This is a genomic window from uncultured Tenacibaculum sp., from assembly GCF_947504135.1.
In the GTDB taxonomy this organism is placed as follows: Bacteria; Bacteroidota; Bacteroidia; order Flavobacteriales; family Flavobacteriaceae; genus Polaribacter.
Window position 1 is genome coordinate 1 of record NZ_CANNGG010000004.1, and the last position, 115,343, is coordinate 115,343.

106 protein-coding genes, 1 pseudogene and 3 riboswitches (1 of these 110 running past the window's edge) are annotated in these 115,343 nt (G+C 32.7%); of the genes and pseudogenes, 58 read left to right on the top strand and 49 right to left on the bottom strand.

Translation table 11 applies throughout. The features are described 5' to 3' along the window. Positions 1 to 260: 260 nt before the first annotated feature. On the top strand, positions 261 to 1,544 hold the full coding sequence (locus Q0663_RS08935; protein ID WP_299009682.1) for an acetyl-CoA hydrolase/transferase C-terminal domain-containing protein: 1,284 nt from the start codon (positions 261 to 263) through the stop codon (positions 1,542 to 1,544). Positions 1,545 to 1,574: 30 nt separating this feature from the next. On the opposite strand, the gene Q0663_RS08940 is transcribed toward Q0663_RS08935, so the two are convergent. Next, positions 1,575 to 2,300, bottom strand: a complete 726-nt coding sequence (locus tag Q0663_RS08940; RefSeq protein WP_299009685.1) for a DUF542 domain-containing protein — start codon at positions 2,298 to 2,300, stop codon at positions 1,575 to 1,577. Positions 2,301 to 2,572: 272 nt separating this feature from the next. On the opposite strand from Q0663_RS08940, the gene msrB reads away from it, so the two are divergent. The 19 genes and pseudogenes from msrB to cysM all read left to right on the top strand — a co-directional run bounded on the left by msrB (position 2,573) and on the right by cysM (position 21,742). Continuing rightward, positions 2,573 to 3,019, top strand: coding sequence for a peptide-methionine (R)-S-oxide reductase MsrB (gene msrB, locus Q0663_RS08945; RefSeq protein WP_299010722.1), 447 nt, complete (start codon positions 2,573 to 2,575; stop codon positions 3,017 to 3,019). A gap of 14 nt (positions 3,020 to 3,033) precedes the next feature. Then, positions 3,034 to 3,576: a peptide-methionine (S)-S-oxide reductase MsrA gene (gene msrA / locus Q0663_RS08950; protein WP_299009688.1), complete on the top strand. Its 543-nt coding sequence runs from the start codon at positions 3,034 to 3,036 to the stop codon at positions 3,574 to 3,576. A gap of 9 nt (positions 3,577 to 3,585) precedes the next feature. After that, positions 3,586 to 5,151 carry a YdiU family protein gene (locus tag Q0663_RS08955; protein ID WP_299009692.1) on the top strand — a complete coding sequence of 522 codons (1,566 nt, stop codon included), beginning with the start codon at positions 3,586 to 3,588 and terminating at the stop codon, positions 5,149 to 5,151. Positions 5,152 to 5,335: 184 nt separating this feature from the next. Then, a riboswitch (SAM riboswitch) is annotated at positions 5,336 to 5,449 on the top strand. Positions 5,450 to 5,580: 131 nt separating this feature from the next. Continuing rightward, complete coding sequence (locus Q0663_RS08960) at positions 5,581 to 6,873, top strand: O-acetylhomoserine aminocarboxypropyltransferase/cysteine synthase family protein (RefSeq protein WP_299009695.1); 1,293 nt, start codon at positions 5,581 to 5,583, stop codon at positions 6,871 to 6,873. Positions 6,874 to 7,055: 182 nt separating this feature from the next. Further along, positions 7,056 to 10,454 (top strand): bifunctional aspartate kinase/homoserine dehydrogenase I, encoded by a 3,399-nt coding sequence (gene thrA, locus Q0663_RS08965; protein WP_299009698.1) that lies wholly within the window; start codon positions 7,056 to 7,058, stop codon positions 10,452 to 10,454. Between the two features lie 101 nt (positions 10,455 to 10,555). Beyond that, the gene (locus Q0663_RS08970) at positions 10,556 to 11,722 is read left to right on the top strand and encodes an O-succinylhomoserine sulfhydrylase (RefSeq protein WP_299009701.1); all 1,167 of its coding nucleotides are present in this window, start codon (positions 10,556 to 10,558) and stop codon (positions 11,720 to 11,722) included. 23 nt (positions 11,723 to 11,745) lie between these two features. After that, a complete protein-coding gene (locus Q0663_RS08975) occupies positions 11,746 to 12,153 on the top strand; it encodes an Rrf2 family transcriptional regulator (RefSeq protein ID WP_299009704.1) in 408 nt (135 codons plus the stop codon). A 117-nt stretch (positions 12,154 to 12,270) separates the two neighbouring features. Continuing rightward, positions 12,271 to 12,525 carry a DUF2061 domain-containing protein gene (locus tag Q0663_RS08980; protein WP_274633758.1) on the top strand — a complete coding sequence of 85 codons (255 nt, stop codon included), beginning with the start codon at positions 12,271 to 12,273 and terminating at the stop codon, positions 12,523 to 12,525. An 11-nt stretch (positions 12,526 to 12,536) separates the two neighbouring features. Next, positions 12,537 to 13,145, top strand: coding sequence for a phosphoadenosine phosphosulfate reductase family protein (locus tag Q0663_RS08985; protein ID WP_299010725.1), 609 nt, complete (start codon positions 12,537 to 12,539; stop codon positions 13,143 to 13,145). Between the two features lie 10 nt (positions 13,146 to 13,155). Continuing rightward, a complete protein-coding gene (gene cysD / locus Q0663_RS08990) occupies positions 13,156 to 14,061 on the top strand; it encodes a sulfate adenylyltransferase subunit CysD (protein ID WP_299009707.1) in 906 nt (301 codons plus the stop codon). Between the two features lie 81 nt (positions 14,062 to 14,142). Continuing rightward, positions 14,143 to 15,390, top strand: a complete 1,248-nt coding sequence (locus Q0663_RS08995) for a GTP-binding protein (RefSeq protein ID WP_299009710.1) — start codon at positions 14,143 to 14,145, stop codon at positions 15,388 to 15,390. Positions 15,391 to 15,402: 12 nt separating this feature from the next. Continuing rightward, on the top strand, positions 15,403 to 15,753 hold the full coding sequence (locus tag Q0663_RS09000) for a 4Fe-4S dicluster domain-containing protein (protein ID WP_299009712.1): 351 nt from the start codon (positions 15,403 to 15,405) through the stop codon (positions 15,751 to 15,753). Positions 15,754 to 15,790: 37 nt separating this feature from the next. Further along, positions 15,791 to 17,893 (top strand): HEPN domain-containing protein, encoded by a 2,103-nt coding sequence (locus tag Q0663_RS09005; protein ID WP_299009715.1) that lies wholly within the window; start codon positions 15,791 to 15,793, stop codon positions 17,891 to 17,893. Positions 17,894 to 17,908: 15 nt separating this feature from the next. Then, positions 17,909 to 18,676 carry a uroporphyrinogen-III C-methyltransferase gene (gene cobA / locus Q0663_RS09010; protein WP_299009720.1) on the top strand — a complete coding sequence of 256 codons (768 nt, stop codon included), beginning with the start codon at positions 17,909 to 17,911 and terminating at the stop codon, positions 18,674 to 18,676. Beyond that, a complete protein-coding gene (locus Q0663_RS09015) occupies positions 18,676 to 19,251 on the top strand; it encodes a bifunctional precorrin-2 dehydrogenase/sirohydrochlorin ferrochelatase (protein ID WP_299009722.1) in 576 nt (191 codons plus the stop codon). Before cobA ends, Q0663_RS09015 begins: the two co-directional genes overlap by 1 nt. Positions 19,252 to 19,421: 170 nt before the next feature. Next, a pseudogene (locus Q0663_RS09020) lies at positions 19,422 to 19,595 on the top strand (ferredoxin--NADP(+) reductase); the annotation flags it as partial. Positions 19,596 to 19,731: 136 nt separating this feature from the next. Continuing rightward, a complete protein-coding gene (locus tag Q0663_RS09025; protein WP_299009724.1) occupies positions 19,732 to 20,067 on the top strand; it encodes a 2Fe-2S iron-sulfur cluster-binding protein in 336 nt (111 codons plus the stop codon). A gap of 24 nt (positions 20,068 to 20,091) precedes the next feature. Next, on the top strand, positions 20,092 to 20,835 hold the full coding sequence (gene epsC / locus Q0663_RS09030; protein WP_299009726.1) for a serine O-acetyltransferase EpsC: 744 nt from the start codon (positions 20,092 to 20,094) through the stop codon (positions 20,833 to 20,835). Between the two features lie 19 nt (positions 20,836 to 20,854). After that, the gene (gene cysM / locus Q0663_RS09035; protein ID WP_299010727.1) at positions 20,855 to 21,742 is read left to right on the top strand and encodes a cysteine synthase CysM; all 888 of its coding nucleotides are present in this window, start codon (positions 20,855 to 20,857) and stop codon (positions 21,740 to 21,742) included. A gap of 111 nt (positions 21,743 to 21,853) precedes the next feature. Here the strand turns inward: cysM and Q0663_RS09040 are convergent, their stop codons facing one another. The 6 genes from Q0663_RS09040 to Q0663_RS09055 all read right to left on the bottom strand — a co-directional run bounded on the left by Q0663_RS09040 (position 21,854) and on the right by Q0663_RS09055 (position 24,761). Next, entirely contained in the window at positions 21,854 to 22,072 is a 219-nt protein-coding gene (locus Q0663_RS09040; protein ID WP_299009728.1) for a hypothetical protein, read from the bottom strand. Between the two features lie 147 nt (positions 22,073 to 22,219). Then, a complete protein-coding gene (locus Q0663_RS12690) occupies positions 22,220 to 22,468 on the bottom strand; it encodes an integrase core domain-containing protein (protein ID WP_367171450.1) in 249 nt (82 codons plus the stop codon). Beyond that, the gene (locus tag Q0663_RS12695) at positions 22,426 to 23,112 is read right to left on the bottom strand and encodes an IS3 family transposase (protein WP_367171451.1); all 687 of its coding nucleotides are present in this window, start codon (positions 23,110 to 23,112) and stop codon (positions 22,426 to 22,428) included. The genes Q0663_RS12690 and Q0663_RS12695 overlap by 43 nt, the downstream gene beginning before the upstream one ends. Before the next feature lie 98 nt (positions 23,113 to 23,210). Further along, positions 23,211 to 23,441 (bottom strand): transposase, encoded by a 231-nt coding sequence (locus Q0663_RS09045; protein ID WP_299009731.1) that lies wholly within the window; start codon positions 23,439 to 23,441, stop codon positions 23,211 to 23,213. Positions 23,442 to 23,637: 196 nt separating this feature from the next. Next, positions 23,638 to 24,291, bottom strand: a complete 654-nt coding sequence (gene nth / locus Q0663_RS09050; protein ID WP_299009734.1) for an endonuclease III — start codon at positions 24,289 to 24,291, stop codon at positions 23,638 to 23,640. Positions 24,292 to 24,302: 11 nt separating this feature from the next. Then, entirely contained in the window at positions 24,303 to 24,761 is a 459-nt protein-coding gene (locus tag Q0663_RS09055) for a DUF1905 domain-containing protein (RefSeq protein ID WP_299009736.1), read from the bottom strand. A 254-nt stretch (positions 24,762 to 25,015) separates the two neighbouring features. Next, positions 25,016 to 25,120: riboswitch (SAM riboswitch) on the top strand. A 50-nt stretch (positions 25,121 to 25,170) separates the two neighbouring features. On the opposite strand from Q0663_RS09055, the gene Q0663_RS09060 reads away from it, so the two are divergent. The 3 genes from Q0663_RS09060 (at position 25,171) to metF (ending at position 30,063) form a co-directional block, all read left to right on the top strand. Next, a complete protein-coding gene (locus Q0663_RS09060; RefSeq protein WP_299009738.1) occupies positions 25,171 to 26,187 on the top strand; it encodes a homocysteine S-methyltransferase family protein in 1,017 nt (338 codons plus the stop codon). Positions 26,188 to 26,190: 3 nt separating this feature from the next. After that, the gene (gene metH, locus Q0663_RS09065; protein ID WP_299009740.1) at positions 26,191 to 28,866 is read left to right on the top strand and encodes a methionine synthase; all 2,676 of its coding nucleotides are present in this window, start codon (positions 26,191 to 26,193) and stop codon (positions 28,864 to 28,866) included. 240 nt (positions 28,867 to 29,106) lie between these two features. After that, positions 29,107 to 30,063 (top strand): methylenetetrahydrofolate reductase [NAD(P)H], encoded by a 957-nt coding sequence (metF, locus tag Q0663_RS09070; protein WP_299009745.1) that lies wholly within the window; start codon positions 29,107 to 29,109, stop codon positions 30,061 to 30,063. Positions 30,064 to 30,279: 216 nt separating this feature from the next. Here metF and Q0663_RS09075 read toward each other — a convergent pair whose 3' ends face one another. Beyond that, positions 30,280 to 31,842, bottom strand: a complete 1,563-nt coding sequence (locus Q0663_RS09075; protein WP_299009748.1) for a hypothetical protein — start codon at positions 31,840 to 31,842, stop codon at positions 30,280 to 30,282. A 132-nt stretch (positions 31,843 to 31,974) separates the two neighbouring features. On the opposite strand from Q0663_RS09075, the gene Q0663_RS09080 reads away from it, so the two are divergent. The 10 genes from Q0663_RS09080 (at position 31,975) to ilvA (ending at position 45,107) form a co-directional block, all read left to right on the top strand. Continuing rightward, on the top strand, positions 31,975 to 33,150 hold the full coding sequence (locus Q0663_RS09080) for a 2-isopropylmalate synthase (protein ID WP_299009751.1): 1,176 nt from the start codon (positions 31,975 to 31,977) through the stop codon (positions 33,148 to 33,150). Next, entirely contained in the window at positions 33,150 to 34,532 is a 1,383-nt protein-coding gene (gene leuC, locus Q0663_RS09085; protein ID WP_299009753.1) for a 3-isopropylmalate dehydratase large subunit, read from the top strand. Before Q0663_RS09080 ends, leuC begins: the two co-directional genes overlap by 1 nt. Further along, the gene (gene leuD, locus Q0663_RS09090) at positions 34,532 to 35,113 is read left to right on the top strand and encodes a 3-isopropylmalate dehydratase small subunit (protein WP_299009756.1); all 582 of its coding nucleotides are present in this window, start codon (positions 34,532 to 34,534) and stop codon (positions 35,111 to 35,113) included. The genes leuC and leuD overlap by 1 nt, the downstream gene beginning before the upstream one ends. An 11-nt stretch (positions 35,114 to 35,124) precedes the next feature. Beyond that, the gene (leuB, locus tag Q0663_RS09095; protein ID WP_299009759.1) at positions 35,125 to 36,240 is read left to right on the top strand and encodes a 3-isopropylmalate dehydrogenase; all 1,116 of its coding nucleotides are present in this window, start codon (positions 35,125 to 35,127) and stop codon (positions 36,238 to 36,240) included. A gap of 1,076 nt (positions 36,241 to 37,316) precedes the next feature. After that, complete coding sequence (locus Q0663_RS09100) at positions 37,317 to 38,204, top strand: branched-chain amino acid transaminase (protein ID WP_299009761.1); 888 nt, start codon at positions 37,317 to 37,319, stop codon at positions 38,202 to 38,204. Position 38,205: 1 nt separating this feature from the next. Next, positions 38,206 to 39,882, top strand: a complete 1,677-nt coding sequence (gene ilvD, locus Q0663_RS09105) for a dihydroxy-acid dehydratase (RefSeq protein WP_299009764.1) — start codon at positions 38,206 to 38,208, stop codon at positions 39,880 to 39,882. 160 nt (positions 39,883 to 40,042) lie between these two features. After that, positions 40,043 to 41,776, top strand: coding sequence for a biosynthetic-type acetolactate synthase large subunit (gene ilvB / locus Q0663_RS09110; RefSeq protein WP_299009766.1), 1,734 nt, complete (start codon positions 40,043 to 40,045; stop codon positions 41,774 to 41,776). 6 nt (positions 41,777 to 41,782) lie between these two features. Beyond that, entirely contained in the window at positions 41,783 to 42,310 is a 528-nt protein-coding gene (gene ilvN / locus Q0663_RS09115) for an acetolactate synthase small subunit (RefSeq protein WP_299009769.1), read from the top strand. Positions 42,311 to 42,334: 24 nt separating this feature from the next. Then, the gene (ilvC, locus tag Q0663_RS09120; RefSeq protein ID WP_299009772.1) at positions 42,335 to 43,837 is read left to right on the top strand and encodes a ketol-acid reductoisomerase; all 1,503 of its coding nucleotides are present in this window, start codon (positions 42,335 to 42,337) and stop codon (positions 43,835 to 43,837) included. A gap of 4 nt (positions 43,838 to 43,841) precedes the next feature. Continuing rightward, positions 43,842 to 45,107, top strand: a complete 1,266-nt coding sequence (gene ilvA, locus Q0663_RS09125) for a threonine ammonia-lyase IlvA (protein ID WP_299009775.1) — start codon at positions 43,842 to 43,844, stop codon at positions 45,105 to 45,107. A gap of 115 nt (positions 45,108 to 45,222) precedes the next feature. On the opposite strand, the gene Q0663_RS09130 is transcribed toward ilvA, so the two are convergent. Further along, complete coding sequence (locus Q0663_RS09130) at positions 45,223 to 45,588, bottom strand: YchJ family metal-binding protein (protein ID WP_299009777.1); 366 nt, start codon at positions 45,586 to 45,588, stop codon at positions 45,223 to 45,225. 6 nt (positions 45,589 to 45,594) lie between these two features. Further along, positions 45,595 to 45,954: a hypothetical protein gene (locus Q0663_RS09135; protein WP_299009780.1), complete on the bottom strand. Its 360-nt coding sequence runs from the start codon at positions 45,952 to 45,954 to the stop codon at positions 45,595 to 45,597. Between the two features lie 110 nt (positions 45,955 to 46,064). On the opposite strand from Q0663_RS09135, the gene Q0663_RS09140 reads away from it, so the two are divergent. Together Q0663_RS09140 and Q0663_RS09145 are read left to right on the top strand one after the other, a co-directional pair. Then, positions 46,065 to 46,967 (top strand): J domain-containing protein, encoded by a 903-nt coding sequence (locus Q0663_RS09140; protein WP_299009782.1) that lies wholly within the window; start codon positions 46,065 to 46,067, stop codon positions 46,965 to 46,967. A gap of 1 nt (position 46,968) precedes the next feature. Next, on the top strand, positions 46,969 to 47,259 hold the full coding sequence (locus Q0663_RS09145; RefSeq protein WP_299002328.1) for a chaperone modulator CbpM: 291 nt from the start codon (positions 46,969 to 46,971) through the stop codon (positions 47,257 to 47,259). An 89-nt stretch (positions 47,260 to 47,348) separates the two neighbouring features. Here the strand turns inward: Q0663_RS09145 and Q0663_RS09150 are convergent, their stop codons facing one another. The 3 genes from Q0663_RS09150 to Q0663_RS09160 form a co-directional block, all read right to left on the bottom strand. Beyond that, a complete protein-coding gene (locus tag Q0663_RS09150) occupies positions 47,349 to 48,395 on the bottom strand; it encodes a DKNYY domain-containing protein (protein ID WP_299009784.1) in 1,047 nt (348 codons plus the stop codon). 380 nt (positions 48,396 to 48,775) lie between these two features. Next, positions 48,776 to 49,903: an SMI1/KNR4 family protein gene (locus tag Q0663_RS09155; RefSeq protein WP_299009786.1), complete on the bottom strand. Its 1,128-nt coding sequence runs from the start codon at positions 49,901 to 49,903 to the stop codon at positions 48,776 to 48,778. 54 nt (positions 49,904 to 49,957) lie between these two features. Further along, on the bottom strand, positions 49,958 to 50,446 hold the full coding sequence (locus Q0663_RS09160; protein WP_299009788.1) for a hypothetical protein: 489 nt from the start codon (positions 50,444 to 50,446) through the stop codon (positions 49,958 to 49,960). A 496-nt stretch (positions 50,447 to 50,942) separates the two neighbouring features. Here Q0663_RS09160 and Q0663_RS09165 point away from each other — a divergent pair, with 496 nt between their 5' ends. Then, positions 50,943 to 51,854 carry an IS110 family transposase gene (locus Q0663_RS09165; protein ID WP_299009791.1) on the top strand — a complete coding sequence of 304 codons (912 nt, stop codon included), beginning with the start codon at positions 50,943 to 50,945 and terminating at the stop codon, positions 51,852 to 51,854. Positions 51,855 to 51,908: 54 nt separating this feature from the next. On the opposite strand, the gene Q0663_RS09170 is transcribed toward Q0663_RS09165, so the two are convergent. From Q0663_RS09170 to Q0663_RS09190, 5 genes are all read right to left on the bottom strand, one after another. After that, on the bottom strand, positions 51,909 to 52,310 hold the full coding sequence (locus Q0663_RS09170; RefSeq protein WP_299009794.1) for a hypothetical protein: 402 nt from the start codon (positions 52,308 to 52,310) through the stop codon (positions 51,909 to 51,911). A 258-nt stretch (positions 52,311 to 52,568) separates the two neighbouring features. Continuing rightward, positions 52,569 to 53,132, bottom strand: a complete 564-nt coding sequence (locus Q0663_RS09175; protein WP_299009797.1) for a helix-turn-helix domain-containing protein — start codon at positions 53,130 to 53,132, stop codon at positions 52,569 to 52,571. Positions 53,133 to 54,210: 1,078 nt separating this feature from the next. Then, the gene (locus Q0663_RS09180) at positions 54,211 to 54,459 is read right to left on the bottom strand and encodes a hypothetical protein (protein ID WP_299009800.1); all 249 of its coding nucleotides are present in this window, start codon (positions 54,457 to 54,459) and stop codon (positions 54,211 to 54,213) included. A 24-nt stretch (positions 54,460 to 54,483) separates the two neighbouring features. After that, positions 54,484 to 54,819 carry a hypothetical protein gene (locus Q0663_RS09185; protein ID WP_299009803.1) on the bottom strand — a complete coding sequence of 112 codons (336 nt, stop codon included), beginning with the start codon at positions 54,817 to 54,819 and terminating at the stop codon, positions 54,484 to 54,486. Positions 54,820 to 55,483: 664 nt separating this feature from the next. Beyond that, positions 55,484 to 56,656, bottom strand: coding sequence for a metallophosphoesterase (locus tag Q0663_RS09190; protein WP_299009806.1), 1,173 nt, complete (start codon positions 56,654 to 56,656; stop codon positions 55,484 to 55,486). 203 nt (positions 56,657 to 56,859) lie between these two features. Here Q0663_RS09190 and Q0663_RS09195 point away from each other — a divergent pair, with 203 nt between their 5' ends. Both Q0663_RS09195 and Q0663_RS09200 read left to right on the top strand, forming a co-directional pair. Continuing rightward, positions 56,860 to 57,669 carry a sensor histidine kinase gene (locus Q0663_RS09195; RefSeq protein ID WP_299009809.1) on the top strand — a complete coding sequence of 270 codons (810 nt, stop codon included), beginning with the start codon at positions 56,860 to 56,862 and terminating at the stop codon, positions 57,667 to 57,669. A gap of 1 nt (position 57,670) precedes the next feature. Beyond that, on the top strand, positions 57,671 to 58,366 hold the full coding sequence (locus Q0663_RS09200) for a LytTR family DNA-binding domain-containing protein (RefSeq protein WP_299009812.1): 696 nt from the start codon (positions 57,671 to 57,673) through the stop codon (positions 58,364 to 58,366). A 152-nt stretch (positions 58,367 to 58,518) separates the two neighbouring features. Here the strand turns inward: Q0663_RS09200 and Q0663_RS09205 are convergent, their stop codons facing one another. From Q0663_RS09205 to Q0663_RS09290, 18 genes are all read right to left on the bottom strand, one after another. Continuing rightward, the gene (locus tag Q0663_RS09205; RefSeq protein ID WP_299009815.1) at positions 58,519 to 59,376 is read right to left on the bottom strand and encodes a tetratricopeptide repeat protein; all 858 of its coding nucleotides are present in this window, start codon (positions 59,374 to 59,376) and stop codon (positions 58,519 to 58,521) included. Positions 59,377 to 59,736: 360 nt separating this feature from the next. Next, entirely contained in the window at positions 59,737 to 60,531 is a 795-nt protein-coding gene (locus Q0663_RS09210) for a cation diffusion facilitator family transporter (RefSeq protein ID WP_299009818.1), read from the bottom strand. Position 60,532: 1 nt separating this feature from the next. Further along, positions 60,533 to 62,716: a TonB-dependent receptor gene (locus tag Q0663_RS09215; protein ID WP_299009821.1), complete on the bottom strand. Its 2,184-nt coding sequence runs from the start codon at positions 62,714 to 62,716 to the stop codon at positions 60,533 to 60,535. A 67-nt stretch (positions 62,717 to 62,783) separates the two neighbouring features. Continuing rightward, complete coding sequence (locus tag Q0663_RS09220) at positions 62,784 to 63,194, bottom strand: Fur family transcriptional regulator (RefSeq protein WP_034257669.1); 411 nt, start codon at positions 63,192 to 63,194, stop codon at positions 62,784 to 62,786. A 247-nt stretch (positions 63,195 to 63,441) separates the two neighbouring features. Continuing rightward, the gene (locus Q0663_RS09225; RefSeq protein WP_299009831.1) at positions 63,442 to 64,338 is read right to left on the bottom strand and encodes a hypothetical protein; all 897 of its coding nucleotides are present in this window, start codon (positions 64,336 to 64,338) and stop codon (positions 63,442 to 63,444) included. Between the two features lie 2 nt (positions 64,339 to 64,340). Next, positions 64,341 to 65,045 carry a hypothetical protein gene (locus Q0663_RS09230; RefSeq protein ID WP_299009837.1) on the bottom strand — a complete coding sequence of 235 codons (705 nt, stop codon included), beginning with the start codon at positions 65,043 to 65,045 and terminating at the stop codon, positions 64,341 to 64,343. Between the two features lie 187 nt (positions 65,046 to 65,232). Next, entirely contained in the window at positions 65,233 to 65,799 is a 567-nt protein-coding gene (locus tag Q0663_RS09235; RefSeq protein ID WP_121667396.1) for a DUF305 domain-containing protein, read from the bottom strand. Between the two features lie 266 nt (positions 65,800 to 66,065). Continuing rightward, positions 66,066 to 67,244 carry an MvaI/BcnI restriction endonuclease family protein gene (locus Q0663_RS09240; protein WP_299009839.1) on the bottom strand — a complete coding sequence of 393 codons (1,179 nt, stop codon included), beginning with the start codon at positions 67,242 to 67,244 and terminating at the stop codon, positions 66,066 to 66,068. Beyond that, entirely contained in the window at positions 67,241 to 69,448 is a 2,208-nt protein-coding gene (locus tag Q0663_RS09245; protein ID WP_299009841.1) for a DNA cytosine methyltransferase, read from the bottom strand. Before Q0663_RS09245 ends, Q0663_RS09240 begins: the two co-directional genes overlap by 4 nt. A 365-nt stretch (positions 69,449 to 69,813) precedes the next feature. Continuing rightward, positions 69,814 to 70,584 (bottom strand): hypothetical protein, encoded by a 771-nt coding sequence (locus Q0663_RS09250; protein ID WP_299009844.1) that lies wholly within the window; start codon positions 70,582 to 70,584, stop codon positions 69,814 to 69,816. A 131-nt stretch (positions 70,585 to 70,715) separates the two neighbouring features. Further along, entirely contained in the window at positions 70,716 to 72,470 is a 1,755-nt protein-coding gene (locus tag Q0663_RS09255) for a phospholipase D-like domain-containing protein (RefSeq protein WP_299009847.1), read from the bottom strand. 167 nt (positions 72,471 to 72,637) lie between these two features. Next, positions 72,638 to 73,405 carry a hypothetical protein gene (locus tag Q0663_RS09260; RefSeq protein WP_299009849.1) on the bottom strand — a complete coding sequence of 256 codons (768 nt, stop codon included), beginning with the start codon at positions 73,403 to 73,405 and terminating at the stop codon, positions 72,638 to 72,640. A gap of 152 nt (positions 73,406 to 73,557) precedes the next feature. Further along, entirely contained in the window at positions 73,558 to 74,700 is a 1,143-nt protein-coding gene (locus tag Q0663_RS09265; protein ID WP_299009852.1) for a hypothetical protein, read from the bottom strand. 251 nt (positions 74,701 to 74,951) lie between these two features. Then, positions 74,952 to 76,052 (bottom strand): tyrosine-type recombinase/integrase, encoded by a 1,101-nt coding sequence (locus Q0663_RS09270; protein WP_299009855.1) that lies wholly within the window; start codon positions 76,050 to 76,052, stop codon positions 74,952 to 74,954. A gap of 74 nt (positions 76,053 to 76,126) precedes the next feature. Next, a complete protein-coding gene (locus Q0663_RS09275; protein WP_299009891.1) occupies positions 76,127 to 76,918 on the bottom strand; it encodes an RNA methyltransferase in 792 nt (263 codons plus the stop codon). A 299-nt stretch (positions 76,919 to 77,217) separates the two neighbouring features. Beyond that, entirely contained in the window at positions 77,218 to 78,516 is a 1,299-nt protein-coding gene (locus Q0663_RS09280; RefSeq protein ID WP_299009895.1) for an amidohydrolase family protein, read from the bottom strand. A 19-nt stretch (positions 78,517 to 78,535) separates the two neighbouring features. Then, complete coding sequence (locus tag Q0663_RS09285) at positions 78,536 to 81,478, bottom strand: amidohydrolase family protein (protein ID WP_299009898.1); 2,943 nt, start codon at positions 81,476 to 81,478, stop codon at positions 78,536 to 78,538. A gap of 178 nt (positions 81,479 to 81,656) precedes the next feature. Beyond that, a complete protein-coding gene (locus Q0663_RS09290; RefSeq protein ID WP_299009901.1) occupies positions 81,657 to 82,703 on the bottom strand; it encodes an oxidoreductase in 1,047 nt (348 codons plus the stop codon). Between the two features lie 150 nt (positions 82,704 to 82,853). On the opposite strand from Q0663_RS09290, the gene Q0663_RS09295 reads away from it, so the two are divergent. Together Q0663_RS09295 and Q0663_RS09300 are read left to right on the top strand one after the other, a co-directional pair. After that, the gene (locus Q0663_RS09295; RefSeq protein ID WP_299009904.1) at positions 82,854 to 83,813 is read left to right on the top strand and encodes a patatin-like phospholipase family protein; all 960 of its coding nucleotides are present in this window, start codon (positions 82,854 to 82,856) and stop codon (positions 83,811 to 83,813) included. Beyond that, positions 83,810 to 84,703: a DUF72 domain-containing protein gene (locus tag Q0663_RS09300; RefSeq protein WP_299009906.1), complete on the top strand. Its 894-nt coding sequence runs from the start codon at positions 83,810 to 83,812 to the stop codon at positions 84,701 to 84,703. Before Q0663_RS09295 ends, Q0663_RS09300 begins: the two co-directional genes overlap by 4 nt. A gap of 162 nt (positions 84,704 to 84,865) precedes the next feature. Here Q0663_RS09300 and Q0663_RS09305 read toward each other — a convergent pair whose 3' ends face one another. Next, positions 84,866 to 86,314 (bottom strand): S41 family peptidase, encoded by a 1,449-nt coding sequence (locus Q0663_RS09305; RefSeq protein ID WP_299009909.1) that lies wholly within the window; start codon positions 86,312 to 86,314, stop codon positions 84,866 to 84,868. A 157-nt stretch (positions 86,315 to 86,471) separates the two neighbouring features. Between Q0663_RS09305 and Q0663_RS09310 the strand changes: the two genes are divergently transcribed. The 7 genes from Q0663_RS09310 to Q0663_RS09340 all read left to right on the top strand — a co-directional run bounded on the left by Q0663_RS09310 (position 86,472) and on the right by Q0663_RS09340 (position 93,142). Then, entirely contained in the window at positions 86,472 to 86,981 is a 510-nt protein-coding gene (locus Q0663_RS09310) for a sigma-70 family RNA polymerase sigma factor (protein WP_159490986.1), read from the top strand. After that, complete coding sequence (locus tag Q0663_RS09315) at positions 86,968 to 87,438, top strand: hypothetical protein (protein WP_047788703.1); 471 nt, start codon at positions 86,968 to 86,970, stop codon at positions 87,436 to 87,438. The genes Q0663_RS09310 and Q0663_RS09315 overlap by 14 nt, the downstream gene beginning before the upstream one ends. A 40-nt stretch (positions 87,439 to 87,478) precedes the next feature. Next, on the top strand, positions 87,479 to 87,994 hold the full coding sequence (locus tag Q0663_RS09320) for a DUF4252 domain-containing protein (RefSeq protein WP_299009936.1): 516 nt from the start codon (positions 87,479 to 87,481) through the stop codon (positions 87,992 to 87,994). Between the two features lie 57 nt (positions 87,995 to 88,051). Beyond that, a complete protein-coding gene (locus tag Q0663_RS09325) occupies positions 88,052 to 88,612 on the top strand; it encodes a DUF4252 domain-containing protein (RefSeq protein WP_299009939.1) in 561 nt (186 codons plus the stop codon). 122 nt (positions 88,613 to 88,734) lie between these two features. Beyond that, positions 88,735 to 91,182 (top strand): M1 family metallopeptidase, encoded by a 2,448-nt coding sequence (locus tag Q0663_RS09330; RefSeq protein WP_299009943.1) that lies wholly within the window; start codon positions 88,735 to 88,737, stop codon positions 91,180 to 91,182. A gap of 107 nt (positions 91,183 to 91,289) precedes the next feature. Beyond that, positions 91,290 to 92,489 (top strand): hypothetical protein, encoded by a 1,200-nt coding sequence (locus Q0663_RS09335; protein WP_367171447.1) that lies wholly within the window; start codon positions 91,290 to 91,292, stop codon positions 92,487 to 92,489. A gap of 44 nt (positions 92,490 to 92,533) precedes the next feature. Further along, complete coding sequence (locus tag Q0663_RS09340) at positions 92,534 to 93,142, top strand: alpha-ketoglutarate-dependent dioxygenase AlkB (RefSeq protein WP_299009946.1); 609 nt, start codon at positions 92,534 to 92,536, stop codon at positions 93,140 to 93,142. Positions 93,143 to 93,257: 115 nt separating this feature from the next. Here the strand turns inward: Q0663_RS09340 and Q0663_RS09345 are convergent, their stop codons facing one another. From Q0663_RS09345 to Q0663_RS09370, 6 genes are all read right to left on the bottom strand, one after another. After that, a complete protein-coding gene (locus Q0663_RS09345; RefSeq protein WP_299009949.1) occupies positions 93,258 to 94,094 on the bottom strand; it encodes a uracil-DNA glycosylase family protein in 837 nt (278 codons plus the stop codon). 104 nt (positions 94,095 to 94,198) lie between these two features. After that, positions 94,199 to 95,311, bottom strand: a complete 1,113-nt coding sequence (locus tag Q0663_RS09350) for an ABC transporter substrate-binding protein (protein WP_299009955.1) — start codon at positions 95,309 to 95,311, stop codon at positions 94,199 to 94,201. A 12-nt stretch (positions 95,312 to 95,323) separates the two neighbouring features. After that, the gene (gene cobC / locus Q0663_RS09355) at positions 95,324 to 95,851 is read right to left on the bottom strand and encodes an alpha-ribazole phosphatase (RefSeq protein ID WP_299009957.1); all 528 of its coding nucleotides are present in this window, start codon (positions 95,849 to 95,851) and stop codon (positions 95,324 to 95,326) included. Beyond that, positions 95,836 to 96,606 (bottom strand): adenosylcobinamide-GDP ribazoletransferase, encoded by a 771-nt coding sequence (locus Q0663_RS09360; protein ID WP_299009960.1) that lies wholly within the window; start codon positions 96,604 to 96,606, stop codon positions 95,836 to 95,838. The genes cobC and Q0663_RS09360 overlap by 16 nt, the downstream gene beginning before the upstream one ends. A gap of 2 nt (positions 96,607 to 96,608) precedes the next feature. Continuing rightward, positions 96,609 to 97,646 carry a nicotinate-nucleotide--dimethylbenzimidazole phosphoribosyltransferase gene (gene cobT, locus Q0663_RS09365; protein ID WP_299009963.1) on the bottom strand — a complete coding sequence of 346 codons (1,038 nt, stop codon included), beginning with the start codon at positions 97,644 to 97,646 and terminating at the stop codon, positions 96,609 to 96,611. Positions 97,647 to 97,649: 3 nt separating this feature from the next. Continuing rightward, positions 97,650 to 98,153, bottom strand: coding sequence for a bifunctional adenosylcobinamide kinase/adenosylcobinamide-phosphate guanylyltransferase (locus tag Q0663_RS09370; protein ID WP_299009966.1), 504 nt, complete (start codon positions 98,151 to 98,153; stop codon positions 97,650 to 97,652). 101 nt (positions 98,154 to 98,254) lie between these two features. Between Q0663_RS09370 and Q0663_RS09375 the strand changes: the two genes are divergently transcribed. The 3 genes from Q0663_RS09375 to Q0663_RS09385 all read left to right on the top strand — a co-directional run bounded on the left by Q0663_RS09375 (position 98,255) and on the right by Q0663_RS09385 (position 102,359). Continuing rightward, positions 98,255 to 99,193, top strand: coding sequence for an ABC transporter substrate-binding protein (locus Q0663_RS09375; protein ID WP_299009969.1), 939 nt, complete (start codon positions 98,255 to 98,257; stop codon positions 99,191 to 99,193). Positions 99,194 to 99,202: 9 nt separating this feature from the next. Next, a riboswitch (cobalamin riboswitch) is annotated at positions 99,203 to 99,398 on the top strand. 30 nt (positions 99,399 to 99,428) lie between these two features. Then, the gene (locus Q0663_RS09380; protein WP_299009972.1) at positions 99,429 to 101,300 is read left to right on the top strand and encodes a TonB-dependent receptor; all 1,872 of its coding nucleotides are present in this window, start codon (positions 99,429 to 99,431) and stop codon (positions 101,298 to 101,300) included. 3 nt (positions 101,301 to 101,303) lie between these two features. Further along, the gene (locus Q0663_RS09385; RefSeq protein ID WP_299009975.1) at positions 101,304 to 102,359 is read left to right on the top strand and encodes a YncE family protein; all 1,056 of its coding nucleotides are present in this window, start codon (positions 101,304 to 101,306) and stop codon (positions 102,357 to 102,359) included. A 63-nt stretch (positions 102,360 to 102,422) separates the two neighbouring features. On the opposite strand, the gene Q0663_RS09390 is transcribed toward Q0663_RS09385, so the two are convergent. Beyond that, on the bottom strand, positions 102,423 to 102,836 hold the full coding sequence (locus Q0663_RS09390) for a thiol-disulfide oxidoreductase DCC family protein (RefSeq protein WP_299009978.1): 414 nt from the start codon (positions 102,834 to 102,836) through the stop codon (positions 102,423 to 102,425). A 149-nt stretch (positions 102,837 to 102,985) separates the two neighbouring features. On the opposite strand from Q0663_RS09390, the gene Q0663_RS09395 reads away from it, so the two are divergent. The 4 genes from Q0663_RS09395 to Q0663_RS09410 are packed head-to-tail and all read left to right on the top strand — an operon-like array spanning position 102,986 to position 107,276. Continuing rightward, positions 102,986 to 103,690 carry an ABC transporter ATP-binding protein gene (locus tag Q0663_RS09395; protein WP_299009981.1) on the top strand — a complete coding sequence of 235 codons (705 nt, stop codon included), beginning with the start codon at positions 102,986 to 102,988 and terminating at the stop codon, positions 103,688 to 103,690. A gap of 2 nt (positions 103,691 to 103,692) precedes the next feature. Then, the gene (locus tag Q0663_RS09400) at positions 103,693 to 104,922 is read left to right on the top strand and encodes an ABC transporter permease (protein WP_299009984.1); all 1,230 of its coding nucleotides are present in this window, start codon (positions 103,693 to 103,695) and stop codon (positions 104,920 to 104,922) included. A gap of 2 nt (positions 104,923 to 104,924) precedes the next feature. Then, positions 104,925 to 106,142, top strand: coding sequence for an ABC transporter permease (locus tag Q0663_RS09405; protein ID WP_299009988.1), 1,218 nt, complete (start codon positions 104,925 to 104,927; stop codon positions 106,140 to 106,142). 33 nt (positions 106,143 to 106,175) lie between these two features. Further along, on the top strand, positions 106,176 to 107,276 hold the full coding sequence (locus Q0663_RS09410) for an efflux RND transporter periplasmic adaptor subunit (RefSeq protein ID WP_299009990.1): 1,101 nt from the start codon (positions 106,176 to 106,178) through the stop codon (positions 107,274 to 107,276). 260 nt (positions 107,277 to 107,536) lie between these two features. Here Q0663_RS09410 and gcvT read toward each other — a convergent pair whose 3' ends face one another. Next, on the bottom strand, positions 107,537 to 108,619 hold the full coding sequence (gcvT, locus tag Q0663_RS09415; RefSeq protein ID WP_299009993.1) for a glycine cleavage system aminomethyltransferase GcvT: 1,083 nt from the start codon (positions 108,617 to 108,619) through the stop codon (positions 107,537 to 107,539). Between the two features lie 221 nt (positions 108,620 to 108,840). On the opposite strand from gcvT, the gene Q0663_RS09420 reads away from it, so the two are divergent. The 4 genes from Q0663_RS09420 (at position 108,841) to priA (ending at position 112,888) form a co-directional block, all read left to right on the top strand. Continuing rightward, entirely contained in the window at positions 108,841 to 109,386 is a 546-nt protein-coding gene (locus tag Q0663_RS09420) for a TlpA disulfide reductase family protein (RefSeq protein ID WP_299009996.1), read from the top strand. Positions 109,387 to 109,404: 18 nt separating this feature from the next. Further along, positions 109,405 to 109,626 (top strand): VF530 family DNA-binding protein, encoded by a 222-nt coding sequence (locus tag Q0663_RS09425; RefSeq protein ID WP_173360259.1) that lies wholly within the window; start codon positions 109,405 to 109,407, stop codon positions 109,624 to 109,626. A 107-nt stretch (positions 109,627 to 109,733) separates the two neighbouring features. After that, the gene (locus Q0663_RS09430) at positions 109,734 to 110,444 is read left to right on the top strand and encodes a hypothetical protein (RefSeq protein ID WP_299010005.1); all 711 of its coding nucleotides are present in this window, start codon (positions 109,734 to 109,736) and stop codon (positions 110,442 to 110,444) included. Further along, complete coding sequence (priA, locus tag Q0663_RS09435) at positions 110,444 to 112,888, top strand: primosomal protein N' (RefSeq protein WP_299010008.1); 2,445 nt, start codon at positions 110,444 to 110,446, stop codon at positions 112,886 to 112,888. The genes Q0663_RS09430 and priA overlap by 1 nt, the downstream gene beginning before the upstream one ends. A 146-nt stretch (positions 112,889 to 113,034) precedes the next feature. Here the strand turns inward: priA and Q0663_RS09440 are convergent, their stop codons facing one another. The 4 genes from Q0663_RS09440 to mazG all read right to left on the bottom strand — a co-directional run. Further along, on the bottom strand, positions 113,035 to 113,808 hold the full coding sequence (locus Q0663_RS09440) for an HNH endonuclease (protein ID WP_299010011.1): 774 nt from the start codon (positions 113,806 to 113,808) through the stop codon (positions 113,035 to 113,037). Beyond that, entirely contained in the window at positions 113,808 to 114,140 is a 333-nt protein-coding gene (locus tag Q0663_RS09445; RefSeq protein WP_299010014.1) for an HNH endonuclease, read from the bottom strand. The genes Q0663_RS09440 and Q0663_RS09445 overlap by 1 nt, the downstream gene beginning before the upstream one ends. A gap of 116 nt (positions 114,141 to 114,256) precedes the next feature. Beyond that, positions 114,257 to 114,982: a (S)-benzoin forming benzil reductase gene (locus Q0663_RS09450; protein WP_299010016.1), complete on the bottom strand. Its 726-nt coding sequence runs from the start codon at positions 114,980 to 114,982 to the stop codon at positions 114,257 to 114,259. A 184-nt stretch (positions 114,983 to 115,166) separates the two neighbouring features. Next, on the bottom strand, positions 115,167 to 115,343 hold the 3' portion of the coding sequence (mazG, locus tag Q0663_RS09455; RefSeq protein WP_073183936.1) for a nucleoside triphosphate pyrophosphohydrolase. The gene runs 603 nt beyond the window's last position; the window shows 177 of its 780 coding nt (coding positions 604-780); its start codon lies off the right edge, out of view; its stop codon occupies positions 115,167 to 115,169.

The window sequence follows — 115,343 nt, forward strand, 5'->3', positions numbered from 1 at the left end:
GGTCGTTGCCTTTCTTTTAAACCTCAATCTTTTAGTAGATTGAGGTTTTTTTTTGCTCTTTACTTTAGGAACTATTAAGTATATCACGAGGCATCACTAAAAAAAAGACTAGTTTACTTCAAGAAATAAGAATAGCTATGAAAGCAAGCCCTAGGATATCTATAAAATAAACTTTTGTCTAAAAATAAGTCTATGTATGATTTTTATCATTTATTTAAATAAGGTTTATGGGGAAATTTGCAGAGTAAAACTTTAGAATAATGAGAAAAGATATTCGTATTGTTACGGCTGCAGAAGCTGTAAGTATTGTAAAATCAAATGATAAAATTTTCTTCCAAGGAGCAGCAATGACTCCTAATTTATTAATTGATAGCTTGTGTAATAGATATCATGAGTTAGATGATATAGAAATTATTCAAATCCACACACATGGTAAAGCAAAGTATTTAGAAGAACCATATTGTAAATCCTTTAAACTAGTTAGCTGTTTTGTAGGTGATAATGTAAGAAAAGGAGTAAATACTAATAATGGTGATTATATTCCTATTTTTTTAAGCGAAATCCACTGGTTATTCCGCCGAAATATTTACTCATTGGATGTAGCTTTTATTCAAGTTTCTCCGCCAGATAAACACGGCTATTGTTCGTTGGGGACATCAGTTGATATTACATTACCAGCTATTCAAACAGCAAAAACAGTTATAGCTCAAATTAACCCTAATGTACCTAGAACTCATGGGGATGGAATTATTCATATGAGTAATATAGATTATGCTGTAGAGGTTGATGTTCCAATACACACTTCCGAAATAGGAATACCTTCAGAAATAGAAAAAAAAATTGGACAAAATATAGCAGAACTAATAGAGGATGGTGCAACATTACAAATGGGAATAGGTAATATACCAAATGCTGTATTACATAACTTAACAAATCATCAACGATTAGGAATTCACACCGAAATGTTTTCTGATGGAGTACTACCATTGATAGAAAGAGGTGTAATTACTGGTGAAGAAAAAGAGATTAAAACAGGAAAGATAGTTACTTGTTTTGCTGTAGGTTCACAAAAGTTATACGATTTTATAGATGATAACCCTCTAGTACATTTTAAAGAGGCCGGTTATACAAATGATACTTCTATAATTAAGAAAAACCCTAAAGTAACAGCTATAAACAGTGCTATTGAAATAGATTTAACAGGACAAGTTTGCGCTGATACTATTGGGCAATACCAATATTCTGGAGTTGGTGGTCAAATGGATTTTATTAGAGGAGCTTCATTATCAAAAGGAGGAAAAGCTATTATAGCAATGCCTTCTGTTACCACAAAAGGAATTTCAAAAATTACTCCATTTTTAAAAGAAGGAGCAAGTGTAACTACGACCAGAGCTCATGTACATTATGTTGCTACAGAATATGGAGTAGTTAATTTGTTTGGAAAAAGTTTAAAAGAAAGAGCAAAAGCACTAATTTCTATAGCGCATCCTAATTTTAGAGAAGAGCTAGAAAAAGAAGCTTTTAATCGATTTAAAAAGCTATAAAAAAAAGGGAGTGTTTAAACACTCCCTTTTTTATAATAATTTGGTTCTTTTTTCTAATTCTAGTGCTTTTCTATGTAGTATATTGTGTTCTAAATGTATATGATGATATAAATCTTGTTCAAACTCTTCAAGTTTAATGTAAAGATCTTTATACGTATTAGAGACACTTTTTGGAATAGAGTAATTATCTGTTAGTTTCTCTATTTCTCTGAAAAGATTATTAATTTCTTCATGTTCATGTTCTAACATTTTTATAGGAGTATGTATCGTGATGAATGAAGGAATACTTATTTTTTTGTGTCCTTTGTTAGCTGCTATTAGCTGTTTTATATAAGGGAAAAGTATTTGTTCTTCTTTTTGAAGGTGAGATACAATTTCAGAAGAAGCTTTTCTAAATAGTTTATTAATTTTTAATAGTTCAGGATGTGTATTACCATAGGTTTTTATAACTTCATTTATATATTGAGAAATTATAGGTAAACTTTCTTTTACATAAGAATGATGTACATTTTCAATATAAAGGATTAAAAAGTTTAAACTCCAAGTGTTATAATCTTGAAGCACATCACTAATACTTTCAACATTTTCCAATTCGCTTTTTAATGCACTTAAGTTTATTTTATTCTTTTGGCAGACTTTGTTTATTGTTATATTTCCTTTGCAGCAAAAATCAATTCCATATTTCTTAAAAATAGGAGCTGTTTTTATATTCTCTATTACATAATCAGCGACTGTTCTATTTTCTAAGACATTCATTGTTTTTTTATTTTAATAAATACTGATATAAGTTTGTAATTTGTGATTATTTTAACTAAAATTATGTTATAATCACGGGGAATAATGGCTTTTATTACAAATTAATAGGTAAAAGATGATTTAAAACATGATATAAATCATCCTTGAAAAAATTATTTAATTATCTTTTAAATTATGATTAAAGGTTTAGAGAGAATCATAGCTTTGTAAGTAACAAAGAAAAGAAACTACTAATAAGTTAAATAAAACGGAAGAGCAGGATGAGCGACAAAATTTTAACTTGGAAAGACGTAATTAATTTTGCAGTTAATGGTAATCCAACACCCGATAAAAGAGTAGAAAAAACAGCAGCAGAATGGAAAAAGCTTTTAACTCCAGAACAGTTTAGAGTTACAAGACAAAAAGGAACAGAAAGACCAAATTCAGGAGCACTGTGTAGTGTGTATGATGCTGGTAAGTATAAATGTGTATGTTGTGACACACCTTTGTTTGATTCAACGATTAAATTTAGTTCAGGTACTGGTTGGCCTAGTTTTACACAACCTATAAAAGAGAATGCTATTCAATATGAAAAGGACACTACTTTTGGTATGGTACGCGTAGAAGTGATGTGTAATACTTGTGATGCGCATTTGGGGCATGTATTCCCTGACGGACCAGAACCTAGCGGATTACGTTATTGCATTAACTCAGCATCAATGATTTTAGATACTGAATAAAAGAAAGTATATAAATGACAAATAATAATTTAGAAGTAATAACCGTTGGAGGCGGTTGCTTTTGGTGTGTAGAAGCCATTTTTAACCAAATAAAAGGTGTAGAGAAAGTAGTTTCTGGTTATATGGGAGGAACCGTTCCAGGAACTCCAACCTATAGAGAAGTATGTTCTGGATTAACAGGACATGCAGAAGTAATTCAAGTAACGTATAATCCTGATATTATAAGTTTTGAAGAGTTATTGGTGATTTTTATGACGAGTCACGATCCTACAACTTTAAATAGACAAGGAGCCGATGTAGGAACTCAATATCGTTCGGTTATTTTTTATCATTCTGATGAACAACGAGCAAGAGCAGAACAAGTAATTGAGGAGTTAAAACCTTATTTTGAAAGTCCTATTGTTACAGAAGTTAGTCCAGCTAATACATTTCATGCTGCGGAAGAGTATCATCAAAACTACTATGAAAATAATAAGGAACAAATGTACTGTGCAGCAGTGATTTCTCCTAAGTTGGCTAAACTGAGAAAACTGCATGCAGGCAAATTAAAAGAATAATAAAACGTGTTGAAATTCAATATACAAAATACCTTTATAAAAGAATTACCTGCGGATCCAATTCAAGAAAATACAAGAAGACAGGTAATAGGAGCTTGTTTTTCGTATGTAACACCTAAAAAAACTTCCAACCCTAAAGTTTTACATGTTTCTGATGAAATGGCAAAAGAATTAGGGCTTTCAGCAGAAGAAATAACTTCCGAAGAGTTTAAAAGTGTTTTTACAGGAAATGAAGTGTATCCGAATACAGAACCATATGCAATGTGTTATGGCGGGCATCAGTTTGGGCATTGGGCAGGTCAGTTAGGAGACGGTAGAGCTATTAATTTGTTTGAAACAGTTCATAATAATAAAAACTGGGCATTACAATTAAAAGGAGCTGGAGAAACACCGTATTCACGTACTGCAGATGGATTGGCAGTATTGCGTTCTTCTATTCGTGAGTATTTGTGTAGTGAAGCCATGCATCATTTAGGTGTACCTACAACAAGAGCTCTGTCTTTAGCTTTGTCGGGAGATGAAGTATTAAGAGATGTACTATACGACGGAAATGCTGCCTATGAAAAAGGAGCAATTGTATGTAGAACTGCCGAATCTTTTTTACGCTTTGGAAATTATCAGATTTTAGCAGCCAGAGGAGATGTAAAAACCTTGAAAACACTGGTAGATTATACAATTACCCATCATTTTCCTCATTTAGGAAAACCTTCAAAAGAAACGTATGTTTCCTTTTTTAAAGAGGTAGCAGAGCTTAGTTTGGAAATGGTAATTCATTGGCAACGTGTTGGTTTTGTACATGGAGTAATGAATACCGATAATATGTCTATTCTTGGTTTAACCATTGATTATGGTCCTTACGGATGGTTAGAAGGTTATGACCACGGATGGACGCCAAATACAACGGATAATACCCATAAGCGTTATCGATATGGCTCGCAACCAGAGGTGGTTTTATGGAATTTATACCAGCTAGCAAATGCTCTATATCCTTTAATTGAAGAAGCAGAACCTTTAGAGGCTGTTTTGGAATATTATCAAGAGAAATTTCCTGAAAAGTATATGCAAATGATGCGAGATAAATTAGGACTTTTTTCTTCAAATGAATCAGATGGAAAATTAGTTTCAGATCTTGAAGAAGTACTTCAAAAAACAGAAACGGATATGACTATTTTTTTCCGATTATTGGCAGAAATTTCAAAAGAAGATACAGTTGAAAATGCTATCAAAAAAATAGAAAAAACATTTTATACACCATCAGAAATTGTTGATGAAGTTAAATTATTTTGGGAAACTTGGTTTCAAAATTATTTGGATAGATTGCAAGATGAAACTGTTTCAAATGAAGAGAGAAAAGCAAAAATGAATACTGTAAATCCGAAATATGTACTCAGAAATTATATGGCACAATTAGCCATTGATGATGCAAATAAAAATGACTTTGTATTGTTAAATGAGTTATATTTACTGCTCAAAAATCCTTACAATGAGCAACCAAAATATGAAAAATGGTTCGCAAAACGACCAGAATGGGCTCGAAATAAAGTAGGGTGCTCTATGTTATCTTGTAGTTCTTAAGATAAAATATATGTTAAATTTATTATTTAAGTAATTTAGCTTAAATATATGATTTACAGATTTTTTGTTTTTTGTTTTAGAAATAATTCAAAAAGATTTTTTCAATAAAATTCAAAATAAATTTGGAAAATCAATTTTTATAATTGAATATTTGTGCTCGTAAAAGTTCAAACACTTATTGACGATGTTATCAAGAAAGGTGGAGGGATTAGACCCTATGAAACCTTAGCAACCCTTTGTGCAAACAAAGAAGGTGCTAAATTCTACCAGAGCGTAAAAACTCGTGGATAGATAACCCAAAGAAGTTTCTTTAATATCTACAAGAATCTTCTTATAATTTCTTAATAACATTTTTCTAGTAAGCAACATCTAAAAGTAGATGTGTTTTGGCTTTTGGTTTAATTTTTATTAACTCAAAAAACAAGAAAAATGAGTACACAAAAATTCGCAACAAACGCGTTGCACGCAGGTCACGATGTAACACAAACAAGTGGAACCAGAGCAGTTCCAATTTATCAAACTACATCGTATGTTTTTAACGATGCAGAGCATGCAGCAAATTTATTTTCGTTAAAAGAATTAGGGTTTATTTACACCCGATTAAACAACCCAACCAATCAAATTTTACAAGATCGTTTAGCTGCTTTAGAAGGTGGTATTGGGGCTGTAGTTTTTGCTTCGGGTACCGCAGCAATTTCAACAGGATTATTAACCTTGTTAAAAGCAGGAGATCATATCGTAGCTTCGAGCAGTTTGTATGGTGGAACCTACAATTTATTAAATGTTACTCTCCCAAGATTAGGAATTACCACAACCTTTGTAGATGCTTCAAACCCTGATAATTTTGAAGCAGCAGTGCAAGAAAACACCAGAGCCTTTTTTGTTGAATCTCTAGGGAATCCGAAGTTAGATGTATTGGATTTAAAAGCTATATCTACTCACGCTAAAAAAGCAGAAGTTCCTTTTATTGTAGATAATACCGTAGCAACTCCAGCTTTGTTAAACCCGATTGAGCATGGGGCAAACATTGTAATTCACTCGTTAACAAAATACATTGGCGGACAAGGAAATTCGTTAGGAGGAGCTATTATTGATGCAGGAACTTTTAACTGGGCAAATGGGAAGTTCCCTGAGTTTACAGAGCCTTCAACAGGTTATCACGCATTGGTATATCACGAAGCTTTAGGAGCAGCATCGTACACGTTTAAATTAATTTTAGAAGGTTTACGTGATTTTGGAGGAGCGTTAAGTCCTACAAATGCTTTTAATATTATCCAAGGATTGGAAACCTTAGACGTGAGAATTAAAAAGCATAGTGAAAGTGCTTTGGAATTAGCGAAATGGTTACTAGAGCAAGAAGAAGTTGCTTGGGTAAACTATCCAGGACTGGAAGGAAACCAATACAAAGCTTTAGCAGATGAATACTTACCAAAAGGTCAAAGTGGATTGGTAACTTTTGGTGTAAAAGGAGGTTACGAAGCTGCTAAAACCATTGCTGACAATACCAGACTCTTTTCATTACTAGCCAATATTGGAGATACCAAATCTTTAATTATTCATCCAGCAAGTACCACACACCAACAATTGAGTGATGAAGCTCAAGAAAGCACAGGAGTTACTAAAGACTTAATCCGTTTATCAGTTGGTTTGGAAAATATTGAAGATTTAAAAACCGATTTACAAGAAGCATTTGCTAAAATTTCTAAAGAAGTATTGGCTTAAAACACCCCGCGTTAGGGATTAACTCATAATAGGTTATTTACTTATTGGTTTCGTTGAATGCTTCGCATTTGCGGTGGCATCCTTTTGTTGTCAGTTCAAGTTTGCGAAGCAAGTATCGAGAACCAACAAAAGATATTACGGAAAGCCCGACCCTTAGAGGAACGCCCATAAAAATATAGGTAATGAAAAATGATTTGCAGCATATTAATATTCTTAGTTATACCACATTAAGCGGTACACAATTCGATACAATTCCGTTAAGCTATCAAGTTTTTGGAAAAGCATTAGGTACCGCTCCTGTGGTACTTATTAACCACGCACTCACAGGAAATAGCAATGTTGCAGGAAGCCAAGGTTGGTGGCAAGATTTAATAGGAAAAGCCAAGGTCATAGATACTAATGAATATACCATTTTGTGCTTTAATATTCCAGGAAATGGTTATGATAATTTCATGATAGATGATTACAAAAGTTTCGTAGCACGTGATATTGCAAACATTTTTCTACAAGGGCTAGAACAACTCAACATAAAACAATTATTTGCGTTGATAGGAGGATCTTTAGGAGGAGGAATTGCATGGGAAATGGCTGTGTTGAATCCAAAAATTACCGAGTATTTAATTCCTGTAGCTACCGATTGGAAATCGACCGATTGGTTGATAGCGAATTGTCAAATACAAGAGCAACTTTTAATCAATTCTAGTAATCCTGTGCATGATGCACGTATGCATGCAATGTTGTGTTATAGAACACCAGAATCGTTTAAAAAACGTTTTCAGCGTTCAAAAAATGAAGAATCAGCGCTTTTTAATGTAGAAAGTTGGTTGTTACACCACGGAAAAAAATTACAAGAACGCTATCAGTTAGCATCCTATAAATTGATGAATCAGTTATTAAAAACCATTGATGTAACAAAAGGAAGAGAAGAGCTAGATGTATTAGTGAGAATCGAGGCAGACATCCATATTGTAGGCGTAGATTCCGATTTGTTTTTTACTGCGGAAGAAAACAGAGAAACACACAAACAACTGGCATCGGCTCATGCAAATGTAACCTATAATGAAATTAATTCAGATCATGGGCACGATGCTTTCTTAATAGAGTACAAACAATTAGAAAAAATTATTGAACCAATATTCAATAAAAAATCAACAAATAAAAGAATGAAAATTTTAAAGTTTGGCGGAAAATCTTTGTCGAATAGAGGGATACAAAACGTAGTATCTATCATAGAACAGAAAATTAATGACGGAGAAAAGATAGCAGTGGTGGTATCAGCAAGAGGAAATGCTACAGATGAACTGGAAGAACTCTTAGAAAGAGCTGCTAAAAATGAAACTTTTAAAGAACAATTAGAAGCGTTTCGATTTGAGCAAACCAAATTAACTCCGTTGGTAGATTTTTCTACGGAATTTAATCGCTTAGAAAAGTTGTTTGAAGGAGTGAGTTTGTTAGGAGATTATAGCCAAAAAATAAAAGATGAAGTACTAGCACAAGGTGAGTTGTTATCAATAAAAACGGTAACCGACTTGTTGCAACAAAAAGGAATCAATGCACTAGCTACAGATTCAAGGGCGTTGTTAAAAACGGATGAAATAGTTGGCAAAGGGCAATCGATTGTTGAAATTTCTAAAGAAAATGTATTAAATCATTTTAAGCAGTACAACGGAACAACTGTGAATGTGGTAGCAGGGTTTATAGCTTCAAACCTAAAAAACGAAACTACTACGTTGGGTAGAAACGGAAGTAATTACACAGCCTCGTTGTTAGCGAACTATCTAGATGCTGAAGAGTTGCAAAACTACACACATGTAGATGGAATTTTTACTGCCAATCCTGATTTGGTGGCAGATGCTAAGAAGATTGAAATATTATCATTTTCTGAAGCAAATGAACTGGCAAACTTCGGAGCGAACATTTTACATGCTAAAACCATTATTCCGTTGTTAGAGAAGAATATCAATCTACGAATTTTAAATACCTTCAATCCTAACGATAATGGAACGCTTATTACAGCAAAGTCAACCTTAAAAGGAATCAAATCCTTATCGGTTTTAGACAAGGTTGCTTTAATCAATTTTGAAGGAAGAGGTTTGTTAGGTAAAGTAGGAGTAGATGCACGTATTTTTAAAGCATTGAGCAATCACGGAATTAGCGTGAGTATCATTTCACAAGGTTCATCAGAAAGAGGTATTGGTTTGGTGGTAGATAAATCGAATGCAACTGCTGCTGTAAAAGCTTTAGAGCAAGAGTTTGAAAACGATATACAAACAAAAGATGTAAACCAGATTTCGATTCAAGATGAAGTATCGGTAATTTCAATAATTGGTCAAGATTTAAGTGAGTTTCATCAGCCATACAATGCGTTGATTAAGAATCAAATAGTTCCGTTATTGTTTAACAATACCATTACAGGTAAAAATGTAAGCTTGGTGGTAAAAAAAGAACAGTTACACAAGGCGTTAAATGTGATTCACGGTCAAGTATTTGGAGTTGCTAAAAAGATAAACATAGCTGTTTTTGGTAAAGGATTAGTAGGAGGAACTTTGATAGAACAAATTCTAGAGAACTCAAAATCGATTTTAGAAAGACGTAAAATCCACTTGAACATTTTTGCCATTGCCAACTCTAAAAAAGTGTTGTTAGCAAAAAATGGAGTTGAAACTAATTGGTTTAATGAGCTTGATAAAGCAGTAGAAGATAAGCATACAGTTGATAGTGTAATTGACTATGCGAAAGAGCATCATTTAGAAAATTTAATCGCAGTAGACAACACAGCTAGTTTAAATTTTATTGAGAATTACATTCCGTTAGTCAATGCTGGATTTGACTTAGTTTCTTCTAACAAAATAGCTAATACTGTTTCGTACGATTTTTATAAGGAGTTGCGTAAAACCTTAGATGAAAACAAGAAGAGTTACCTATATGAAACCAATGTAGGCGCAGGTTTACCATTGATTGATACAATTAAATTATTACACGATTCAGGAGATAACATTACAAGAATTCTAGGGGTTTTCTCAGGGTCTTTAAGTTATTTATTCAATAAGTTTTCTGCGGAAGATGTAGCGTTTTCAACGGTGTTACAAGAAGCGATTGATAAAGGATTTACAGAACCAGATCCTCGTGAGGATTTATGTGGAAATGATGTTGCCAGAAAACTATTGATTTTAGCTCGAGAATTGGATTTAGAAAATGAATTTGAAGATATTCAGATAGAAAACTTGATTCCAGAGGAGTATAGAGAAATATCTTCTGATGAGTTTTTAGGAAACTTAGAAAAACTAGACACTACGTTTCAACAACAAAAAGAAACACAAGAAGAGAAGCACGTACTGAGATACATTGGTGATTTACACGGAGATCTACAACAATCGAAAGGAGAATTGGATGTAAAATTAGTATCGGTGCCCGAAAGTTCGCCTTTAGGAAGTTTAAAAGGGTCTGATGCAATTTTTGAAATTTATACAGAATCATACGGAGAACAACCTATTGTCATTCAAGGAGCAGGAGCAGGATCTAAAGTTACTGCAAGAGGCGTATTTGGAGATATTTTACGATTAGCAAAGAATAATAACTAGATAGACTAGAGAATAAAGAAGTGAGAATAGAGAGAGAAAAAATAAGAGAGTCTCACTTCTTTGTTCTAACAGCGAAGCGGTCTAACATCTAAAAAAACAACATGAGCAAAAATTTTGAAACACAAGCTATACGAACGCAAATAGAGCGTTCTCAATTTTCAGAACATTCAACACCCTTATACCTAACCTCAAGTTTTGTGTTTGATGATGCTGAAGATATGCGAGCATCTTTTTCAGAAGAAAAGGAGAAGAATTTATACAGTAGATTCTCAAATCCGAATACCACAGAATTTGTCGATAAAATAGTGACTATGGAAGGTGCCGAAGCAGGCTATGCATTCGCAACAGGTATGGCAGCCGTGTTTTCAACCTTTGGAGCCCTGTTAAATGCAGGAGACCATATCGTATCATGTCGTTCAGTATTTGGTTCAACACACAGTTTGTTTACAAAGTATTTACCAAAGTGGAATATAGAAACAAGCTACTTTAAAATAACAGAAGCAGAAAAAATAGAAAGTCTAATACAACCAAATACCAAAATATTATATGCAGAAACACCAACAAACCCAGCAGTAGATATTTTAGATTTAGAACTATTAGGAAGCATTGCAAAAAAACACAACATATTATTAGTAATAGATAACTGCTTCGCAACCCCATACCTACAAAACCCAATAAAATTTGGAGCAGACTTAGTAATTCACTCAGCAACAAAGTTAATAGATGGTCAAGGACGTGTTTTAGGAGGTGTTGTGGTAGGAAAAGAGGAATTGATTAGAGAGATTTATTTATTTTCAAGAAATACAGGTCCTGCAATGTCACCATTCAATGCTTGGGTATTATCTAAGAGCTTAGAGACTTTATCGATACGAGTGGAAAAACATTGCGAGAATGCGTTGAAGGTGGCGCAGTTTTTAGAAGAGCATCCGAAGGTGAACTTGGTAAAGTATCCATTTCTAAAATCACATCCACAGCATGAAATTGCAAAAAAGCAAATGCGATTGGGAGGAAACGTTGTAGCATTTGAAGTCAAAGGAGGTATTGATGCTGGACGTAATTTTTTGAATAGCATAAAACTATGCTCATTATCAGCAAATTTAGGAGATACACGAACGATTGTAACACATCCAGCATCAACAACACATAGTAAGTTAAGTGAAGCAGATCGATTAGAAGTAGGAATAACAGACGGATTGGTACGATGTTCGGTAGGTTTAGAAAATGTAGAAGACGTTATTAACGATTTAAATCAAGCATTAAATAATTAGGAAGTAAAGTATATATTTGTATTATGCTTTCTAAGAAAACAAAATACGGAATTAAGGCGCTTACTTTTATTGCTAGGCAAGAAAAGGGCACTATGGTACAAATTGCGACCATTTCAGAAAATGAAAATATTTCGCATAAGTTTTTAGAAAGCATATTACTTACCTTACGAAAATCAGGAATTTTAGGAGCAAAAAAAGGAAAGGGTGGAGGCTATTATTTGCTTAAGCCATCCAACGAAATTAAAATGACTGAGGTTATTAGAACACTTGAAGGACCTATTGCTATGGTACCCTGTGTTAGTTTGAATTATTATGAAAAATGTGATGACTGTCCAAATGAAGAAGCATGCTCAGTACACAAATTAATGATTCAAGTAAGAGATAATACGCTACAAGTACTTCGTAATAATACACTTGCAGATTTAGTGTAGTATTAACAAATTGTAAAATTCAAATATTTTTATGATTTCTCCTTGGAGAATTAATAAGCATCTGTATATTTGTCGACTTAAAACCTAGTATCCCGATAGGGTAATAGTATTTTAAAAATGATTGTAGAACAAGTAGTAGAAAATAAAGCTAATTATAAAGAAGATAAGCTTTCTGAAAAACCACTAAGAAGCATTATAAAGTCAATAAGTTGGAGAGTTGTTGGTACCATAGATACCATATTAATCTCATGGATAATTACCGGACAAGTAAAAACAGCCTTTTCAATTGGAGCGATAGAATTAGTAACAAAAATGCTATTGTATTTTTTTCACGAAAGAGTTTGGAACAGTATTAAATGGGGTAAAAAATGAGCATAGAAACAATGAATTTAGAAGCAGTAAACGAAGCGTTAAAAAACAAATCTCCAAAAGAGATTATTGTTTGGGCATTACTACAAGCAAATAAAGCCGTAGTAACCACAAACTTTCGCCCATATGAAGGAGCCATTTTACATGCAGTAGCATCAGTAAAAAACAGTATAGATGTTATTTGGTGTGATACAGGATATAATACTCCAGAAACCTATAAACATGCTGAAGAGTTAATTGAAAAATTACAATTAAACATTCAGTTGTATGTACCTAAACAAACGGTAGCACACAGAAATATCACTTTAGGGTTACCAACAGTTGATGATCCAAAACATACGGTATTTACTGAGCAAGTGAAGTTAGAGCCTTTTAAAAGAGCGATGGAAGAGCATAAGCCAGATGTTTGGTTTACGAACTTAAGAAAAGGACAAACAGCTTTTAGAGATAGTATTGATATTGTTTCAAGAAGTAAAGATGGAATATTAAAAGTGAGTCCGTTTTACCATTGGTCAGATGAGGAATTAGATGCTTATTTAGAAGAGCATCAATTACCTAACGAGTTTAAGTACTTCGATCCCACAAAAGTAGAAAGTAATAGAGAATGTGGTTTACATATTTAAAAATAGGATTATGAATACAGAAACGATACAAGTAGGAGCTTTAGAAAGTGAAGCCATATATATATTAAGAGAAGTAGTCGCGCAATTTGAAAAACCGGTGTTATTGTTTTCGGGGGGCAAAGATAGTATAACACTGGTGCGACTTGCTCAAAAAGCATTTTATCCAGCGAAAATTCCATTTCCTTTATTACATATCGATACAGGACATAATTTTCCTGAAACGATTGAATTTAGAGACCGTTTGGTAGAACAATTAGGTGTTGAGTTAATTGTTCGTCAAGTACAAGATAATATTGATGCTGGTAAAGTAAGAGAAGAAACAGGAAAGTACGCGAGCCGAAACATGCTACAAACCGAAACGTTATTAGATGCCATTGAAGAGTTTGGTTTTGATGCGTGTATCGGTGGAGCGCGTAGAGATGAAGAAAAGGCGAGAGCTAAAGAACGTATTTTTTCAGTACGAGATGATTTTGGACAATGGGATGAAAAGAATCAACGTCCAGAGTTGTTCGATATGTTGAATGGAAGAATCGATTTAGGTCAGAACGTACGTGTTTTTCCAATATCTAACTGGACAGAATTAGATGTTTGGTCGTATATACAACAAGAACAAATTGAAATTCCATCCATCTATTTCGCTCATAAAAGAGCCACATTTATTAGAGACGGGTTAATCTGGTCTGCAAATGATGAAGTTGTGTATAGAGAAGAGGAAGAAGAAGTACAAGAGCGTATGGTTCGTTTTAGAACAGTAGGAGATATGAGTTGTACGGCAGCAGTTTTATCAGATGCAATAGATATTGATACAGTAGTAGACGAAATTAGAGAATCAACTATATCAGAAAGAGGAGCAAGGATTGATGATAAACGATCTGAAGCAGCAATGGAAAAACGCAAACAACAAGGATATTTTTAAAAAGAAAACCTAGTATTTAGTATAGAGTAAAGAGAGAAAAATACTCAAAGCTCAATACTAATCACTCAATACTAAAAGAACATGAACGTAGTAAAAATAGCAACAGCAGGAAGTGTAGATGACGGAAAGAGCACACTAATAGGGCGAATTTTATACGATACAAAATCATTAACCCAAGATAAATTAGAAGCGATAGAAGAAAAAAGTAAACAACGTGGGTTTGATTACTTAGACTTTTCTTTAGCCACTGACGGATTAGTAGCAGAACGTGAACAAGGAATTACTATTGATGTAGCTCACATATATTTCTCAACACCAAAAACAAGCTTTATTATAGCCGACACTCCAGGTCATATTGAGTATACCAGAAACATGGTTACTGGAGCTTCAAATTCTCAAGCTTCTATCATTTTGGTAGATGCCAGAAATGGAGTGGTAGAACAAACTTATCGTCATTTCTTTATCAATAATTTACTAAGAGTAAAAGATGTAATAGTCGCTGTAAACAAAATGGATTTGGTAGATTTTTCACAAGAAAAGTTCAATGAGATAAAAGACGAAATAGAGTATTTATCAAAAAAGAGTGCCTATAAAAATCAAAATATCACATTTATACCTCTTTCAGCTTTAAAAGGAGACAATGTTGTGAAGTCTTCAGAAAACACCCCTTGGTATAAAGGAGAAACTTTACTGAGTCACTTTGAAAACTTGGGGTCTGAACATACGCAAGAAGTATCAAAAGCACGCTTCCCTGTGCAAACAGTTATACGCCCTAAAACAGACGAATATCACGATTTCAGAGGATATGCAGGGAAATTGTATGGAGGTGATTTAGTAGTAGGAGATAGTGTAACGGTATTACCATCAGCAACAAAATCTATCATAAAAAGTATTCAGTTTTTTGATAAAGAATATGCAAGAGCAAAAAGAGGAAGCTCTGTGAACATCACCTTAGAAGACGATGTAAATGTTAGCAGAGGAGATATGTTGGTGAAAACAGGAGAAGAACCTTCTGTGGTAAAACAATTAGAAGCTACTGTTTGTTGGATGGATAAAGCACCATTACAAGCTTCTCAAAAATATTACATCAAGCATGGTGTAAATGATGCGCAAGCAAAAATAACAGAACTAACATCTTTAATTCGTACCGATTTTTCTGGAAAAGAAGAAACTCCAACTCAATTATCACTAAACGAAATTGGAGAAGTTAGTTTAAAAGTAAGTAAACCTTTGTTTGTTGACTCATATGAGGAAAACAAAGCTAACGGAGCCTTTATAATCATCAATCCAAAAACCAATACCACATCAGGAGTTGGTTTTATCAAGTAAATAATAAAAGTTATGGCAATAATCATTACAGATGAGTGCATTAACTGTGGAGCTTGCGAACCAGAATGCCCAAATACAGCCATTTATGAAGGAGCGAGTGACTGGAAATATAGCGAAGGAACGTCATTACAAGGAAATGTAACCTTATTAGGTGGAGCTTCTGTAAATGCAGACGAGGAGAATGAACCAGTATCAGACGAGTACTATTTTATAGTACCCGATAAATGTACTGAGTGTAAAGGATTTCATGAAGAACCACAATGTGCGGCAGTATGTCCATTAGATTGTTGCGTGCCAGATGATGCACATGTAGAAACAGAAGAACAATTGTTAGCAAAGCAAGAGTTCTTACATAACGAATAACAACGCTTTTATAAGCAAACAACTATTAAAAAACCACATGCAAAGTTTTAGATCAGAAATAGAAAACCCTTTAGTAGAAAAGGATATCCTAGAGTTAGAACGTAAAATACGTTTGTTTAACGAAGGAAAAATAGATGAAGAACGTTTTAGAAGCTTACGTTTAGCCAGAGGAATTTACGGTCAACGCCAATTTGGGGTACAAATGATTCGTATCAAATTACCGTATGGTAAAGTTACAAGCGAACAATTACACAGAATTGCAGATGTTTCTGATGAATATTCAAGAGGGCGTTTACATATTACCACACGTCAAGATATTCAAATTCACCACGTAAGTTTAGACAGAACCCCCGAGTTATGGGCACAGTTAGAAAAAGACGATATTACGTTGCGTGAAGCATGTGGTAATGCAGTACGTAATGTAACGGCCTCAGAAACTGCTGGAATCGATCCGAAAGAACCATTTGATGTAACACCATACGCACACGCGACTTTCCAGTTTTTCTTACGCAACCCAATCTGTCAAGAAATGGGAAGGAAGTTCAAAATGTCTTTTTCTTCTTCGGAAGAAGATACTGCATTGAGTTTTATTCACGATTTAGGATTCATTGCTAAAACGAAAACAATAGAGGGTAAAGAAGTAAAAGGTTTTAAAGTGTTGTTAGCTGGTGGATTGGGTTCACAACCACGTCATGCAGATGTAATTTATGAGTTTTTAGAAGCAGAGTTGTTAATTCCTACTATTGAAGGCGTATTACGTGTATTTGATCGTTACGGAGAGCGTGTAAAAAGAGCCAAAGCTCGCTTAAAATTCTTGGTAAAAGATTTAGGTGTTGATACTTTCTTAGAATTAGTAGCAGCTGAAAGAAATGCATTAGCGTATAAAACTTATCCAATTGACACAGCTGATTTTGAACAAGACATTGTTTTTGAAACGAACAAAGTTCCATCTGTAGTAATAGAAGATAAAGAAGCGTATCAAAACTGGAAAACAACGAATGTTTTCAAGCAAAAGCAAGAGGGGTTATACGCGATAGGCATTAAAGTACATTTAGGAGATTTTTATACCGATAAAGCACGTTTGTTAGCTGATTTAATCAAGAAATATGGTGCAAATGAGTTACGCTTTACGCTACGTCAAAATATTTTGATTCGTCACGTAAGAGAGGAGTTTTTACCATTTTTCTATACAGAATTAAAAAAGTTAGGTTTTGCAGACGCAGGATATAATAGTTTGAATGATATCACTGCATGTCCGGGAACCGACACATGTAATTTAGGTATTGCAAGTAGTACAGGAATTGCAGCAGAGTTAGAACGTGTGTTAAAAGCTGAATATCCACAGTATGTAAATAACAAAGATATTACCATTAAAATTAGTGGGTGTATGAATGCTTGTGGACAACACAACATGGCGCACATTGGTTTTCAAGGAATGTCTATAAAAGTAGGAAAGTTATTAGCACCAGCTTTACAAGTATTAGTTGGAGGAGGAGTTTTAGGAGAAGGAAATGGTCGTTTTGCTGATAAGTTGATAAAAATACCAAGTAAAAGAGGACCAGAATCTTTACGAATCTTATTAAACAACTTTGAAAGCCATAAACAACCCAATGAAGACTTCTTAAGCTATTACGATAGACAAGGAAAAACATATTTCTATGAGCTTTTAAAAGAGTTATCAGACACCACCAATTTAACGGAAGATGATTTTATTGATTGGGGTCACGATAAAAATTATGTAAAAGCCATAGGGGTAGGGGAATGTGCAGGAGTGGTGATAGACTTAGTAGCAACCTTACTGTTTGAAAGTGAAGAAAAGCTAGAAAATGCTTCACAAGCCTTGAATAATCAGCAATGGTCAGATAGTATTTATCACGCTTATGCAGCTATGGTAAACACTGCTAAAGCCTTGTTAACTGCAGAAGGAGCAAAAACCAATACACAGGCAGGAATCATTACCAATTTTGATGAACTGTTTGTAGCAACAAATAAAATAGAATTATCAAGTTCATTTGCAGAATTGATTTATCAAATTAATAAGAATGAACCTACGGAAGCTTTAGCAAAAGCATATTTAGAAAGTGCAACAGCATTTTATAAAACAGTAGATGTTTATAGAAAGGCAGCCGTAGAAAGTTAAAAAAAGGAGAGTCCAATGAAAAATCAACCGAAATTAACCGTAGTAGGTGCAGGACCAGGAGATGCTGATTTAATCACCTTAAAAGCCATCAAAGCATTAGAACAAGCTGATGTGGTATTGTACGATGCATTGGTGAATAATGAACTGTTAGGATATGTGAATCCGAATGCAGAATTAATTTTTGTGGGAAAACGCAGAGGATGCTATCGATATCAACAAGAACAAATCAATGAGTTGATTGTTGCTAGAGGATTTTCTCACGGACATGTAGTACGTTTAAAAGGAGGTGACCCTTTTATTTTTGGTAGAGGGGCAGAAGAAATGGAGTATGCCGCAAAACATGGATTAGAGGCTGCTGTTGTACCAGGGATTTCTTCTTCGTTAGAAGTACCAGCGTATCAGAATATCCCGTTGACAAAAAGAGGAAGTTCAGAAAGTTTTTGGGTAATTACAGGAACTACAAAACAGCATCAATTATCAAATGATGTTGCTTTGGCAGCAAAATCCAATGCAACGGTTGTTATTTTAATGGGAATGGGCAAACTCTCTGAAATCATTCAGCTTTTTAAGCAAGAAGGAAAGAACGAATTACCAGTAGCCATTATTCAAAACGGAACAACTCCCGAAGAAAAAATAGGAATCGGTACTGTAGATACGATAGAAGAAGTCGTAGCTAAAAATAACTTGAGTAATCCTGCTATTATTCTGTTAGGAGATGTGGTAAATCACAGACAGCAATTACTACAAGTGCAACAAGAAGTAGCTTTAAAAGAAGTGGTATAATGGAAGAAAGAAATAATTTATATCCAATCTTTTTAAAGACTAAAGAACTGGAAGTGCTAATTGTTGGAGGAGGATTTGTAGCAGAAGAAAAACTACGATTTTTATTAAAATCGAGTCCAGATGCTAAGGTAACTATGGTAGCTTCTTTTTTTAGAGAAGAAACTGTTGAAGTAGCTCAAAAAGGTGAGGTGAATATGATAATAGATAGCTATAACGACACGTATTTACAAGGAAAACATTTGGTGATTGCGACAACCGATGTTCCTGAGGTAAATATACAAGTGTATAAAGATTGTAGGAGCCAAAATAAATTGGTGAATGTAGCAGACAATCCACCGTATTGTGATTTTTATATGGGCGGAATTGTAACCAAAAGAAATGTAAAAGTAGCTATTTCAACCAATGGAAAATCGCCAACAACTGCTAAAAGATTGCGTCAGTTTTTTGAAGAAGTAATTCCAGAAGACATCAATCAATTAGTACAAAACTTAAATAGTTATAGAAAAACCATCAAAGGAAACTTTGAACATAAAGTAGAAACATTAAATAAACTGACAGAGAGTTTAGTAAAGTAACGTCATTGCGAACAAAGTGAAGCAATCTGTTAGTCGATAAGTAGATTACTTCGTATTCCAATTCATTGGAATTCTCGTAATGACAAAATAAAGAGAACATGATACAAACAGATATGTTAATTATTGGAGCGGGTCCAACAGGACTATTCACTGTTTTTGAAGCAGGATTGTTAAAATTGATTTTGTGTGGATTCCACGAAGCAACACTAATGTGTCAAAGTGCTTATAAACGTATTCATCCAGATAAAAAATATGTGATGAAATATACTACTGTTGGGGGTGTAGACGGTTTCGACGGAACAAGAAAAGAAGCACCAAAAGCGGTAGTAAAAGCAATTGAATAATTGAGGATTAGGATGAAAGTAGTTAGGAGTTGAGCGGATAAGTTTGTTGTAATTACAAGTTTTAAATAAAAACTCCTTCACCAACAAAACTAAAATAGCCTACCTAACTACTGATTCCTTTAAGAAATTGTTACAAATGGATAATCAAGACATCAATATAAAAATAACTGACCGTGATGGTGTAATGCATGGGGTAGTTGCTCCGACAGATATGGCAATGAACTTAATGGAAGTAGTTCGATCATACGAATTAGCTCCTGAAGGAACTATTGGAATCTGTGGAGGAATGGCGATATGTGCCTCGTGTCAATGTTATGTAAAGTCGAATCATGAATTGCCAGAAATGAATGATGATGAGGATGCAATGTTAGCAGAAGCATTTCATGTAGAAGAAAATAGCCGATTAGGATGCCAGATTCAAATGACGTCTGAATTAGAAGGACTTGAAGTTGAGCTAGCTCCAGAAAGTTAGTTATTTTTTGTAAAAAATTAGTAAATGCAATTCAAACAATACGATTTATCATTAAAAGATGATGTAGAAAACTTTACAAAACAATTATTTTACGCATTCTTTAATGATGCGTGCCAAGAAAAAGCAAACCGTTTAAAAGAGAAGTTTATAAAAATTTTAAACGGGTTAGCTATTGAAAATGCTTCGGAAGCATGGGCAGCATACCAACAAACGTTTTGTGAAATACGAAAAAAGTTAGATTTAGATGCTAAGGCATTTGAAAAGACTGATCCAGCCTGTAAAAGCTTAGGTGAAGTCTATTTAGCCTATCCGGGTTTTCATGCGATTGCTGTGTATCGATTGAGTCATGAATTGTATAAAATGGAAATTCCGATTTTACCAAGAATGATGAGCGAATATTCACACGGATTAACAGGAACGGATATTCACCCAGGAGCAACCATTGGCGATTCGTTTTTTATAGATCATGCAACAGGAATTGTGATTGGAGAGACCACGATTATTAAAGAAAACGTAAAAATATATCAAGGAGTTACCTTAGGAGGAATTCAAGTAAAAAAAGAATTAGCATCCACAAAAAGGCATCCAACGATTGAAAATAATGTAACCATTTACGCCAATGCAACTATCTTAGGAGGCGATGTAGTGATAGGAAGAGATAGCATTATAGGTGCAAATGTTTGCGTAACCACCTCTTTTTCAGAAGGATCTATTGTGACCTATGAGTCAGAGAATAAAATAACCACTAGAAAATCCTATGTTAAATAATGTAGGTAGAAAAGTAACCATGAAAACTAAAACGATAATAGATAGCATAGGAAATACACCTCTAATAGAAGTTTCTAACATCCTTCAAAAAGAAGGAGTGAAGTTATTGCTAAAATTAGAAGGAAACAATCCTGGTGGAAGTGTAAAAGACCGAGCAGCCTTTAATATGATTGCTGAAGCTATTAAAAGGAAAAATATCCGTCATGGAGACTATTTAGTAGAAGCAACTAGTGGAAACACAGGAATTGCGTTAGCGCTCATGGCAAAAATATTAGGAGTAAATATGGTTTTGGTTATGCCAGAAAACTCTACGGAAGAACGTGTAAAAACGATGCGTGCTTACGGAGCTGAGGTTATTTTAACTGATGCAGAAAAAGGTATTGAAGGTTCTAGAGATGTCGCCTTAGAACTACGCTATAAAAAAGGGTATTTTATGCTAAACCAGTTTGAAAATACTGATAATTGGAAAGCACACTATAAAACTACAGGTCCGGAAATTTGGAACGATACAGAGGGAGAAATAACTCATTTTGTATCGGCGATGGGAACTACAGGAACCATCATGGGAGTTTCTACTTATTTAAAAGAACAAAATCCAGAAGTACAAATTATAGGAGCACAGCCTAAAGATGGAGCTAGAATACCAGGAATTCGTAAGTGGTCGCCAGAATACCAACCAAAATTCTTTAATAAAAGCAAGGTAGACCAAATCGTAGAGTTAGATGAAAATGACGCTAAAAATATGACTAGAAAGTTAGCGCAAGAAGAAGGTGTTTTTGCAGGTATGAGTAGTGGAGGAGCGGTACATGCAGCTTTGGAAATAGCTCAAACCATTGAAAAAGGTGTAATTGTAGCGGTTATTTGCGACAGAGGAGATCGCTATTTATCTTCGGATTTGTTCCAGTAAAAGACTAGTATTCCTTAGAAGGAAAGCTTAACAAGTGATTTAATTTAAAAAAAGCTTATATTCCTGCATAATAGGGAATATAAGCTAAATTCTATTTATATAAAGTAGAGATTAAGTAATTAAAATCATGATCGTTGTTAAGTGGTTGTTTAACAATTGGTTAGGATTAAAATTTCTATTTTCACCTATAAGTTGTCCATTAATATCATATGCTGTATATTTTTTCTCTCCATTTACTAACTCATAAAAATAAATGAAGTCTCCCTTGGCTTTTAATCCATGTAGATTTAAATCATCTACTATTATATTCCATTTATTATCATAAACCATATATGATTTAGGGGTTAAATTGTACCTTAGAAAAATAACTTCGTTTTTTGAATTATCTTCTAAATATAAAAGGATTGGTTTGTATCCTTTTTTGATGTCTTTAAACTCTGTCTAGTCCTGAAATATGGCTACAGGTTAAAAATTGATTTAGGCTGTTTTTAAATATACCATATTGGGTGTTTTATAATCTAAAGATACATGTAATCTAATTTGGTTGTATAGATTAATAGCACTTTTTGTTGCTCTTTTTGCGTGTTGTACGCTATCAAAGGTCTGGTCGAGATAGAATTCGTCTTTTAGGATGCCGTTTACACGTTCCGCAATAGCGTTTTCGTAGCAATGATTTTCTTCTGTTATACTAATTTTGATGTTTTTCTCTTTAAAATTTGTTTGTATACATTACTACAATACTGTATTCCTCTGTCCGAGTGGTGTATAAGGTTCTGAGTGTTTTTAGCTTGATATAAAGCCTTTTTAAGCGCTCTGACACAACCGCTAAGTTCAAGGCTATCACTAAGGTCATAGCCAATGATTTTCCTTGAATACATGTCGGTTATGAGCGCCAAGTAACAAAATCCTTTTACAGTTCTGATATAGGTAATATCAGATACCCAGACTTGATTAGGTCTATTAACAAGTAAATCTTTGATGATGTTTTTATGTTTATAGAACCTATGGAAAGAGTTGGTAGTTCTATAGCTAGGTTTCTTTCTGGTTATAAGCATATTGTGTTTTCTAAGGATGTTGAAAAGCGTGTCTCTGCCTACTTTGAGGTTAGTTTTATCAAAATCGTTTTTCAAAGATATTTTGAGTTTACGTACACCTTCTCTAGGCAAGGATCTACGTTTTTGGTTTACAATTTGAATGACCTGTTGTTCAAGTTTTAAACGTTTATCAGCTCTGTATTTATACTTGTAATAAGCATCACGTTTAATCCCGAAAGGCTTACAAATAGTGGTTAAAGACGCAAATCCTTTAGCTTTGTCTTTAGTTTTACTTACCGCTCTATATTTAACTTTTTTTTTAGTTCGGCAACCGATTTATAACCAAGGTCTTCTGCAGCCACTTCCAGGTATGAATCTTGAATCATCGCATCCAAGTCTTTCTTTAACAACAATTTTTTAAGTTGTTCAATCTCTTATTGAAGTTCTTTTATACGTGTTATTTCGTCTTTAGTTTTCACTGTTATTCTAGTGTTCATAAGGTCTTCATAGTTGTACTTCTTAATCCATTCATTAATGGTAGTTGGTGCAATACCATACGCCTTACCTAATTGATACTTGTTTAGTTTTCCGGTTGTAAGTTCGTCTAAAATTTTCAGTTTAAAAGGTTCTGAATACCGTCTGATGACTTTGTCGTTTTTATACATAATGTTTAAAATTACGTAGCCTTTATTCAGGACGGGTCAAGCTTGTGTACAACGGTTTCGGCTATGAGTAGTTGCGTGGTTTAGCACTTAACTTTGCAAGTACGCACCAAACTGAAAATCCGCGAGGATTTTCAGAAGTAGGCTAGAACAAGCAATTACTTATAGCCATTGTTACCTGCAGTATTTTTTGTTGCTTTTAACTTGCCTTTTCGTAGTAGCCACTTAAATCGGAAACGATACATTCTTCGCAATTTGGCTTTCTCGATTTGCAGATGTTCATACCGTGCTGTATCAGCCATTCGTGAGCGTGTTTTTTGTATTTTTTCGGTGTCAGTTCGTTGATTTCGTCAGCGGTCTGTTCATTAGTTTTGGTGTCCACAATTCCAAGTCGGTTCAAAACTCTGTGAACGTGTGTGTCAACTGCGATGGTGTCGCCACCAAAGTTAAAGTTCATTAAGATGTCCGCACATTTTCGTCCAACGCCTTGTAATTCCAAAAGTTCTTTTTCAGTACGTGGGACTTTCCCATTGTGCTTGTCAATCAGTTGTTGGCACATTTCTTTTAGATGTTTTGTCTTTCTGTTGTAGTGTGCAACCGGCTTAATCAACTCGGTCAGTTCATCATCGCTTAAGTCCAATATTTCTTTTGGCGTTGTGGCTTTTTCGTAAAGAGCATTGCAAGCTCTGATTACCCTTTTTGTGTGGGTCATTGTCGAGAGCATTACTGACACCAAACTTTTAAAATCGGTACTGTTCAGTCCGTTTTTTTTCCACTCGTTGTCGTTTTCAGCGAAGATTTCGTATTCGTCGCTTAATTTCTCGTAAATTTTTGCAATTTTCTTTTTTGCCACTTTTCAAATGTTTAGTTAAGTAATTGATTAATAATTGTGTTTATTTTATCTATCTGTTGTTCCTCTGTATTTTGCTCGTATATGCTATCAATAATCTCTTTTTTTTTCTTATCGTTTAGAGCTTGAAATTTGTCAAGTACGCCTGCATCTTTAAAACATTGAAAAATTTCTAAATCTTCGTTTATTCTATTTTTTGTGTGTAAAAATAATGTTACCATAACTTTGTCTCCACCACCTTTGCCAATCTTATCTCTGATTTCCTTGTTTATGGAAATCATTTTATCCTTTTCCTTGCGAGGAGCCAAATTCATTGATTTTAACTGGTAATTGTCTATTCTTCCTGAAACTTTTAGTGAGCCCCATTTGCCCTCAATTTCGGCAGTATTTGGAATAACAATATGATAGGTCCAAGCACCTTTGCCTCGTTCATATATTAGTTCGAGTTGTTTATTGTCAATCAGTTTTTTCAATGTCCATCGGTTTTTTCATATTGTAGGTAACTCGTTATAAAAGAACAAAAACTACTTTTATCCGTATATATAAATGTGATAAACGGAAGTTTAGCAATTTTATTCTTCTTGTTTCAAGCATCTAATATAAAACAAAATTATGTTGTTGCCTAGTAGTAAAAGTGCTCTTTTTCATTTAGTTATTTAATTATGAAAATAAAAATTGGGTAAATAAAAAATAATACGATAACTTTGCTCCGTTTATTAACGTATTGATGTTATCAAGAAAGGTGGAGGGAATAGACCCTTTGAAACCTTAGCAACCCTTTGTGCAAACAAAGAAGGTGCTACATTCTACTGCTTTGGCAGAGAGATAACGAAAAGAATTTTCTTTCCTCTTTTCCTGATAACATTACACTAAATATCAGGAATGTCAAACATTTATCAAGAAATACAAAAACGAATTCTTGTGCTCGATGGCGCTATGGGAACCATGCTTCAGGAATATAAATTTACTGAAGAAGATTTTCGTGGAGAACGTTTTAAAGACTATCCAACACCGTTGCAAGGAAACAACGATTTGTTATCCATTACACAACCCGAAGCCGTAAAAGAAATACACAGAAAGTACTTTGCGGCAGGAGCAGACATTGTAGAAACCAACACTTTTTCAGGAACTACCATTGCCATGGCAGATTACCAAATGGAAGATTTGGTATACGAGTTAAATTACCAATCTGCTAAGATAGCCAAAGAAGTAGCAGAGGAGTTCACAGCAAAAGAACCGCACAAACCTCGTTTTGTAGCAGGTTCTATCGGACCTACCAATCGTACGGCAAGCATGTCATCAGATGTAAATGACCCAGGGTACAGAGCGGTAACTTTCGACGAGTTACGCACTGCTTATATGCAACAAGTAGAAGCTTTAATTGATGGTGGTTCAGATATTTTGTTGGTAGAAACCGTATTCGATACCTTAAATGCCAAAGCCGCTTTATTTGCCATTGAAGAGATAAAAGCGGAACGAAATATAGAAATTCCTATCATGGTTTCAGGTACAATAACCGATGCTTCAGGAAGGACGTTATCAGGACAAACAGCTGAGGCATTTTTAATTTCTATCTCTCATATTCCGTTGTTATCCGTAGGATTTAATTGCGCTTTAGGAGCCAATTTATTACAACCACACTTAGAGGCAATTGCTTCTAAAACGGACTTTGCCATTTCTGCACATCCAAATGCTGGATTACCGAATGCCTTTGGAGAATATGACGAAACTCCTGAAGAAACTGCCAATCAGATAGAAGAATATTTAAAGAAAAACTTAATCAATATCATAGGTGGATGTTGCGGTACCACGCCTAAGCATATTTCGGCTATTGCAGCAGTAGCAGCGAAATACAAACCACGTCATGCTGAATTTATTTCGGTATCACATAAGAGTTAGTAAATGAGTGAGGAAAGAAGATACATGAAATTATCGGGGTTAGAACCACTGATTATTACTCCAGAAAGTAATTTTATTAATGTAGGTGAACGTACAAATGTAGCAGGATCGCGTAAATTTCTTCGATTGATAAAAGAAGAAAAATTTGATGAAGCCTTGGCAATTGCACGTCATCAAGTAGATGGAGGAGCGCAAATCATCGATATTAATATGGATGATGGTTTGATTGAAGGGAAAGAAGCAATGGTACGTTTTTTAAACTTGATAGCTTCTGAACCTGATATTGCCAGGGTTCCTATTATGATTGATAGTTCTAAATGGGAAATTATCGAAGCTGGTTTACAGGTAGTACAAGGTAAATCGGTTGTAAACTCTATTTCTCTAAAAGAAGGAGAAGAAAAATTTATTTGGGAAGCTACCCAGATAAAAAGATACGGAGCTGCTGTAATTATCATGGCTTTTGATGAAGTAGGACAAGCAGATACTTACGAGCGAAGAATTGAAATTGCGGAACGTTCCTATAGAATATTAGTGGATGTTGTTGGTTTTCCGCCAGAAGATATCATTTTCGATTTAAACATTTTTCCTGTAGCTACGGGAATGGAAGAGCATAGAAAAAATGCATTAGATTTTATAGAAGCTACCCGATGGGTACGTGAAAATTTACCGCATGTAAGTGTCAGTGGAGGAGTAAGTAATGTATCATTTTCATTTAGAGGAAATAATGTCGTTCGAGAAGCGATGCACTCGGTATTTTTATACTATGCTATCAAAGCAGGGATGAATATGGGAATTGTGAATCCGACGATGTTAGAAGTCTACGATGATATTCCGAAGGATTTATTAGAACATATTGAAGATGTTGTTTTAGATAGAAGAGACGATGCTACAGAACGTTTATTAGAATTTGCTGAAACGGTAAAAGGAACTAAAAAAGAAAGCAGTGAGCAAGTTTTAGAATGGAGAAGTTTACCACTACAAGACCGTATTACACATTCTTTAGTAAAAGGAATAGATGCTTTTATAGAAGAAGATGCTGAAGAAGCACGTTTGAGTGTAGCAAAACCACTACATGTAATTGAGGGACATTTAATGACGGGAATGAATGTAGTAGGAGACTTGTTTGGTACTGGAAAAATGTTTTTACCACAAGTAGTAAAGTCTGCCCGAGTAATGAAGAAAGCGGTAGCCTATTTGAATCCTTTTATTGAAGCAGAGAAAAGCGAGGAGCAACAAGCTATCGGAAAGATATTGATGGCAACGGTAAAAGGAGATGTGCATGATATTGGTAAGAACATCGTATCTGTAGTATTAGGTTGTAACAATTATGAGATTGTAGATTTAGGAGTAATGGTTCCTCCAGAAAAAATCATAGAAACCGCTAAAAAGGAGAACGTAGATGCGATTGGTTTAAGCGGATTGATAACACCTTCGTTGGATGAAATGGTGTATTTAGCCAAAGAAATGGAACGTCAAAATTTGGAAATTCCTTTATTAATAGGAGGAGCAACAACTTCTAAAGCACATACTGCTGTAAAGATTGATACGCAGTATAAAAATGCAGTGGTACACGTAAACGATGCATCAAGAGCGGTAACTGTAGTAGGAGATTTACTAAATAAAGAAACCTCAAACGAATATGTTGCCAAGTTGAAGAAAGATTACGAAGAGTTTCGAGATAAATTCTTAAAACGAGGAAAACAGAAGCACTACATCCCAATTGAAGAAGCTAGAGAGCGAAAATTCAGAATAGATTGGGAGACTACTAACATTACTAAACCAAAAGAACTAGGCGTACAAAAATTAGAACAAGTAAGTTTAAAAGATTTGGTACCATATTTTGATTGGAGTCCGTTTTTTCGCTCGTGGGATTTACATGGGAATTTTCCTGATATTTTAGAAGATGAAGTAGTAGGAGTAGAGGCAACCAATTTGTTTGCAGATGCTCAGAAGATGTTACAACTCATCATAGAAAAAAAAGCATTAAAACCTAAAGCAATCTTCGGTTTGTTTGAAGCAAACACAATTAACGACGACGATATTTCAGTTCAAAAGAAAGGAAAAGAAATCGCAGTGTTTAGAACCTTACGTCAGCAATTAAAAAAGCGAGAAGGAAAACCAAGTTTTGCTTTGGCAGATTTTATTGCTCCAAAGGAAATTGAAAGAACGGATTATATAGGGGCTTTTTGTACTGCCATTTTTGGAGCTGATGAATTAGCGCTACAATACAAAGAAAATCACGATGATTACAATGCTATTATGGTACAAGCCATTGCTGATCGTTTTGCTGAAGCTTTTGCTGAATACTTACACCACAGAGTTAGAACGAAACATTGGGGCTATGCATCCGAAGAAAACTTAACCAATAATGAATTGATAAAAGAAGCGTACAAAGGAATTCGTCCAGCACCTGGATATCCTGCATGCCCAGATCATTTAGAAAAAGAAACAATTTGGCAGCTTTTACAGGTAGAAGAAAACATAGGTGTAAGCTTAACAGAAAGCTTAGCCATGTGGCCAGCAGCAGCCGTTTCAGGATATTATTTTGCCAATGAAGAAGCTAAATATTTCGGGTTAGGTAAAATAACAGACGACCAAGTAAGAGATTTTGCAGAGCGAAAAAATATACCCTTAGAAAAAGCTAGAAAATGGTTACATCCAAACATATCAGACAATTAATAATAACTTTAAAATAAATAAACAAAAGAGCGTATTTAATTAACAATAAGTTTTAAGTTAGGTAAACTAAAAACTACAAAACAGTAGTAATATTGCCATATAAAAAAAATCAATAAAATTAGACAAATGAAAAAGTATAATTTAGAGATTCGATTTGCAATACAGCTACTGATAATGGCAGCAATATCGTTAATTGCAGCTTCATTGGTATAGCTAAATACGCCTTTGTAAGCCATACTTATGAAGGTAACTGAGCACATACAAAATGCTAACGGAACATCGTTGTTTTCGTTTGAAATTCTTCCACCGTTAAAGGGAGATACGATTGATTCAATATTCAAAAATATTGATCCGTTAATGGAGTTCAATCCGCCGTTTATAGACGTAACCTATCATCGTGAGGAATACGTGTATAAAGAGTTAGGAGACGGACTCTTAAAAAAGCAAGTAGTAAAAAAACGTCCAGGTACAGTAGGTATTTGTGCGGCGATTCAAAATAAATACCAAGTAGATGCTATTCCTCATATTTTATGTGGAGGATTTACCAAAGAAGACACTGAAAACTTCTTAATTGATCTCGATTTTTTAGGAATTGATAACGTAGTTGCATTACGTGGTGATGCAGTAAAAAGCGAAACTTATTTTAAGCCAGAAAATGATGGACATGCATACGCAAGTGAGTTAGTTACACAAATAGAGAACTTAAATAAAGGAAGATACTTGGATGATAATTTGCAAAACTCATCAAAAACCGATTTCTGTATTGGAGTAGCTGGATATCCTGAAAAACATATGGAAGCACCAAGTTTAGATTCTGATATTCACTTTTTAAAAAAGAAAATTAAAAACGGAGCAAATTATGTGATAACACAAATGTTTTTTGATAATCAAAAGTATTTTGAGTTTGTAAAAAAATGTAGAGAAGAGGAAATTATGGTTCCTATTATTCCGGGATTAAAACCAATCTCAACCAAAAAGCAATTGAATTTAATTCCGCACCGTTTTAAAGTTGATTTACCAGATACTTTGGTAAAAGAGGTTGTGAATTGTAAGAGTAATGCAGAAGTACGACAAGTAGGAGTAGAGTGGTGCATTGCTCAAAGTAAGGAATTACAACAAAAAGGAGTGCCTATTTTACATTATTATTCAATGGGAAGATCAACAAATATTCAAAAAATTGCTGAAGGAGTTTTTTAAGATAAATCGTCATTTCGAACCGAGTGAAACGAAGTGTGAGAAATCTTAAGAGTATGAGTTACTTGTTTTAATGAGATTTCTCCCTTCGGTTGAAATGACATACTAAAGTGTACTTTCATAATGAGGATGGTAACAACGTGGTTATCTCATTAAAAAACGTATGTTTTTGAGGTTTCTTTTTGTTTGAAATTTAGGACATTGAGCGCAGCCGAAGCGTTATTTCTGAATAGCAACAAACTTCTCCTGAATAATTTGCGCCACAGTTTTGTTTTCTATTTTGCTTTCCAACCACGAAAGAATATCCAAATACAAAAAAGCTCTTTTTTCATAAGGATGATGCTCGTATACTTTTAAACGGTCATATATTCCTTTAAATTCCTTTTTTATTTGGTGCGGATATACATCTCCCAATGCTTTTATAGAAGAAATAAACTCTTTTTGAACCTCTTGTAAATTTTCCATTTTTAGTAAAAAACGATAGGTATCTTTAAACTGACGTTCCAAATCATAATCCAAGCCACATTCGTAATGAGCAATTAAAGAAAGCACCCTAGCAAAACACTGTAAGTCATTAGCTACTTGAATATTTTTAGGTTTAATGATCTTATTTAAATACAAAATACACTCTTTGTTTTTACCCATACCAAAGTACAAACAAGCAATTTTATAGTAAAATACAACGATATGATGATTATCAAGACGATCCTTATAACTATTAATCTTATCGTTAATAATAGCCACTAAGTATTCACCCTCAGAAAAACTACCCTCTAAGAAATGTAAGTGCAATTTGTTAGCATAATAGTATAGAAAAGTTAAAATTTCAGTATTACTATTTTGCGGAATACTTTTTTCTTTAATTTCCTTTTCAAATAAAGAAAGCTCTTCTTTAAACTTATCATAATGCTTTATAAAAAATAAGCTCTCTAATAAGTAGTTTTTCCCTTTTAAATAAAAAACAGGATGCAAAGAAATATTCTTAGTATCATGCTTAAATAAATCTACCCATTTGTTAGCATACTTATAACACTGTAAAAAATCCTGCGTTAAAAAGCTATGCCACAAATGTGCTTTGTATAACCATAATTTTTCTCTAAAACCCAAGTCTTCATACGTATATTCAGGAAGTTTAGAGTAAAAATAAGTATTCACTCCTTGCAGCTCTTCATCGTTTTTTACGTAGCCATTTTTCAGCAACGTACCATACAATTGTAATGACAGATTAGATAACTTACTAGCAATAACATTTTGCATACTAAGCTCTTTTGCTTGAACAGTTAATTCGTCAGAACGTGTATCAATACTTCGGGTTATATACTGACTTTCAATAACCTTTTCAAGCTCAACAATTTCATAGGCAATATTCTTCTCTTCATTCTCAACCGCCATATTTTTTGCTTTGTCAAGCAGCTTTAAACTCTGTTTGTATAGTCCTTTTTGATATAAAACAGTAGCAAAATCTAACTGCTCACGTATTTGAATTCGAATGTTTTTATGAGAAGGATTCATACGAAGACTAATAAGTATTTGCTTGTATAAATGTGATTTTAAGTTAGATAATTGCTGTTTACTAACCACACCGCTATCTATAATGGCCCTTTCGTTATAACTCTTTTCTTTTTCAAGCAATTTAAAAAGCGCAAAAAATTTCGCATCTACATTACCCCCTAAACGACCAACATATAAATTAAACTGACGCTTTTCTGACTTTGATAAAGACTTTATCAAAACAAACAAAGCGTCATTTTGTTGATTGGAGAATGTATTTTTCTTACGCATAACTTTTTGTTTTTCAGTGGTTTATTTTTGTTTTTTGTTGTTTTGATATCGTAACTAACCCATTAAAAAAGAGCTTGCTAGAAAAGCCAATATATACATTTGGTTTTTATTTTGATAATCATAGTTAGATTTATGCAAAGCGATAAAATTCAAATTTTCGATACCACATTACGAGACGGAGAGCAAGTTCCAGGATGTAAATTAGATACCCAACAAAAACTAATTATTGCAGAAAGGCTCGATTTTTTAGGAGTTGATGTAATTGAAGCAGGGTTCCCAGTATCAAGCCCAGGAGATTTTACTTCGGTACAAGAAATAGCTAAATTAGTTAAAAATGCTACTGTTTGCGGATTAACAAGAGCCGTAAAAAAAGATATTGAGGTAGCAGCAGAAGCTTTAAAATTTGCTAATAAGCCTAGGATTCATACGGGGATTGGTACCAGTGATTCACATATTCAGTATAAATTCAATGCTTCGAAAGAAGAAGTGATTAGGCGAGCAAAAGAAGCTGTTTCGTATGCTAAAAACTTTGTAGACGATGTAGAGTTTTATGCAGAAGATGCAGGTAGAACCGATAATGCTTTTTTAGCTAAAGTTTGTGAAGAAGTTATAAAATCAGGAGCAACAGTATTGAATATTCCTGATACTACAGGATATTGTTTACCTGAAGAATATGGAGCAAAAATTAAATACCTAAAAGACAATGTAAAAGGGATTGAAAATGTAGTTATTTCATGTCATTGTCATAACGATTTAGGATTGGCTACAGCAAATTCTATTGCAGGAGCTATCAATGGTGCACGTCAAATAGAATGTACGGTTAACGGAATAGGAGAGCGAGCAGGAAATACAGCTTTGGAAGAAGTGGTGATGATTTTAAAGCAGCATCCATATTTAAACCTCCAAACAGATATTAACACTAAATTACTATACGATACAAGCATGATGGTTCGTGAACGCATGGGAATGCCTGTGCAGCCTAACAAAGCTATTGTAGGAGCAAATGCCTTTGCTCATAGTTCAGGAATTCATCAAGATGGAGTAATCAAGAACCGTGAAACCTATGAAATTATTGACCCAGCAGATGTAGGAGTTACAGAAAGTGCTATTGTATTAACTGCAAGAAGCGGAAGAGCAGCCTTGGCTTACAGAGCAAAAAAGATAGGGTATGAATTAACTAAAATTCAGTTAGATACAGCTTATAAAACATTCTTACAATTTGCTGATAGACAAAAAGAAGTAATCGATGAAGATATTCATCAGATTATGAAACATGTAAATAAAATTTCAAAAATAGCCATAGCTTAATGGGAAAGACATTATTTGATAAAGTATGGGATGCGCATATGGTGGATACTGTTAAAGACGGACCACAAATTTTATATATAGACAAACATTTAATTCACGAAGTAACGAGTCCGCAAGCATTTAACGAGTTAAAAGAACGTAATATTCCCATTGCACGACCAGACAAAACAGTAGCAACAGCCGATCATAATACGCCAACCGTAAATCAACATTTACCCATAAAAGACAAACTGTCAAGGCATCAACTAGAGCAGTTAACACAAAACTGTAAAGTAAATGATATTACTTTATATGGTTTAGGACATCGATATAATGGAATTGTACATGTAATGGCTCCCGAGTTAGGAATTACGCAACCAGGAATGACTATGGTTTGTGGAGATAGTCATACATCAACACACGGTGCTTTTGGTACCATTGCTTTTGGTATTGGAACAAGCCAAGTAGCTCAAGTATTTGCAAGTCAATGTTTGTTATTAGAAAAGCCAAAAAGTTTGCGTGTAAATGTAAACGGTAAGTTGAAAAAAGGAGTGCTACCTAAAGATGTAATCTTGTATATCATAGCACAATTAGGAACAAATTCAGGTACAGGATACTTCTGCGAATATGCAGGAAATGTGTTTGAAGAAATGTCTATGGAAGGACGTATGACTGTGTGTAATATGAGTATTGAAATGGGAGCCAGAGGCGGTATGATTGCTCCTGATGAAACCACTTTTGAATATGTAAAAGGACGTGAGTTTGCACCAAAAGGAGACGAGTTTGATAACAAAGTAGCCTATTGGAAAACATTAAAGACTGATAAAAGTGCAAAATTTGATAAAGAATACACTTTTAAGGCAGAAGACATAGAACCAATGCTTACCTACGGAACCAACCCAGGAATGGGAATAAAAATTTCAGAAAATATTCCCCAGTTTAATGATGTTTCCTTTGAAAAGTCATTACAGTATATGAACTTTAAAAAAGGAGAATCATTAATTAATACACCCGTTAACTATGTATTTATAGGAAGTTGTACTAACTCAAGAATAGAAGATTTTAGAGTGGCAGCAAACTATATAAAAGGAAAACAAAAGGCGGCGAATGTAAATGCGTGGTTAGTACCAGGGTCACAACAAGTAGCAAAACAAATAAAACGAGAAGGATTACAAGAAGTTTTTGAAGCAGCAGGATTTCAATTACGACAACCAGGGTGTTCAGCATGTTTAGCAATGAATGACGATAAAATACCAGAAGGAGAATACTGTGTATCAACCTCAAACAGAAATTTTGAAGGACGTCAAGGACAAGGAGCAAGAACCATTTTAGCAAGTCCGTTAATGGCAGCTGCTACAGCTGTTGAAGGAAAAATTACTGACTTTACAAAAGAATTAAACTAATGGATAAATTTGTTAAACTAATAGATACCGCAGTACCACTACCAACCGAGAATATAGATACCGATCAAATTATACCCGCACGATTTTTAAAATCAACCAATAAAGAAGGATTCGGGGATAATGTATTTAGAGATTGGCGTTACAATAAGAATGGTAGTTTAAATGAAGACTTTGTGCTAAATAACCCAAATTATGCAGGAAGTATCTTAATAGCAGGAGATAACTTTGGTTGTGGTTCAAGTAGAGAACACGCTGCATGGGCTTTAGCGGGTTACGGGTTTAAAGTAGTCATCAGTAGTTTTTTTGCGGATATTTTTAAAGGAAATGCACTTAATAATGGAATATTACCAGTACAAGTACCTAAAGAATATTTAGTAAAACTGTTAAAAAAAGTAACTGAATTACCTGACACAACTATTATAGTGGATTTAGAAAATCAAGTACTAAAAACACCTGTGGGTAATGTAGATTTTGAAATCAATACATACAAAAAGCTATGTATGATAAATGGTTACGACGATATAGATTTTTTAATCAGTAAAAAAGATAAAATAACAGCTTTTGAAGCAACAATGAAATAAAAAGTAAAAAAATGAAGTACAATATAACGGTAATACCAGGAGATGGAATAGGACCAGAAGTAACAGAACAGGCAAAAAAAGTGCTTAGAGCTGTTGGTAATGTGTTTGACCACACATTTTTATTTACAGAAACATTAATGGGAGCCTGTGCTATTAATAAAACAGGAAACCCGTTGCCAGATGAAACCATTGAATTGTGTAAAAAGAGTGATGCTATTTTATTTGGTGCTATTGGAGATCCAAAATACGATAATGACCCTACAGCAAAAGTACGTCCTGAACAAGGGTTGTTACGCTTGCGAAAAGAGTTAGGGTTGTTTTGCAATGTGCGTCCAGTAAAAGCATATGACACGTTACTTCATAATTCACCATTAAAGAAAGATAGAATTGAAGGAACCGATATTACTATTTATAGAGAACTGACTGGAGGAATTTATTTTGGAATTAAAGAATTAAGTGACGACGGACAGCATGCTTTTGATGGTTGTTCTTATACTGTAGAAGAAATTGAACGAATGGCGCATTTAGCCTTTCAAGCAGCTCAAAAAAGACGTAAAAAACTAACATTGGTAGACAAAGCTAATGTATTAGAAACGTCAAGGTTATGGCGAAAAGCAGTAACAGCATTGGCTACACAATATCCAGATGTTAAAGTTGATTTCTTGTTTGTAGACAATGCTGCAATGCAATTAATTTTAAATCCAAAACAGTTTGATGTAATTTTAACAGAAAACCTTTTCGGAGACATACTTTCAGATGAAGCAAGTGTAATAGGAGGTTCTATAGGTTTGTTAGCATCAGCTTCAGTAGGAAAAGAAAATGCATTATTTGAACCTATTCATGGATCTTTCCCACAAGCAAAAGGAAAAGATATCGCGAATCCATTAGCATCTATTTTGTCAGCAGCAATGCTATTAGAACATTTAGGTTTAATGCAAGAAGCTAAAGTAGTAGAAGTAGCCGTTCAAAAATCATTAGAATTAGGAATTACTACCGAAGATATCAATTCAGAGAGTCCATTTTCTACTAGTAAAGTAGGAGATTTTATAGCAGATTATATCTATAATCAAGAAGATAGTGATATGAATTTCCAAAATATACACATGGGGCAAAGTACAATTATTTAAACAATTAGTTATTTTTTTGCAGAGAAAGGCTACTTATTTTATAGGTAGTCTTTTTTCTTTTAAAGAAGAACTTCACGCGTTTATCAGAAAATTTCCTGAGTTCATAAAATAGCTGTTTTTAAAACGATATGGCTGAAATACTTTTGACATATAAATCATAAAAAACTATAAAAAAATGAATACAAAAAGGGAACTTATATTTTTAATAACCCTTGGTTTGAAAGAAGAACCGGACGCACTTAAGTTCCAAAAAAGAAGTAATACCCTTACGGGCGACGTCAGATAAAAGTAGTGCGTACAGTAGTTGCGTTATTGAAAGTAATAACACTAATTTGTAACAATAAAAAAATGTAAATGATTGAAATCAAAAGGATGAAAATAAAATTATACAATACTCAGTTTAGGGCAAAAGGAAGACTAGCGTCGGTTGAAAGACCGCACTAAAAAACTGGCTATATAGTTGTACATTTTATTTGTTTGCTGTTTGCATAACGGAGCAAATCTATAAAATAAATTTTGATAAAAACTAAATAAAAAATTCTATAAGTGTAAGTGATATAAGAGGTTACGAGGTCTTTTTTAATAAAGTTAAATAAAAAAATCAAAAAAAAAATAGGATAACTAAAAAATAATTTCAAATATTTGTGGCATCAAATGAAGAAACAAGTATTAAATATCATTTCTATTATTATTGTCATTGTGATTATTTCGCAAGGATAAGGAAGTGGTATTTTATTATTAAATTATATAAATTTTAAAAAGGCTTCCTAAATTTTAGGAAGTCTTTTTTAGTTACAAAAAACATGAATCAGTTTTTTAACATCGTAGTAATTATTATTGTCATTATTAGCTCTCCACCGAGTTGATACAGATAGTTTTTGCCTATAAGGAAGCCTGTATCTAACTCTAGATACAGGCTTTTTTTATTCCGTGAATATCATAAGATAAAAATATTAATTAATTGATTTTTAATTTATTATGTTTTTAAAAGATAGGTTAGAAATCATTAAAATACTGAAAAGCAGAAACTAAAGTAAAAACCGAAAAATAATTTTGAACAACAAAACAACTAAAAAATGTATTACAACGAAGAAACAGTAATTTTTTACAACGGAGAATTTATCAAAGCCAAAGATGCAAGTGCGAACTTGTACAGCCAGAGTTTACACTACGGAAATGGAGTTTTCGAAGGTATCAGAGCTTATAATACACCCGAAGGAACTAAAATTTTTAAGTCATATGAGCATTACAAAAGGCTTAAGTATGGAGCAGAAGTCATGAATATTCAATTGGATTATTCTGAAGAACAACTTACGCAAATTACTTACGAATTGTTACAGCGTAATGGTTTAAAAGACGCATACATCCGTCCGTTAGTCACTACAGGATCAGATATGAGTTTATTAACTTCTAAAGAGACGAATTCAGTAATACAATGTTGGGAGTGGGGTAAGTACATGGGCGATAAATTACTACGTGTAAAAACATCATCGTTTCAGCGCCCGAATCCGAAGTCATGTTTTGTTGAAGCTAAAGTAACGGGGCATTATGCTAATTCAATACTATCGACTAATGAAGCTAAAAATAATGGATATGATGAAGCATTGTTGTTAGATATGAATGGAAATGTAGCAGAATGTTCTGGAGCGAATGTTTTTATGGAGAAAGACGGAAAGTTATACACACCGCCAAGAGGTCACATTATGGCAGGAATTACTCGTGCTACGGTTATCGATTTATGTAAAGAAGAAGGAATCTTTGTTGAAGAAAAACACTTCACTTTAGAAGAATTAAAAAATTCAGATGCTTGTTTTTTTACAGGAACTGCAGCCGAAGTAGTTGGATTACAATCGTTAGACGATTATCAATTTCCACTAGCGTGGGAAAAATCACACGGATACAAACTAATGAAATTATATAAAGACGAAGTATTAGGCTTACGTCAAACAAGCAAAGCAAGCTAAGATGGAACTAAACAAATTTAGTAAACAAGTAACACAAGACGATACACAACCAGCAGCACAAGCTATGTTGCATGCCATAGGATTGTCAAAATCAGACTTAGAAAAACCATTAATCGGAATTGCAAGTACAGGATATGAAGGAAATCCGTGTAATATGCATCTAAACGACTTAGCAAAATTGGTAAAAGAAGGAACTGAAAATGCCGATTTAGTAGGATTGATATTTAACACCATAGGTGTTTCTGATGGAATTTCTATGGGAACACCAGGAATGCGCTATTCTTTACCTTCTCGTGATGTGATTGCCGACTCTATGGAAACGGTGGTACAAGCGATGTCATATGACGGATTGGTAACTGTAGTAGGGTGTGATAAGAACATGCCAGGAGCCTTAATGGCAATGCTTCGCTTAAATCGTCCATCAGTTTTAATATACGGGGGAACTATTGTTTCAGGATGCCATGAAGGAAAAAAGTTAGATGTAGTATCTGCTTTTGAAGCATGGGGAGAGAAAGTTGCAGGAACGATTACTAAAAAAGAATATCAAAACGTGATAGAAAAAGCATGTCCAGGAGCAGGAGCTTGTGGAGGTATGTACACTGCAAACACCATGGCATCAGCAATTGAAGCTTTGGGTATGAGTTTGCCTTACAATTCATCGAATCCTGCAATTAGCAACGACAAAGAACAAGAATGTGTCAAGGCAGGAGAAACATTACGTGTATTACTAGAGAAAGATATCAAACCATCAGATATCGTTACAAAAAAATCGTTGGAAAATGCAGTACGATTGGTAACGGTTATGGGAGGCTCTACCAATGCTGTATTACACTTTTTAGCGATAGCCAAAGCAGCAGATGTGCAATTTACCTTGGAAGATTTTCAACGTATTTCTGATGAAACTCCATTCTTAGCCGATTTAAAACCTAGTGGAAAATACTTGATGGAGGATGTACATAAAGTAGGCGGTACACCAGCAGTTTTAAAGTATTTACTAGAAAAAGGGTTGTTACATGGAGATTGTTTAACCGTAACAGGTAAAACTTTAGCTGAAAATTTAGCAACAGTTCCAAGTTTAACGGATGGGCAGGAAGTAATTAAGCCAACAGAACAACCTATCAAAGCTACGGGGCATTTACGAATGCTCTACGGAAATTTAGCTAAAGAAGGCTCTGTAGCGAAAATAACAGGAAAGGAAGGATTGTATTTTTCAGGAAAAGCAAAAGTTTTTGAAGGTGAATACGAAGCTAATGACGGAATACGAGACGGAAAAGTTGAAAAAGGAGATGTGGTCGTAATTCGTTATGAAGGACCTAAAGGAGGTCCTGGGATGCCAGAAATGCTAAAGCCAACAGCTGCTATTATGGGAGCAGGGTTAGGTAAAGATGTTGCTCTAATTACAGATGGTCGTTTCTCTGGAGGAACTCACGGATTTGTAGTAGGGCATATCACACCAGAAGCACAAGAAGGTGGAGTAATCGCTTTAGTAAAAGATGGAGATACCATAACCATCAATGCAGAAACGAACACGATTAATCTAGAAGTTTCAGAAGAAGAGTTAACTAAAAGAAAACAAGAATGGATAGCTCCACCTTTAAAAGTGAAAAGGGGAGTGCTATATAAATATGCAAGAACAGTAGCATCAGCATCTAACGGATGTGTAACCGACGAATTTTAATCACAGGGCGATAGCCAGAAGATAAATTTCTTGAGGCTTGCCTAAAGGTGTTTGATTTTTAGATAAAGACGAGAGAATTAAGATTCAAGACTACATATAGTAGCACTAAAAATTTAATAAAAATAACTAAGCATATAGCTAAAAGCATAAAGCTGAGTTTATGGAAACAAAAACGAAACAACAAACGGAATTAGAAACAACAGAGAGTGTAACTATTACAGGTGCAGAAGCTGTAGTAAAATGTTTATTAGCAGAAGGAGTCGATTTATTGTATGGGTATCCAGGAGGAGCTATTATGCCTATATATGATGAGCTGTATAAATATCAAGATAAATTACATCATGTATTGACACGTCACGAGCAAGGAGCAACTCATGCGGCACAAGGTTATGCGAGAGCTACTGGTAAAGTTGGTGTAGCCATGGCAACTTCGGGACCAGGGGCAACCAATTTAATCACAGGAATTGCTGATGCGCAGATAGATTCTACGCCAATGGTATGTATCACAGGGCAAGTAGGAGCACACTTATTAGGTTCTGATGCTTTTCAAGAAACAGATATCGTAGGTATTTCAACTCCAGTAACGAAGTGGAATTATCAGATAACCAAAGCAAGTGAGATCCCCGAAGTAATGGCAAAAGCATTTTACATCGCCCGTTCAGGAAGACCAGGACCTGTTTTGGTTGATATTACTAAAAATGCGCAGTTTGAAGAGTTTGATTTTGAATATAAAAAATGCACATCGGTACGAAGTTATCAGCCTGTTCCGAATATGAATATGCAAAGCGTTGAAGCAGCTGTTGAGTTGATTAATAACGCGGAAAGACCATTTATAGTTTGGGGACAAGGAGTAATACTAGGAGAAGCAGAAGAAGAATTTAAAGCTTTTATAGAGAAAGCAGGAATTCCATCGGCAAGTACGTTGTTAGGCTTATCGGCTTTACCAACCAAACACCCTTTACATGTTGGAATGGTAGGAATGCATGGTAATTACAGTCCGAATAAACTCACCAACGAGTGTGATGTATTAATAGCTGTTGGAATGCGTTTTGACGATCGCGTTACTGGGGATTTAAGCCGTTATGCGAAACAAGCTAAAGTAGTGCATTTTGAAATAGATCCTGCGGAAGTTGACAAAAATGTAAAGACAGATGTAGCTGTTTTAGGAAATGTAAAAGAAACCTTAACGGTAGCACTTTCTCTTTTAGAAGAAAACTCACACAAAGAATGGTTACAAGAATTTAGAAACCTTGATGCTATAGAGTTTGATAACGTGATAAAAAATGATTTGTTTCCAACGAAAGAAGGGTTAACAATGGGAGAGGTTATCAAGCAAATAAATGAAGCCTCAGAAGGAAAAGCCATTGTAGTTACTGATGTTGGACAACATCAAATGATAGCAAGTCGTTATGCAGAATTCAATCAAACGAAAAGTAATATTACATCAGGTGGATTAGGAACTATGGGTTTTGCTTTACCTGCGGCAATTGGAGCTAAAATGGGAACTCCAGAGCGTGAGGTAGTTGCTGTAATTGGCGATGGTGGTTACCAGATGACCATACAAGAACTTGGAACGATTTTACAAACTAAAGCAGCTGTTAAAATAGTAGTATTAAATAATGAGTTTTTAGGTATGGTACGCCAGTGGCAACAGCTGTTTTTTGATAAACGATACGCTTCTACCATAATGACAAATCCAGATTTTGTAGCAATTGCAAAAGGTTATCATCTAGCAGCTAACAGAGTAACTAAAAGAGAAGATTTAGCAAGGGCTGTACAAGAAATGATGGCAAGTAAAGAGGCTTATTTCTTAGAGGTTTGTGTAGAAAAGGAAGATAATGTATTTCCAATGATTCCAACAGGAGCGTCAGTATCTGATGTTCGATTAAAATAAGAAAATATGAGTACAAAAAACACTTATACAATTTCAATATATACTGAAAATAATGTAGGGTTGTTAAATAGAATATCAGCAATATTTCAACGAAGACATATCAATATTGAGAGTATCAACAGCTCTTCTTCAGAAATTAAAAGTGTGTCGAGAATTACACTTTTGGTTAAGATTACTGAGGAACAAATGAAAAAAATAATTGGTCAAATAGAAAAGCAAGTAGAGGTAATCAAAGCTTTTTATCATACCGATGAAGAAACGATTTATCAAGAATCGTGTTTATTCAAACTAAGTACCGATTTGTTAACGGATAATGATGAAATTCAAACTATTATCAACCAAAGTAAATCAAGAGTCATCAATGTAAATAAAAACTTTTTTGTTTTGGAAAAATCAGGACGTAAAGAAGAAGTAGAAGAACTCTATCATATATTAGATAAACATGGTATAAAGCAATTTGTTCGATCTGGTAGAATAGCTATTACAAAAGATGAAATGCCAGTATCAAAATTATTACAATTAATAAAAGCATAAACAAACAACACAAATACAATAGAAATGAAAAATTATTTCAACCAATTATCACTTAGAGAACAATTAGAACAGTTAGGAAAATGTAGATTCATGAATGCAGAAGAGTTTTCAGAAGGAACAACAGCATTAGAAGATAAAAAAGTGGTAATTGTAGGGTGTGGTGCACAAGGATTGAACCAAGGATTAAACATGCGTGATTCTGGTTTAGATGTTTCGTATGCTTTACGTGAAGCAGCCATTAAAGAGCAACGTCAGTCATTCAAAAACGCAACAGAAAATGGGTTTAAAGTAGGAACATACGAAGAATTAATTCCTATTGCTGATTTGGTATGTAATTTAACACCTGATAAACAACATACACAAGTGGTAAATGCGGTAATGCCATTAATGAAGTCAGGAGCGACTTTATCATATTCTCACGGATTTAATATTGTTGAAGAAGGAATGCAAGTCCGTAAGGATTTAACCGTAATTATGGTAGCGCCTAAGTGTCCAGGAACAGAAGTTAGAGAAGAATACTTGAGAGGGTTTGGTGTACCTACATTAATTGCGGTGCATCCAGAAAATGATCCTGAGAATAAAGGATTATCACAAGCAAAAGCCTATGCATATGCAACAGGTGGGCATAAAGCAGGAGTGTTAGAATCATCGTTTGTTGCTGAGGTAAAATCAGACTTAATGGGTGAACAAACCATCTTGTGTGGAGTGTTACAAACAGGATCAATTTTGTCTTTTAATAAAATGGTTGAAGAAGGAGTAGAGCCAGCGTACGCTTCTAAGTTAATTCAATACGGATGGGAAACGATTACAGAAGCATTAAAGCACGGAGGGATTACCAATATGATGGATCGTTTATCAAATCCTGCAAAAATTAAAGCTTACCAACTTTCTGAAGAATTGAAAGAAGTGTTAGCTCCGTTGTTTAATAAACACATGGATGATATCATGTCAGGACATTTTTCAAAAACCATGATGGAAGATTGGGCAAAAGATGATGTAAATCTATTAACATGGAGAGCAGCTACAGGAGAAACGCAATTTGAGAAAACAGCAGCTACTTCTGAAGAAATCTCAGAACAAGCCTATTTTGATAAAGGAACTTTATTAGTTGCTTTTGTAAAAGCAGGAGTTGAGTTAGCTTTTGAAACGATGGTGAAATCAGGAATTATTTCGGCATCAGCATACTATGAATCGTTACACGAATTACCATTAATAGCCAATACGGTAGCACGTAAGAAGTTGTTTGAAATGAATCGTATTATTTCTGATACTGCTGAATACGGATGCTACTTATTTGACCATGCAGCAAAACCAATATTGATTGATTTTATGAAATCGATAAATACTGATGTTATTGGAAAAGAGTACAGTGCTACCAACGAAGTAGATAATCTAGAATTAATTAAAGTGAATAGAGCAATTCGTAATCATCCTATTGAAAAAGTAGGAGCAGAATTGCGTGAAGCAATGACGGCTATGAAGGTAATAAAAACCAATGTAAGCAAAGAAGAACCCGTTTTAGCATAATCGTATGGAAGTTCAAAAAGAAACCTATTTCCCTAAATTATCTGCAATACAACAAGCTGCTACGACTTTACAAGAAGTCGTAGCAGTTACACCTTTGCAAGAAAATTTTAATTTATCCCAGCAATTCAATGCTACTATTTTATTAAAAAGAGAAGATTTACAACAGGTCCGTTCCTATAAAATTAGAGGAGCTTATAATAAGATAAGTTCATTAACAGAAGAGGAACTAACTAATGGAATTGTGTGTGCTAGTGCAGGAAATCATGCACAGGGAGTAGCCTTAGCATGTAGAAAAAAAGAAATCTATGGAACTATTTATATGCCTGCACCAACACCTAAACAAAAGGTAGAGCAGGTAAAAATGTTCGGTGGTGATTTTGTGGATATTCGATTGATAGGAGATACATTTGATGACGCTTATAAAGCAGCAAAACTCTTATCGGATAGTTTACAAAAAACGTTTGTACATCCGTTTGATGATGAAAAAATTATTGAAGGACAAGCCACAGTTGGTTTAGAAGTTTTAGAACAATTTGAACAACCAATAGACTATGTTTTTGTACCTGTTGGAGGAGGTGGATTGGCTTCTGGTTTATCAAGTGTTTTTAAGTTATTATCTCCAAAAACAAAAATTATAGGAGTAGAGCCAGCAGGAGCACCTTCTATGAAAAAATCGTTAGAAGCAAACAAAAATGTTGTGTTAGAGAACATCGATAAATTTGTTGATGGTGCAGCAGTACAACAAGTAGGAGCGTTGACCTATAAAATTTGTAGAGACAACTTATCGAATATGATTACCGTTCCTGAAGGAAAAGTATGTAAAACTATCTTAGAAATGTATAACAAAGAAGCAATAGTGGTTGAGCCTGCTGGAGCTTTGACAATAAGTGCACTTGATTTTTACAAAGAAAAGTTGACAGGCAAAAATGTAGTGTGTGTTATAAGTGGAAGTAACAATGATATTACTCGTACCGCCGAAATAAAAGAACGTGCATTACTGTATAGTAAATTGAAACACTATTTTATTGTTCGTTTTCCTCAGCGTTCAGGAGCTTTAAAAGAATTTGTAGCTGAGGTATTGGGAGAGAATGACGATATTACTTTTTTTGAATATTCTAAAAAAACGAACAGAGAAAACGGTCCTGCTGCTGTTGGTATAGAACTAGAGAAAAAAGAAGATTTACAACCGTTAATTCATCGGATGAAACAGCGAAATTTTTATGGTGAATACCTAAATGATAAACCTAATTTATTTGAGTTCTTGGTGTAAAATAGATAAAACTGTCTAAGGTGTCATTTCGAACGAGGGACGAGGAGTAATCTTTCAAAAATGAGTAACAAACAAAAGACTTCTCCCTTTGGTTGAAATGACATTTTTGACAGTCTTATTTTTGACCAAGATATACCCAATGGTCATTTTCTTTACAAAAAATAGAGTTTTCGTGAATCACATCGATACTACTATTTTCCATAAAAAAAGCTTTAAACTCAACAGTGGTTTCTGTAGCGTGCAGCACATCTAGCTTTATCCAATTAACAGCTTTTGTCCAAGCTAAAACCTCTTTCTTTTCTCGCTTAGAAGGTCTGGTACTGCTGTGGTGACTTTTTTGTAGGTAATTAATATCTGCTAAAACAAAAGCACTATATCTTGAACGCATTAAAGCTTCAGCTGAGGTAGCTGAATGAATATTTTGATGTGCTTTTTGACAGCAATCACTGTATTTTTTATTAGGGTTACATGGACACTGCATATTTATTTAATTGATTAACTCGGGTTGTTCTTGTGTTCTAAAACAGCGTTCTTCTCCTAGAAATAAGGGATTTCCGTGTTTTTCAGACCAAAATCCGTCTAAAATATCTTTAGAAAGACAAGAATATACTACTACACCTTTGTAGATAGTGTTATCATCACCTAAGTAGTTAAAGTTAATTACAAGGATGTTGTTTTTAAAGAAACCAGTTCCATGCTGTTCTTGTTCATTATTAATAATCCATTTTGCAACTATTCTGTTATTTTCGTCAAGAGTCAAAGAAAGTGTTCCTTTATACGTGTTGGTACTTTCGTCTTGGTTGCTACCAATAATATTGTAGGTTCCTATTAAATCTTCTATCGTCATGAATCTTCTTAAAAATGCAAAAATAAGAATAAATTAAATGGAGGTTAAAATTAGTTTAACATGATAATATTTCGTATATTTTCGAGTGTTTTATACTAGTTATCAATACTATGGAGTTTATAGATTATTACAAAGTTCTAGGAATAGATAAAACAGCGACTGCTGCTGATATCAAAAAGGCCTACCGTAAACTAGCCAGAAAATACCATCCTGATACGAATCCGAATGATGAAGAAGCTAAAAAGAAGTTTCAGCAAATTAACGAAGCAAATGAAGTGTTGAGTAATCCTGAAAATCGTAAAAAGTACGATGAGTATGGAGAAAATTGGCAACATGCAGAAGCTTATGAGGAAGCAAAAAAGCAACGAGGTTATCAAAGCGGATTTGGTAGTGGAGGCTCTTACCAACAATATTCATCTTCTGATTTTGATGGAACTGATTTTTCTGATTTCTTTAATTCTGCATTTGGTGGTGGTAGAAGTTCAGGAAGGAGGACAGCACAATTTAGAGGTCAGGATTTTAATGCTTCATTACAATTAAATTTAAGAGATGTTTATACTTCACAAAAACAAGTATTGACAGTAAATGGTAAAAAAATAAGAATAACCATTCCTGCTGGAGTAGAAAATGGACAAACAATTAAAATAAAAGGACATGGAGGTGAGGGATTGAACGGAGGACCTAAAGGAGATTTATACATTACTTTTGAAATAGCTCCGGATATAAACTTTAAACGTGATGGTGCTGATTTGTACACAGAGCAAACTATTGATTTATACTCAGCAGTGTTAGGAGGAGAGGTGGTTATAAATACTTTTACAGATAAAGTAAAACTGAAGGTAAAAGAAGGAACTCAAAATGGAACGAAGGTTAGATTGAAAGGAAAAGGGTTTCCGAAGTATAAAAAAGAAGGTCAGTTTGGTGATTTATATGTTACTTATAAGGTGGATATTCCAACGAATTTGACAGATGAGCAACGAGATTTATTTACAAAACTTTCTAAATTAAAATAAGATGAGCAACAAAGAACTAATAAGTATACAGAAAGTGATTGTTCATCATAATTTAGATGAACAATTTATAGAGAGTATTGAGTCTTTTCAATTAATAGAATTTGTGGTAAAAGACACAGATAAGTATGTGTATGTAGAACAACTACCAACTTTAGAAAAAATTATTCGATTGTATTACGATTTAGAGGTGAATATGCAAGGGATTGATGTGATTAATAATATGTTGGATAGAATGGATATGATGCGTAAAACCATTCAACAATTAGAAAACAAGCTTAAATTATATGAGTAAAATAGGGTTAGAAAACCTATTGATTAAAAACTCCAAACGATATCAATGATAAAACATATTCAGATAAAGTTTGGAAGTTTTTATTAGGCTTACTTATCTTCTACTATTTCATCACCACGATATGTATGATTTTTATCTTGGTATAATAAAGAGTGTTTTTTGTTTGAAGGACCAAAAGTAGCTACATCTGCTTCTTTTAATAATTTTCCGTAAGCAAATACATGGTTTTTGTCTTTTGAATAATAAGAAGTTTCAAAAATACTGAACGTTTCAGGATCTGCACCTTCAATAACTTCCCCAAAATAAAACACATGATTTTTGTCTTTAGCGTAATGGAATTGGATGACATTAAAAGAAGAAACATCAGCATTTTCAATTTTAACTCCATCATAAATAACGTTACTGTCAAACAATAAGTATTTATCATCTAAAATGACTAAGTTATCAATGTTTTGGTAAGGAATTGACGTTAGAGAGTCTACCTTTTTACCGTTTTTATATTCTTGAAAGTCGTGAACTCCATTTTTATCAACAATATATCGATCATTTATTTTTTTACTTGTAGTAGGATCTATTGTTGTGGCAACTAATAATTCGTAGCTTTTTAGTAAATACACCTGATTTTTGTCTTTGGCAAAGCTTTTATTCAAAACTTTAAAAGAATCATAATCTACATTTACAGGAACGTAATTATAAAAGTAATGTTTGTCGTCTTTAGCCCAATCTTGATCAATTTTTTGAAATGTTTTAGGGTTGGCTTTAGCCACCTTCCACAAATGTTTTTTCTCTTGATTTATTTTATCAATTTCTTGTGGCATATAGTTTATAGCAATATATACATGGTCTTTGTCAAAACAGGTGTAATCATCTTCATGTACATAAAAAGTAGCGACATCTACTTCATTATCTATAATGTTAGTTCTGAAGTATAAATGATTTTTGTCTTTTCCAAAATCTCGCCCTAAAACCTTAAAACTTTTAACATCGGCATTTAGATTGGTGTTTCCTAATGAAAACCAATTTCCCATAGGAGAATAACGAATTTCTTTTTTTGATTTTGAGTAGTAATACGAATCAGAAATAGATTTATCAACAGGGCCAGCAAAAGGACTACAAGCTTGGGCAATAATTGCCATTATAAACAAGAACAATTTTGCTATAGGGGAGTGTTTAGCTCGTGTAATTTTCTTTATCATAAAATTCAAAATAAGTATAATTAGGGTTATTGATATATAAGAGTGTTGTGTAATTAAGTTCATTAAGCAACTTAGGATTTAGGACATACCATATCTTTCTAATTTTACATCAATTATTTTTGAGCACTCATACACAATTATCAAAAGAGTAAAAGGATATGATATTTTTACGATACTACTATATTTCTTAATTTAGGAAACAGATAAAAAAAGTAGTAGCAATTTTTAATTTTTTCATATTTAGCACAAGCTAAAATACCATAAAATTAAAAACCGTACAATAGAGTGTTATTAAATATGTTATTAAGTGATACGATACATTAAAAGATCTTTCCATCTATAAATTGTTGTAAAAAATCGTCCATACTGTCCGCAATTAAACGAATTTTAATTTCGTCAGCACCAAAAGCAATAATTTGCCCTGATGTTCCTTTCTTTCCAGGTGCATAATCTATTGCTATAAAATTTCCATTTCCAGTGTTTAAAAAAGGAATCCAATATGGGTTGGTATAAATCCCTATTGTTTTTCTTCCGTCTGGGAGACTATTTCCTTTTAAGTCAATAAGCATCCAACTAACACTGTCATAAATCTCTTTCCAGTTTTTCCATTTGTTTAGTATTTGTTCGGCAGATAAAAAGCCTATGTTTTCAATTCCATCGTGATATGAAAGTAATATTTTTAATTCTTTAGGAAATGTATAACCTGCCAAAGACTCAAACTCTTTATAAACTTGTTCATTGTTAATAGGTGGTGTGGGATTGAGTTTTTTAGTTCGGATGAGTTCTTCAAATAAAAGTTTCAGTTTGGTATCATCATTATTTGTACTTCCTGTTGTATTAATATATTTTTTAATAAAGTTTTGTTTTTCTCTAGCAATTTTCGCTTCATTATATTGCTCAGGTGCGTTTTTGTATAGATAAGCACCTGTATTTTCATAAGGTTTTTCGTCTATCAACATTCCAGAGTTTACCCATTTTTGTGAAAATAATCCTTTTCCTAGAGTAAGCATAAACTGTGGGTTTATATTGCGTTCAGGCTGCCTTTCAAATTGCCCTTTGTCTTTGTATTCTTGAAGTTTTTGATATTGACTTTTAAAAATTATACCCATCCACAATTTGTAATTTCCCTTATTTTCAAAATGTAATCCAATTATTTTTTTATTTGAAAGGTAGGCAAAAGAATCATAAGGAGATTCTTTTTCTTTAGGTGTAATAATAAATAGTTTAAGGACTGTAGCACCTAACTTGTTTGAAAGTTTCTCTAATAAAATGTCTCTAAAGCCCATTGTATCATAAGACTTAAAGTTTCTTGCGGTTTCATTTTGATGATGGGAATAATCTTTAAAGTACGGTTCAGGAGTTTCTTCTATTGAAATAAAATTGAATGTAATATCTGAAATTTTGACTTTCTTTAATTGGTTGTTATAAGAAATAAATTGTGTGTTCATTTTATTTGAGTAATTATTTATGGCTACTATTAGCAGGTTTTTTGTTTATTTTTCTTATTTCATTACTACGTCATGTAAATAGATTATTTTAAAACTTGTATTTTTACTTTTATTATAGCCGGCAATAACATAATTTAATTTACCTTCTTTATCAGGGTTAATTTTTTCTAATACATGAATATACTTGAAGTCTGATACAGCTAGTTGAAAAATAAAGTCTCTTTCTTTTCTATACATATTTGTTTTGTAAAATTCATCAGATAACCTTAAAGAGTTTTTCTTTTTCAAATCTACTGAGTAAGTATATGTTCCGCCTCCATTGTTACTTGTGTTATAAATAACTACACCTTTTCTGTCTGAACTTTGGAATCCCTTATTATTAATATATTCCTCAATTATTAGTAATGTTTCAATTTGGTTAAAGCATATGTTTTTTAGATTTAAAATTTGCTTATAATAAGCAATATTATGTTCTTTTGGTTTATTGATGTAAGAAACATTTAAAAACGCTAAAAATACAATTAGGTATTTCTTTTTATTCATATAAAATTTAATTATTACTAATGTATTTGTTTAGTGTTAATTTTAAGTTGGAATTACAGCTAATAAAAATTAAAAAAATAATGAAGATGGCTTTTCTCATATGTGTGCTAACGTGTTTGTGTATGGTTTGTTGCCGTGGAAATCCGCGAGGATTTTCAGATTAAGAAACCAAGATAGTAAAATTGCTGCTGAATTTCCTACGGAAATTCAGCAGCAATTGAATTTATACGTCTTAAGTTAGCAATTGTTTAAATTTAGTAATAAAAACCAGAAAGAAAAAAGAGTAGAGTAAGGTTATGATATACGTTGAAACCTAGATTTCGTCAACATTGATAATCCCTACGCTTTACTACTTTAAATTCGTTCAGTTCTGTGAGACCAAGATCTCGATTTCAAGTTGTTGAATTGATAGTAGTTATTTTTCTTTCCAATCCTTTTTTCTTATGAGTAAAAATAAACAATTTTAGGAATCGATGTAAGTAAAGATGTTTTAGATGTGTATGATTATCAAGGTAATTGGTATCAGTTTAAAAATGATGCATCAGGCTTTAAAGAGCTGTTGTTAATCACAAGTGATTTAACTCATTGTATAATGGAAGCGACAGGTTATTATCATGTACGATTAGCTTATTTTTTAACAGAAAAAGGAGTTTTGGTATCAGTAGAAAATCCGTTGAAGATAAAACGTTTTATTCAAATGAGTTTATCAAAAGTAAAGACGGATAAGAGTGATGCAAAACAGTTATATAATTATGGCGTAAGTCAAGCTCCTTCTATATGGAAAGGAGAAAGCAAGGATCAACAAGAATGTTTACAAATAGTACGTTTGTTGAGTGTTTACACGAAACAATCTACTCAATTAAAGAACAAGCTTCATGGCGAATCAGTATTAGGAACTCCATCGAAATTGGTAGTTAATTCCTTAAAAAGGCAGCTGAAAAACATACAAAAAGAGATAGTTAAATTAGAAGACTTGTTGCTAGAGAATGTAAAAAAGAGTTATCAAGAAGAAATAACTTTATTAAAGTCTATTCCAGGAATAGGGGGTAAAACAGCATTAATGTTATTAGTTTTTACCGATGGATTTAAGCGTTTTACTTCAGCAAAAGAGTTGTGTAGTTACGCAGGTATTACACCTACTATTAGAGAATCAGGCAGTAGTATAAAAGGACGCCCTCGAATAAGTAAAATGGGAAATCCAAAGCTTAGAAATTTATTATTTATGTGTAGCTTTAATGCTTGTAAATACAACAAAGCATGTAGAGAGCTTTATGACCGAATTGTAGCTAAGGGTAAGAGTAAAAAACTTGCTTTAATAGCGGTGTGTAATAAGCTACTAAAACAAGCTTTTGCAATAGTAAAAAGTGGTTTGCCTTATGATGCAAATTATAAAAGTACTTTGGTTTAAAAAAGTATAAAATTTACTTGTTTTTTACCTCAGTTCTTTGTTGTACGCTGGCTTTTATTCACTCTTTATTTTTATAAATCTAACTTCATTAAAGTCGTAGAGATTAAATATGATTTTTTCGTTTCCATTTCCTCCAAATTGTGAAGCGTATTCAATTAAATTTCCATTCTCGTCATAAAATTCAAATTGTCCATCAATTCCTCCTGTTTTCCAAGTTCCGCTTTTTGCAATTCTGATATTTTCTTTTCCATTAAATTTATAAGTTCCATCCGAAAATAAATTCAATTCAGAGTTAGTTTTTTCTTTTCCTTTTTCTATAATTTGAATTTTATAACTTCCAGAAAATTCCTCCATTTCACTTTTATTAAATGATGGAACTGCTATTAAATACCAAAATATAATTAAGCCCAAACACATTATTGGAATTATTCCAATTCCGAATCCAATTTTTTTCAATTTTTGAGATTTCTTAAAGATTCCAAATAATAATACAATCAGGGATATTAACAGAAATATACCACCAGTAAAAATTAATAAAATGAATAGTAAATTTTCCAGCATTATGTTTTTTCAGCTTGCGTACAACGTGTTTGTATATGGTTTGTTGCGTGATTAAGTAACTAATTTAACAAATAAAAACCGAATAGAAAATCCGCAAGGATTTTCGTAAGTAGGCTAGAACTAGCAATAAATTATATACGGTGTTGCCACCAGTTATTTTATCAGTTTAATTATATTCGGATAAAAATTTTCTGCTTTTCCTTTACTCGTTTTAATTGCAAAAATTATTGGTAATATTATGTTTAAAGCATAAAGTCCAATAAAAATATAAAAAAGAATAGGATAATAACCGTAATGCATAATTTTCGAAAATGCGAATCCTGTTATACATAAAAATGTTATTATCGACCATAAGATTTGATAATTCAATAGATTTGCTCCCATTTCTTTTAGTCCAACAATTTTATCTTTTTTATTCATCCATAAAATCAGAGGAATAATTATATTTCCAACAGGAATAGCTAAAAAAATTATTACAGAAAGATGAAAAATTGTTAGATAGCTTTTGTCAGGTTGTTTTCCATAATCTAAAATATCCTCTGCATTAATATTCAGAACCTCACAAATTAAATTCAAAGTTTTTCCACGAGGTTCACTTTCATTTTTTTCAATCCGTTGGATTGTTCTTAAATTCACTTTTGCAGATTCAGCCAATTCCTCTTGAGAAAGTCCTTTTTTCTTTCTTATTTCTCTAATTTTTTTTCCGATTTCTTTCATAATTACTTTTGGTTTATTGTTCCTACAAAACTACTTATGAATCTATAAATTTGATAACGGTTTGTTTGCGACATTTTTATGACATTCTTGTCAATATGTTGATTTCGTTGAGTTTTTCCCTAATTGGTGGCAACGGTTTTGGCTATGATTTCGTTACGGAATGGCACGTGAGTGTCATTCCGACGTTGACCGAAAGATAGCAAAAATGAATGGAATTTCCGCGAGGAAATTCCGCCGTAATGAATTATAGCCGTTGTTGGGTTTTAGTGCTTTTATAATTCATTCCGTTTTTTGTTTTTTCGGTCAGCTTTTTGTTCAAGTTTCTTTAATTTCAGCGTTTAATTCATTCCGCAAACTTGCTCAAATTCCGACCGTTTTTTAATTCAGGTTTGTATTTCGACTATCGCTCAATAACCGTGCGCAATTCCAGCGTTGTTTTTCCAGTTCCGATTGCGTAAACAAGCTAAAACGTCAAGCGTAATTCAATTCAGAGTTTGCATTTCGACTATCGCTCAATAACCGTAAGCAATTCCGCTGTTGTATTTCATTCCACGTTTGAGTGATAATTCCGAAAACTTTTGAAATTCCGCACACAGTTTTTCAGATTCATCTACCTTAAAATTCTAAAAAAAATCGAAAAATAAACCAGACTTTTTTCAAACCGCAAACTTGCTTCTGCATTAAACCCAACGGCTCTGTATAAGAACAGTAGGGCTGAAAATGAGCGACTACCATTCGGTTGAACACAAGCCGAATTTTTAAATTTCTATGTTTATTTTTCTTTTTAAATATAGCCAAATTTAAAAATTTGGCGACCTCGAAAAAGTTCCCGAAACATTGGGTTAAGCATCAATTGCCCTATTGTTTTTATACTTTGTTGTAAAACGTTTTTTTAGTACTTGCCAACTGGGTTTGTTCCTTGTCTGAAAAATACACTTCCAGCTCTTCTGTATTTTATTTCTTTACCTTTTACGCATAGAGTGTAAGCACCATTTCCTTTTTGTTCAGAAGCCTTGACTACAATTACTTCATCTACATCACAATCAAAATCAACCGAAACGTGTTTTTTTAAATCTTTCTAGGTTGCGTCAACTCGTCTTAAAAAAGCAGAGTTATCTCCTTTAGGTTCTTTGAAATCTGAAGGAAGATTACAATCGGGAAATTTGGTATCTGAACTTGTTGTCTCTTGTGGTACTTTATCAATAAATTCCCAAGTTTTATCTTTGTTTAAAATAACTCGTCTACCATCTTCTGTTTTGGCTATTAGTGTTTGTCCAAAAGAAATGGATGTAAAGAGTAAGAAAAAGAATAAGTAAATAATTTTCATAATATTTAATTTTTAAATTAGTGTTTAGATTTTATCAAGTTTTATTAGTAGGCTAAATAACCACTCTTTCCTGTCGCCTTGGTTTATGTTGCAGTCTTCCTTATCAAAACCAAAAGACATTGTTTCAGTATCATCGTAAAGATGTCGAATAGAAATATCAGAGACTTTATAAATATCAGGATTATCTTCTATAGGTTGGAATTGAATTTTTTGACCGATTTTTAGTTTATTGATAGTTTCATCAGAATGCGCATCAACAATGAATTTAATCATTTCAAAATCTGTAGTAGAAAAGCAAGTTTCATTATCGGCTGTTTTGAAAATGAATTTAGCGTAGTAGGGAATGTCTTTTAATTTCATAAAGTTTGTCTAAAATGTTTTACAACGGTTTTGGCTATGATTTCGTTACGGAATGGCACGTGAGTGTCATTCCGACGTTGACCGAAAGATAGCAAAAATGCATGGAATTTCCGCGAGGAAATTCCGCCGTAATGAATTATAGCCGTTGTTAGCTTTTAGTGCTTTTATAATTCATTCCGTTTTTGTTTTTCGGTCAGCTTTTTATTCCAATTTCTTTAATTTCTACGTTTAATTCATTCCACAAACTTGCTGAAATTCCGACCGTTTTTTAATTCAGGTTCGAGTGCGCAACTCCAGCGTTGTTTTTCCAGTTCCGATTGCGCAAACAAGCAAAAAAGTCAACCGTAATTCAAATCAGAGTTTGAGTGAGCAATTCCGCTGTTGTTTTTCATTTCACGTTTGAGTGATAATTCCGAAAATTTTTGAAATTCCGCACACAGTTTTTCTGATTTATCTACTTTAAAATTCTAAAAAAAAATCGAAAATTAAACCAGGCTTTTTTCAAACCGCAAACTTGCTCCAGCATTAAAGCTAACGGTCTTGTGTATGAGCAGTAGCGGATTTTATGCGACTACTTTTCAGTTTACAATATACTTTAATTTATGCAATAACGGTTCGAGTTAGCATTCAAATCGCTATTGCTTATACACGTTGTTAGCAACTGTTATATTTCTACTTTCTGTCCGTCGTGTAAAACTCTGTAATATTTACCTTTTTCTATGAGTAAACCTTCTGATTCACTATTGGGAAAGTTTTTATGATAATCTTTCGGATGCTTTACGTCAATTCCTATTACTTTTCCATTAAACTTTCTATTCACTTTAGACTGAAGTGTGTGGCCAACTACAATTGATTTAGCATTAAAATTCTGAAGACCCAGTTCAACATCTTCTTGGGTTAAATCGTCTTTAAAATAGCCTCTATACCAAGAAATTCCTGTATGGGTTGAATTTAAAAACTGTTCTTTGGTTTTTTTGAGTTTGGGATAAAATGGTTTATAATAATTATTGCTCGTAATCTCATTGACTTCATCTATGCTCAAATTATAATCAACTAAATCTGGATGTATTCCTCCGTGTGTGAAAAGTGTGCCGTTAATGAGTTCCATTGTGTTTTTACTTGACATCCATTTACCTATAAAAGAATTTGAATTGTACAATTGATGTTGTTGTTTTTCTAAAATTGAAGCAACGTGAAAATACTTTGGGGATGAAGAATCATAATTTCCTTGCATATTTTTCAATTCGTGATTACCCAAAATAAAATGAACAAAACCACCCTTTTTTATAGCATCTTGTTCTAATTTGTATATAAACCATAGGACTTGGGTTGTTGAAAAACCTCTATCAACAAAATCTCCTACTAGAACTAAATGCCCAGTATCAAATATCCAGTTTAAGTTTTTGTCGATAACCTTGTTGTTAATAAGAAAATCACGAAACGTTTTATAGCCACTTTCTATATCAGAAATTGCTAAAATTTTATTAATATCATTATAGGTACTTAAGGGCTTTTTGATGTTTGCATTTATAGAAAATTCAAAGCGTGTCGAATCAAGTGGGAAGTAACAAAAAGCTGGAATTTTTGAGTTTGTTGAATGTTCTTTTTGTTCTAGAAAGAAGCCATCATTTTGATTTCCTTTAATATAATTTACGTTTAAAATACTATCATTTTTATAAAAAACATAAGGTCCATCTTTATCCCAATCCATCATTTTAGGATTATCTCCATAGTGCATACTTGCTCCGTGATAAAGACCAAATAGAATTACTGAAATAGTGATGATTAAAAATGTTATGAATACGTGTTTTACGTATCTAAGAATTCTTTTTTTCATTATTTGTGATTTTAATTTCAGCAAACATAAATCGAGTTATTGTACGTGTATAATAATAGTGATATACAACCTTGGTAGATGTACAAAGAATTTTGTAACGTATGTAAAGTCATTTCATCACGCTTTAGCCTCCTTACAAAACCTTGAATTAGATGTTTGTCAACCTTTTTGTGAAAGGTTATTTATACTTCTATTTTTGTCGTATGAAAACCAAAAAACGCAATAAGAAGTGGGTGATACTATTTTTAATATCAGTTGCTTTAATACCTATACTAATTACAATTTATGAAGTCATTTTTACAGATGATAAATCCGTTGTCTTTCTAGGAAATTACAATTCTAAAATAGCTATAATTGTTATTTCCTATTATGTTCTGCTTCTTGGTTTGGGCGTTTATTGGTTTATTCGTCAGCTTATTTTTATTGCAAAGCTGAAAAGCGAACAATCAAAAGTTAAATTAATGCTCTTAAAAAGTCAAGTTAGTCCGCATTTTTTCTTTAATATGCTTAACAATTTATATGGTTTGATAAATAAGGACGTAATAAAAGCACAAGAATTAATTTTAAAATTATCTGATATGATGCGTTACAGCATCTACGAAAGTGAAAATGAAACGGTAACCTTAAAAGAGGAAGTTGATTATTTAAAGAATTACATTGAGCTTCACAAAATGCGTTACCACAAGAATATAGTAGTTGACTTCAAGTGTAATATCGATGAAAATAGAAGAGTTGCTCCGTTGCTATTTATAATTCTTTTAGAAAATGCTTTTAAACACGGCGTTGAGAATTTAAGGGAAGATGCGACCGTGACAATCAATTTAACTTCATCAGAAAGCAATATAAAGTTTACGATAGAAAATGATTTTGATAGTTCTGAAAACTTGAAAAAAAAGCCTGGAATTGGTTTGAAAAATTTAAAACGAAGATTAGAATTGACGTATCCAAATAAGCACAGCTTGTTGTTTTCGAATACCGAAAATACTTTCAATGCACAATTAACTTTAAACTAATATGATTACTTATTTAATTATTGATGATGAGCATATAGCACACGACATTATAAAAGACTATTGTGATTTATTGCCAAATATGGAATTAATGAAAAATTGTTACGATGGATTGGAAGCATTTGAATATCTGAATAAAAATGAGGTGGATTTGATTTTTTTAGACTTGAATATGCCCAAACTGAAAGGTTTTGAATTTCTTAAAACATTAAAAAATCCGCCAAAAGTAATTGTGACAACTGCCTATAAAGAATTCGCTCTTGAAGGATATGAACTTAATATTTCTGACTATTTATTAAAACCCTTTGGGTTTGAACGCTTTTTAAAGGCGATTAATAAAACGTTCAGTACATCAAATACACAAGAATCTATCTCGTTTAAAAGCAATGTAGATTCAAAGCGTATTTTTCTTCGAAGCAATAAAAAGTATATACAAGTAGAAACCGATATTGTTTTGTTTATCGAAGCATCAGGAAATTACACAAAAGTGATAACAAAAAACGAAACCATTACTGTTCGAGAAAAAATATCGAACGTATTAGATTTGTTACCGAAAGAAGGTTTTTTGCAGGTTCATAAATCATTTGCTGTTGCTCCAAAGCATATTAAAAGTATCGAGGGAAACAGGATATTTATTTCAGACCATATTATTCCTATTGGTAAATATTATAAGGCTAATGTTAATCGATTATTGAAGTAAGTTTTTTCTAATAGTTGCTAACGGTCTCGTATAACCGTCAGTTACGGGATTAAAGTTACTGTTTTTCGGTTAAGAACTGGCGTTAGCAATTCCGAGTGGATTCGGACGTAGTCGAATCCGCCGTAATTGCGGTTATACATTGTTGTGCATAGTTAATTTTTGTTCCAATTCTTTTCAAAATGGTCTATATATTGGACATATTGAGAATTTTCTTTGGCATACTTTCTTGTCAATTCTGCCCATTCATTAAATTTCTTTTTATTCTTGAGTTTGAAATAAGCTTGAGCCATATTTACTGACATTTCACTTTTTTCAAAGTCATTGTCTGACATTTTAATTCCTTTTCGATATGTTTTTTCAGCATCTTCCACTTTATTTAAACCTAAATATGAATAACCCAATTCTCTGAAAAAGTAATAGTTTTTGGGGTTGTTCTCAATTGCCTTTTCCAAAATCGGTATGGCTTTTTCAAATTGTCCGAGATGATTGTAAGCATATGATAATTCAAATTCAAGTCCATCAAAATGTGGCTCAATTTCATAAGCATTTAATAACGGTTTTAGAGCTTGTTCACAAGCGCCAACGTGGTTGTAATGATAACCTTCCTGTTTTAGATAATCCACTTGGTCAGAACCTTGTTTGTAAATCGATAACCATTCAGGTTCTTTAGGTAGATTCAGTGCAGAAATTTGATTGTCGGTCAAAACAGAAACCAAACTTGTATTTGGTTCCAGTCGATATTTCATAAATCCAACTGTTGAATCTCGTTTTATATTTAGTAGCTTTTGCTCTTTTATTTGAAATTTAGTTTCGTAATTAAAGGTAAAACCTGCTTGATTATCCAGATAAATGAACCCATAAGCGTAAGTTGAATCCGTGTCTTTTTTTGGAAATGCAACCCATTTGTCGACTGCGTCAAAATATTTTGTGTCAAATTTTAATTCAGTCAAATCATTTTGTGAAAATCCAATATTTGAAATCAATATCAGAGCTAAAATTGTTATTCTCATAGTTTGTTTTTAATTATGCACAACGGTCTTGTATATGGCTCGTAGCGTGCAAAATAGCTGTTTCCTTTCGGTTGGGCACAAGCCAGATTTTTAAATTTTTATATTTACTTTTTTTCAAATATAATCAAATTTAAAAATTTGGCGACCTCGCAAATACACCTTAACTTCGGTTATGTAACTAATTAGCTATGAGCTATATACGTTGTTGTGCATAGTGCTTTTCACGTTCTGCTTGGTTTTCCGATGTTTGTTGTTTAGTTCTAAAGTGAGCGTTGGCAAGACATACTCTTTTACAGTTTTGGTGGTGCGATGGCTTGAGCGACTGTAAATGTGTTTGGCTTTAAGCGTTGGCAATTCCGATTACTTGCTTAATTTCAAAATCCGAAATGCACCTTGTATTACCACTATAAAAACGATTGTTCCAACAATTAAATCAGGTTTGTTGGAATTTAGCCAATTCACTAAAATTCCTGCGATTATTACTCCCAAATTGATAATCACGTCATTTGATGTAAAAATCATACTCGCTTTCATATGTGCCTCTTCTTTGCTCTTTGACTTTTGCAAAATGTAAAGACAAATTCCGTTTGCGATAAGTGCTAAAATCGAAACGATAATCATCGTTGAAAAATCGGGAAGTTTCTCGGCTCCAAAAAATCTTCTCAATACTTCCACAAATCCGATAATCGCAAGTGTTATCTGAAAATAGCCTGCAATTTTTGCAATCCGTTTTTTCTTAATCAACGTTCCACCAACCGCAAACAAACTAATGCCGTACACGAAACTGTCCGCAAGCATATCTAAACTGTCGGCAACCAATCCCATTGATTTTGAGATGAGTCCTGTTGTCATTTCGATAATGAAGAAGACAAAATTTATTGCCAATACAATCCAAAGTAGCTTTTTTTGGTTGGTGTTTTCTTCAAAATCTTTTTCGTTGGTTTCTTCGGTCGAAATTTTCTTTCCGCCTAATTTTAATTCGATAATTGACTTTTCAATTTGGTCGTTATGACCATCGTGAAAAACGGTCAATTTTCGGTTGGGAATGTCAAAATCGAGATTTTTGATTTCTTGAATTCCGTCCAATTTCATTCGTATAAGATTTTCCTCGGAAGGACAATCCATTTGATTGATTTTAAATATCGTTTTGTTCATTTTAGTCGTCATCTTCGTTTCCAAAAGGTTTGATTATTACTCCAACGCTAAATATAAAACCGTCTGTTGGTGCATAAATTTCGGAAAATTCTGGATTGTCGTGTGGTGGCAAAACCAAAGGCGAGAACCTGCTTTGTCTTCTATCGGTAAAGTTTTCAAAATTCACAAAAGCACTACCAAATTTAAAGTTTCGCATTAACAATAATCCCATCGTTACAAAATCGGTTGTTTCAGTTCCATTTGACAAAAATTGTTTTCCTGTGTAAAACGTTTCATAACCGATTCGCCATTTTTCAGATTCGTACATCAAAACACTTCCTGCGTTATGTTTTGCAGTTAGAGGTTTTTGTGGATTGCCAGCCAAATAATTCAATTTTGTGTCAATGAGTGCATAATTCAAGAACCAACGAAAATCTTTATAGGTAAACTTGATGTTTGTTTCAGCACCTTTGCTCAAAATTTCATCTGTTGCATTCTCAAATTGGAAAAATCCATTTTCGGTTGAATTTAACAGTAATGCATCATTAATCGCAGTTACATAAAACAGTTGATTAATAGAAAAACCAACGGTTTCAAATAAACGTGTTTGATAGTTGAAATCAAGATTTACTCCATAAGAGCGTTCCGCATTTAGTGAAGATTTATCAATACCAAGTACATTTTCGAAATTGATAAATTCTGCCTCTTCTGTAAAAATATCTGGAATTTTGTAGCCTAAACCACCACCAATTCTGCTGGAAAATCCGCTATCGTATTTGTATAGCAATGAAACTCGTGGAAGCGGAAAGAAGCCAAAATCAGTATTGTAATCTGCTCGCAATCCTGTTTCCAAAATCCAATTATCCGAAATGTCATAAATGTTATTTACAAATGCTCCATAAGTTATATCCGTTTGGTCGCGTTGCAAAGTTGCATTATCATTTTCATCAAAATCAGAAGTATATAGGTTTGCACCAAAAATCCAATCAGTTTTATTGGCTGACTTTTGATAGTTTATTTCTGTGAATGTATTGGTTTGTTTACCGTCAAATGTAAAATCGGGAATGGTCAGTTCTCTGTCAAAGAATGAGATACTGTTTTTAATATTTAATGAACTAACCGAATCTAATTGAGTTTCGTAAACCACTTGACTGCTCAATCTTTTTGATAGATTTTCTTCGGTATATTGATGGATGCCATTTTCGCCACTTTCAATTTTTGTGATGTCGCCACCAATTCTGTCGTCATACGTTCCGTTTAAGCCAAACCAAAATGTTGTTTTTTCTGATGGATAATAAAAGAATTTTGGGTTGAAAGAAATAGATGTTGTTTGTGGTAAATTACTAAAGCCATCATCATCTGGGTCGTAAGCCTTTTGATAATGACCTGAACCGTATAATGAAACTCCAAATTTTTCATTTCGTTTGCTATAAAATACATTCGCAGTACTTCCTAACGCTTGTGTTTGTGTCAACATAATATCCAAAGTTGGTTCTTCATCTGGTGTTTTTGATACCATATTTATCAAACCTCCAATTGCTCCACCACCATAAAGTGTTGATGAACTTCCTTTAATAATTTCAAATTGTTTTAAGTCCAATGGCGGAATTTGCAGAATACTCAAACCGCTTGAAAATCCGCCATAAAGTGGAAATCCATCTCGTAAAAGTTGTGTGTAACGTCCATCAAGACCTTGAATTCTAATGTTGGTATTCGCACTACTTAAAGAAGTTTGTTGCATCTGTATTCCTGTACTTTCCCGAAGTACCATTGAAATATTGGTTGGGTTCATTACCGCTTTTTCGCTTAATTCTTCCGCTCCAATAAATTCAATTCGAGTTGGAATTTTTCTTACTGTCCGTGTACTTCTTGAAGATTGTATGACAACTTCGTCAAGTTCATTACCTCCCGATTCGAGCTTGAAAGCGAACTCCTTTTTTGTTCCAACATCAATAGTAGTTTCTATGGTTTTGAAGCCTATGTATGAAATTTTTATAATGTGGTTTCCATTTGGGATTTCTGTAAATGTGGCAATTCCGTCAAAATCTGTTACTGCTCCTTTTTCTAATTCTTCAAAATAGACGGTCGCTCCCAATAATGGTTCGTTGGTTTCTGCATCTTTCACAGAAATGGAAATATCGCTCGTCTGTGCGAACGTTATAATTGATACGAATAGAAATAATGTATTCAAAAATATGTTTTTCATCTGCTTATTCTGGTTTAAAAGAATAATGCAAATGTATTTAGGATTTACTGCAACTCGATTGCAAAGATTACTTGTTACAGTTGTCGCATAGACCTTTTACGACCATATTTGCTTGTTGTTGTTTGAAGTTTTCAGGAAGTTGAATTTTGGGAATAGGAACATCAAAAAGGCAGAATGTTTTATCGCAGTTTGTGCAATAAAAATGATAGTGCAAATCCTTTGGGTCGCAGTTACAACCTTTTGCACAAACCGCATATTTGGTCATTCCAGAACCATCTTCAATGCTGTGGATAACTTTGTTTTCCTCAAATGTTTTCAGCGTTCTGAAAATCGAACTTCTGTCCGTGTATGCCAATGCGTTTTCAATATCTTTCAATGATTGAGCTTTTTCTTGGCTCAAAAGATGTCGTAATACCACAGTTCTGACTGCGGTGTTTTTTACTTTTTTTATTTTTAGGATTTCTTCTTCGGTTTGCATTTTCCTAATGTATCATTTTTTTCGAGCGTTGGCGAAAAACAGCTCTTTTATTTTTTTCAGCGGTGGCTTTTTGCGGTTGGAAAAAAATAAATGTGCTGTTTGTGCGGTTGGCTTTTTTAGTTCAAATGTTGAATTTAGCACGATTTTTTGCATTATGCACAACGGTTTTGTATATGAAAAGTAGCGGATTTTTTGCACGAACTTTTCGGTTTAGCACTGACGATAAATTTACATAAATCACTTAAATTTAAGCACTAAAACCGCTATTTTTTATATACTTTGTTGGCTGTAGTTTTTTTATTTCGTATTTAAAATTCAGAACATTCAATCCGTAAAAAGTCAATTTTTGATTTGCTGTAATTTTTCCGTTTTCTGATGATACGGTTAAATTGTCTTTAAAAGACTTTATGAACTTAGTCCATAAATCTCCCTTTTTATCCTTTAGTAAAAAGTAAAATCCACTATCTCCAATTTTTCTTCCTGCTGACTTTAAAATTAACTCTCCGTTTTCTCCAACAACTGGCTGTAAAATTACTGTCGCACTTCCGTTTGGTAATGGGAAAATGGCTTTTATGCAAGCTTTTCCATTTGGAATTTTACAAGTCTCATAAACACCTGAATAGATTATTTGATTTGTTTGTTTAAATCTCCTTAACCAAATTGTTCTTTTTACTTTCTCAGTAGTTTTGTCGGTTAATTGAACAATTTCGCTATTCATTTCTTGAGAATTTTTATTATTTCTCAAAGGAATATTTAGTTGTTCAAGTCTCTTGCTAAAAAGGAATTTTAATAAATAACCGAAAACTAGAAAAATAGGATTCCATTTTGTTGTCAAGTAGAGTTTATAATTACTTGTATTCTCATAAAAATCAATGACGTTTTTAGAAAGTCTATTTTTTTCAGATGAAGGCAAATTTAGTTGTTCAATCGATTTTAAAAGTCCTTTGTTTTTACTGGATTTAGAAATTGATATATTTTCACTTTCTGCTAATTGATTAATAAATATTTCCCCAATTCCGTTATTGTTTCCAAATGGACCCAAGAGCCATTTGTATTCTTGGGAATTAATTTTTTTGCCAAATAAAATAACCCATTGTTGCGTAACCCAATCTTGAAAGTTCTGTTTATTCGAGGCAAGTTCCATTTTTAGTCAGATAATTTAGTATAATTTCCTTTGCCTTTCCAATTTCCGAATTCAGATAGTGGTTTAAATCTCAATGTAGTAAATTCAAAGTGAAAGTTTTTTCGTTCTCTTTCTTTCATTGCATCAGAATGTCTTTTTGGTTTAGGGACTTTACTATGACCGTGAACCATTTTCTCCATTTCTTGTACATTTTTCCATATTGAGAAAGTCGAAATTGTGTTGGGGAACTTAAAAGAAGCAAGTGATAATAATGTGCTCGGATGGTCTCTTACTAATTTTTCTACTGGTCTTCCCCAATGTAAAAACCTTGGAACTGCAAGAGGTTTCATTCGAGCAATGGTTACAGCGACAACAGGTGAGTTTGAATTTTCTAAGATTTCTTTTTCTTTAGGAACTTTGTAGCCTTTTATTTTTCCCCAATCTCTCATAAAACCTAATCGAACGTGCCAACCTTTTTTGATTAATTTACCAAATTTGTCATTGTTCAAGAAGTCATCTAAGTCTTTTTCACTTTCCCATTGTGCAAATATTGCTATCTCTCTTATTAAAAATCGATTATTAGAGAAAATAGGCGAACCTAAAGTCATTGAGGTCATATATTCTGAATAAATAAGACCTTTGGTTTTTGTGCTTATTAATTTTGAAAATAAACCTTTAATCGCTGTCCAAGTTGGAATTTTTACAAGATGAAAAGAGGATATGCTCATTTTTTGGATTGGAAGTTTCTTGTTTTGTTGCGATTTTCAAATTACAGCCAACGTGTTTGTATAACAATCAGTTGCGGATTGGTTGAAAACTAAGATAGCTAAAATTATCGACTTTTATGCTTGCGCGGTTGTGTCCGCAGGACACAAAGCCGCAATTGTTGTTATACGTTGTTAGCTGCTGGCTTTTTTATTCAATTTCAATATCTTTTGTTTCTTGGTCTAACTTTCCTTTAAAATTTGGAACTGGTCTCTCTTCTTTCTCTAACTCAGTTTCGACTATTCCGTTCTCTTTAATGTCTTTAATCAACCATTCCATTTCCATAATTTCTTTGCGTTGAGCTTTAATAATGTCGTCTGCAAGTTTTCGAACTCTAACGTCTTTTATTTTTGCTCTTTCGCTCGTCAATATCGCAATTGAATGATGTGGAATCATTCCTTCCATATAATCGGTATCAGTTACAGTTACCTGACTCCTTACCAACCAAATTGCTCCAATTATCATCAAAGCTCCCAATCCAAATATTGCAGTGTTAGCTTTTTTACTCTTATACATATTAAGCATATAGAGAAGCATAATGATTATCATTGAGCCACCCATAATAATGGTCATAAATAATCGAGTTTCACTAAACCAAAAGTGGTCGACTATTTGATAAGAATGAGTGTACATTAAAAAAAACATTGCAATCATTGAAGTCGCAATCATTGCGAAAAATTTCCCGTATTTCTTTTTACTGTTATGTTCGTTTTCCATTTTGTTTAAGTTTTAAGTTATTTTTTATTCAGCTTGCAGCTAACGGTCTCGTATATGAAAAGTAGCGGATTTTTCAGTACTAACTTTTCAGTTTATTACATTTTTTAAATTTACAAAACCAACTTTGATTTAAGCACTTAAACCGCTATTTTTTATATACATTGTTACCTGCTGGCTTTTTTCTTTTCATTCAGTTAGCGTTGGCGTGAAAGCTCTTTGCAACCGCAGGAACGAGGATTGCAATGTGCTTGAGCTTTGCGTTGGATTTAAATCAAACTGTATGTTTCACTTGGTGGAAATAATAATTCAATTCCTTTAGGTTTAATTTTAAATAAAGGTCCTTTTTCAACCACTTTTCCTTTTGAATTTCGTTTTATTAAATGGTCAAGTGTTATAATTCCTTGTTCAATTAATAAATCAAATTGAGATGTAATTGGTTTTTTCGTGTGTTCAACCAATTTGTACTGAAAATGTTCTCGATTATCTATTTTAATACTTTCTGCTTCAACCCAAAAAGTTTCTTTGTGTTTTGATTTAAGTCTATTGTGTAGCTTGTCCAAAGTCCAAACCACAAAATCTCCAATTTCAGGTTTATCAGAGTTTTCAATCAGTTGCTTGATGTCACTATCAATTCTCATATTTAACCCTTGTGAGTTTCTTGTAATTGCCGAAACTGTACAATACAGTTTAAAGTCATCTTCACGTTCGTAGCCAAAAGCATCTAAAATTTCTGCTGAACTTTTGAACTTACTTAATTTCCAGTCAGGAACTTGAGCGAACAAATTTTTTCTGTTTGTTCTACTGTTTCTGAAAGACTTTAGTTCAATACCTTTATAATCTGGCTGTTTAGAAGAATTAATATCTATTCCCAATGCAGTTTCAAGCGTTCGACCAACAGACGTATCAGCATCTACCATTGAAGGAATTGGTCCTGAACCTGCAATTTTTCTTAACATTGATAAAAGCTCCAGAGCAACCTCATTTTCAGTTGTATTAATTGCATTGATTAACTCTTGAAATGGATTTTGAATTGAAGAATCAATCAACGTTTTGACATCAAGTTTTGTTAAGTTGAAAATTTGAAAACTATCGTTAAAGTAAGTGATTGCAATAATATCGTTCGGGTCAGCAATCTTCGTTAAACTATAAAACCAAATCCTTGGGTCTCCGTTTTTAGTTTGAGGTCTATACAAAGAGGCTTTTGACTTTATTGTTTTGAATCCTGTATGAATTACTGTTGGAATGATAATCTTATTGTCTGGACCTTGCTTTTGTAATTCGTAATCGTGAATTTCTTCACTTTTCAGATAGCTACGAACAGAACCAGTTGCATCCATAATCGATTTTTTTAAACCTGTTTCTGTAGGTTCAATTAACGAAAGAGCAACTTGGTTTTTAGTCAATAATTTTATCTTTTCGTGTTCTGTGTTGGTAAGTTTTCTCACTTAATGTTTTTTAAAATTTCACTTGCGACTGCTCTTGCTAATAACGGTGGAACTGCGTTTCCAACCAAAGTGTATTGTGGAACTTCTGTTTTTCTGTTATTACCACCTGTCGAACGCTTGCCCTGAAAAACAAAAGAGTCATCAAATGACTGTAAACGAGCCATTTCTCTAACAGTTAACGCTCTTGGTGTGTTATAATGAATATAATCATCAGGAATTGTCATAACTGTTGGACTTTGCTCATTTGGTTTTAAAACATTGTAGTTTCGTTTGTTGGAAGTTAAACCGCATTTGTCCAATTCGAATTGGGCATCTTTATAACTGCCATTCTTCAGAATAACATCCAAACGCTTAATTACAGTTTCACTTTGATTGCTTGTTTTATGATTGTTCAGTAAGTCAAAGTATTTTTCTCCTGCTTCAAGTGCTTCTGAATTTTTCACGTAAAACGGTTTGGTTTTTGGTTGAAAACGTTCAATTAATCGACCATTTTTTGACCATTCAGAATACGATTTTCCTCCTTTTGAAATCGGTTTGCCATCAATACTTCTTTTCTTGAGAAGACTTGCCATTTTTTTTGCTGTTCCGTTATATTGTTTTGAAATATCCACCAATTCATAGCGGTGTGCTTCTTGGTTATTTCCTATAAAATCTAAATCATAAAGTGCTTCAAAAATGGTTACTTTTTCATTTTCTGAAACTGTTGAAGGAATTTCTGAAATGAATTTTTGGTCTTTACGGCAACCGATAAAAAGAACTCGTTCTCTGTTTTGAGGAACACCATAATTTGAAGCATTGGCAACAAAAGGCTTTTCTATTTTGTATAGTCGAATTTTTTCTAAAATAGAATTCAATTCTTTTTTTTGAGAGGTATTGCAACTCGATTTCAATATGTCGATGGATTCATCAAAAGAGGTTGCATAAATTTTTAATGTAGTAATTATATCGTTGCAATCTTTTTTGAAAGTTGCTGGAATTTTTAATGATTTAAATGATGTTTCAATTCTTGAAATAATTTTTTCAGGACTAATTTCGGTTAGGAAATCTGTAAACGCATCTGCAAAATCATCACTATCAATGTTGCAATAGTCTTTTTCTTTGATGATGTCACGTTTTAATTTACCCCATTGTTTAGTTCTTGACAATAGTTTAAAACCGTGTCGAATTGTATTGATGTTTACGTCAGTTTTACTCGTTTTGTAATCTGCAATTTTTGGCGTTATTTTTCTAAAACGGTTATCAATAAAGTTGATGTATTCCTCTCTTCCAGAATCTTTGTCTTTTTCGAGCAACTTTTCAAGTTCTACTTTTTTAATTAAGCAATCGTATATAAACGAATTCGATTCTGTTCTGTTTTTCTTGATAAATGTTATTAAAAGAGGGATTTCATTAATATCAATGATTGAATTGATTTCATTAATAATCAATTCTTTTATTTTTCCGCCTTCTTTTGTTAGAATACCTTTTACGTTTTCCATTACAAAGTATTTTGGTTGCAATACTTTTATAACTTCTAAATAGTGTGAAAATAGGTCGTCCTTTTTGTCAAATTTTTTACGTTTTCCAGCTAAACTGAAACTCTGACAAGGTGGGCCACCACAGACAACATCAATTGTTTTTCCATCAATTTTTTCCAGTAAATTATCTAAAAAATCAGGTTCGGTTATATCTTGTGTTAAAAATTTAGCATCTAAACCTAATTGATGATTATACCTTACTACGTGAGTTAATTCACAATTTTCATTAATGTCATTTGCTACAATGAAATCGTAAAACTTGTTATTATGTTCAGCTTGTAAAAAGCCTTCGCTAAAACCGCCAGCACCTGCAAATAAATCTACAAATGTAATTGGCTTTCCATACAGAGATATTTGCTCTTTAACTAAATTGACATTATTGTTTTCTTTGTAGTTTTCTATATGCTCGTTTAGAAGAGTCTTGACCTCATTTTTATCAAATACTTTTTTATTAGAATGATGCAAAATTTCGTCTGCTCTTTCGTTTAGAAAGTTTAAGTAATGATTTATTTCTCGGGTTTCGTAACTAGTTCCCGTTGCTCGTTGTTTAGTTTTATTGAAATTCTTTGATTTAATTTTTTGACCAGTTGCTAACTTTACTTGATTTCCATTGCAGTTAATTCTCAAATGGATAGGCGAAAGTCCTTTTTTGTCGGGTTTATCTAAATAGAAATTTATTGTTGCCATAATTTTTAACGGACGTTTTTACGTACACGGACAAATTTACGGACATTTTTGAAAATTCCTATTATTATCATCAAAATGTTGGTTGGAAAAGGCAAGTTCTTTTTATTTTGTGAGGCACGAGCAAAATGAAATGTGCTTGACTGTGCGGCTGGATTCAGCTTGCAGGTAACGGATTTGTATATGGCTCGTAGCGTGCAAATTAGCGATTATTTTTCGGTCGAGGCACAAGCCAGATTTTTAAATTTTACTATTTATCTTTTTTTGGAAATCGTCAAATTTAAAAATTTAGCGACTTTCCAAATATGTCTTAACTTCATTTAAGCAACTGCCCAGCTATGAGCTATATACGGTGTTGGCAATAGTATTTATTCGATTTCTATCAAATTTTCTTTCTTAATCAATCTACCTCGATTTCCTTTTTCAATTATTAAATGATAGTCTCCGACTTTTCCAATATTCTTACATTTTATTTTATTATATTCTTTTTTAATTGGATTAAATATTGTAACATAATCATTTTTATTTGATAAGTTTATTTTTGCAGACACTTTAGCTTGTTCAATAACAATCAGATTAATACACAAAAAAACTATTAAACGAATAATAATTAATTTTTCTGATTTATCAGATTTTCGCATATAAATAACCCTTTTTATAGCTCTGTATGCGATAGTCATAGTTATCAATATGATTATTAAATTTAAATCAATCGCACCATTGTCGTTTTCATAAATATTAGTATTACTTATAATTAATTCGCTGAAACTTTTTTCAATTGTTACCAATGAGAAAAAGTCTAATTTAAAATATAATAGAGTTATAAATATCAAAACAATTATTGATAAGAAAAGCTTTATAAATCTAAAAATCGATTTTTTATTTATTCTGCGGCTGTAAGATTCAATTAGAAGTGCTATTGAAATAATACACAGAAAACCAAAAAAACCAGGGACTAATTGTATGATTCCATAAATCAATTTTGAAAATACATCTAGACTATCTGCATATGAAAAGTAGTTTATTTCAAAAGTTTGAAAGTATGAGTAAGTAAATAGTGCATTTAAAAATATAAAATATACCGTGATCATTTTAACTGATATTTCGCTATTGATATATTTTAAAATTTGTGTTTTCAATTTTTTTTATATTATTGCCAACGGTCTTGTATAACAATCAGTTGCGGGTTGATTAAAAACTAAGATAGCTAAAATTACCGACTTTTATGCTTGCGCGGTTGTGTCCGCAGGACACAAAGCCGCAATTGTTGTTATACGTTGTTATGCCACGTTTTTATTCCGATTTCAATTGTTTTTATCAAAGATTTTGATATCCAATTTAGAAACTTTTTGTCATTAACATAATTCACATATTTTGGTGAATATTTGTAATAAAACGAAATAAACTTTTTCCCATATCGATACTTACTTAAAATATTATCTCTATAATCTCTTAAAAAAAGAACGTTTGGATGGTCATAATCTCCATAAACCATCGTTGCTACATAACATCCTTCCTTCTTTTTGTTTTCTATTTCTCGTAATCTATCTCTTTCTGCGCTATATTTTTCTAATAATGTATCAATTTTTGATGGGTTTAAATAATGAGCCTTAAGTTCATTTAATTCAGACAATGATGGTTTAGTGCTCAAATGAGCAATTTTATTGTAGAAACTCTCGTATTTATAGTTTTCTTCGCTGAGAAATAAATATTCGTCATCTTCTGTATGTTTACTACCGGTTATTTTAAAAGTTTCAATTAAGGAAAAGTCAGGTATTGAGTACCTATCTATAATATGACCCTTTTCTTTGTAGTTATTATAATCTACAAATGGTTTCCATACTTGATTTTTTGACTTTACTTTATGTAAAATTGGATATTCTACGAGGTCCACGTAATCATTTTTTGGCTCTCTTACCCAATTGCCATATTTAAATGGAACTACAATTTTGTTTTCAACACTTAAAATTCCAATTCTTGATACAGACTTTTCATAATTGCTAACAACCATACTATAATTTGATAGAACTCTCATTACATAATATGGAATATTAGTTTTTTTAAGTTTATTGTTCAGAAAATACGGTTTCAAGTTTGAATGCATCGCGGTAAGATGCATTATATAAAGTTTATCATTTACCTTATATGTATATCTTATTTTTTCAGATTTTGGCTGTCCATCTCTGTTAATAGAGTACAGGTAATATCGGGTTCTTGCACTTTGGTAATTACTAATATTATGTTCTTCTACGACATAATCATTTTGTTTAAATTCTGAAACGCCGTTGCTGTCAAATTTACTTCCGTGAATAAATCCAAATTTTTGAGGTAGTTCTGTTTTTTGTTGTTTTATTTTTAGAAGTTTATTTACAGAATACTTGGTTTGCAAAAAATGATAAAACCACAAAAAAGATTTTTGTTCAGCCTCATTTTTTATAATGTAAATATGACCGAAAATTTTGGAAATTCGATTTTCTTTTGAAGTTCTCGTATTTAATGTATTTATGAAGTAGGGGTAACTATAATTAGGCCAGTTTGAATAAAAATCTTCAAACTCGAAATGTAAATTTTCTAAATTAGATAAAGAGTATTCAAAATGATTGTCTATAGTTGTACATTTTGAAGACAGATTATTAAATTGGTCTGTGAATTTTTTTGCAAATTCAAAATCATCGTATGTTATCTGAATGTTTTCTTCGTTAGAAGAAGCATTTATTGTCCAATTATATGAGCCGTTGATAACTGTTTGGTTATCTATGATACAAAATTTATTGTGCATCAATTTTTTTGACAAAAAGATTTTAGCTTTACTATAATATAAATCTTTAAATAGCTCTTTTTGATTAACGTGGTCATCGTAAATTATAATCTCAACATTAACGTTGTTTTTTATTAATGCATTAACCTCTTTGATAATAGTTTTGTCAGTAAACCAAGCTACAGCTATTTTTAAATCTGAATTACAGTCACGCAGATTATCAATAATGTTTTTACGTATATTGGTAAAGTGAACTTCTTGATTCATAAATCTTACAGATGATTTTTCAAATGTGGCATAACGGTTTTGGCTATGGTTTCGTTACGGAATGGTACGCGAGTATCATTCCGCAGTAACCATAAATTTAGCAAAAAGGCTCGAAATTCCGATTAGGAATTTCAGCCGTAATGAACTATAGCCTGTGTTGGGCACAGTTATTTATATTTTATTACACGGATTATTATTCTTTTCAGAAGTCCGTTTTCAATTACCTTTTTTTCAGTCCAATTGTCAAATTCGTCCATTTTATACACGAATTTCTGATTTGACAGCAATGAATCTGTATCATTATATTCCTTAAGTCCGATAAAATTCTTTCCGTCAAATTCATATACTGCTTTTCGGTTCTGTCCTTGTCTGCGAAGATTGATTGATAAAATACTATCAACTTTTTCGTCAGTATTGAAGTATGTGCTTACCGTCGTATTTCTAATGGTATCATTAGTTTCTTTGTCAAGAAATATTTGTCTCATTATTGACTTCTCTTTGGTATCGTCATTCCTGTAATAATAAGTTTCTATTTGCTCAAACCTTTCGGTTTCATTATCTAAAATTCCGCTTGATTGAAAAAGCAAAGAGTTTTTGTATGAATAGTTTACTTTAAATGGTAGACTGTCCGCTGACATTTTCACAATCTCTTGCTTTAATCCGTCAAAATAGTCATAGATATACTCAATTTCCATTTGTTCATTGTCAAACAAAGTTCTTCGAGTTTGAAGAGCTAATTGGTCGTCATCTCTATATTTTTTTATTGCAATTAAAAGTGTGTCGCGAATTTCGTTTTTTAAAGAATCTTCTTGAATGCGAATCGTAAATTCAGTTATTTCTTCAGCACTTTTAGTCAATCCGTTGTCCCAAATCTTCTTTTGTTTACTGCAACCAATTATGGATAAAGAAAAAAATAATATCAGTAGTCTGTTCATTTGGTTTTAATTGTGCCCAACGGTCTCGGCTATGAGTAGTTGCGTGATTTAGCACTTAACTTTGCAAGTACACACCAAGCTGAAAATCCGCAAGGATTTTCAGAAGTAGGCGAGAACCAGCAATTACTTATAGCCATTGTTGTAATGCGTTTTTATTTATAGTATTCTATTTTTCTTATCCATTTGTATAATTGAACTCCGTTTACTTTTTTAATAATTTCATTCCAATTCCCTTTAGCATCATATTTGTACTCAAAATCCACTTGGTACTTTTTCATTTCTTTAGATGGCCAATCTTCTTCTTTATATTCTAAAGATATTATTTTGTCATCTTTATAGATATATTTCTCAACTCTTTTAGCATCTGATTCCTTTTCAGAACAACAATACCTTTTAATTAATCGATTTTTTTTATCATATACAGAGTGATTAAAAGTTGGTTTAACCTTTATATAACCATTTATTCTTTTAGTTTGAATAAGATTATTGTTTTTGTCATATTCATAAAATATGTTTTCAACTAATTTTGGGTTTTTATGATTTTCATCATCTTCATATAAATCAAAACGTTGTCTTTGGATTAATCTATTAGATTCATCGTACCTATAGACAAAATCTTTGTAGATACTCCCTATAGAGTCGTGAGCTCCATAAGACCAACTTTTTTCTCCAATTTTTTTCCAGCTATTTGGGTTTTTATAAATCCGATAAAGTAATTTTCCGTCAGCATTATATTTGTATATATATTCATCTGTATTTCCGTAATCGTCGTGAGATTTAAAACGAATTAATTTACCTTCTGCGTCAAATCTTTTATATTTGAAAGAGAAAATATCATATTCAAAGTTTTCGTAAACGATGTTTTCGTGATAATCATTTTCGTAATAATGAGTTTCAGTACCAACCGAATATTTAGATGAATCTATTTTTCTAGTCAGCCTATCCTTTTTGTCATATTTGTATTTGTAAGAATCCATAAATGAATCCTTTTTTGTAAACCAAATATCTTTTGTTATTTTTCCTTTTTGATTAAAATGTCTCTCATAGTTTATGTAGTAACAGAATTGGGTCGAGTACCAAGTTCTATTAAATCTAGATATTGTTGATTCTGGTCCCATAAAACCTGAATGACCATAATCGTCATAGTACAGAAATTGAGGATTTTCTTTTTCTGTAAGAAATTCAACTTTCTCTCTTATTTTTTTGACTTTCCCATAAATAGAGTCTTTTTGCTGACCAAAACAAATTGAAAATAAAAATAGTAGTGAAATTGTTAAGAGGTTTGGTTTTTTCATTTTTGTTAGTTTTCAACTAAATTATTTTACGTTTAATAATTCAAAAAAGATTAAATGAGTAAAGTCTTATTTTTTAGTGTGACTGTCTATTTGTTTGTTAAATGCATTACAACTAGTTTATATACGTATATTTTTGCTTTATAGCTTCCTTTTTTGGAAGGATATGCGGAATAATAATTGTTTTTTATACGACTATGATTCAGCAATTTTTAAAAGCAATTTTTTCATTTAAACCAAAAATAATATAAAATTTATAAATTTTCAAAAGGATTTTTAATATTTGATAATTTCTTGCTAGAAACATGCGTGTAAATCATCGTGGTTTTCGGACTACTATGCCCTAACAACTCTTGAATATAGCGAATATCAGTGCCGTTTTCTAACAAATGTGTAGCAAAACTATGACGTAAAGTATGTAAAGTAACAGGTTTATGAATTCCTGCTAAGTATAAGCTCTTTTTTAATACTTTTTGCGAGCTCGTAGCCGAATACATCAACCCATTTTTTCCTTCAAATAAAAAATGGGTAGGTTTGTATTGCTTATAATATGTTCGTAACAATGTTAAAAATGAAGGAGCCAATAATGTGTATCGATCTTTTTTACCTTTTGCATTTTTAATATGAATAAGCATTCTTTTACTATCAATATCCTTTAACGTTAATCGTAAGGCTTCACCAATTCGCAATCCGCCAGAATACAATAAGCTAAGCAGGGTTTTGTGTTTTAAATTATGAGTGTTGTCTAATAACAACTTAACTTCCGAAAGACTTAAAACCACAGGTAATTTCTTTTCTTTTTTAGGACGTTGAATAGCTAAGCTCTCTATTTCTAAGTTTTTATATTCTAAATATTTTTTAATACCGTTAATACATTGATTTTGGTAAGAAATAGATCGGTTTTTTCGTACAATAAAATCGTAATTAAATTGCTCTATTAGCCTTTTGTTATAGTCAAAGTTGTTTTTTAAAACACAATATTTAATAAAAAAGTGAGCTACTTCAATATAAGTATTTACAGTATTCTCACTATACCTTTTTTCTTGAAGCCAACGTTTAAATCGTTTTATATCAGTCAATTTTTCATAAGGAATAATAACCGTGTGTATATCATTTTTTTGAGGAAGAGAATTTATGACGCTCCAATTGTTGTTTTTTATATGTTGAAGAAGTTTCTCTTCATTTTTTAATGAATAAGGAATGTAAAAAGTTTTATGAGTTTTACTCCATTTTACCGTTTCAATAGATTTTATAGATGTCTTTATATCATCATGATAGCCAAATTTAATAGCAATTTGTAAATGTCCTTTATGATTAAATTGGCATAAGGTAATTTCTTTGGATAACTTTTTCATACTGCAACTATTACACTATCAAAAATAGCAAAAAAATATTTTATTTGATAATAAGGGCTTTATAAACACAATTGTTAAAACCCTCGTTGTCGTTTGGCTTCAAAAGTTAAGATAGCTGCAGCAACCGATACATTCATGGAGTCTATTTCACCTTGCATTGGGATGTTGATGTTTTGGGTAGCTTCGTCTCGCCAAATTTGTGTTAAGCCTGTAGCTTCGGTACCTACTACCAAAGCCGTAGCTTTTGTGTAGTCATTTTTATGGTATTCGTTTGAGTTTTGTAGCGTAGCACTATAAATATGGATGTTGTGCTTTTGTAAAAAAGCAATAATTTCTTCAGAAGAACCTACACCAATTTGATTGGTAAACACACAGCCTACACTAGAGCGAATGATGTTGGGATTGAATATATCCGATTTAGGATTTGCAATAAAAACAGCATCTACATTCGCAGCATCGGCAGTACGTAACATCGCACCTATATTTCCTGGTTTTTCAATACCTTCCATAACCAATACGAGTGGAGTAGTGGTGTTGAATTCAATAGAATTTACATCAAAACTTTTAGATTTAACCACAGCAATAATGCCTTCTGTAGTATCACGATAGGCAAGTTTTTGATATACTTCTTTTGTAATTTCGATGCAATTAGCCGTTTGATTTTTTATTTCAGTTAGATTTTCTTCTGTGAAAAGTTCAGGTACAAAAAGTACAGTGTCAATTTCATATCCACCTTTGAGTACTAACGAAATTTCGCGTTGTCCTTCAACTAAAAAAAGTCCTTTTTTCTTACGTTCACGCGATTTTTCTTGAAGCTTTAAAAGCTCTTTTATATAGGCGTTTTGTGTACTGCTAATCTGTTTCATTCTTGCAAAAATACGAATATAGACTTAATCAATTACCTAGAGAGAAATACATGAGTATAGAAAAGAAATGATTTAAAGTCAAGTTGCAGGAAATTAACTGTTTGGCTGTAGTTTTAGAATAAAAAAAGCTCGGTTGCCCGAGCTTTTTTGAGAAAAAATTATTGTCATTTCAAACATAAGTGAAATGGAAGGAGAAATCTTAAGTTCCAATAGTGTTTAATCTTAAGAAAAAAACTTACTCATTTTAATGAGATTTCTCACTATCGTTCGAAATGACTAAGTCAATTTAGAAAGATGTTTTATTGATTCTTATACTTATCAGAATAACGTTTCCATAATTTGGTTTGGTGCGATTCTAAACTAATCTTTCTTCCTTGAATAAAAGCTTCGTTTAAAATATTTGTACGCATATCTAAAGCATCTCCTTCAGAAATAAATAGGGTAGCATCTTTACCAACTTCTAAAGTACCTACTTTATCATCAATTCCTAATATCTTGGCATTGTTACCTGTAATTAACTGCACTGCTTTTTCTTTATCTAATCCGTAAGCAGCGTAAGTACCCGCATAAAAAGGAAGGTTACGTGTGCTCATACGTTCCATTTCTCCTTCCATACCTAAACCAACTAAGATACCTGCATCAGCTAATATTTTAGCTGCACGATAAGGTCTGTCATAATCAGTATCTTCACCATTAGGTAAACGGTGAGCACGTTCTAAAATAACAGGAATGTTGTTAGCATTTAATAAATCGGCTACTTTTTCAGCTTCTTGTCCGCGTACGATTACGATGTTTTTAATACCTAATTCTTTACAAGTATTTACCGCATCGGCAATTCCTTTTTTACCAGATACGTGTACAAACATTTTTTGAGAACCGTTTAAAACACCTTGTAAAGATTCATAAGGTAAGTTTTTTGTAGATTTATTGCTGGCTAAATAACTTTTTGCGTTGGCAAAAAAGTCTTTAAATTCCTCAATGTTTTTTTGATAGTTTTTATTTGGTTTTAAACCAGGATCTTCTCCCATCCACCAACGACCACGGCTAAAAGCATTAGGCCAGTTCATATGAATTCCGTCATCAGTTTTGATAGAAGCGTCTTCCCAATTCCAAGCATCTAGTTGAACAATAGAAGAGGTACCAGAGATAACTCCGCCACGAGGCGCTACTTGAGCCATTAATACTCCGTTAGGACGCATCGTTTCTACTACTTTGCTTTCGGTATTGTAAGCTATAATACTACGGATGTGAGGCAACATGGTACCAACTTCGTCAACATCTCTTGTAGCACGAACGGCATCAATTTCAGCTAATCCTAAAGAGGTGTTTGCAGCAATAAATCCTGGATATACATGTTTTCCTTTTGCATCAATAACGGTACCCATGCGGGCAATTTTCATTTTAGCACTTCCTACAAACTTAATTTTTCCGTTAGAGAACATAATTAAAGAGTTTTCAATCACTTCTCCATTACCTAAATGTGCCGTAGCACCTTCAATAGAATAATCTTGAGTTTGCTTAGGTGCTGGTGTTTGTTGGGCTAATATGTTTCCTAAGAATAAGAAACATACCAAACTATATATTAATTTAATTTTCATGTTTTGTATTTTTAAGTTCTTATTCTGTATCACAGTGAAATAATTTTTGAGTTTTTTTCTTAGGAGCTTGTGTTTTACCACCTTTTAACTTCTCTTGTAACATCATGTTGATCAATTTAGCACGTTCTGCTTTGATAGCTTTACGTTTTTCTAAATCTTTTTCAATATCGAAGTACATTGCTCCATCAATAATTGTTTTCTCTGCTTTTGAGTACACAGATAAAGGGTTTCCGCTCCATAGAACTACATCGGCATCTTTACCTACTTTAATACTGCCTGTACGATCGTTTAAGTGTAATAATTTCGCAGGATTGATAGTTACTGTAGCCCAAGCTTCTTGCTCACTCATTCCACCGTACTTTATTAATTTGGCAGCTTCTTGGTTTAATCTACGAGACATTTCAGCATCATCAGAATTAATAGCAACGGTAACTCCTTGGTTGTGCATAATTGCCGCGTTGTAAGGAATAGCGTCGTTTACTTCATATTTGTATGCCCACCAGTCAGAGAAAGTAGAACCACCAACTCCGTGTTCTTTCATTTTATCAGCAAGTTTATATCCTTCTAAAATATGAGTAAACGTGTTGATGTTAAAGTTGAATTGTTCAGCTACTTTCATCAACATATTAATTTCTGATTGAACGTAAGAGTGACATGAAATGAAACGCTCTTTGTTGATGATTTCTGCCAAGGTTTCTAACTCAATATCTTTACGATACGGTTGTCCGCTCTTCTTTTTAGCATCGTATTCTTTAGCTCTTTGGAAGTAATCGATATATACTTGTTCAACTCCCATACGAGTTTGAGGGAAACGAATGGTGTTAGAATCTCCCCAGTTAGATTGTTTTACGTTTTCACCTAAAGCAAACTTGATGAATTTAGGGGTGTTGTTGTATAATAATCCGTCAGCATTTTCTCCCCATTTTAGTTTAATAATAGCAGAGCGTCCTCCAATAGGATTGGCAGAACCATGTAAAATTTGAATAGAAGTAACACCACCTGCGATGTTTCTATAAATATTAATATCGTTAGGATTAATCACATCTTCAATAATTACCTCAGCTGTTGAGTTGTGACCTGATTCGTTTACAGCTGAAGTAGCAATATGTGAATGCTCATCAATAATACCTGCGGTTACATACTTACCAGTTCCGTCAATAACTTTTGCCCCTCTTGAAGATAAGTTGGTACCTATTTTAGCTATTTTTCCATCTTTAATTAATACATCTGTATTGTTTAGTACTTCGTTGTTTTCAGAAGTCCAAACCGTAGCATTTTTAATTAAAATAGTTTCATTTTGAGGTTTAGCAGCGTTACCATAGCCTACATTAGGGAAAGAAACAGCAAAAACTTCAGGTGTTTTGCCGTCTTTTTTCTTGTCTTTCTTTTTCTCATCTAGTTTAGAAGTATAAGTAGCTGACCATTTACTTTCGTTTCCGTTATTATCAATAGCGGTACCTTTAATTTGTTTCTTCTCTAATTGACCAGTTAAGCGCGTAAAATTATCACCTTCTCTTAAAGTAATGCTTACCCAATCATTAGTAAATGAAAAGTTTGATTTGATTTTCTCCTCACCTTTTTTAATTTCTGCAGTTTGTTTAGCATTTGAACCTGTAATTGCCATAGTATACGTTGAACCATTAACATTTAAGGCGTAATTACCCGTAATATCTTTAATATCCATTGAGTTAATGGTGTTTTTATCACCCTGTACCCAGTTTTCATATAAAGTAGTTTGTTTGTCAAAAATATCACCAGAAGTAATTAAGAAATTTGCATAGCTTCCTGCTTTTAAGTTACCTACTTTAGTGTTTTTTAAAATGTTAGCAGGAACAGTTGTCAATGCTTCCAAAGCTGTAGTTTTATCTAATCCGTAAGTAATAGCTTTTTGAAGATTGCTATTAAACTCTTTTACTTTCTTTAATTTATAGGTAGTTAACGCAAAAGGAATCTTGTTTTTTGCTAAAATTGAAGGATTTGCTGGTTCTTGATTCCAAGCGCGCATATCACTCAACGCAATTTTATCCGTTAAAAATGGGTTAGATACATCGTAAGCTTTTCTAAAATTAATAGGAAGGATATAAGTAGCATTGGTTGCTTTTATATCATTAATTCTTTCGTACTCATTTCCTCCACCTACAATGGTATATTGAATTCCAAATTCGTCACCAATTTTATCAGCACGCATATTATCTAAATATCCACCTGCATTAAATATTTGAGGTAACTCATTTTTATTGTTTAGAGCTTCTAAAGCTAAATCGGTATTTTTTGCATTTCCTTTAGCATACCAATCAGCATCTAAATAGGTTTGACGTAGTAAAGCCATAGCTCCCATACGTGAAGTTGGGTAACTTTGACGTGATTTTACACTTTTAGAAAACGACAAGTAGTTTCCTGATTTTTTATCTAGAATTCGATACGCGTCAGTATTGTTAGGATTTAAGGCAACTAGCATTCCGTTTCCTTGCATTATACCATCTTCTAAGTGCGTATTAACAGCACCAAAACCAGCAGCTAATAATTCTTTAGCTTTTTTAGCGTCAAATTTGAATTCTGAAACAGGATCTATATCAGGACGAATATGATCGTTCCAATAATATCCTTTTCTGCCAGCATCGTATTGAGGTCCTTGTCCGCGACCACCTTCTCTTTTTGGTTTTTCAATACCAAAAGTGGTATAAACATCTACAAAAGAAGGATAAATAGATTTGCCATCAAGATCGATAGTTTGTGCTTCGTTAGGAATGGAAACAGATTTTCCTACAGAAACCACTTTTCCGTCTTTTACAAGTAATGTTCCTTTTTTTACTACTTGGGTAGGGGTAACGTAAATAGTAGCATTGGTAAATGCATACACGTTGTTTTTGGATGACTTTACTCCTGTGTTGGTAGGAAAGTACTCTTGTGCAAAAGAACTACTAATACACAAGGATAAAAGTAAGAATAGTATTTTTTTCATTTAAAATTGAGTTGATTAGCTTATAAAAATAGATAGTTAAAGAGGAAAACAATTCCTTTTAACAAAACATTAAGAATTAATCACAGGGTGATAGCCAAGAATTTAATCCACCAAGGCTTACTTAATAGACTTAAAATGGGTTTTCTTATAGTTCTTTGTTTACTTACCCTAAGATAGTTTAGTTAAGAACTAGCTTTCCAATCTTTTCATGACCAGATAACCAGGCTGTATTACTGTCAATAAACTGAATAGCATAGTAGCTTTCCTTGCTTATTTGTTTCCAAGTATGCCCACCATCGTTAGAAAATGAAACTCCAGTTTTTCCAACCGCAAAAACCTCTTTTCCGTTAGTATTAGGCACATATTGCACACAGCTTTTATAATTAGGATTTTGATTGTTAGCTACAAGTGTCCATGTTTTTCCTCCATCAGAAGTAACAGCTTTGTTAGCAAGATTATCTTCAGGTTTCGAATAGTTTCCTCCGATAGCAATTCCGTCGTTTTCATCGTAAAAATCGATAGAGTAAATTCCTTGTGGACCATCTCCCTGAACTATTGGCGTATCAAAAATCTCCCAAGTGTTTCCAAAGTCGGTAGATTTTAAAATACGTGCTTTGGTTCCTCCAGAACCTATCCAAACAGTATTGTTTACAATAGCAATATTGGTGTTACTAGCAGCAAAAAAGGCTTCACCTTCTTCAAAAGTTGGTAATTGAGAACATGGTAGTTTAGTCCAAGTATTTCCTCCGTCTGAGGTAAGAATAACAGACGGACAATCTTCTGTAGGATCACCAACGGCAATACCATGTTTTCCATCGGCAAAGAATTGCATGCAGTCGTAAAAAACTTTTTCGTGTTCTTCCGTATATATTAATTCATACTTATTTTTATTTCCTTTATATAGTAAGGCTGGGTTTGCTACTGATAAAGCAAATATGTTTTTACCGTTTTTGGCAATGCTTCTAAAGTGTGGAATAATAGTGTCGTTATACTTTAAACTTTGTGTTTGCCATGTTCTACCACCATCTTTTGTTGTAGTAATATCTCCTTTAGAGCCTGCAAAAATTAATTCATCGTTACTAATAGCTAGTATAGCTCTAATACTAGTACTATCTTGTTTAAACTCGGTAATTTTAATAGTTTCAAAAGTTCTTGGGGCTTTCTTTTCTTGCTTACAAGATAGTATTGTTAAAGAGAGTAAGAAAATGAATGATAATCGTTTCATGTGTTTGTTTTAGTTGTTTTAAATGGAGCAAGTAACCTTAGAAATTTAAATTAATTAGTAAATATGTAGAGAAAGTTTACTTTACCTATGTTGGTTCCATATTTTTGATATTTTTACAGAACTAAAAATAGGAAAACCAAACTTAAATCAATGAAAAAAGCCCTAGTAATTTCAGGAGGAGGAAGTAAAGGAGCCTTTGCGGGCGGTGTTGCACAATACCTGATGAAAAATAAAAATAAAGATTACGACATGCTTTTAGGAACATCAACAGGTAGTTTAATGGTTTCGCATTTGGCTTTGGGTATGATTGATGAATTAAAAGAAATATATACATCGGTAGATCAAAAAGCTATTTTTAGTAACAGCCCGTTCAGAGTAAAATCGGTACATGGAGAAAAGGTAGTTTCTATACGACATAGAAATACTTTTTGGAACTTTTTAAACGGTCGTAAAACCTTTGGTGAGAGTAAAAACCTACGAAAGCTTATAAGTAAAAGTGTTACTAGAGAGATGTACGATGAAATTAGAAGACTGAATAAAGAGGTTGTAGTAACAGTATCTAATTTAACAGCGAATCAAATTGAATACAAATCTATCTTAGAATGTGAATATGAAGATTTTTGCGATTGGATTTGGGGTTCGTGTAATTATGTGCCTTTTATGAGTTTACTGGAAAAAGATCATTGTCAGTATGCAGATGGTGGTTTTGGAAGTTTAATACCTATACGAGAAGCTATAGCAAGAGGTGCGACGGAGGTGGATGCTATTATTTTAGCAACGGAGGTAACACAAATGAATAGATTACCTGCTAAAAACCCTTTTTCACTAATGATGGATACCTTTGATTTTATGTTGGAGAATGTTGAGCGACATAATATTACCATAGGAAAGCTTTCTGCAAAACAACATAATGTAAAGCTGAATTTATACTATACACCAACGGTATTAACAACGAACTCGTTAGTTTTTGATAAAGAAAAAATGAAGCAGTGGTGGAAATCGGGGCATAAATACGCGAAAAAACTAGATGATGATAGAATGACAGAGTTTAGACCAGAGATGGTAGATAATCAAGAAATAGAGGAAGGAATAGAAAATAGTGAAGTATGAAGTTTGGAAAAGTAGCACAACCAGAGTTAATAGATTTTACATTACCTGAAACACACCCTAAAACAATAGAGCTATTAAACTCTTATGAAAAGAGTGGTACACCTAATGTGTATGTGGGCTGTGCAAAATGGAATAAAGCAGATTTGAAAGGATTTTATCCGAGAGGAACTAAAGATGAATTGGAGTATTATTCGAAACAATTTAACTCTATAGAACTTAATGCTACTTTTTACCGACAGTTTCCTGCAGAACAGTTTGAAAAGTGGAAAGCTAAAACTCCTGAGAACTTTAAATTCTTTCCCAAACTAGGGCAGGAGATAAGCCACTGGAAGCGTTTACAGGGTGTACAAGATGCGGTAAATGTGTATTTAGACAATGCTTCGCATTTGCAAGAGAAGTTAGGTACCATCTTTTTACAGTTACATGCTAATTTTGGAAATAAAAACTTTGATAGATTACAAAACTTTGTAGTAAGTTGGCCTAAAGCTATACCATTGGCTATAGAAGTACGCCATCCGGATTGGTTTGAAGATACAACGGTATTTGATGAATTTACAAAGCTGTTTGAAGAATATAACATAGCCAATGTGTTAGTAGATACAGCAGGTAGAAGAGATATGATGCATATGCGCTTAACGAATAACGAAGCTTTTGTTCGTTATGTTGGCGCAAATCATCCGTCAGATTATACACGTTTGGATGATTGGGTGGTTCGTTTAAAAGAATGGAACGATGTAGGATTAGAGAATATTCATTTTTTTATCCATCAAAACTTAGAAGTAGAATCACCATTGTTGGCAGCCTACTTTATAAAAAAGCTAAACAAGGAATTAGGAGTAGACTTAAAAATTCCTAATGAAGAGAATAACCAACAAATGAGTTTGTTGTAATTTGTCTTAAACTTCAGACAGTACTGTCTTTAATCACAAGACAATGGTGTCTAATGGTACCGTATGCTAGTGTCGTGTGTAATAAGATGATAGGTTATTGAATAAATAGTATTAAAAAATCCAGCTGAGTAAGCTGGATTTTATTTTATATCGTTTTGTTCTTTATTTCAACTCCACATACATATTGTTATAATCAGGGCGCATCATATTTGAATTCCATGATGGAGAAAATTGAACTCCTTTTTTCATGTTAGGTACTCCTTTTGCTCCTGTAGTAATGTATTGAATGGTTCTTTGTAATAAAGGTTCGTTAGGGTCTCCTAAAATACCTAAGTTACCTGGATCTTCATCAATGATAACCTCAGGAATAAACCCTTCAGGAGCATTTTCACCATCTTTATTTTGAATTTCTAATACAATAGGTTGCATTGCCCACGTATGACTCTTTAAGTTATCGCCATTACGAGTATAATCGTCAGAATCGTATAAGGTAATAGAACCAACATGCTTTCCGTAAGTTTGAGTTCCTACTAACTTTACATCAATATAAGGCTTTAGTGCATTGATAACTAATTCGGATGCAGAGGCAGAATCATCAGAAACTATAAAGTAAATAGTATTTAGGTTTAAGCTATTAATAGCTTCATCCAATACTACATTTCCTTGTTGGTCTTTATTTAAAATCTGATTCGTAAAGTTATTGATTAATAAATCTGGATTTGTTACCTCCATTACTTTATGATTCCATACTTGTTTCGCAAATAACTCATTGTTAAACTGTCCGGTAATCATACTTCCTAAATAAGTAGCTGTTTGTACAGAACCACCACCGTTATAACGTAAATCGATGATTAAGTCGGTAAGACCTGCTGATTGAAACTTAGCAAATTCAGCATTTAACTCTCCATCAAAGTTTCTAGAGAATTGATTGTACATTAAATACCCAATGGTATGGCTACCACTAGTAATTACATTGGTAACTTTTATCGGATTTTCTGTTACTTGAGATTTGGTAACTGTAATAGTTGTTCCGTTACTAACAGGATTTCCTCCATTATAATCAGCTAAATGAATAGTGAATGTGTCGTTATCTAATAAATCATTTACGTTACCTCTAGTTATAGTTGTTCCGTTAATCTCAGTAATAATTATTCCACGAGTAACTCCTTGTGCATCGGCATTAGAACCAGTAACAACATCGTATACATATATATAATAGCCTCCAGAACCATCGGTATAATCAGCACCTTCTAGCTTCATACCACTTGTTAAGCGTATTCCAGCAAAAGACTCCTCTAGAGCGATGTAATCATCTACAATCCACGAATAAGTTCTGTTAGGGTCTTTAGGGTATTCATTAGGCATGTACAATAAACTGTAAAATAAATTAGCAGGATCGTCATACGCTGATAAATAACTATACAGTTCATTATCGTTATTAAAACGTCTGTCAGCTAAGTCAGGGACTAAGTCTTGCCATAAGTAGTAAGCGTTTAAACCTTTCCAAACGAAATTTTGGACTTCAATATTTTTGGGTGCATCGTCTTTTTCACTACATGAAACAAGTAGTATTGAAAAAAAGATGATTAGGGATGCTTTTAATAATTTCATAAGAGTATATTAGTTGTAACAACAACGCAATTTACTGAATAATATTTTTTTTTAAGTATTGATGTAACAAACTTGAAACTGCGTCGTCGTAGATATGTAAACCTGTTAAATAAGACGCAATTGTTTTAATAGGCTTACAAAACTAATTAACCAAACCATGAACCAATCGGACTTTTTAAAAGTTGTATTACCATTTAAAGACAAAGTCTTTCGTTTAGCGAAAAGATTATTGGTTTCTACTGAAGAAGCTGAGGACGCTACACAAGAGCTGTACTTTAAATTGTGGAGAAATAAAGAGAAGCTCTCTAATTATAAAAATGTAGAGGCATTTGCAATGACCATGACGAAGAATTACTGTTATGACAGATTAAAGTCTAAACAAGCAAGTAATTTAACATTGGTTCATAGTAATTATAAAGAGAAAGATACTCCTTTAGAAAAGAGAGTAGAACATAAAGACAGTGTAAACCGAGTACATGAGCTTATAGAGAAGTTACCAGAGCAGCAAAAAATAATCATACAATTAAGAGATATTGAACAATATGATTTTGATGAAATATGTAAAATGGTTGATATGAAACCGACAGCTGTAAGAGTAGCATTATCAAGAGCTAGAAAAGCAATAAGACAAGAATTAATAAAACAACACAACTATGGAGTTAGCTAACATAGAGAAGTTATTAGATAAATACCTAGACGCAGAAACAACATTGCAAGAAGAGCAAACGTTACAAGAGTATTTTACCTCAAACAACGTGGCACCGCATTTGCAAGAATATAGTATGATGTTTGGCTATTTTAAACAAAGTAAAGACGAAACCTTTACGAAAACCATTCAGTTAAAACCTGAGAAAACTAAGAAGAACTGGAAATGGTTATCAGTAGCAGCGTCAGTAGTCTTACTATTTAGTGTATTCATGGGTAATGAAGAGTACAAAAAGTATCAACAACGTAAACAGTTTGCACAAATTAAAGAAGCGTTGCAACTAGTTTCAGTCAATTTAAACAAAGGAAACGATGCATTATATGCAGTTTCAAACAACCTAAAAAAAGGAAATGATGCTATTGAACAATTAGGAGCCTACGAAGAAACAGTAAATAAAGTAATAAACACTGTAAATTAATTAAGAAAGTAAAACCAAGTACTTATAAACAAAAGAAATCATGAAAAAAGTAATAGTATTATTAGCATTAACATTTGTATCTAACTTAAGTTTCGGACAATCAATTTTTGATAAGTTAGAAGCTATTGATGAAGTTTCATCAGTTGTTGTAAACAAAGATGCTTTTGAGATTTTATCTAAATTCAAAGTAGAGTCTGAAGACAATGAAGCAATGGAAGTTTTTAAGATGATTCAAGACTTACAAGAATTAAAAGTTTTTTCTACTGAAAATGCCGCCGTAGCAGCTCAAATGGAAAATATGGTAAAATCAGCCGTAGGAAAAAGTAACTTAATAGAGTTAATGCGTGTGAAAGACAAAGATTCTCGTGTTAAAATCTATGTAAAGTCTACAAAAAATAAAGACTTTGTAAGCGAAGTATTAATGTTTGTTAAAGACAAAAACTCTAATGGAGGATCACCAGAATCTGTAATAGTTTCGTTAACTGGTAATATCGACATCAATAAAATGTCAAAATTAGCAGAGACGTTTTCTAAAGACGGAAAGAAGAACAAATAAAAACAAATAAGGCAGCGTTAATTCGTTAACGCTGCTTTTAATCAAAAACTAACAACAATGAAAAAACTATTTATATACTCAATGTTACTAGTGGCGTTTGTAACAGTTTCTTGTAAAACAGAATCTTTACAAAGCTATTTGGTAGAAAGCCAAGAAAAAGAAGGCTTTATTACGTTTGATGTACCAGCTAGTGTATTACAGTTAAGTATGAACAAGGCTTCTGAACAAGATAAACAAGCATATGAAAGTATTAAGAAAATAAACATTACTGGAGTTCCTTATAAGAACTTAGACGAAGCTAGTTATGAGGCAGAGAAAGAGAAGTTGAAATCTATCTTTAAAAAGTCTAGCTATAAAGAGTTAATGAAGTTTAAAAAAGATGGAGCCAATGCAGCAATATACTACACAGGAGATGCTGATGCTATCGACGAAATTGTAGCTTTTGGTTATGGTAAAGAAATGGGAGTGGGAGTTGCTCGTGTTCTAGGAGAAAACATGAATGTAGGAAAGATTATGGAAATGATGCAAAAAGCTAAGATGGATGCAGGAAATTTAGATTTAAAGCAATTTAAAATGATTTTTGATGAAAAGAACCGTTCATCTGAAGAAACAAAATAAAAATTAGTATTGAAAATATAAAAAAAAAGCCATCAGATTACCTGGTGGCTTTTTTCTTTTTAACGGGGTATTAACAAGCCTCCCAATAGATTTTCCTATTTTTGAAGTCTAAACAAAAAAATATGAAGTTTCAAAAACTCCTTGTTGTCGTTGTTACCCTTTTTACAGTAACATTATTTTCTCAATCAAATAAAGTTTATAGAGCTGAAAGAGACAAAGTTCATAGTTTAATTCATACGAAGTTAAAAGTAGATTTTAACTTTCAAGAGCAAGAAATGAATGGAGAAGAATGGGTAACACTAAAACCGTATTTTTACGAAACTGATAAAGTTACTTTAGATGCCAAAGCAATGGAAATTCATAAAGTAACGATGAATAATCAACCATTAGATTTTAATTATGATGATTTTGAGTTGGTTATCAATTTACCTCGTAAATACAATCGAAACGAAGAGTTTACGCTGTATATTAAATATACGGCACGTCCTGAAAGAGTAAAGCAAAAAGGAAGTGCTGCAATTACTTCAGCCAAAGGACTGTATTTTATCAATCCGAAAGGATTGGACAAAAATAAACCTACTCAAATTTGGACGCAAGGTGAAACTGAAGCGAGTAGTTGTTGGTTTCCAACGATTGATGCGCCGAATCAAAAAACATCACAAGAAATTTACATGACGGTTCCGCAAAAGTATGTAACACTTTCTAACGGAAAATTAGAAAAGCAAACAACAAATGCAGATGGAACTCGTACCGATTATTGGAATTTTACTCAAAAACACGCTCCGTATTTATTCTTTATGGGAGTAGGAGAGTATGAGATTATCAAAGACAAATACAAAGATATTCCAGTTGATTATTATGTAGAAAAGGAATATGCTCCGTATGCAAAAGATATTTTTGGAAATACGCCTGAAATGTTAGCTTTTTTCTCAAAAATTACAGGAATTGAGTATCCTTGGAATAAGTATGCACAAATAGTTGGTCGAGATTATGTTAGTGGAGCTATGGAAAATACCACAGCAGTAATTCATGGAGAAAACGCATACCAAAGACCAGGACAATTAATTGATGAAAACGTACAAGAAAATACCATTGCGCACGAAGTTTTTCATCATTGGTTTGGTGATTTAGTAACTACTGAAAGTTGGAGTAACTTAACCGTAAACGAGAGTTTTGCGAATTATAGCGAATATTTATGGTTAGAGCATAAATACGGAAAAGATGAAGCAGATGCGCATTTGTTTGAAGACAGTGAAGCCTATAAGCAAGGGCAAAATTATGACAAGCATTTAGTTCGTTTTTATTACGATGATAAAGAAGATATGTTTGATGCGGTGAGTTACAACAAAGGAGGCGCTATTTTGCACATGTTGCGTAACTATTTAGGCGATGATGCTTTTTATACGACATTAAACACCTATTTAACCGATTATAAATACGGAACAGCAGAAGCACACCAATTGCGTTTGGCTTTTGAAAAAGTTACTGGAAAAGATTTAAACTGGTTTTTCAATCAATGGTATTTTAACAGCGGTCACCCGAAGTTGTCTATTTCGTACGATTATAATAAGTTACGTAAAACGGTAACTGTAAACATCATGCAAACTCAAATAAATGAGTTTAAATTCCCATTTGCAATTGATGTTTTTGAAGGCGGTAAACGTACACGTCATAATGTTTTTGTGGATGGTAGAGATGCTTCGTTTACCTTCCCTTTTACCAAACAACCAGATTTAATTCAAGTAAATGCAGATGGAGTATTACTATGTGATATTTCAGAAAATAAAGTGTTGAGTGATTATATCCATCAATTAAAACATGCTCAAAATTACGCTCATAAAAGAGAAGCGTTGTTAGAAGTTGCAAAGCATCAAGATGATAAAAATGCGTTTAATGCAGTTGCTGGAGCGATGAATGACGATTTTTATAAAATCAGAATTTTAGCGTTGGAAAACATCAATCTAATCAATAAATATTCTAAAAAGAATGTGATTGATAAAATTATGAAAATGGCTAATAACGATCCTAAAACATTAGTACAAGCAGCAGCTATTGAAACCTTAGGAAAGTTAACTGACCCTGCATTAAAATCGGTATTAGATAAAGGTTTACAAAGTAAATCATACTCAGTATTGGGTAAATCATTGGTAGCAATGTATTATATCGACAAACAGTTGGCAATTCAAAAATCAAAAACCTTACCGTTAGAAGTAAAAAAGATTGTAGCTACTCCGTTAACACGTATTTATTTAGAAGAAAATGACGATACAGAGTTAAGTTTTATTGCGGGTAATGTAATGGCAGGAATGTTCTTAAGTCCGAATAAGAAAATTCAATCTTTATACAAAGAGGCGTTTGATAAAATTGGAAAAAGTAACAATACAGAAGCCATTCAAAATTTAGCGGATGATATTGTAGCGAAAGGACTTCAATACAAGCAATATAATTTTGATAAAGTAGGAATTAACTTGTTACGTCAATTAGTAGAAATGCAAAAGGCAAACAATCCTTCAAACATTGATAATAACTTACGAGTTATACAAATTGCAACAGCAAAATTGTTAGAGTAAACAAAATTAAACTCTTAGCACATATTATATAAAATCATAAAGTTTAAGTTAAAAAGAATACTTAGTTTTGGCACAGAAATTGAATTTTCTAGCGAAACTTAAGCTTTATGATTAAAAAAACTACCCTACTATCTATTTTTTCAGTGCTAGTATTAGCGTCTTGTAGTAGTGTTAAAACTACCGAGAAAGCAATTAATTCTGGTGATTACGAAAAAGCTATTTCTTTATCAATAGAAAATTTAGCAAAGAACAAAACCAAAGAAAAAAATCAGCCGTATGTGTTGATGCTTCAAGAAGCTTTTGCTAAAGCGACTCAAAGAGATTTAGACCGTATTTCATTTTTAGAAAAAGAGCAAAATCCGTCGAATTTAGAATCTATTTATAATTTATACCAACGATTAAACAATCGTCAGGAAAGAATTAAACCATTATTACCCTTACGAATTTTATCCTCAGGAAGAGACGCTAAATTTAAAATGGTTAGTTATGCTGATAGAATTATAGAAGCTAAAGAAAACTATGCCGATTATTTATACGAAAATGGAGTCGCCTTGTTGAATGACGGAAAACGTAATAAAATTAATTATCGACATGCTTTTGATGAACTAAGACATTTAGATAAAATCAACCCGAATTATAAAGATACAAGAGCGTTAATTGAAGAGGCTCATGAGTTGGGGACAGATTTTGTACACGTATCGGTAAGAAATAAAACCAATCAAATAATTCCTAAAAGATTAGAAAGAGATTTATTGGCGATTGATACCTACGGATTAAATGATTTATGGACAGTATATCATGCAAGCAAAGACAGAAAAATTCGTTACGATTTTGATTTGGAATTAGATTTTAGAAATATTGAAATTTCTCCTGAACAAGTTCGCGAAAAAGAAATCATTAAAGAAAAAAGAATTAAAGATGGCTATAAGTATTTGTTAGATAACAGTGGTAACTACGTAAAGGATAGTTTAGGAAATAAAATAAAGGTAGATAAGTACAAAGTAATTCGTTGTAAATTATATCAATTTACGCAGTTTAAAAGCAGCCGAGTTAGCGGAGTTGTAAAATATATTGATAACAGAACGAATCAATTAGTACAAAGGTTTCCTATTCAAAGTGAGTTTGTGTTTGAACACATATATGCCGATTATGATGGTGATAAAAGAGCGTTAGAGACTTCATTGTTAGATTTATTGAATGAAAGAGTAGTAAGTTTTCCATCCAACGAACAAATGGTATACGATACGGGTACCGACCTAAAACAGAAACTAAAACATATTATCACACGAAATAAGTTTAGAAATTAAAGAAAAGCTCCTGTAATCTACAGGAGTTTTTTAATTTTATAGCGATGGACTTATTCTCACAATTTGACGATACTCTTAAAAACTTACTTCCGAAAGATGGAACGGTAAACTACTACGGAATTGTTTTGTCTAAGGAACTAGCAGACCATTATTACGAGGCTTTATTGAATTCTATTGAATGGCGTAACGACGAAGCTATTATTTTTGGTAAACGCATGGTAACCAAAAGAAAAGTAGCTTGGTATGCCGAACAACCTTTTGAATATTCTTATTCTAACATTACAAAAACAGCCTTAACGTTTACGAGAGAATTGTTAGCGTTAAAAGAATTAGTTGAAAAAGAAACTGGAGAAACCTATAACTCTTGTTTACTAAACTTATACCACGATGGTTCAGAAGGAATGGCGTGGCATAGTGATGGGGAAAAAGATTTAAAAAAGAACGGAGCGATTGCTTCGTTGAGTTTTGGCGCAGAAAGACGTTTTGGTTTTAAACACAAACAGACGAAAGAAACGGTGTACAAAGTATTAGAGCATGGTTCGTTATTGGTGATGAAAGACGAAACTCAAACCCATTGGTTACACCGATTACCACCTACAAAAAAAGTCCACCGACCACGAGTGAACTTAACGTTTAGAACGATTGTGAGGTAGGTTTAGTTATTATTTCAACTAAAACTTTGCTTATTATTGTGTTTTTATATTAAGAGTTAAAAAAACATTTTTTTTATTTTTTGTGATGTATTTGGTTTAATTATTTAATATAACTCTATAATTTAGAAAAAAGTTCAACATATTTTTTAGCACATTCAACTTTATTCTCCACATTTATAAAAGAGGTATCTATATTATTTGCTTCAAAAAATTTTTTCATATTTTTTCCTCTAGTTCCCTTGCTTAGATGCATTACAGTAAAAACATCAACTTTTTTAGAGTTTAATTCAATAAAAGATTTAGTCTTGAAAATACTTTGTCCAATTGTTGGACAGTTCTTTTTTAATAATTTTTGATGAGCAATACTTCCAAAAGCAATTATAATGTCGGGTTTAATTAACTCTAGTTCACTTATTAAAATTTCTCTATGCTTATTGTTATTTATAAACTCTATGTCGTTATAACTTCTAGTTTTTGTTAGCTTGTTATAATAATAAGTTTTGAAAATGTCAGTACAATAAACAAAATGATTTTTTTCTACTAAACCATTAATAAAAGCCCAGTAGTTTGCGCACCAACCTTCTCTTGTGTCTTTTTCATTCAATGCGTATGGTGTACCTATTACAACATCATTATTTATATCTGCATTATTTTCTTTTTTAAATATCTTTTCACTTCTTAAAGGATCAATACCTAAAACCACAACTCTTTTGTTGTTATAGTTTCCAAACCAAGTAGGTAGGTCAATTCCTTTAATTGTTACGTCTTTAGGAGTTTTTTGATTTTTATGAATTAATTTATCAGAGTACACAAAGTTAGTTTTTACACCTTTTTTATTTTTATTGTCTTCCCAAGAATCATACATCTTGTCAATATCTTCTTTAGGAACATTTAAAATGTTTTCAGTTATAATACTTCTTAATCTCTCGTAAAATCCGGTTCTTCTATTCATGCTTTTTTGTTGTAAAATGTTGTAAAGGATATGATTTATATTTGATTAATTATATATCTAGAAATAGCAAATTTAATGGCTTAAAGGCTGTAAATAAAATCAATTTACTCCACCACTTTATAAAAAGTCAATTCATACTCAGGTAACAAATTAGGGTGTGTAATTTTTATCAAATCTTTTAACACCAAATCTGGTCGTATAGGAGATAGCTCAAAGTAAATTAAACCACCAGTTTCTCCTTTGTTATGCCCGATAGAAAATATCTTGTTATTAGAAAATGCATCAAATTCTTTGTAATGAATATTTGCAGTAGTTAACTGTTCTTTGGTAGCATACAAGCCACAGTTAAACCAAAAATCGGCATGTTGTCCTTTTTCTAATACACTTTCAAAATTAAGTTGCAAACTCCCCGTTCCGCTAGTTTCTTTCCATAAGTAATTAAGGTTTGCATCGTTGTAAAACGTCGCGATAAAACTTTCACCAGCAGGAACATTCCAAACATCTTTAAACATACTTCCAGATAAAACTGTAGGTTGTTTATCGCTGTTTTTAGCAATTTCTTTTGCTTTTAAGTACTCTGTTTCTATGTTGGTAAAAATACTGTCTGCTTCTTTTTCTTTTCCGTATAAAGCTCCGAAGAATTTAATCCATTCTGCTCTTCCTAAAGGAGTTTCTTCCAACCAATCGCCATTAAAAATCACAGGAACTCCCGTTTTTTTGATGTTTTGGTATAGTTTTGTGTTTGGGTGAAGCGCAAAACCAATAACTAACTCAGGCTCTAAATCGATTAGTTTTTCGGTATTCATATCTTGTTCCAAACCTAATTCAACAATGTAACCTTCGTCAATTCTTTTTCTTGTCCTTTTTGAAGAAATATATTTGGTGTGCGGAAAACCAACAATAGTGTTTTCAGCATTCAAAAGTTCCAACATTGGAACGTGCGTGGTACTGGTAACCACCATTTTTTTGATAGGAACTTTAATTTCATTTTTAGAAAGGTCGGTTTTATCGGTAAGTGTATAAGAATATAAGTCGTGTGAGCTTTGAAAAGCCTTTTTGATCACTAATTTTTTTACTCCGTTTTTTGAAATAATATCAAAACCCTTGGCGTATTTTACGGTACTCTGTACAGCTTTCTTTTCGGTAGTTTTTTTAGTTTCTTGTTTACATTGTGTAAAGAACACAAATAAGGAAAGAATAAATAAATAACGTTTCATAGTAATTTGTTTTTATAGGTGGAAAGTTAACGTATCTCCGTAGTTTAGTTTTAATTCAAATGATTTTTCCAACGGAATTTCATTCATGTATGCCCAAAGACTTTTCATAACTCCCGCATGGGTAACAAGCACAACTTTTTGATGGTTTTTAGTCGTTAATTCGGTTAAAAAATTGGTGGTTCTGTTGTGTAAATCGATATAAGATTCTCCGTTTTTAGCAGGAGTTTTTACAAAATCGTTCATCCAAATATCGAGTTCTTTTTTATCAATATCGTTCCATTTTTGGAGCTCCCAATCACCAAAATCAAGTTCTTTCAATCGGTTGTCAAAAATTACGTTAGCTGAAAGTTTTTTAGCCAAAAGCTTACAGCGTTGCAAGGGACTGCTGTAATAGGTAACTTCAGGATTATTCATAGGAACTTTTTTTAGAATATTGCTCACTTCTTCTTCAAAAGTAGTGGTAACGTCAATATCTGCTTGACCATAGCATATACCTTTGGCAATATCAGGTGTGGTATGTCTGACTAAAATAACTTCCATAGTGCGAGTAGGCTTAGATAAAAAACAATTTCAGCTACTTGTTGTAAAGCACCCGCACAATCTCCTGTTTGACCTCCAATCCATTTTTTAAAAAAGTGCCCCATATATAAATAGGTAAGTAATAATGGAAGTAATACCAAAAATACCATTGGGTTTTGAAAGAAAAATAAGGGAACTATTCCGAAAATACCTGATATGAGTAGCGATTTACTACTCATTTGTTTGGTGGTTGGTTTTATTTTAGAACTGTCAATATCTCTTACATAGTCATGTGTATACAATAAAACCGTAGCGATAAATCGGCTAATACTATGTCCTGAGATAATTACTAGAATTAAATTAATGGATAGATTTTGTAAATGATATAAAGCTAAAAACTTTATAGCTATAATAAAGACCAAACCACTTACTCCAAAAGTTCCGAGTCTGGAATCTTTCATAATGGTTAAAATCTTTTCTTTGGTCCATCCACCACCAAAACCATCACATACATCCGCAAATCCATCTTCATGAAAAGCTCCTGTAGTCCAAATAGAACTTATCATGCTGATTACAATCGCAATATCCGTAGGAAAAATATAAGAAGAAGCAAAATAGGCTAGTGCCGCAATGCTTCCGACTACAATTCCTACCAAAGAAAAATAACGACTGCTTTTGTTGAGTATTTCAGGAGAATGATCTACCCATTTAGGACACGGAATTCGTGTAAAAAACAATACAGCTGTTAAAAAATAATGGATTTGTCTTTTTATCATAACTAGGCTTCACTAACATTGGCACTTTTAAAAGTAGCCATTTCGTTTAAAAAGTTCACACTCGATTGAATAATAGGAAAGGCAACTGCACAACCTGTTCCTTCACCTAAGCGTAAACCTAAATTTAAAAGCGGTTCAGCATTCAAGAAGTCTAACATTTTTTGATGTCCTCGCTCCCCTGAATTATGACAGAAAATACAATAGTCTAGAATATCAGATTCCATGGCATGAGCGGCTAACAGGGCAGCAGTCACAATAAAACCATCAATAAGCAAGGTCATTTTTAAAGAAGCGGCTTCTAACATAGCACCACACATCATTACAATTTCAAATCCGCCAAAAGCAGTCAACGCTTCCATAGGTGTTGAAATAGAATGAACGTGTAACTTATAAACCTCACATAATGTGTCGATTTTTGTTTGTAGTCCTTTATCATCTACTCCGGTACCTCTACCCACACAGTTTTCAATAGGTGTATTGGAAAAATAACTCATTAACAAAGCCGCAGATGATGTGTTGCTAATCCCCATTTCACCAAAACCAATAACATTACAACCTTCACTATACACCTTTCTTACCAACTGTCTTCCTTTTTCTATAGCTTCTTGGCATTGTTCTGAGGTCATAGCTTTAGTAGTGCTATAATCTTGCGTTCCCTTTGCTATTTTGGCATTGGTAAGTTGTGGGTTTAATTCAAAATCAGCATTCACACCAGCATCTACAATGTTTAAATGAATGTTATTTTGTTTACAAAACACATTAATAGCAGCACCTTCTTGCAAAAAGTTAAACACCATTTGTTGCGTAACCTCTTGTGGGTAAGGACTCACTTTTCCTGTGGTAGCAATTCCATGATCTCCTGCAAAAACCATAATAGTAGGTTTTGATAACACAGGGCTAGTGGTATTTTGAATTAAACCAATTTGCATGGCAATACTTTCTAAAGTACCTAAAGCACCAATTGGTTTGGTTTTAAAGTTGATTTCTTCTTGAAGTTCGTTCTGTAAATCCTTTGATAGGGGAGTTATTGTTGTTGTCATGTGTTATTTTAAAGTTAAAGGAAGTCCAGATACCATAAAAGTGGCTTTATCAGCTAGTTTAGCTATGTGTTGATTTGTCCAGCCTTGTAGTTGTGTGAATTTTCTTCCAGATTCGGAGTTGGCGTGTAATCCCATACCAATTTCATTTGAAATAATGATAATATTGGCGTCTATTTCAACCAATTTATTGATTTCTTCTTTGGCAATTTCTAATGCTTTTTCAATATCATATTTTGTATCCACAAAGAAGTTTGTTAGCCATAATGTAACACAATCAACAACGACAGTTTGTTTTTCAGAAATTACGTTACTTAACCATTTTTCTTCTTCAACAGTGGTCCAACGTTCATCTCTATCAGAAATATGTCTGTCAACTCGTTGTTTGAAATCTTCATCCCAAATACGAGAGGTGGCTAGGTAAATAGGGGTTTCAGATAAAGATTCTGCTAACTTTTGAGCATAGCTACTTTTACCTGAGCGTTCACCTCCTGAGATATAATATATCATGAAATCGCATTTTATTTTGACACAAAGATTGGAAAGATTTTTAATAAAAAACAAATTAAAATAGAGAACTGTTTATTTTTGCTGAACTAAAACTACGAATTATGACAGTATCTTCTTTTATGCCAGCAGTAACCCAAATGATTTATGACATGGGCTTACAGAACTATTTAAACGGAATTACTTTTGAGTGTCCAGAAGTAGCTTTACAAGAAAAAGAAGTGGCTGTTCGATATAAGTTGGAGGGAAAAGTACTAACGAGTAAAGAAATAACGGCTATTTTTTCTAAAACCAAGGCAGAAGGAAAGACATTGTACTATGTTGATGAACCTGTTTTAGAACGTATTGCTCCAGATATTGTTTTTACACAAGATGTATGTGATGTTTGCCAGATAGATACAGAATCTGTGGCAAAATCAGCTTACAAACTACCAAAGGTTCCTGAATTAATTTCTATTACTCCGAACTCTTTAGAAGATGTTTTTGATAATGCGTTAACCATTGCAAAAGCTATGAAGCAGGAAGCAATAGGAGAGGCGTATGTGAGTGGATTGAAAAAGCGTATTTATGATATTGTAGATGTGCAACGTGAACATAGAATCCAATCGAAAAGTGTAATGTTATTAGAGTGGATTGATCCGTTGTTTAATTGCGGACACTGGATTCCTCATCAAATAGGGTATGCAGGTGGAATCGATTTATTATCGCATCCATCAGGAGATAGTATTGTAATTTCTTGGGATAAAATCGTAAAGTACGATCCAGAGGTATTAATTATTGCTCCTTGCGGATACGGAATTGAGAGAACACTTGAAGATATGAAGTTTTTAGAAGAGAGAGAAGAATGGACGTCTTTAAGAGCTGTAAAAAATAAACAAGTGTATATAGCCGACTTTGCGATGTTTACACAATCTTCTGCTGGTACTTTGGTGGAAGGAATTGAATGCTTAGCAAAAATGATTCATCCAGGTTATTATACACTACCAGAGAACTTACAAACAAAATTCGCAAATTATCACGACTTGATTGTTGCTAATTTATAAGAATACTATACATTTGCCGAGATTTTTGGTTTTTCTTTAATCACCTATTAAAGAGAATTAAAAGGGAATTCGGTGCAAAACCGAAGCTGTTCCCGCAACTGTAAGCTATAAAGCTTGTAACAAATACTCAAACCACTGTTTTTTTAATGGGAAGGTATGTTACAAGACGCAAGCCAGGAGACCTGCCAATTATTATAATTTAATTAAAACTTTCGGGATAAAAGTTTGGTAGAATATGGCTAAAAAAGTAGTTACATTTTTTTCTTTTTTTTATGTGGTTGTTCTGGTAGGACAAAATGATACAATTTCTTATCGGTTAGATGAAGTTATCATCAATGCTACAAAAAAACTAAAAGAAAACTCCATAGGTCAGCATGTTGTAAGTCTTTCAGATTCTGTGTTGACAAGAAATATTGAGTCTTTTACTGATTTAATAAGATACAATTCATCAATTTATTTAAAGGAGTACGGAAAAGGAGGTACAAGTTCTGTAAGCTTTAGAGGTACAAGTGCTTCCAATACAGCTGTTGTATGGAACGGAATTAATATAAATTCTATAAACAATGGTCAAACAGGCTTTAATTCTTTAACAGTAAGCCTAAATGACGCGATTGATGTAAGAAAAGGAGGAGGAAGTATAGAATATGGTTCAGGAGCAATAGGAGGAACGGTGCATTTAAATGATGTTTTAAATTACACAGAAGAGTTTAATGTAAATAATCAATTTGTACTAACAGGAGGGAGTTACAATACATTCAATTCTCTTTTTAAGTCAAAAATCTCCAATTCAAAGTATAGTATAGGAGTGGGAGTTTCTAGAAATTCTTCAGAAAACGATTTTAAATTGTTCGATTCTGAGTACAGAAATACCAATGGAGCTTATGAAAACTATGGAATTAACTTAGGCTTCGGATATAAATTCAATAATCAATCTGAATTAAAATTTTATAGTACAAGTTTTTCTGGCGAGCGTCATTTCTCAGGAACATTACCTAATCCAACTTCAGCAAGAGAAAAATATATAGACTCTAACCAAAGAAACTTATTGGTGTATGGTTTTGAAAAGGATAGGATAGGACATGAAGTAAAGCTAGCATATTTAACACAGAAGTATCAATATTTCTCTAATAAATTTTCTGATAATTTTAATTATGGAAAATCGAGAAGAGTAATAGCGTCTTACAACCTGAACTATAAACTTCCTAGAATTAAAGCAAAGATTTCGTCTTTTTCAGAGTATGAATCTGCTTTTGGTAGTACAGATGTAATTAAAGAGAAAAATAGAGAACAGTTTTCTCAGTATCTTGTTTATACTCAAGATGTGCATGAAAAAATCTCTTTTAATGTTAAGTTAAGAAAGGATTTTAATTCTGATTATAAGGTTCCGTTTGTTTATGCTGCTGGTATAAAAGTAACGCCTATTTCGAAATGGTATGTAAGAGTTAACGGATCGAAAAATTATAGAGTACCAACATATAACGACTTGTTTTGGCCAGGGCAAGGAAATGAAAATTTAATCCCAGAAACCTCTATTCAAGGAGAGGTAGGATTAGGATATTCAAGTAAAGGTTTAAACTTTGATCTAGGAGCTTATTTAATTAATACAGAAGACAAGATAGTCTGGACACCTTCTGGTGATTCAAACAGACCTGGGGTTTGGGTTCCCATCAATTTAAATGAAACTCAAAACAAAGGTATAGAAGCTAGTTTGAGTTATAAAATTGATTTAGGTGAGTATAAATTAAATGCAAGCTCTAATTATTCTTATGTTTTAGCTAAAGATAGTGAGACAGACAAATATTTAACTTTTGTGCCTAAACATTTATTGAATAGTAACTTATCGGTAAACTATAAAAAAGTGAATCTTTTTGCTCAGTCACTTTTTAATGGAGCTGTATATACTACAGAGGACAATTCTAATGGTTTTATTGTTCCTAGCTTTTTTATAGTTAATGTGGGGACTGAGTATGAAATCCTTCAAACTCAAAAAAAACAATTACTATTAGGTATTAAGGTAAACAATGTATTAGGAGAGAAGTATATGGTTATGCCTAGGAGGCCTATGCCACAGAGAAATTTTAACATAAACATCAATTATAAATTTTAACAAATGAAAATAACTAAATTATTAGGATTATTATTCTTAGGAGGTATCCTTTTTACGTCATGTAGTGATGATCCAACACCTAGTTTACCTAAAGGAGATTATGAAGACGGAATTTTGATTAGCGGTGAAGGAACTACAGCTGTATCAGGATCTGTTTCTTTTGTATCTAATGATTTATCAATTGTAGAAAATACAATTTATAAAAAAGTAAATAATGCTGAGTTTGGAGAGTACGTTCAGTCTATAGCATTTGACGACGATAGAGCTTATATAGTAGCTGATAACCAAAATACAGTAACAGTAGTAGATAGATATACTTTTGATAAAGCTGGAACAATTACAACAGGTTTGTCAACACCAAGATATATGACTGTAGTAGGTAATAAAGGTTATGTAACTAACTGGGGAGCTACAGATAACGATAACGATGATTTTGTTGCAATTGTAGATTTAAACTCTTTAGTAGTAGAAGAAAAAGTAGAAGTAGCTTTAGGGCCAGAAAGAATTATTGCTAAAGACGGGAAATTATATGTTTCTCACTTAGGAGCATTTGGATCTAACAATAAAGTAGTTGTAATTGATATCGCTACAAAATCAGTAGTAAAAGAAATAACAGTTAAAGACAATCCAGATGAATTGTATTTAGATAGTTTAGGTAATCTAGTAGTTTTATCTGCAGGTAAAGCTGCTTGGACAGGAGACGAAACTATAGCTGCCATTTCTTTTATAAATACAGCTAGTAATGAGGTTGTTTCAGAATTAGTTTTCAATGAAGGAGAGCACCCTTCTCAAATGGTTTTAGAAGGTAATGATATTTATTACAATTTAGGAAATAGCATTTATAAAACAGATGTGAATGCTACTACTTTACCAGCATCTGAATTATTCACTACAGATTCAGGATACCTTTATGGTTTAGGAGTAAGGAATAACGAAGTTTTTGTATTAGATGCTAACTTTTCAGGTAATAGTAAATTGGATATTTATGATTTATCAGCTAAAACTAAAAAAGATACGAAAGAAGTTGCTTTAGGAGCTTCAAAAATTTATTTTAATTAAGTCGTCCCCCAGAAAAGGGAAATATTGCTATGTGTAAGCTCACCAATTTGGTGAGCTTATTTTTTATAAAAACTTTTCTTGTATTTCTTTAGAAGGAATCATACAAGCTTCTTTTTTTCCAAACCACTTGTAACGATTTTTAGCAATGTAATCGTATACAATATTTCTGAGACCCTCTGGAAAGATCAAAAAAACTTGCGTTAATTTCCATATTCCGCCAAAATCATTCATAATTTTTAACGCAGCCGTAGATTTAATATCATAAACAACATTTGGCTCGTATAAAATAATAGAATCTATTTTTGACGTATCAACCCCTAAGTATTCAGTAATTTCCTTTCCTATATCAGATTGAAGAGAAGTAAAAACAAACTGATTTTTGACATCATATTTTATAACTTTTAGCACACTATCGTTGCATAAATTACACACACCATCAAATAAAATCACTTTTTTATTACTAGGTAAATTGTTCATATTTAATTTTTTTCAAAAAATTAAGTGTTAACTTGTAACATAAATCAAAATTAAGCGTCTTGTAAGAAAGTAAATAACGATTTAACAATAATTTATTAGTAGATTAGAAAAGTCAGTATTTATTTTTTATTTAAAAATTAACTAACACTATGATTCGAATAGAAAATCTTCACAAATCTTATCCTATAGGAAAAGACTCACTTCATGTTTTAAAAGGATTAGATTTACATATAAAAGAAGGCGAATTTGTATCAATTATGGGGTCTTCAGGGTCTGGAAAATCTACCTTATTAAATATTGTAGGTTTATTAGATACACACGATGAAGGAAAATATTACTTAAACGGACAGTTAATAGAAAACTTAAATGAAAAGAAAGCTGCCGTATTGCGTAACAAGTTTTTAGGATTCGTTTTCCAATCATTCAATTTGATTTCCTATAAAACAGCTCTAGAAAATGTTGCTTTACCATTGTATTATAAAGGAGTTGGTAGAAAAGAACGATTAGAAATAGCCTTAGAGTATCTTGAAAAAGTAGGGCTAAAAGAGTGGGCAAATCATTTACCAAATGAACTTTCTGGAGGGCAAAAGCAACGTGTAGCAATTGCAAGAGCTTTAGCTACCAAGCCAAAAGTTGTATTAGCAGATGAGCCTACAGGGGCGTTAGATTCTACAACAACCGATTCGGTAATGGATTTATTAAAAGAAATTAACGATGAAGGTATGACTGTTTTTGTAATTACACACGAAGAAGAAGTAGCAGAACAAACTAATAGAGTTGTTCGGTTAAAAGATGGTGTTATAATTAGCGATGAGTTAACAAAAACAGCAACGAATAAAGCAAAAGCAATTTAATTATGTTTGATTTAGATCGCTGGAGAGAAATATTTCAAAGTATAAGTAAGAATAAACTCCGTTCTGCTTTATCTGGTTTTACAGTAGCTTTTGCAATTTTATTATTTACCCTATTATTTGGAATAGGTAATGGACTACAAAATACATTTAAAAATGAGTTTGCAAAAGATGCTATTAATTCAATATATATATGGACTAATACAACAACAAAAGCTTATAAAGGGCACCAAATTGGTAGAAGAATTCAGTTTAAAAATGAAGATTTTAAGTTTTTAAAAGAAAAATATTCTGATAAAATTCAAATGATTAGTCCTCGATTACAAAGAACAGCAAAAGTAGTTTATAAAACGGAGGAAGATAGTTATACGATAAGAGGTGTGTACCCAAAATATGATTTGTTAGAATCAGCTGAAGTTACTGAAGGGCGTTTTTTAAATATTCGTGATATTAATGAAAAAGCTAAAGTAGTTGTTATCGGCCGTATGGTAGAGAAAGATTTGTTTGGTCAAATAAGTGCTTATGGAAAACAACTAAACATTGGAGGGATTATCTATAAAATTATAGGTGTTTTTTCAGACCCAGGAGGAGATAGTGATGAACGTTACATATACATACCATTTACTACCATGCAACAAATTTATGGTAATAATGATTATGTTGATGAGTTTGGAATGACTTATAATCCTGAAATGAGTATAGATGAAGCTCTAGCATTTAGTAATAAAATGCATAGAGAATTAAAGAAGAAGCATGAAGTTTCACCAAATGATCAAAGAGGAATAGGAATTAATAATTATGCATCAGGTAACAAAGAAGTATCGAGTATGATGGTAGGGTTAAGTATTCTAATTTTAATTATAGGATTCGGAACCTTAATAGCTGGTGTGGTAGGTATAAGCAATATAATGGTATACATTGTTAAAGAACGTACTAAAGAATTAGGAATAAGAAAAGCAATTGGAGCAACTCCAAAATCTATAGTATCAATGATTATGTTAGAAGCTATTTTAATTACTGCAATATCAGGGTATTTTGGCTTAATGTTGGGGGTAGGAATATTAGAATTAGTAGGGCCTAGTTTAGAAAAATATTTTATATTAAATCCAGGAGTATCAACACCTGTAGTTGTTGGAGCGACTATTACTTTGATTTTAGCAGGAATGATAGCAGGATATTTGCCAGCAAAGAAAGCGGCACAAATTAAACCAATTGTAGCCTTAAGAGCAGATTAATTATGAAATTTTTATTTGATTCAGACACTTGGCAAGAAATTTACGGAAGTATTCGTAAAAACAAAACAAGAACAGCTATTACAATATTTGGAGCTTTTTGGGGAATACTTTTATTGGTAGGGCTTTTAGGAGCGGCTAAAGGAATAGAAAATGGATTTAATAACTTGTTTGGTGATTTTGCAACGAATAGTGTTTTTATGTCTGGAAGTAAAACATCAAAACCATTTAAAGGCTTTCAAGAAGGAAGACAAATTAATTTAACAACAGGAGATGTAGAAAAAATAAGAAGCGAAATAGAAGGTGTAGAGTTTGTAGTTCCTAGAAATGTAACTGTAAGTCAAGTTGTATATGGTCTTAAAACAGCTAATTTAACAGTTTTTGGAGATTACCCTTTATTAGACAAAGTACAGAAGAAAAAGTTAATAGAAGGCAGATTTATCAATCAACAAGATATTAATCAAAATAAAAAAGTTTGTGTAATAAGTGATGAAGTTTACAAGCAATTATTTGATAAAGATGAAGAAGCTCTAGGTTCTTACATAAAAATAAACAACATTGGTTATATGATAATAGGCGTATATAAACCAAGTAGGTTTGAAGGTACCAATAATATTCATATACCATTTAGTACATTTCGACTTGTTTACAATCAGGGAGATAAATTTCGTTGGATGGTTATCACAGGAAAACCTGAATATGATATTGAACAAGTAGAAGCGGATGTAAAAGTTTTGTTACAAAGACTACATAAAATACACCCTGATGATAATAGAGCTTTCAGAGGATTTAACTTAGGAAAAGAAATAGCTAAAGTAACAGGTTTTTTAACAGGAATGCAGTTTTTAACTTGGTTTGTAGGGATTGCAACCTTAATAGCAGGAGTTTTTGCTATTGGTAATATATTATTGATAACGGTAAAAGAACGAACCAAGGAAATTGGAATTAGGAGAGCATTAGGAGCAACGCCAGGAAAAATAAGACAACAGATTATCTTAGAATCAGTTTTCTTAACCTTGTTAGCAGGTTCTCTTGGAATTATAGCTGGAGGATTAATTTTAATGGGAATAAATGCACTAGACTTATTAACAAATCCAACTGTGGATATTCCTATAGTACTAATAGCTTACACTGTATTAATAGTTTTAGGAACTTTAATAGGATTTATACCCGCTTATATGGCAACAATAATACAACCCATAGAAGCATTAAGAGAAGAATAAATAGTCAATTAACAAGAAAATAAATATAAAGAAATGAAAAGAACAATCGTTTTTGGTGGGATAGCGTTAGCATTAATAGCGGTGTTAATATGGTTTGGTAAAAAGAACAGCGCATCACCAATTGAATATGAAACGGAAAAACCCTTCAAAGCTACTATTGTAAAGAAGAGTGTAGCTACGGGAAAAGTAGTGCCTTTAGAAGAAGTTGAAATAAAACCTCAAATAGCAGGTATTATAGATAAAATTGTAGTTGAAGAAGGAGCTATTGTTAAAGCAGGTGATTTATTAGCTACGGTTCGTGTTGTACCTAATGAACAGTCATTACAAAGCGCTAGAGGAAGAATTAACTCAGTACAAATCCAGCTTAAAAATGCAAAGACTCAATACGATAGAAATAAAAAACTTTTTGACAAAGGTGTTATTTCTAGTCAAGAATTTGAAGCATCACAATTATCGTACAATCAAGCAAAAAATGATTTAAGAAATGCTCAAAATGATTATCAAATTATAAAAAGAGGATCTGCAGGTTCTTCAGGAGCTAATACTAATATTAGAGCTACCACTTCTGGTATGGTTGTTGAAATTCCTGTAAAGAAAGGTTACCAAGTAATTCAATCTAATAATTTTAATGCAGGTACTACCATTGCTACTATTGCAGATATGACAAAAATGATTTTTGAAGGTCAAGTTGATGAATCTGAGGTAGGGAAATTGAAAAAAGGAACAAATATAGAAGTAGCTTTAGGGGCTATAGAAGACAAAAAATTTCCTGCAGTACTAAACTTTATAGCACCTAAAGGAACAGATGAAGGCGGAGCAGTACAGTTTAAAATTAAAGCAGATGTTTCATTAGATGAAGAACATTTTATTAGAGCAGGATATAGTGCTAATGCAGAAATAGTTTTAAATAAAAAAGATAGTGTTTTGTCTATAAAAGAAGCTTTATTACAGTTTGATAGAAAAACAGAAGAACCTTATGTAGAAGTAAAAACAGGAGATCAAAAATTTGAAAAAAGAGATGTTAAATTAGGGATTTCAGACGGAGTTAATGTTGAGATTTTGGAAGGAATCACAGCTGATGATGAAATCAAAATATGGAATAAAGTATCGAAAGATGATGAAAAGAAAGATTAAAAACATATAAATAGTTGATTAATAGTTATAAAGCAGTTCTTTTAAGAGCTGCTTTTTACTTTTAAGGTATAATATAATACACTCATATCCAAAAAGGTGTCATTCGAGGAAGTTAAAGATGAAAAAGCTCTTTTGTTGTAGATATTTGGAGTGCTCAAGCTAAGAAGAGCACTTAATTTAATTTATTGGGGAAGAAATTAAATTATTTAAATAAGGGGTAAAAAGCAGCTTTTTAAAAGCTGCTTTTTTTAGATATATTATTAACCTTTATAAAAAGGTAACTTCACTACTTTAGCAGGAATTTGTTTCTTACGAACTTGAATAAAAATATCACTATCAACTTTAGAGTTTTCTTTAGTAACATATCCTAATCCAATTCCTTTTCCTAACGACGGACTCATCGTTCCTGAAGTAACACGACCAATATTGTTTCCATCGGTATCAACAATTTCGTAATCATGACGAGGAACACCACGTTCAGTTAATTCAAATGCAACTAATTTACGAGTAACACCCGCTTCTTTTTGAGCTTTTAAAGCTTCAGCATTTACAAAGTCTTTCGTAAACTTAGTAATCCATCCTAAGCCAGCTTCTAAAGGAGAGGTCGTATCGTCAATATCGTTACCATATAAGCAATATCCCATTTCTAAACGTAAAGTATCACGAGCAGCCAACCCAATAGGCTTAATTCCCCAATCTTTACCAGCTTCAAAAACCTTGTTCCAAAGTTGTTCAACATCTTCATTTTTTACATATACTTCAAATCCACCAGAACCAGTATATCCAGTAGCAGAAACTACTACATTCGGAATTCCAGCAAAATCAGTGATTTCAAAAGTGTAAAATTTAATATTCGATAAATCAACTGAAGTTAACGACTGCATTGCTTCTGCTGCTTTTGGCCCTTGAATAGCTAATAACGACCACTCTTCAGAACGGTTTTCCATTTCAACATTTAAATCGTTGTGTTGAGAAATCCAGTTCCAATCTTTTTCAATATTAGAAGCGTTTACTACCAACATATACTCATTTTCAGCAATCATGTAAATAATTAAATCATCTACAATTCCTCCATCAGCATTCGGCATACAGCTGTACTGTGCTTTTCCAGGAACTAATTTAGAAGCATCGTTAGAAGATATTTTTTGAATTAAAGCCAATGCATTTTCTCCTTTTAAAAAGAACTCTCCCATATGACTTACATCAAAAACACCAACTCCTTTTCTAACAGTTTCGTGTTCAGCAGTTACTCCTTCGTATTGTACAGGCATGTTATAACCTGCAAAAGGAACCATTTTTGCTCCTAAAGCCTCATGTACATGTGATAAAGCTGTATTTTTCATTATTTTGTATTGTTTGTTTTAAAAAAGTGTTGCTAAAGTATTGAAAAATTAGCAAACAAAAGGGACGGATGTGTTTAATATTATAGAACGATATTACCCAAATGTTTGTTAATATTTTCTTAGTCTTCGTTAAGAGTGGTAGATTTGAGAAAAGATTAAAGAAAAGTAATTGTTGTAATGTGTTAGTATTTGAAACGACAATTCAAACAAAAAATAATTTAATGAAATTCAACAGAAAAACAATCTCAAACATTGTATTTGTCGTTATTATTGGTTTGTTACTATATCCGCCAACAAAAGTCTATTTTATTCGATTGGTTTCGTTTTCACCTTCAACCATTACTGAAGAACAAAGAGAAGAACTAGTAGAATATAACTGGAAATTAAAAGGGTTAAACACTACGAATATAGATTTTAATGAAACAAAAGATAAAGTAGTTTTTGTAAATTTTTGGGCAACTTGGTGTCCACCTTGTATTGCCGAAATGCCAAGTATTCAAAAGTTATATGACGATTATAAAGACAAGGTTGAATTTGTATTTGTGAGTAACGAAGATTGGACAACTATTGAGGCTTTTTATAAAGACAAAGGGTATGATTTACCAACGTATAACATTTTATCAAAAGTACCAGATCAACTAGTAAGCAATTCAATTCCTGCGACGTTTATAATTGATAAGAATGGAACTATTGTCGTAGATAAAAAAGGACCTGCTGATTGGAATAGTGATAAATTTAGAATTTTGTTAGACGAATTACTACAATAGAATATTTACCTTTGTAGCATGAGTCAAGAACAACCAAACAATCCGCTTCACGGAATAAAACTAGCCACCATGTTAGAAGAATTATACTTGGAGTATGGTTGGGAAGAAATGGGAGAGATGTTAAATATAAATGCCTTTAAAAAGAATCCAACCTATACCTCTAGTTTAAAATTTTTAAGAACAACACCTTGGGCGAGAGCTAAAGTAGAAAGGTTGTACTTAGAAATGATAAGTAATTAAATCAAACAACCCTATAGAGTTTAGTATAAAATACCGTACAAGCTAAAGGTTAAATACACAAACTTAGTATTTATAGTCTACTCATTTTTGTGTAGTTTTGATGTTAGATGAAGAAAACCACTTTTTACATACTTCCTGTTTTATTTCTGCTAATTATTTCTTGTTCCAAAACAGTAAAGGAACAAGCCTTAACTATGAAAGATGTTTTTCCTACACAGAAAAATACAGACTCAACTTTTGTTTTTGATTTAGATACAATTATTAGTTTCAAAAACTATATAGAAAAATGCGAGTATTATGAGGAGATTACTCACAAGAAACAGTATGTAAGAACACAAAATAATGATATACCCTTAAATATTAATTTTTTTATAAAGTGTCATTTGCCAACTTTTTGTATTAAAGAAAAAAATACAATTGTATTGGAAGGCGACTTTAAAGAAGAAAAAACACTTTTTTTTCATGAAGATGAAAAAGTTCTTAGTGTTAAAAATTTTGAAGAGTATTTAAATAAACAGTTGTTAAATTGGGGAAAAGATTATGAATATTCTGATAGTCCAGATAGAAGTATAATACTATTTAGGTATCGCGATTTAACTAAAAAATCTAAAGAAAGAGTATATAAAGCATTGAATACTATATCAGTATCATATTTTAATTTTATTAATAGTTTTAAAAATAAAAATATAGATTCTTTAAAGAGAGTATATCCTCTTCAAATATTATTGGAAAAAGACTTCAGATTGTTTGATAAGAAGGGTAATTTAAAAGAGTTTCCGCCACCCCCACCACCAGCTCCATTAGAAATAGTAGAATAATGTCATACTTCATCGACGTCATATTACCCATTCCGCTGCAAAAAACGTTTACCTATACGGTAACCGAAGCAGAAGCTTCTTTTTTAAAAAAAGGAATGCGTGTAGCGGTTTCTTTCGGAAAAAGTAAGATATATACCGCATTGGTGTTTAACATTCACCAAAATGCACCCGAAGTATACGAAGCCAAAGACATTCATCAAATATTAGATGATACGCCTATTATAACGGAACAACAGTTAAAACATTGGCAGTGGATTTCGAGCTATTATATGTGTTCGTTAGGAGATGTATATAGAGCAGCTTTACCATCCGCTTTTCTGTTAGAAAGTGAAACCATCATCTATAAAAATGAAAACTTTGGAGAAGAATCTATATTAACCGATGAAGAGTTTTTAATTTTTGAAGCCTTACAGCATCATTCACAATTAACCATTCATCAAGTTGCTGATATTTTAGGAAAGAAAACCGTACTTCCTATCATTAATGGGTTAATAGAGAAGAGTGCGATTTACATTAAAGAAGAAATTTACGAAACATACAAACCAAAACTGGTTAAGTATGTTCGGTTACATAACAACTATAACTCAAATGAAGGCTTACAAGCGCTTTTAGAGGAACTTTCAAGAGCTAAAAAGCAACGAGAAGCTGTGTTAACGTATTTTCAGTTAGCAGCGGCTAAAAAGCCAATAAAAGCAAAAGATTTAGAAGATCAATCGGGAGCCTCTTCCGCAGTTTTAAAAGCCTTGGTAGAGAAAGATATTTTTGAGTTTTATCATATTCAAACCGATCGAATTAACTATCAAGGAGAAACGAATCAGATAAAAGAATTGAACGAGTTTCAGCAGGAAGCTTTTAACCAAATAAAAACGTCTTTTGAAACACAACAAGTAAGTTTATTACACGGGGTTACAGGGTCTGGTAAAACAGAAATTTATGTGAAACTGATTAAAGAAGTGATTGCTGAAGGAAAACAGGTATTGTTTTTACTACCAGAAATCGCTTTAACAACCCAAATCATCACCCGTTTACAAAATTATTTTGGAAACTTTATTTCGGTATTCCATTCAAAATACTCAATGAACGAACGGGTAGAGGTGTGGAATAACGTGTTAGAAAACAAACCGAAAGCACAAATTGTTTTAGGAGCGCGTTCTTCGTTGTTTTTACCATTTTCAAACTTAGGGTTGATTGTAGTAGATGAAGAGCACGAAACGTCTTACAAACAGTTTGAACCGTCACCTCGTTATAACGCACGCGATGCTTCGGTAGTATTAGGTCATTTACATCAAGCAAAAGTATTGTTAGGTTCTGCAACACCATCAATAGAGAGTTATTTCAATGCTGAGCAAAACAAATATGGATTTATAGAATTAACGCGTCGTTTTGGAAACATTCAGTTGCCAAAAATTGAATTGATAGACATTAAAGAAAAGCATCGAAAAAAGGAAATGAACGGCCATTTTTCGGATCGTTTACTAAAAATGATTACCGAAGCCTTAGACGAAAAAGAACAGGTTATTTTATTTCAAAACCGACGTGGATTTTCGCCTGTGGTAGAGTGTACTACTTGTGGGGTGTCTCCTCAGTGTCCGAATTGTGATGTGAGTTTAACCTATCATAAATTCCGTAAGGAGTTGAAATGTCATTATTGTCATTACCAACGTGCGATGCCGAACAGTTGTGGTGCTTGTGGAAGTGCTACCTTAGACACCAAAGGTTTTGGAACGGAGCAAATAGAGTTGGAGCTCAAAGAGCTATTTCCAAATCATAACATTGGACGAATGGACTTGGATACCACGCGAGGTAAATATGGGTATCAAAAGATTATTGGGGCTTTTGAAGCCCAAGAAATTGATATTTTAGTAGGAACGCAAATGCTTTCTAAAGGATTGGATTTTGAAAACGTATCGTTGGTAGGAATCTTAAATGCAGATGCTATGCTCAACTTCCCTGATTTTAGAGCACATGAACGTGCCTTTCAGTTGATGGTACAAGTATCGGGTAGGGCAGGACGTACCAAAAAACAAGGGAATGTAGCCATACAAACCTACAATCCTTATCATCAGATTTTACAGCAGGTATCTACCAATAATTATACAGAAATGTATAAAGAACAGTTGCAAGATCGTTGGCAGTTTCATTATCCGCCGTACTATCGTTTGATAAAAATAACTTTAAAACATAAAGATTATACGCGTGTTGATAACGGTATCAACTGGTTAGCCAAAGCGTTACAAAATGTATTTCATGAAAATGTATTAGGCCCCACAGCGCCTGCGGTTTCTCGTATTCGTAACCAGTATATAAAGAATTTAGTGATTAAAATTCCGCCAAAACAATCCTTAGGAAAAACCAAAGAACAGCTACAAAAAATTAAAAATACCTTTGAAGCAGTCAAAGATTTTAGACCCATCCGTTTTATTGTGGATGTGGATGCTTATTAAAATTTTCGGTAACGTGTTTGTGTATGATTTCGTTGCGGATTGGTTTGAAACTAAGATAGCTAAAATTACCGACTTTTATGCTTGGCGCGGTTGTGTCCGCAGGACACAAAGCCGCAATTGTTGTTATACGGTGTTAGGCAACGTTTTTATTTTTCCATCATTAGTTTCAATTCTTCAATTGTTGGTTCTTTTCCATTCAATTTTCTGTGTAACATAGAATGACAATTCGGACAAACAGGAATTAAGTCTTTCTTATAATTTATTTTATAATTCTTTCCGATTTCGTTAATTGGAACTATATGATGAATGTGAATAAAATCTTCTCCAATTTCTCCATAAACTTTTTTAAAATTCAGATTACATACTTTACAATTAAGTCCGTGATAATTTACTGCATTTTCTCGTGCTTTTGAACTTCGTTCGTATTTATTTACTATTACTGTTTTTTTTGCTCCTTCGTATTCCGTTTCACTTTCTTTTAAAGTTTCTGGAAAAAAGTCAGTTTGATAATTATCTGTAAAATAAGTGTCAATGTACTTTTGTAGAATTTCGTTTTTAATTTTCATTGGACCTTGAGGTGCTGCTTTCAGTCCATTTTTTTTAAGATTCACAAGTTTCATTCTGTTATTTGAAATCTGCTCAATTAGCCTTAAAGTCATAAATTTTCCATCTAAAGATTTTAAATATTCTTCTTGGTCAAACCAATATTCTTTATCGTCTCTAATTTGTGAAGAGTCTAAGTCAATTCTTTCTACTATACATTTGTACTGCAACATCATTAAAGGTCGAGTACAATAAATATAAACGATATCTCCAACTTCAAATTTAGTTTTTCCTTGTCGCCAATCTATTGAACCATAATGTTCAAATGAACTTGAATGGTCGTACATTTTGGAATTTGCTGAAATTATCCAATTCATTACTCTTTGAGATTTAATTTAGGCGGATTTTCTATTGCATTTTTAATTACTTGCGCAACAGTTTCTTTAGTTATTCCTTTAGAATTACAATATGTACTTTTTAACCAATCTTCTAATAATTTTGCTCCTTTACTGGCATTACAAGAAGTACAACATAATGAAATGTTGTCAATTGAATTAATCCTTATATCATTTACTATATGTTCCCAAGTTGGTTTAGTTTTTCTCGATTTATGTTCAATTGAAAAATCCACACCACAATAAACACAAGCTAAATCTCTTTTGATAACATATTGTTCTGTTTCTTTGGGAATTCCCCATTTGTTTGCCATACGGATTTTTTAATGTTGCCTAACTCGTTTGAGAATATGAATCCGTTTTAATGATTTATATTCAACGTTAGCGAAAGGTAGTAGAATTTAGGGTAAGAATCAAATTAAATTATATTTTAAAAATTCCGAATATCCACAATATCCCCATTTTTAAGTTTGTTTTGGGTGTCTATAGCAAAAATGGTTTCAGCAACGTACTCAGGAGTGTACAACTGGTCGTTTTCTTTTAAATCGATAAAACGTTGTACGTTTTTAAAATCTTTTTCATTGGTACTTCTAATATCAGTTTGCATGTTGGTATCAACCACACCAGGGTAAATAGCATTGCATTTTACGCCATTTTTAAGCTCGTTTTGTTCCGCAGCAATGGTTTTGGTCATCATGTCAATGGCTGCTTTAGACGTACAGTAAATACTCCAACCTTCATACGGTTTTACGGCTGCTCCAGATGAAATACTAATAATCTGCTTTTTACACATCAACTGTTGTGTCGCTTCAATAAACAAACTCGATAAAATAAGTGGAGTAGTAGTATTCAAATGAATACTTTTGGCAATATCTTCCGAAGGAATATTTTCTAGGTTTGCTATGGTACCGAGTCTTCCCGCATTATTCATCAAGGTAATCGATGAAACCTCCAATTTCTGAATTTCGTCTAATAACATTTTAAACGTGTTGTGTGTGGCTTTGGTATCAGATAAATCCACAGAAAGCTGTACTACATTTTCCAAATCGACAATGCTTCTGGATAGTGAGTACACTCTGTAGTTTTCTTGTGCGTATTTTTCGGCTAAGGCTCTACCAATTCCTTTACTTCCTCCGGTGATGATGATAATGTTCATAAGGTAAAAATACAAAATCTTATAATAGAGTGTTTGTGACTCTAAAGAGTATTTGGAACTTCATTGGATGAGATTCCTCTCTCGCGTTCGGAATGACGGTAGTCGATCGATTATTTGAAGAATTCTTTCGAATTCTCCCAATTGAAGTTATTCAAAAAATTCTTTTGAATTTTCCCAATTGAAGTTATTTGAAAAATTCTTTTGAATTTTCCCAATGTACATCCATTTCAGCGAGGGTCATGTCAGAAAGTTGCTTACCTTCTTTTTTGGCAGCTTCTTCTAAAAACTGAAAGCGATTGATGAATTTTTTATTGGTTTTTTCCAGTGCGTTTTCAGGGTTTACCCCAATAAAACGTGCGTA

Bases quoted from the DNA above. Each gene is read 5' to 3' on its own strand.
- Q0663_RS09390 (WP_299009978.1), bottom strand. From the start codon at position 102,836: ATGAACAATTTACCTAGTAATAAAAAAGTGATTTTATTTGATGGTGTG.
- Q0663_RS09440 (WP_299010011.1), bottom strand. From the start codon at position 113,808: ATGAATTGGATAATTTCAGCAAATTCCAAAATGTACGACCATTCAAGT.
- Q0663_RS09430 (WP_299010005.1), top strand. From the start codon at position 109,734: ATGAAGAAAACCACTTTTTACATACTTCCTGTTTTATTTCTGCTAATT.
- Q0663_RS09280 (WP_299009895.1), bottom strand. From the start codon at position 78,516: ATGAAAATTAAATTAATATATAGTTTGGTATGTTTCTTATTCTTAGGA.
- Q0663_RS09130 (WP_299009777.1), bottom strand. From the start codon at position 45,588: ATGCAGTGTCCATGTAACCCTAATAAAAAATACAGTGATTGCTGTCAA.
- Q0663_RS09410 (WP_299009990.1), top strand. From the start codon at position 106,176: ATGAAAAGAACAATCGTTTTTGGTGGGATAGCGTTAGCATTAATAGCG.
- Q0663_RS08975 (WP_299009704.1), top strand. From the start codon at position 11,746: ATGCTTTCTAAGAAAACAAAATACGGAATTAAGGCGCTTACTTTTATT.
- Q0663_RS09075 (WP_299009748.1), bottom strand. From the start codon at position 31,842: ATGCGTAAGAAAAATACATTCTCCAATCAACAAAATGACGCTTTGTTT.
- Q0663_RS09345 (WP_299009949.1), bottom strand. From the start codon at position 94,094: ATGAATAGAAGAACCGGATTTTACGAGAGATTAAGAAGTATTATAACT.
- Q0663_RS09005 (WP_299009715.1), top strand. From the start codon at position 15,791: ATGCAAAGTTTTAGATCAGAAATAGAAAACCCTTTAGTAGAAAAGGAT.
- Q0663_RS09220 (WP_034257669.1), bottom strand. From the start codon at position 63,194: ATGCAAACCGAAGAAGAAATCCTAAAAATAAAAAAAGTAAAAAACACC.
- Q0663_RS08980 (WP_274633758.1), top strand. From the start codon at position 12,271: ATGATTGTAGAACAAGTAGTAGAAAATAAAGCTAATTATAAAGAAGAT.
- Q0663_RS09000 (WP_299009712.1), top strand. From the start codon at position 15,403: ATGGCAATAATCATTACAGATGAGTGCATTAACTGTGGAGCTTGCGAA.
- thrA (WP_299009698.1), top strand. From the start codon at position 7,056: ATGAAAAATGATTTGCAGCATATTAATATTCTTAGTTATACCACATTA.
- ilvD (WP_299009764.1), top strand. From the start codon at position 38,206: ATGGAACTAAACAAATTTAGTAAACAAGTAACACAAGACGATACACAA.
- cobA (WP_299009720.1), top strand. From the start codon at position 17,909: ATGAAAAATCAACCGAAATTAACCGTAGTAGGTGCAGGACCAGGAGAT.
- cobT (WP_299009963.1), bottom strand. From the start codon at position 97,646: ATGACAACAACAATAACTCCCCTATCAAAGGATTTACAGAACGAACTT.
- Q0663_RS09210 (WP_299009818.1), bottom strand. From the start codon at position 60,531: ATGAACAAAACGATATTTAAAATCAATCAAATGGATTGTCCTTCCGAG.
- Q0663_RS09045 (WP_299009731.1), bottom strand. From the start codon at position 23,441: ATGTATAAAAACGACAAAGTCATCAGACGGTATTCAGAACCTTTTAAA.
- Q0663_RS08995 (WP_299009710.1), top strand. From the start codon at position 14,143: ATGAACGTAGTAAAAATAGCAACAGCAGGAAGTGTAGATGACGGAAAG.
- Q0663_RS09330 (WP_299009943.1), top strand. From the start codon at position 88,735: ATGAAGTTTCAAAAACTCCTTGTTGTCGTTGTTACCCTTTTTACAGTA.
- gcvT (WP_299009993.1), bottom strand. From the start codon at position 108,619: ATGAAAAATACAGCTTTATCACATGTACATGAGGCTTTAGGAGCAAAA.
- Q0663_RS09235 (WP_121667396.1), bottom strand. From the start codon at position 65,799: ATGGAAAACGAACATAACAGTAAAAAGAAATACGGGAAATTTTTCGCA.
- Q0663_RS09145 (WP_299002328.1), top strand. From the start codon at position 46,969: ATGAGCAACAAAGAACTAATAAGTATACAGAAAGTGATTGTTCATCAT.
- Q0663_RS09255 (WP_299009847.1), bottom strand. From the start codon at position 72,470: ATGAATCAAGAAGTTCACTTTACCAATATACGTAAAAACATTATTGAT.
- priA (WP_299010008.1), top strand. From the start codon at position 110,444: ATGTCATACTTCATCGACGTCATATTACCCATTCCGCTGCAAAAAACG.
- Q0663_RS09190 (WP_299009806.1), bottom strand. From the start codon at position 56,656: ATGAAAAAAAGAATTCTTAGATACGTAAAACACGTATTCATAACATTT.
- Q0663_RS09290 (WP_299009901.1), bottom strand. From the start codon at position 82,703: ATGAAACGATTATCATTCATTTTCTTACTCTCTTTAACAATACTATCT.
- Q0663_RS09060 (WP_299009738.1), top strand. From the start codon at position 25,171: ATGTCAAACATTTATCAAGAAATACAAAAACGAATTCTTGTGCTCGAT.
- Q0663_RS09395 (WP_299009981.1), top strand. From the start codon at position 102,986: ATGATTCGAATAGAAAATCTTCACAAATCTTATCCTATAGGAAAAGAC.
- Q0663_RS09015 (WP_299009722.1), top strand. From the start codon at position 18,676: ATGGAAGAAAGAAATAATTTATATCCAATCTTTTTAAAGACTAAAGAA.
- leuC (WP_299009753.1), top strand. From the start codon at position 33,150: ATGGGAAAGACATTATTTGATAAAGTATGGGATGCGCATATGGTGGAT.
- Q0663_RS09100 (WP_299009761.1), top strand. From the start codon at position 37,317: ATGTATTACAACGAAGAAACAGTAATTTTTTACAACGGAGAATTTATC.
- Q0663_RS09315 (WP_047788703.1), top strand. From the start codon at position 86,968: ATGGAGTTAGCTAACATAGAGAAGTTATTAGATAAATACCTAGACGCA.
- Q0663_RS09335 (WP_367171447.1), top strand. From the start codon at position 91,290: ATGATTAAAAAAACTACCCTACTATCTATTTTTTCAGTGCTAGTATTA.
- Q0663_RS08960 (WP_299009695.1), top strand. From the start codon at position 5,581: ATGAGTACACAAAAATTCGCAACAAACGCGTTGCACGCAGGTCACGAT.
- Q0663_RS09380 (WP_299009972.1), top strand. From the start codon at position 99,429: ATGGCTAAAAAAGTAGTTACATTTTTTTCTTTTTTTTATGTGGTTGTT.
- Q0663_RS09150 (WP_299009784.1), bottom strand. From the start codon at position 48,395: ATGGCAATTATTGCCCAAGCTTGTAGTCCTTTTGCTGGCCCTGTTGAT.
- Q0663_RS09185 (WP_299009803.1), bottom strand. From the start codon at position 54,819: ATGAAATTAAAAGACATTCCCTACTACGCTAAATTCATTTTCAAAACA.
- Q0663_RS09340 (WP_299009946.1), top strand. From the start codon at position 92,534: ATGGACTTATTCTCACAATTTGACGATACTCTTAAAAACTTACTTCCG.
- ilvA (WP_299009775.1), top strand. From the start codon at position 43,842: ATGGAAGTTCAAAAAGAAACCTATTTCCCTAAATTATCTGCAATACAA.
- Q0663_RS08935 (WP_299009682.1), top strand. From the start codon at position 261: ATGAGAAAAGATATTCGTATTGTTACGGCTGCAGAAGCTGTAAGTATT.
- Q0663_RS09310 (WP_159490986.1), top strand. From the start codon at position 86,472: ATGAACCAATCGGACTTTTTAAAAGTTGTATTACCATTTAAAGACAAA.
- leuB (WP_299009759.1), top strand. From the start codon at position 35,125: ATGAAGTACAATATAACGGTAATACCAGGAGATGGAATAGGACCAGAA.
- Q0663_RS09405 (WP_299009988.1), top strand. From the start codon at position 104,925: ATGAAATTTTTATTTGATTCAGACACTTGGCAAGAAATTTACGGAAGT.
- Q0663_RS09025 (WP_299009724.1), top strand. From the start codon at position 19,732: ATGGATAATCAAGACATCAATATAAAAATAACTGACCGTGATGGTGTA.
- ilvB (WP_299009766.1), top strand. From the start codon at position 40,043: ATGGAAACAAAAACGAAACAACAAACGGAATTAGAAACAACAGAGAGT.
- Q0663_RS09270 (WP_299009855.1), bottom strand. From the start codon at position 76,052: ATGAAAAAGTTATCCAAAGAAATTACCTTATGCCAATTTAATCATAAA.
- Q0663_RS09135 (WP_299009780.1), bottom strand. From the start codon at position 45,954: ATGACGATAGAAGATTTAATAGGAACCTACAATATTATTGGTAGCAAC.
- Q0663_RS08985 (WP_299010725.1), top strand. From the start codon at position 12,537: ATGAATTTAGAAGCAGTAAACGAAGCGTTAAAAAACAAATCTCCAAAA.
- Q0663_RS09305 (WP_299009909.1), bottom strand. From the start codon at position 86,314: ATGAAATTATTAAAAGCATCCCTAATCATCTTTTTTTCAATACTACTT.
- Q0663_RS09225 (WP_299009831.1), bottom strand. From the start codon at position 64,338: ATGGAACTTGCCTCGAATAAACAGAACTTTCAAGATTGGGTTACGCAA.
- ilvN (WP_299009769.1), top strand. From the start codon at position 41,783: ATGAGTACAAAAAACACTTATACAATTTCAATATATACTGAAAATAAT.
- Q0663_RS09375 (WP_299009969.1), top strand. From the start codon at position 98,255: ATGACAGTATCTTCTTTTATGCCAGCAGTAACCCAAATGATTTATGAC.
- Q0663_RS09230 (WP_299009837.1), bottom strand. From the start codon at position 65,045: ATGAGCATATCCTCTTTTCATCTTGTAAAAATTCCAACTTGGACAGCG.
- Q0663_RS09155 (WP_299009786.1), bottom strand. From the start codon at position 49,903: ATGAACACACAATTTATTTCTTATAACAACCAATTAAAGAAAGTCAAA.
- Q0663_RS09400 (WP_299009984.1), top strand. From the start codon at position 103,693: ATGTTTGATTTAGATCGCTGGAGAGAAATATTTCAAAGTATAAGTAAG.
- Q0663_RS09295 (WP_299009904.1), top strand. From the start codon at position 82,854: ATGAAAAAAGCCCTAGTAATTTCAGGAGGAGGAAGTAAAGGAGCCTTT.
- Q0663_RS09245 (WP_299009841.1), bottom strand. From the start codon at position 69,448: ATGGCAACAATAAATTTCTATTTAGATAAACCCGACAAAAAAGGACTT.
- Q0663_RS09260 (WP_299009849.1), bottom strand. From the start codon at position 73,405: ATGAACAGACTACTGATATTATTTTTTTCTTTATCCATAATTGGTTGC.
- cobC (WP_299009957.1), bottom strand. From the start codon at position 95,851: ATGGAAGTTATTTTAGTCAGACATACCACACCTGATATTGCCAAAGGT.
- Q0663_RS09425 (WP_173360259.1), top strand. From the start codon at position 109,405: ATGAGTCAAGAACAACCAAACAATCCGCTTCACGGAATAAAACTAGCC.
- ilvC (WP_299009772.1), top strand. From the start codon at position 42,335: ATGAAAAATTATTTCAACCAATTATCACTTAGAGAACAATTAGAACAG.
- Q0663_RS09175 (WP_299009797.1), bottom strand. From the start codon at position 53,132: ATGAAAGAAATCGGAAAAAAAATTAGAGAAATAAGAAAGAAAAAAGGA.
- Q0663_RS09445 (WP_299010014.1), bottom strand. From the start codon at position 114,140: ATGGCAAACAAATGGGGAATTCCCAAAGAAACAGAACAATATGTTATC.
- Q0663_RS09200 (WP_299009812.1), top strand. From the start codon at position 57,671: ATGATTACTTATTTAATTATTGATGATGAGCATATAGCACACGACATT.
- Q0663_RS09265 (WP_299009852.1), bottom strand. From the start codon at position 74,700: ATGAAAAAACCAAACCTCTTAACAATTTCACTACTATTTTTATTTTCA.
- cysM (WP_299010727.1), top strand. From the start codon at position 20,855: ATGAAAACTAAAACGATAATAGATAGCATAGGAAATACACCTCTAATA.
- Q0663_RS09420 (WP_299009996.1), top strand. From the start codon at position 108,841: ATGAAATTCAACAGAAAAACAATCTCAAACATTGTATTTGTCGTTATT.
- metF (WP_299009745.1), top strand. From the start codon at position 29,107: ATGAAGGTAACTGAGCACATACAAAATGCTAACGGAACATCGTTGTTT.
- Q0663_RS09325 (WP_299009939.1), top strand. From the start codon at position 88,052: ATGAAAAAACTATTTATATACTCAATGTTACTAGTGGCGTTTGTAACA.
- Q0663_RS09320 (WP_299009936.1), top strand. From the start codon at position 87,479: ATGAAAAAAGTAATAGTATTATTAGCATTAACATTTGTATCTAACTTA.
- metH (WP_299009740.1), top strand. From the start codon at position 26,191: ATGAGTGAGGAAAGAAGATACATGAAATTATCGGGGTTAGAACCACTG.
- Q0663_RS09385 (WP_299009975.1), top strand. From the start codon at position 101,304: ATGAAAATAACTAAATTATTAGGATTATTATTCTTAGGAGGTATCCTT.
- Q0663_RS09180 (WP_299009800.1), bottom strand. From the start codon at position 54,459: ATGAAAATTATTTACTTATTCTTTTTCTTACTCTTTACATCCATTTCT.
- Q0663_RS09195 (WP_299009809.1), top strand. From the start codon at position 56,860: ATGAAAACCAAAAAACGCAATAAGAAGTGGGTGATACTATTTTTAATA.
- Q0663_RS08940 (WP_299009685.1), bottom strand. From the start codon at position 2,300: ATGAATGTCTTAGAAAATAGAACAGTCGCTGATTATGTAATAGAGAAT.
- epsC (WP_299009726.1), top strand. From the start codon at position 20,092: ATGCAATTCAAACAATACGATTTATCATTAAAAGATGATGTAGAAAAC.
- Q0663_RS09450 (WP_299010016.1), bottom strand. From the start codon at position 114,982: ATGAACATTATCATCATCACCGGAGGAAGTAAAGGAATTGGTAGAGCC.
- Q0663_RS09285 (WP_299009898.1), bottom strand. From the start codon at position 81,478: ATGAAAAAAATACTATTCTTACTTTTATCCTTGTGTATTAGTAGTTCT.
- Q0663_RS09080 (WP_299009751.1), top strand. From the start codon at position 31,975: ATGCAAAGCGATAAAATTCAAATTTTCGATACCACATTACGAGACGGA.
- Q0663_RS09205 (WP_299009815.1), bottom strand. From the start codon at position 59,376: ATGAGAATAACAATTTTAGCTCTGATATTGATTTCAAATATTGGATTT.
- leuD (WP_299009756.1), top strand. From the start codon at position 34,532: ATGGATAAATTTGTTAAACTAATAGATACCGCAGTACCACTACCAACC.
- msrA (WP_299009688.1), top strand. From the start codon at position 3,034: ATGACAAATAATAATTTAGAAGTAATAACCGTTGGAGGCGGTTGCTTT.
- Q0663_RS09160 (WP_299009788.1), bottom strand. From the start codon at position 50,446: ATGAATAAAAAGAAATACCTAATTGTATTTTTAGCGTTTTTAAATGTT.
- Q0663_RS09350 (WP_299009955.1), bottom strand. From the start codon at position 95,311: ATGAAACGTTATTTATTTATTCTTTCCTTATTTGTGTTCTTTACACAA.
- Q0663_RS09140 (WP_299009782.1), top strand. From the start codon at position 46,065: ATGGAGTTTATAGATTATTACAAAGTTCTAGGAATAGATAAAACAGCG.
- Q0663_RS09360 (WP_299009960.1), bottom strand. From the start codon at position 96,606: ATGATAAAAAGACAAATCCATTATTTTTTAACAGCTGTATTGTTTTTT.
- Q0663_RS09040 (WP_299009728.1), bottom strand. From the start codon at position 22,072: ATGGTTTATGATAATAAATGGAATATAATAGTAGATGATTTAAATCTA.
- Q0663_RS08970 (WP_299009701.1), top strand. From the start codon at position 10,556: ATGAGCAAAAATTTTGAAACACAAGCTATACGAACGCAAATAGAGCGT.
- Q0663_RS09215 (WP_299009821.1), bottom strand. From the start codon at position 62,716: ATGAAAAACATATTTTTGAATACATTATTTCTATTCGTATCAATTATA.
- Q0663_RS09275 (WP_299009891.1), bottom strand. From the start codon at position 76,918: ATGAAACAGATTAGCAGTACACAAAACGCCTATATAAAAGAGCTTTTA.
- cysD (WP_299009707.1), top strand. From the start codon at position 13,156: ATGAATACAGAAACGATACAAGTAGGAGCTTTAGAAAGTGAAGCCATA.
- Q0663_RS09300 (WP_299009906.1), top strand. From the start codon at position 83,810: ATGAAGTTTGGAAAAGTAGCACAACCAGAGTTAATAGATTTTACATTA.
- Q0663_RS09370 (WP_299009966.1), bottom strand. From the start codon at position 98,153: ATGATATATTATATCTCAGGAGGTGAACGCTCAGGTAAAAGTAGCTAT.